The organism is Streptomyces tropicalis, assembly GCF_029269835.1.
Lineage (GTDB): Bacteria > Actinomycetota > Actinomycetes > Streptomycetales > Streptomycetaceae > Streptomyces > Streptomyces tropicalis.
Window position 1 is genome coordinate 342,317 of record NZ_JARJBB010000005.1, and the last position, 111,594, is coordinate 453,910.

General features: G+C 73.5%; 107 protein-coding genes and 4 pseudogenes (2 of these 111 only partly in view). 56 read left to right on the plus strand and 55 right to left on the minus strand.

What is annotated here, in order from left to right:
• The 4 genes from P3H78_RS13005 to P3H78_RS13020 all read right to left on the minus strand — a co-directional run.
• Positions 1 to 693: the 5' portion of a sensor histidine kinase gene (locus P3H78_RS13005; RefSeq protein ID WP_276109084.1), read on the minus strand. Its footprint begins 513 nt before the window's first position; 693 of the gene's 1,206 nt are visible here — the first part of the coding sequence; it begins with the start codon at positions 691 to 693; the stop codon falls past the left edge of the window.
• Entirely contained in the window at positions 690 to 2,393 is a 1,704-nt protein-coding gene (locus tag P3H78_RS13010) for a sodium/solute symporter (RefSeq protein WP_276109085.1), read from the minus strand. The genes P3H78_RS13005 and P3H78_RS13010 overlap by 4 nt, the downstream gene beginning before the upstream one ends.
• Before the next feature lie 93 nt (positions 2,394 to 2,486).
• Positions 2,487 to 2,846 carry a hypothetical protein gene (locus tag P3H78_RS13015; RefSeq protein ID WP_276109086.1) on the minus strand — a complete coding sequence of 120 codons (360 nt, stop codon included), beginning with the start codon at positions 2,844 to 2,846 and terminating at the stop codon, positions 2,487 to 2,489.
• Positions 2,843 to 3,616, minus strand: coding sequence for a LytR/AlgR family response regulator transcription factor (locus P3H78_RS13020; protein WP_276109087.1), 774 nt, complete (start codon positions 3,614 to 3,616; stop codon positions 2,843 to 2,845). Before P3H78_RS13020 ends, P3H78_RS13015 begins: the two co-directional genes overlap by 4 nt.
• A 77-nt stretch (positions 3,617 to 3,693) precedes the next feature.
• Here P3H78_RS13020 and P3H78_RS13025 point away from each other — a divergent pair, with 77 nt between their 5' ends.
• From P3H78_RS13025 to rocD, 3 genes are all read left to right on the plus strand, one after another.
• Positions 3,694 to 4,197 (plus strand): Lrp/AsnC family transcriptional regulator, encoded by a 504-nt coding sequence (locus tag P3H78_RS13025; protein ID WP_276109088.1) that lies wholly within the window; start codon positions 3,694 to 3,696, stop codon positions 4,195 to 4,197.
• 124 nt (positions 4,198 to 4,321) lie between these two features.
• On the plus strand, positions 4,322 to 5,134 hold the full coding sequence (gene ddaH, locus P3H78_RS13030; RefSeq protein WP_276109089.1) for a dimethylargininase: 813 nt from the start codon (positions 4,322 to 4,324) through the stop codon (positions 5,132 to 5,134).
• Positions 5,131 to 6,351, plus strand: coding sequence for an ornithine--oxo-acid transaminase (rocD, locus tag P3H78_RS13035; protein WP_276109090.1), 1,221 nt, complete (start codon positions 5,131 to 5,133; stop codon positions 6,349 to 6,351). Before ddaH ends, rocD begins: the two co-directional genes overlap by 4 nt.
• A 315-nt stretch (positions 6,352 to 6,666) precedes the next feature.
• Here rocD and P3H78_RS13040 read toward each other — a convergent pair whose 3' ends face one another.
• Positions 6,667 to 7,947 (minus strand): FAD-dependent oxidoreductase, encoded by a 1,281-nt coding sequence (locus P3H78_RS13040; RefSeq protein WP_276109091.1) that lies wholly within the window; start codon positions 7,945 to 7,947, stop codon positions 6,667 to 6,669.
• 439 nt (positions 7,948 to 8,386) lie between these two features.
• Between P3H78_RS13040 and P3H78_RS13045 the strand changes: the two genes are divergently transcribed.
• Positions 8,387 to 8,809, plus strand: coding sequence for a hypothetical protein (locus P3H78_RS13045; RefSeq protein ID WP_276109092.1), 423 nt, complete (start codon positions 8,387 to 8,389; stop codon positions 8,807 to 8,809).
• A gap of 278 nt (positions 8,810 to 9,087) precedes the next feature.
• Here P3H78_RS13045 and P3H78_RS13050 read toward each other — a convergent pair whose 3' ends face one another.
• The gene (locus tag P3H78_RS13050) at positions 9,088 to 10,131 is read right to left on the minus strand and encodes a YihY/virulence factor BrkB family protein (RefSeq protein WP_276109231.1); all 1,044 of its coding nucleotides are present in this window, start codon (positions 10,129 to 10,131) and stop codon (positions 9,088 to 9,090) included.
• 477 nt (positions 10,132 to 10,608) lie between these two features.
• Between P3H78_RS13050 and P3H78_RS13055 the strand changes: the two genes are divergently transcribed.
• From P3H78_RS13055 to P3H78_RS13110, 12 genes are all read left to right on the plus strand, one after another.
• Entirely contained in the window at positions 10,609 to 10,992 is a 384-nt protein-coding gene (locus tag P3H78_RS13055; RefSeq protein WP_276109093.1) for a gas vesicle protein GvpO, read from the plus strand.
• Positions 10,993 to 11,066: 74 nt separating this feature from the next.
• Positions 11,067 to 11,492: a gas vesicle structural protein GvpA gene (locus tag P3H78_RS13060; RefSeq protein ID WP_276109094.1), complete on the plus strand. Its 426-nt coding sequence runs from the start codon at positions 11,067 to 11,069 to the stop codon at positions 11,490 to 11,492.
• Positions 11,489 to 12,232 carry a GvpL/GvpF family gas vesicle protein gene (locus tag P3H78_RS13065; RefSeq protein WP_276109095.1) on the plus strand — a complete coding sequence of 248 codons (744 nt, stop codon included), beginning with the start codon at positions 11,489 to 11,491 and terminating at the stop codon, positions 12,230 to 12,232. The genes P3H78_RS13060 and P3H78_RS13065 overlap by 4 nt, the downstream gene beginning before the upstream one ends.
• A 7-nt stretch (positions 12,233 to 12,239) precedes the next feature.
• On the plus strand, positions 12,240 to 12,485 hold the full coding sequence (locus tag P3H78_RS13070; RefSeq protein ID WP_276109096.1) for a gas vesicle protein GvpG: 246 nt from the start codon (positions 12,240 to 12,242) through the stop codon (positions 12,483 to 12,485).
• Positions 12,486 to 12,515: 30 nt separating this feature from the next.
• Positions 12,516 to 13,151 (plus strand): DNA primase, encoded by a 636-nt coding sequence (locus P3H78_RS13075; RefSeq protein WP_276109097.1) that lies wholly within the window; start codon positions 12,516 to 12,518, stop codon positions 13,149 to 13,151.
• Positions 13,144 to 14,337: an SRPBCC family protein gene (locus P3H78_RS13080; RefSeq protein WP_276109098.1), complete on the plus strand. Its 1,194-nt coding sequence runs from the start codon at positions 13,144 to 13,146 to the stop codon at positions 14,335 to 14,337. Before P3H78_RS13075 ends, P3H78_RS13080 begins: the two co-directional genes overlap by 8 nt.
• Positions 14,337 to 14,699, plus strand: a complete 363-nt coding sequence (locus tag P3H78_RS13085; RefSeq protein ID WP_276109099.1) for a gas vesicle protein — start codon at positions 14,337 to 14,339, stop codon at positions 14,697 to 14,699. The genes P3H78_RS13080 and P3H78_RS13085 overlap by 1 nt, the downstream gene beginning before the upstream one ends.
• Positions 14,692 to 15,546 (plus strand): GvpL/GvpF family gas vesicle protein, encoded by an 855-nt coding sequence (locus P3H78_RS13090; protein WP_276109100.1) that lies wholly within the window; start codon positions 14,692 to 14,694, stop codon positions 15,544 to 15,546. The genes P3H78_RS13085 and P3H78_RS13090 overlap by 8 nt, the downstream gene beginning before the upstream one ends.
• A complete protein-coding gene (locus tag P3H78_RS13095) occupies positions 15,543 to 15,731 on the plus strand; it encodes a gas vesicle protein (RefSeq protein WP_276109101.1) in 189 nt (62 codons plus the stop codon). Before P3H78_RS13090 ends, P3H78_RS13095 begins: the two co-directional genes overlap by 4 nt.
• Positions 15,732 to 15,745: 14 nt before the next feature.
• Positions 15,746 to 16,108, plus strand: coding sequence for a gas vesicle protein K (locus P3H78_RS13100; protein ID WP_438827963.1), 363 nt, complete (start codon positions 15,746 to 15,748; stop codon positions 16,106 to 16,108).
• A gap of 689 nt (positions 16,109 to 16,797) precedes the next feature.
• Positions 16,798 to 18,039, plus strand: coding sequence for a L,D-transpeptidase (locus P3H78_RS13105; RefSeq protein WP_276109103.1), 1,242 nt, complete (start codon positions 16,798 to 16,800; stop codon positions 18,037 to 18,039).
• A 333-nt stretch (positions 18,040 to 18,372) separates the two neighbouring features.
• The gene (locus tag P3H78_RS13110) at positions 18,373 to 19,098 is read left to right on the plus strand and encodes a lysophospholipid acyltransferase family protein (RefSeq protein WP_276109104.1); all 726 of its coding nucleotides are present in this window, start codon (positions 18,373 to 18,375) and stop codon (positions 19,096 to 19,098) included.
• Between the two features lie 391 nt (positions 19,099 to 19,489).
• Here the strand turns inward: P3H78_RS13110 and P3H78_RS13120 are convergent, their stop codons facing one another.
• The 7 genes from P3H78_RS13120 to P3H78_RS13150 form a co-directional block, all read right to left on the minus strand.
• Positions 19,490 to 21,085, minus strand: a complete 1,596-nt coding sequence (locus tag P3H78_RS13120) for an alpha/beta hydrolase (RefSeq protein WP_438827958.1) — start codon at positions 21,083 to 21,085, stop codon at positions 19,490 to 19,492.
• A gap of 141 nt (positions 21,086 to 21,226) precedes the next feature.
• Positions 21,227 to 21,985 carry an urease accessory protein UreD gene (locus P3H78_RS13125; protein WP_438827964.1) on the minus strand — a complete coding sequence of 253 codons (759 nt, stop codon included), beginning with the start codon at positions 21,983 to 21,985 and terminating at the stop codon, positions 21,227 to 21,229.
• Positions 21,982 to 22,662, minus strand: coding sequence for an urease accessory protein UreG (gene ureG / locus P3H78_RS13130; protein WP_276109107.1), 681 nt, complete (start codon positions 22,660 to 22,662; stop codon positions 21,982 to 21,984). The genes P3H78_RS13125 and ureG overlap by 4 nt, the downstream gene beginning before the upstream one ends.
• A 24-nt stretch (positions 22,663 to 22,686) precedes the next feature.
• A complete protein-coding gene (locus tag P3H78_RS13135; RefSeq protein ID WP_276109108.1) occupies positions 22,687 to 23,361 on the minus strand; it encodes an urease accessory protein UreF in 675 nt (224 codons plus the stop codon).
• On the minus strand, positions 23,361 to 25,082 hold the full coding sequence (locus P3H78_RS13140) for an urease subunit alpha (RefSeq protein ID WP_276109109.1): 1,722 nt from the start codon (positions 25,080 to 25,082) through the stop codon (positions 23,361 to 23,363). The genes P3H78_RS13135 and P3H78_RS13140 overlap by 1 nt, the downstream gene beginning before the upstream one ends.
• Positions 25,075 to 25,386: an urease subunit beta gene (locus P3H78_RS13145; RefSeq protein WP_276109110.1), complete on the minus strand. Its 312-nt coding sequence runs from the start codon at positions 25,384 to 25,386 to the stop codon at positions 25,075 to 25,077. The genes P3H78_RS13140 and P3H78_RS13145 overlap by 8 nt, the downstream gene beginning before the upstream one ends.
• A gap of 10 nt (positions 25,387 to 25,396) precedes the next feature.
• Positions 25,397 to 25,699 carry an urease subunit gamma gene (locus P3H78_RS13150; protein WP_276109111.1) on the minus strand — a complete coding sequence of 101 codons (303 nt, stop codon included), beginning with the start codon at positions 25,697 to 25,699 and terminating at the stop codon, positions 25,397 to 25,399.
• An 873-nt stretch (positions 25,700 to 26,572) separates the two neighbouring features.
• On the opposite strand from P3H78_RS13150, the gene P3H78_RS13155 reads away from it, so the two are divergent.
• On the plus strand, positions 26,573 to 27,046 hold the full coding sequence (locus P3H78_RS13155) for a C40 family peptidase (protein ID WP_276109112.1): 474 nt from the start codon (positions 26,573 to 26,575) through the stop codon (positions 27,044 to 27,046).
• A 134-nt stretch (positions 27,047 to 27,180) separates the two neighbouring features.
• Here the strand turns inward: P3H78_RS13155 and P3H78_RS13160 are convergent, their stop codons facing one another.
• Positions 27,181 to 27,639: an ATP-binding protein gene (locus tag P3H78_RS13160; RefSeq protein WP_276109113.1), complete on the minus strand. Its 459-nt coding sequence runs from the start codon at positions 27,637 to 27,639 to the stop codon at positions 27,181 to 27,183.
• Positions 27,640 to 27,852: 213 nt separating this feature from the next.
• Between P3H78_RS13160 and P3H78_RS13165 the strand changes: the two genes are divergently transcribed.
• Together P3H78_RS13165 and P3H78_RS13170 are read left to right on the plus strand one after the other, a co-directional pair.
• A complete protein-coding gene (locus P3H78_RS13165) occupies positions 27,853 to 28,713 on the plus strand; it encodes a helix-turn-helix domain-containing protein (protein WP_276109114.1) in 861 nt (286 codons plus the stop codon).
• A 41-nt stretch (positions 28,714 to 28,754) separates the two neighbouring features.
• Positions 28,755 to 28,979, plus strand: coding sequence for a DUF397 domain-containing protein (locus P3H78_RS13170; protein WP_276109115.1), 225 nt, complete (start codon positions 28,755 to 28,757; stop codon positions 28,977 to 28,979).
• Between the two features lie 28 nt (positions 28,980 to 29,007).
• On the opposite strand, the gene P3H78_RS13175 is transcribed toward P3H78_RS13170, so the two are convergent.
• The gene (locus tag P3H78_RS13175) at positions 29,008 to 30,135 is read right to left on the minus strand and encodes an 8-amino-7-oxononanoate synthase (protein ID WP_276109116.1); all 1,128 of its coding nucleotides are present in this window, start codon (positions 30,133 to 30,135) and stop codon (positions 29,008 to 29,010) included.
• 148 nt (positions 30,136 to 30,283) lie between these two features.
• Here P3H78_RS13175 and bioB point away from each other — a divergent pair, with 148 nt between their 5' ends.
• The 3 genes from bioB to bioD are packed head-to-tail and all read left to right on the plus strand — an operon-like array spanning position 30,284 to position 33,525.
• Positions 30,284 to 31,501 carry a biotin synthase BioB gene (bioB, locus tag P3H78_RS13180; protein WP_276109117.1) on the plus strand — a complete coding sequence of 406 codons (1,218 nt, stop codon included), beginning with the start codon at positions 30,284 to 30,286 and terminating at the stop codon, positions 31,499 to 31,501.
• Positions 31,494 to 32,783: an adenosylmethionine--8-amino-7-oxononanoate transaminase gene (locus P3H78_RS13185; RefSeq protein WP_276109118.1), complete on the plus strand. Its 1,290-nt coding sequence runs from the start codon at positions 31,494 to 31,496 to the stop codon at positions 32,781 to 32,783. Before bioB ends, P3H78_RS13185 begins: the two co-directional genes overlap by 8 nt.
• Before the next feature lies 1 nt (position 32,784).
• Entirely contained in the window at positions 32,785 to 33,525 is a 741-nt protein-coding gene (gene bioD, locus P3H78_RS13190) for a dethiobiotin synthase (protein WP_276109119.1), read from the plus strand.
• A 115-nt stretch (positions 33,526 to 33,640) separates the two neighbouring features.
• On the opposite strand, the gene P3H78_RS13195 is transcribed toward bioD, so the two are convergent.
• Together P3H78_RS13195 and P3H78_RS13200 are read right to left on the minus strand one after the other, a co-directional pair.
• The gene (locus P3H78_RS13195; RefSeq protein ID WP_276109120.1) at positions 33,641 to 34,015 is read right to left on the minus strand and encodes a fic family toxin-antitoxin system, toxin component; all 375 of its coding nucleotides are present in this window, start codon (positions 34,013 to 34,015) and stop codon (positions 33,641 to 33,643) included.
• 3 nt (positions 34,016 to 34,018) lie between these two features.
• Complete coding sequence (locus tag P3H78_RS13200) at positions 34,019 to 34,270, minus strand: antitoxin (RefSeq protein ID WP_276109121.1); 252 nt, start codon at positions 34,268 to 34,270, stop codon at positions 34,019 to 34,021.
• A gap of 175 nt (positions 34,271 to 34,445) precedes the next feature.
• Here P3H78_RS13200 and P3H78_RS13205 point away from each other — a divergent pair, with 175 nt between their 5' ends.
• From P3H78_RS13205 to P3H78_RS13230, 6 genes are all read left to right on the plus strand, one after another.
• Positions 34,446 to 35,348 carry an ABC transporter ATP-binding protein gene (locus P3H78_RS13205; RefSeq protein ID WP_276109122.1) on the plus strand — a complete coding sequence of 301 codons (903 nt, stop codon included), beginning with the start codon at positions 34,446 to 34,448 and terminating at the stop codon, positions 35,346 to 35,348.
• A gap of 3 nt (positions 35,349 to 35,351) precedes the next feature.
• Positions 35,352 to 37,919, plus strand: a complete 2,568-nt coding sequence (locus P3H78_RS13210; RefSeq protein ID WP_276109123.1) for an ABC transporter permease — start codon at positions 35,352 to 35,354, stop codon at positions 37,917 to 37,919.
• A 66-nt stretch (positions 37,920 to 37,985) separates the two neighbouring features.
• On the plus strand, positions 37,986 to 38,411 hold the full coding sequence (locus P3H78_RS13215) for a GNAT family N-acetyltransferase (RefSeq protein ID WP_276109124.1): 426 nt from the start codon (positions 37,986 to 37,988) through the stop codon (positions 38,409 to 38,411).
• 150 nt (positions 38,412 to 38,561) lie between these two features.
• A complete protein-coding gene (locus tag P3H78_RS13220; protein WP_276109125.1) occupies positions 38,562 to 39,986 on the plus strand; it encodes a hemolysin family protein in 1,425 nt (474 codons plus the stop codon).
• Positions 39,983 to 40,996 (plus strand): hemolysin family protein, encoded by a 1,014-nt coding sequence (locus P3H78_RS13225; protein ID WP_276109126.1) that lies wholly within the window; start codon positions 39,983 to 39,985, stop codon positions 40,994 to 40,996. The genes P3H78_RS13220 and P3H78_RS13225 overlap by 4 nt, the downstream gene beginning before the upstream one ends.
• Before the next feature lie 140 nt (positions 40,997 to 41,136).
• A complete protein-coding gene (locus P3H78_RS13230) occupies positions 41,137 to 41,985 on the plus strand; it encodes an SGNH/GDSL hydrolase family protein (RefSeq protein ID WP_276109127.1) in 849 nt (282 codons plus the stop codon).
• Positions 41,986 to 42,195: 210 nt separating this feature from the next.
• Here P3H78_RS13230 and P3H78_RS13235 read toward each other — a convergent pair.
• From P3H78_RS13235 to P3H78_RS13250, 4 genes and pseudogenes are all read right to left on the minus strand, one after another.
• Positions 42,196 to 42,551: pseudogene (locus P3H78_RS13235) on the minus strand (gamma-glutamyltransferase); the annotation flags it as partial.
• Positions 42,552 to 42,618: 67 nt separating this feature from the next.
• Positions 42,619 to 43,050: a hypothetical protein gene (locus P3H78_RS13240; protein ID WP_276109128.1), complete on the minus strand. Its 432-nt coding sequence runs from the start codon at positions 43,048 to 43,050 to the stop codon at positions 42,619 to 42,621.
• A gap of 175 nt (positions 43,051 to 43,225) precedes the next feature.
• Complete coding sequence (locus tag P3H78_RS13245; RefSeq protein WP_276109129.1) at positions 43,226 to 44,221, minus strand: hypothetical protein; 996 nt, start codon at positions 44,219 to 44,221, stop codon at positions 43,226 to 43,228.
• 331 nt (positions 44,222 to 44,552) lie between these two features.
• Entirely contained in the window at positions 44,553 to 44,966 is a 414-nt protein-coding gene (locus P3H78_RS13250) for a hypothetical protein (protein ID WP_276109130.1), read from the minus strand.
• A 348-nt stretch (positions 44,967 to 45,314) separates the two neighbouring features.
• Here P3H78_RS13250 and purB point away from each other — a divergent pair, with 348 nt between their 5' ends.
• Together purB and mug are read left to right on the plus strand one after the other, a co-directional pair.
• Positions 45,315 to 46,757: an adenylosuccinate lyase gene (purB, locus tag P3H78_RS13255; protein WP_276109131.1), complete on the plus strand. Its 1,443-nt coding sequence runs from the start codon at positions 45,315 to 45,317 to the stop codon at positions 46,755 to 46,757.
• A complete protein-coding gene (gene mug / locus P3H78_RS13260; RefSeq protein ID WP_276109232.1) occupies positions 46,754 to 47,305 on the plus strand; it encodes a G/U mismatch-specific DNA glycosylase in 552 nt (183 codons plus the stop codon). Before purB ends, mug begins: the two co-directional genes overlap by 4 nt.
• 172 nt (positions 47,306 to 47,477) lie before the next feature.
• Here mug and P3H78_RS13265 read toward each other — a convergent pair whose 3' ends face one another.
• Positions 47,478 to 47,921 carry a hypothetical protein gene (locus tag P3H78_RS13265; RefSeq protein ID WP_276109132.1) on the minus strand — a complete coding sequence of 148 codons (444 nt, stop codon included), beginning with the start codon at positions 47,919 to 47,921 and terminating at the stop codon, positions 47,478 to 47,480.
• 93 nt (positions 47,922 to 48,014) lie between these two features.
• Positions 48,015 to 48,569, minus strand: a pseudogene (locus P3H78_RS13270) (ABC transporter permease); the annotation flags it as partial.
• On the opposite strand from P3H78_RS13270, the gene P3H78_RS13275 reads away from it, so the two are divergent.
• A complete protein-coding gene (locus P3H78_RS13275) occupies positions 48,549 to 49,211 on the plus strand; it encodes a response regulator transcription factor (protein WP_276109233.1) in 663 nt (220 codons plus the stop codon). The pseudogene P3H78_RS13270 and the gene P3H78_RS13275 sit on opposite strands and share 21 nt — an antisense overlap.
• Positions 49,212 to 49,321: 110 nt before the next feature.
• Entirely contained in the window at positions 49,322 to 50,479 is a 1,158-nt protein-coding gene (locus tag P3H78_RS13280; protein WP_276109133.1) for an ROK family transcriptional regulator, read from the plus strand.
• A gap of 178 nt (positions 50,480 to 50,657) precedes the next feature.
• Here P3H78_RS13280 and P3H78_RS13285 read toward each other — a convergent pair whose 3' ends face one another.
• Entirely contained in the window at positions 50,658 to 51,419 is a 762-nt protein-coding gene (locus tag P3H78_RS13285; protein ID WP_276109134.1) for a GntR family transcriptional regulator, read from the minus strand.
• Positions 51,420 to 51,787: 368 nt separating this feature from the next.
• On the opposite strand from P3H78_RS13285, the gene P3H78_RS13290 reads away from it, so the two are divergent.
• From P3H78_RS13290 to P3H78_RS13310, 5 genes and pseudogenes are all read left to right on the plus strand, one after another.
• The gene (locus P3H78_RS13290; protein ID WP_276109135.1) at positions 51,788 to 52,618 is read left to right on the plus strand and encodes an alpha/beta fold hydrolase; all 831 of its coding nucleotides are present in this window, start codon (positions 51,788 to 51,790) and stop codon (positions 52,616 to 52,618) included.
• Positions 52,619 to 53,030: 412 nt separating this feature from the next.
• Positions 53,031 to 53,800 (plus strand): annotated as a pseudogene (locus P3H78_RS13295) (alkaline phosphatase D family protein).
• A gap of 116 nt (positions 53,801 to 53,916) precedes the next feature.
• Positions 53,917 to 54,508 (plus strand): annotated as a pseudogene (locus P3H78_RS13300) (SWIM zinc finger family protein); the annotation flags it as partial.
• Between the two features lie 70 nt (positions 54,509 to 54,578).
• Positions 54,579 to 54,812: a hypothetical protein gene (locus tag P3H78_RS13305; protein ID WP_438827959.1), complete on the plus strand. Its 234-nt coding sequence runs from the start codon at positions 54,579 to 54,581 to the stop codon at positions 54,810 to 54,812.
• Between the two features lie 147 nt (positions 54,813 to 54,959).
• Positions 54,960 to 56,411, plus strand: coding sequence for a GNAT family N-acetyltransferase (locus tag P3H78_RS13310; protein WP_276109136.1), 1,452 nt, complete (start codon positions 54,960 to 54,962; stop codon positions 56,409 to 56,411).
• Positions 56,412 to 56,622: 211 nt separating this feature from the next.
• Here P3H78_RS13310 and P3H78_RS13315 read toward each other — a convergent pair whose 3' ends face one another.
• Positions 56,623 to 57,831: a trans-sulfuration enzyme family protein gene (locus tag P3H78_RS13315; protein WP_276109137.1), complete on the minus strand. Its 1,209-nt coding sequence runs from the start codon at positions 57,829 to 57,831 to the stop codon at positions 56,623 to 56,625.
• Between the two features lie 60 nt (positions 57,832 to 57,891).
• On the opposite strand from P3H78_RS13315, the gene P3H78_RS13320 reads away from it, so the two are divergent.
• Positions 57,892 to 58,392 carry an Lrp/AsnC family transcriptional regulator gene (locus P3H78_RS13320; protein WP_276109138.1) on the plus strand — a complete coding sequence of 167 codons (501 nt, stop codon included), beginning with the start codon at positions 57,892 to 57,894 and terminating at the stop codon, positions 58,390 to 58,392.
• 70 nt (positions 58,393 to 58,462) lie between these two features.
• Positions 58,463 to 60,154, plus strand: coding sequence for a DUF885 domain-containing protein (locus P3H78_RS13325; protein WP_276109139.1), 1,692 nt, complete (start codon positions 58,463 to 58,465; stop codon positions 60,152 to 60,154).
• A gap of 107 nt (positions 60,155 to 60,261) precedes the next feature.
• Here the strand turns inward: P3H78_RS13325 and P3H78_RS13330 are convergent, their stop codons facing one another.
• The 3 genes from P3H78_RS13330 to P3H78_RS13340 form a co-directional block, all read right to left on the minus strand.
• On the minus strand, positions 60,262 to 63,243 hold the full coding sequence (locus P3H78_RS13330) for an AAA family ATPase (RefSeq protein WP_276109140.1): 2,982 nt from the start codon (positions 63,241 to 63,243) through the stop codon (positions 60,262 to 60,264).
• The gene (locus P3H78_RS13335) at positions 63,240 to 64,403 is read right to left on the minus strand and encodes an exonuclease SbcCD subunit D (protein ID WP_276109141.1); all 1,164 of its coding nucleotides are present in this window, start codon (positions 64,401 to 64,403) and stop codon (positions 63,240 to 63,242) included. The genes P3H78_RS13330 and P3H78_RS13335 overlap by 4 nt, the downstream gene beginning before the upstream one ends.
• A gap of 158 nt (positions 64,404 to 64,561) precedes the next feature.
• Positions 64,562 to 65,188 carry a YigZ family protein gene (locus P3H78_RS13340; protein ID WP_276109142.1) on the minus strand — a complete coding sequence of 209 codons (627 nt, stop codon included), beginning with the start codon at positions 65,186 to 65,188 and terminating at the stop codon, positions 64,562 to 64,564.
• 147 nt (positions 65,189 to 65,335) lie between these two features.
• Between P3H78_RS13340 and P3H78_RS13345 the strand changes: the two genes are divergently transcribed.
• A complete protein-coding gene (locus P3H78_RS13345; protein ID WP_276109143.1) occupies positions 65,336 to 67,327 on the plus strand; it encodes an APC family permease in 1,992 nt (663 codons plus the stop codon).
• Positions 67,328 to 67,354: 27 nt separating this feature from the next.
• On the opposite strand, the gene P3H78_RS13350 is transcribed toward P3H78_RS13345, so the two are convergent.
• On the minus strand, positions 67,355 to 67,900 hold the full coding sequence (locus P3H78_RS13350; RefSeq protein ID WP_276109144.1) for a SixA phosphatase family protein: 546 nt from the start codon (positions 67,898 to 67,900) through the stop codon (positions 67,355 to 67,357).
• The gene (locus tag P3H78_RS13355) at positions 67,897 to 68,625 is read right to left on the minus strand and encodes a hypothetical protein (protein ID WP_276109145.1); all 729 of its coding nucleotides are present in this window, start codon (positions 68,623 to 68,625) and stop codon (positions 67,897 to 67,899) included. Before P3H78_RS13355 ends, P3H78_RS13350 begins: the two co-directional genes overlap by 4 nt.
• 169 nt (positions 68,626 to 68,794) lie before the next feature.
• Between P3H78_RS13355 and P3H78_RS13360 the strand changes: the two genes are divergently transcribed.
• From P3H78_RS13360 to P3H78_RS13370, 3 genes are all read left to right on the plus strand, one after another.
• Complete coding sequence (locus P3H78_RS13360; RefSeq protein WP_276109234.1) at positions 68,795 to 69,202, plus strand: CoA-binding protein; 408 nt, start codon at positions 68,795 to 68,797, stop codon at positions 69,200 to 69,202.
• Between the two features lie 202 nt (positions 69,203 to 69,404).
• Positions 69,405 to 71,042 (plus strand): APC family permease, encoded by a 1,638-nt coding sequence (locus tag P3H78_RS13365; protein WP_276109146.1) that lies wholly within the window; start codon positions 69,405 to 69,407, stop codon positions 71,040 to 71,042.
• A 77-nt stretch (positions 71,043 to 71,119) separates the two neighbouring features.
• Entirely contained in the window at positions 71,120 to 72,343 is a 1,224-nt protein-coding gene (locus P3H78_RS13370) for a 4-hydroxybenzoate 3-monooxygenase (RefSeq protein WP_276109147.1), read from the plus strand.
• Positions 72,344 to 72,432: 89 nt separating this feature from the next.
• Here the strand turns inward: P3H78_RS13370 and P3H78_RS13375 are convergent, their stop codons facing one another.
• Positions 72,433 to 72,792, minus strand: a complete 360-nt coding sequence (locus P3H78_RS13375; protein WP_276109148.1) for an ArsR/SmtB family transcription factor — start codon at positions 72,790 to 72,792, stop codon at positions 72,433 to 72,435.
• A gap of 62 nt (positions 72,793 to 72,854) precedes the next feature.
• On the opposite strand from P3H78_RS13375, the gene P3H78_RS13380 reads away from it, so the two are divergent.
• Positions 72,855 to 73,973: a cation diffusion facilitator family transporter gene (locus tag P3H78_RS13380; RefSeq protein WP_276109149.1), complete on the plus strand. Its 1,119-nt coding sequence runs from the start codon at positions 72,855 to 72,857 to the stop codon at positions 73,971 to 73,973.
• Positions 73,974 to 74,003: 30 nt separating this feature from the next.
• Here the strand turns inward: P3H78_RS13380 and P3H78_RS13385 are convergent, their stop codons facing one another.
• Together P3H78_RS13385 and P3H78_RS13390 are read right to left on the minus strand one after the other, a co-directional pair.
• Complete coding sequence (locus tag P3H78_RS13385; protein WP_276109150.1) at positions 74,004 to 74,558, minus strand: YbaK/EbsC family protein; 555 nt, start codon at positions 74,556 to 74,558, stop codon at positions 74,004 to 74,006.
• 42 nt (positions 74,559 to 74,600) lie between these two features.
• On the minus strand, positions 74,601 to 75,173 hold the full coding sequence (locus tag P3H78_RS13390) for a helix-turn-helix domain-containing protein (RefSeq protein ID WP_276109151.1): 573 nt from the start codon (positions 75,171 to 75,173) through the stop codon (positions 74,601 to 74,603).
• A 92-nt stretch (positions 75,174 to 75,265) separates the two neighbouring features.
• Between P3H78_RS13390 and P3H78_RS13395 the strand changes: the two genes are divergently transcribed.
• A complete protein-coding gene (locus tag P3H78_RS13395) occupies positions 75,266 to 76,123 on the plus strand; it encodes an EamA family transporter (protein ID WP_276109152.1) in 858 nt (285 codons plus the stop codon).
• A gap of 50 nt (positions 76,124 to 76,173) precedes the next feature.
• On the opposite strand, the gene P3H78_RS13400 is transcribed toward P3H78_RS13395, so the two are convergent.
• The gene (locus P3H78_RS13400; RefSeq protein WP_276109153.1) at positions 76,174 to 76,995 is read right to left on the minus strand and encodes an acyltransferase; all 822 of its coding nucleotides are present in this window, start codon (positions 76,993 to 76,995) and stop codon (positions 76,174 to 76,176) included.
• A gap of 112 nt (positions 76,996 to 77,107) precedes the next feature.
• Here P3H78_RS13400 and P3H78_RS13405 point away from each other — a divergent pair, with 112 nt between their 5' ends.
• Positions 77,108 to 77,638 carry a gamma carbonic anhydrase family protein gene (locus P3H78_RS13405; protein WP_276109154.1) on the plus strand — a complete coding sequence of 177 codons (531 nt, stop codon included), beginning with the start codon at positions 77,108 to 77,110 and terminating at the stop codon, positions 77,636 to 77,638.
• Between the two features lie 32 nt (positions 77,639 to 77,670).
• Here P3H78_RS13405 and P3H78_RS13410 read toward each other — a convergent pair whose 3' ends face one another.
• The 3 genes from P3H78_RS13410 to P3H78_RS13420 all read right to left on the minus strand — a co-directional run bounded on the left by P3H78_RS13410 (position 77,671) and on the right by P3H78_RS13420 (position 81,684).
• Positions 77,671 to 78,324: a DedA family protein gene (locus P3H78_RS13410; RefSeq protein WP_276109235.1), complete on the minus strand. Its 654-nt coding sequence runs from the start codon at positions 78,322 to 78,324 to the stop codon at positions 77,671 to 77,673.
• Between the two features lie 392 nt (positions 78,325 to 78,716).
• Positions 78,717 to 80,714: a hydrolase gene (locus P3H78_RS13415; protein WP_276109155.1), complete on the minus strand. Its 1,998-nt coding sequence runs from the start codon at positions 80,712 to 80,714 to the stop codon at positions 78,717 to 78,719.
• Between the two features lie 532 nt (positions 80,715 to 81,246).
• Positions 81,247 to 81,684, minus strand: a complete 438-nt coding sequence (locus P3H78_RS13420) for a DUF4442 domain-containing protein (RefSeq protein WP_276109236.1) — start codon at positions 81,682 to 81,684, stop codon at positions 81,247 to 81,249.
• Positions 81,685 to 81,830: 146 nt separating this feature from the next.
• Here P3H78_RS13420 and P3H78_RS13425 point away from each other — a divergent pair, with 146 nt between their 5' ends.
• Both P3H78_RS13425 and P3H78_RS13435 read left to right on the plus strand, forming a co-directional pair.
• Positions 81,831 to 82,856, plus strand: a complete 1,026-nt coding sequence (locus P3H78_RS13425; RefSeq protein WP_276109156.1) for a DUF8017 domain-containing protein — start codon at positions 81,831 to 81,833, stop codon at positions 82,854 to 82,856.
• 455 nt (positions 82,857 to 83,311) lie between these two features.
• Positions 83,312 to 83,809 (plus strand): hypothetical protein, encoded by a 498-nt coding sequence (locus P3H78_RS13435; protein WP_276109157.1) that lies wholly within the window; start codon positions 83,312 to 83,314, stop codon positions 83,807 to 83,809.
• A 252-nt stretch (positions 83,810 to 84,061) separates the two neighbouring features.
• Here the strand turns inward: P3H78_RS13435 and P3H78_RS13440 are convergent, their stop codons facing one another.
• The 3 genes from P3H78_RS13440 to P3H78_RS13450 all read right to left on the minus strand — a co-directional run bounded on the left by P3H78_RS13440 (position 84,062) and on the right by P3H78_RS13450 (position 87,792).
• The gene (locus P3H78_RS13440; protein ID WP_276109158.1) at positions 84,062 to 84,907 is read right to left on the minus strand and encodes a spermidine synthase; all 846 of its coding nucleotides are present in this window, start codon (positions 84,905 to 84,907) and stop codon (positions 84,062 to 84,064) included.
• 670 nt (positions 84,908 to 85,577) lie between these two features.
• Positions 85,578 to 86,747 carry an elongation factor Tu gene (gene tuf / locus P3H78_RS13445; RefSeq protein ID WP_276109159.1) on the minus strand — a complete coding sequence of 390 codons (1,170 nt, stop codon included), beginning with the start codon at positions 86,745 to 86,747 and terminating at the stop codon, positions 85,578 to 85,580.
• Between the two features lie 322 nt (positions 86,748 to 87,069).
• The gene (locus tag P3H78_RS13450; RefSeq protein ID WP_276109160.1) at positions 87,070 to 87,792 is read right to left on the minus strand and encodes a DNA alkylation repair protein; all 723 of its coding nucleotides are present in this window, start codon (positions 87,790 to 87,792) and stop codon (positions 87,070 to 87,072) included.
• 49 nt (positions 87,793 to 87,841) lie between these two features.
• Between P3H78_RS13450 and P3H78_RS13455 the strand changes: the two genes are divergently transcribed.
• On the plus strand, positions 87,842 to 88,684 hold the full coding sequence (locus P3H78_RS13455) for a TVP38/TMEM64 family protein (protein WP_276109161.1): 843 nt from the start codon (positions 87,842 to 87,844) through the stop codon (positions 88,682 to 88,684).
• A gap of 226 nt (positions 88,685 to 88,910) precedes the next feature.
• Positions 88,911 to 89,090, plus strand: coding sequence for a hypothetical protein (locus tag P3H78_RS13460; RefSeq protein WP_276109162.1), 180 nt, complete (start codon positions 88,911 to 88,913; stop codon positions 89,088 to 89,090).
• 58 nt (positions 89,091 to 89,148) lie between these two features.
• Here P3H78_RS13460 and P3H78_RS13465 read toward each other — a convergent pair whose 3' ends face one another.
• Entirely contained in the window at positions 89,149 to 89,889 is a 741-nt protein-coding gene (locus tag P3H78_RS13465; protein WP_276109163.1) for an SDR family NAD(P)-dependent oxidoreductase, read from the minus strand.
• A gap of 154 nt (positions 89,890 to 90,043) precedes the next feature.
• Here P3H78_RS13465 and lnt point away from each other — a divergent pair, with 154 nt between their 5' ends.
• On the plus strand, positions 90,044 to 91,624 hold the full coding sequence (gene lnt, locus P3H78_RS13470) for an apolipoprotein N-acyltransferase (protein ID WP_276109164.1): 1,581 nt from the start codon (positions 90,044 to 90,046) through the stop codon (positions 91,622 to 91,624).
• On the opposite strand, the gene P3H78_RS13475 is transcribed toward lnt, so the two are convergent.
• On the minus strand, positions 91,539 to 92,453 hold the full coding sequence (locus P3H78_RS13475) for a Gfo/Idh/MocA family protein (protein WP_276109165.1): 915 nt from the start codon (positions 92,451 to 92,453) through the stop codon (positions 91,539 to 91,541). The genes lnt and P3H78_RS13475 overlap by 86 nt on opposite strands.
• A gap of 348 nt (positions 92,454 to 92,801) precedes the next feature.
• Between P3H78_RS13475 and P3H78_RS13480 the strand changes: the two genes are divergently transcribed.
• Together P3H78_RS13480 and P3H78_RS13485 are read left to right on the plus strand one after the other, a co-directional pair.
• Positions 92,802 to 93,314 (plus strand): DinB family protein, encoded by a 513-nt coding sequence (locus tag P3H78_RS13480; protein WP_276109166.1) that lies wholly within the window; start codon positions 92,802 to 92,804, stop codon positions 93,312 to 93,314.
• A gap of 166 nt (positions 93,315 to 93,480) precedes the next feature.
• On the plus strand, positions 93,481 to 93,963 hold the full coding sequence (locus P3H78_RS13485; RefSeq protein WP_276109167.1) for a hypothetical protein: 483 nt from the start codon (positions 93,481 to 93,483) through the stop codon (positions 93,961 to 93,963).
• A gap of 185 nt (positions 93,964 to 94,148) precedes the next feature.
• Here P3H78_RS13485 and P3H78_RS13490 read toward each other — a convergent pair whose 3' ends face one another.
• The 7 genes from P3H78_RS13490 to P3H78_RS13520 form a co-directional block, all read right to left on the minus strand.
• Positions 94,149 to 94,670 carry a hypothetical protein gene (locus tag P3H78_RS13490; protein ID WP_276109168.1) on the minus strand — a complete coding sequence of 174 codons (522 nt, stop codon included), beginning with the start codon at positions 94,668 to 94,670 and terminating at the stop codon, positions 94,149 to 94,151.
• A 140-nt stretch (positions 94,671 to 94,810) separates the two neighbouring features.
• Positions 94,811 to 95,494, minus strand: coding sequence for a uracil-DNA glycosylase (locus P3H78_RS13495; protein WP_276109169.1), 684 nt, complete (start codon positions 95,492 to 95,494; stop codon positions 94,811 to 94,813).
• A gap of 90 nt (positions 95,495 to 95,584) precedes the next feature.
• Positions 95,585 to 97,162: an ABC transporter substrate-binding protein gene (locus tag P3H78_RS13500; RefSeq protein ID WP_276109170.1), complete on the minus strand. Its 1,578-nt coding sequence runs from the start codon at positions 97,160 to 97,162 to the stop codon at positions 95,585 to 95,587.
• Between the two features lie 207 nt (positions 97,163 to 97,369).
• Positions 97,370 to 98,128 carry an SDR family oxidoreductase gene (locus tag P3H78_RS13505; protein WP_276109171.1) on the minus strand — a complete coding sequence of 253 codons (759 nt, stop codon included), beginning with the start codon at positions 98,126 to 98,128 and terminating at the stop codon, positions 97,370 to 97,372.
• 17 nt (positions 98,129 to 98,145) lie between these two features.
• Positions 98,146 to 98,907, minus strand: a complete 762-nt coding sequence (gene fabG / locus P3H78_RS13510) for a 3-oxoacyl-ACP reductase FabG (protein ID WP_276109172.1) — start codon at positions 98,905 to 98,907, stop codon at positions 98,146 to 98,148.
• A gap of 161 nt (positions 98,908 to 99,068) precedes the next feature.
• Positions 99,069 to 99,503: a DUF3037 domain-containing protein gene (locus tag P3H78_RS13515; RefSeq protein WP_276109173.1), complete on the minus strand. Its 435-nt coding sequence runs from the start codon at positions 99,501 to 99,503 to the stop codon at positions 99,069 to 99,071.
• Positions 99,500 to 100,273 (minus strand): HipA family kinase, encoded by a 774-nt coding sequence (locus P3H78_RS13520; protein ID WP_276109174.1) that lies wholly within the window; start codon positions 100,271 to 100,273, stop codon positions 99,500 to 99,502. The genes P3H78_RS13515 and P3H78_RS13520 overlap by 4 nt, the downstream gene beginning before the upstream one ends.
• Before the next feature lie 271 nt (positions 100,274 to 100,544).
• Between P3H78_RS13520 and P3H78_RS13525 the strand changes: the two genes are divergently transcribed.
• A complete protein-coding gene (locus P3H78_RS13525) occupies positions 100,545 to 100,724 on the plus strand; it encodes a hypothetical protein (protein WP_276109175.1) in 180 nt (59 codons plus the stop codon).
• Positions 100,721 to 101,299: a cation transporting ATPase C-terminal domain-containing protein gene (locus P3H78_RS13530; protein ID WP_276109176.1), complete on the plus strand. Its 579-nt coding sequence runs from the start codon at positions 100,721 to 100,723 to the stop codon at positions 101,297 to 101,299. Before P3H78_RS13525 ends, P3H78_RS13530 begins: the two co-directional genes overlap by 4 nt.
• 90 nt (positions 101,300 to 101,389) lie before the next feature.
• Here the strand turns inward: P3H78_RS13530 and P3H78_RS13535 are convergent, their stop codons facing one another.
• From P3H78_RS13535 to P3H78_RS13560, 6 genes are all read right to left on the minus strand, one after another.
• Entirely contained in the window at positions 101,390 to 103,579 is a 2,190-nt protein-coding gene (locus P3H78_RS13535) for an alpha-galactosidase (protein ID WP_276109177.1), read from the minus strand.
• A 60-nt stretch (positions 103,580 to 103,639) separates the two neighbouring features.
• A complete protein-coding gene (locus P3H78_RS13540; protein WP_276109178.1) occupies positions 103,640 to 105,700 on the minus strand; it encodes a beta-galactosidase in 2,061 nt (686 codons plus the stop codon).
• Positions 105,697 to 106,593, minus strand: coding sequence for a carbohydrate ABC transporter permease (locus tag P3H78_RS13545; protein ID WP_276109179.1), 897 nt, complete (start codon positions 106,591 to 106,593; stop codon positions 105,697 to 105,699). The genes P3H78_RS13540 and P3H78_RS13545 overlap by 4 nt, the downstream gene beginning before the upstream one ends.
• Positions 106,590 to 107,504 carry a carbohydrate ABC transporter permease gene (locus P3H78_RS13550; protein WP_276109180.1) on the minus strand — a complete coding sequence of 305 codons (915 nt, stop codon included), beginning with the start codon at positions 107,502 to 107,504 and terminating at the stop codon, positions 106,590 to 106,592. The genes P3H78_RS13545 and P3H78_RS13550 overlap by 4 nt, the downstream gene beginning before the upstream one ends.
• Before the next feature lie 77 nt (positions 107,505 to 107,581).
• Entirely contained in the window at positions 107,582 to 108,964 is a 1,383-nt protein-coding gene (locus P3H78_RS13555) for an ABC transporter substrate-binding protein (RefSeq protein WP_276109181.1), read from the minus strand.
• 297 nt (positions 108,965 to 109,261) lie between these two features.
• Positions 109,262 to 110,254, minus strand: coding sequence for a LacI family DNA-binding transcriptional regulator (locus tag P3H78_RS13560; protein ID WP_276109182.1), 993 nt, complete (start codon positions 110,252 to 110,254; stop codon positions 109,262 to 109,264).
• A 382-nt stretch (positions 110,255 to 110,636) separates the two neighbouring features.
• On the opposite strand from P3H78_RS13560, the gene P3H78_RS13565 reads away from it, so the two are divergent.
• On the plus strand, positions 110,637 to 111,594 hold the 5' portion of the coding sequence (locus tag P3H78_RS13565; protein ID WP_276109183.1) for an MFS transporter. It continues 770 nt past the right edge of the window; the window shows 958 of its 1,728 coding nt (coding positions 1–958); it begins with the start codon at positions 110,637 to 110,639; the stop codon falls past the right edge of the window.

A 111,594-nucleotide genomic window follows, 5' to 3' on the forward strand; every position in this document is an offset into this window, starting at 1 on the left:
GTCCGCGAACTCCAGCAGCAGTGCGCGGGCGCGCTCGGGGTCGGTGCGCACGAACGAGGCGATCACGGCGAGCGAGTTGAAGATGAAGTGCGGGGAGATCTGGGCGCGCAGGGCCCTGATCTCGGCCTCGATGAGCCGGGTCCGCGAGCGGTCGAGGTCGGCCAGCTCCAGCTGCACGGACACCCAGCGGGCGACCTCGGCCGCGGCGCGGGCCAGGACCGCCGACTCGCGCGGCGCGCAGGCGACGAGGACGCCGTGCACCCGGTCGTCGACGGTCAGCGGGACGAGGACCGCCCAGCGCAGCGGGCAGTCCGGGGTGCCGCAGGTGAGCCGGAACGCCTCGCCCCGGCCGGTCCGGAGCGGGCCGGCCAGATGGCCGGCTATCTCGTCGCGGTGGTGGGCGCCCACGCCGTCCCAGGCCAGCACCCGCCGGTCGTCGGCGAGACACAGCGCGTCGGTGCCGAGCAGGGTGCGCAGCCGGCGGGCCGACCGGCGGGCGGTGTCCTCGGTGAGCCCGGCCCGCAGCGGGGGCGCGGCGAGGGAGGCGGTGTGCAGGGTCTGGAACGTGGCGTGCTCGACGGGGGTGCCGAGGCCGCCGAGGTTCTCCGGCCGGGCCGTGCGGCGGCCGAGCCAGAATCCGGCGGCGAGCAGCGGCAGCACGGCCACGCACAGGCCGGCGAGGAAGCCGCTCACCCCTTCACCTCCGCGCGCAGCTGCTCGGGCAGGTGGAAGCGTGCCAGGACGGCGGCGGTCCGGGCCGGCGTACGGCCCGGAGTGGCCAGGGACACCAGGACCATGGTGACGAACCCCAGGGGCACCGACCACGGGGCGGGCCAGGCGAGCAGGGTGTGCAGCGGCCCGGTGCCGGGGTAGCCCGCCATGGTCGCGGCCACCGCGAGGAGCGCGGAGCCGCCGCCCACCAGCATGCCGGCGGCCGCACCGGGCGGGGTGAGCCGCCGCCACCAGATGCCGAGGACGAGCAGCGGGCAGAACGACGACGCGGACACGGCGAAGGCGAGTCCCACGGCGTCCGCGACCGGCAGCCCGCCGACGACGGCGCAGGCGGCGAGCGGCACGGCCATGGCCAGCAGGGCGCCGAGCCGGAAGTGCCGTACGCCGCGGGCCGGCAGGACGTCCTGGGTGAGCACCCCGGCCACCGCCATGGTCAGTCCGGACGCGGTGGACAGGAAGGCGGCGAAGGCCCCGCCGGCGACGAGCGCGCCGAGCAGGTCGCCGCCGACTCCGCCGATCATGCGGTCGGGCAGCAGCAGCACGGCCGCGTCGGCGTCGGAGGTGAGCGCGAGTTCGGGGGTGTAGAGGCGGCCGAGGGCGCCGTAGACGGGCGGCAGCAGGTAGAAGGCGCCGACCAGGCCGAGCACGGCGACCGTGGTGCGGCGGGCGGCGACCCCGTGAGGGCTGGTGTAGTAGCGGACGACCACGTGCGGCAGGCCCATGGTGCCGAGGAAGGTGGCGAGGATCAGTCCGTACGTGGCGTACAGCGGGCGCTCCTCGCGGACGGTGGCGAGGGTGCCGGCGTCCGGGCCGTGGACGGACTCGGGGACGCGGGCGCCCGGGCCGAACGTCAGCCGGGTGCCGCTCTCGACGCGGTGGACGCCGGCGGGGAGCCGGGCCCGGCCGCCGTCCAGGGTCCGGCCGTCGACCCGGCCGTGCACGGTGACCGTCAGGGGCCCGACGAGCCGGAGGTCCAGGGTGCCGTCGAAGCGGACCGTGCGCTGCTCGCGGAAGGCGGGCGGTTCCTCGAAGGCGTGCCGGGGGGCGCCGTCGCCCTGCCAGGCCAGGACCAGGAACAGGGCGGGGACGAGCAGGGCGGTCAGTTTGAGCCAGTACTGGAAGGCCTGGACGAAGGTGATGCTGCGCATGCCGCCCGCTGCGACGGTGGCGACCACGACGACGGCGACGACGACGGCGCCGAGCGTGCCGGGCGCGCCGGTCAGCACCGTCAGGGTCAGCCCGGCGCCCTGGAGCTGGGGCAGGAGGTAGAGCCAGCCGACGCCGACGACGAAGGCGCCGGCCAGGCGGCGCACGGCGGGCGAGGCGAGCCGGGCCTCGGCGAAGTCGGGCAGGGTGTAGGCGCCGGAGCGGCGCAGCGGGGCGGCGACGAAGAGGAGCAGCACCAGGTATCCGGCGGTGTAGCCCACCGGGTACCAGAGCATGTCGGGGCCCTGGACGAGGACCAGGCCGGCGATGCCGAGGAAGGAGGCGGCGGAGAGGTACTCGCCGCTGATCGCGGCCGCGTTCAGGCGCGGGCCGACGGTGCGGGAGGCGACGTAGAAGTCGGAGGTGGTGCGGGAGACGCGCAGGCCGAAGGCGCCGACGAGGACGGTGGCGACGACGACGAGGACGACGGCGGGCACGGCGTAGCCGGAGTTCACGGTCCGGGCGGTCCTCTCAGGTCTTCTCGGGTCCTCCCGGCGGTCCCGGGTCTCCTGCGGCCGCCGGCGTCCCCTCGGTCGTCCGGGTCCCCCTCAGCGGTCCTCGACGAGGCGGACGAAGTCGCGCTCGTTGCGCTCGGCGCGGCGCACGTACCAGCGGGCGAGGAGCACGAGCGGCGCGTAGAGGCAGAAGCCGAGCACCGCCCATCGCAGGCGGCGGGCGTCGGGGGCCGCGGCGAACACCAGGGGCAGCGGGCCGACGAGCAGCACCAGCACGGCGAACACACCCAGTGCCGCACGCAGTTGACTGCGCATCAGGGAGCGGACGTAGGTGTGCCCGAGGGTGGTCTGCTCGTCGATCTCGGTGCGCGGCCGGGAGGGGCCCGGGGCGCGGCGGGCGCGGTGGGGCGGGCCGGTGACGACGACCCGGCGCTCGGCGGGGTCCGGGGTCATCCGCTCTTCCTTCCCTGGTGCGCGGTCCGGCGGGTCAGCATCTCCCGCAGCTCGCGTGCGTGGCGGCGGCTGACCTGGAGCTCCTCGGAGCCGACCAGCACGTTCACCGCGCCCGCGTCCAGGCGGAGTTCGTCTATGTGGCGCAGGGCGACCAGGTGGCGGCGGTGGATGCGCACGAAGCCGCGGCCGCTCCAGCGGTCCTCCAGGGTGGACAGCGGGATGCGCACGAGGTGGTTGCCGGTGCCGGTGTGCAGCCGCACGTAGTCGCCGCGGGCCTCGACGTGGGTGATGTCCTCGACCGCCACGAAGCGGGTGACGCCACCGAGTTCGACGGGGACCTGGTCGGGGTCGGGCTCGCTCACCGGGATGGGCGGGGCGGTGCCGCGCAGGTCGGCGGCCCGGCGGACCGCCTCCGCGAGCCGCTCGGTGCGGACCGGCTTGAGGACGTAGTCGACGGCCTTGAGGTCGAACGCCTGGACGGCGAAGTCCTCGTGGGCGGTGACGAACACGACCAGCGGCGGCGCGGCGAACCCGGTCAGCAGCCGGGCGAGGTCGAGCCCGTCGAGGCCGGGCATGTGGATGTCGAGGAAGACCACGTCGATGGCGTCCGGCCCGTGCGGCCCGGACTCCAGGGCGCGGTTGATCCGGCGCAGCGCCCCGGTCGCGTCGCCCGCGCCCTCCACGGTGCCGATCCGGGGGTCGGCGCCCAGCAGGTAGAGCAGTTCCTCCAGCGAGGGGCGTTCGTCGTCGACGGCGAGGGCGCGCAGCATGAACGAGGAGTGTAGGGGCGATCCGCGCGGCTGCACATGTGCCGGGCGTGGACGTTCCCGCTGGATACAGTGCCGACATGAACAGCAGGCCAGCGCCGTTCGACGAGCTCGACCGGAAGATCCTCACCGCCCTGATGGCGAACGCCCGCACCAGTTTCGCCGAGATCGGCGCCGCGATCGGCCTGTCGGCGACGGCGGTCAAGCGCCGGGTGGACCGGCTGCGGGAGACGGGGGTGATCACCGGATTCACGGCGACCGTCACACCGTCGGCGCTGGGCTGGCGCACCGAGGCGTACGTGGAGGTGTACTGCGAGGGCGCGGCGCCGCCGCGGCGGCTGGCCGAGGTCGTCCGCAACCATCCGGAGATCACCGCGGCGATGACGGTGACCGGCGCCGCGGACGCACTGCTGCACGTGCGGGCGCGGGACGTGGAGCACTTCGAGGCGGTGCTGGAGCGGATCCGTACGGAGCCGTTCATCCGGAAGACGATCAGCGTGATGGTGCTGTCGCACCTGCTGCCGGAGAGTCCGGAGGCAGGCGCCAGCCACGCCGCCCCGCAGGACGCAGCAGAGCTGCGCTGATCGGGACGACAACGCAGCATTCCTGCTCTGACACGCAGCTTTCCTTTCTTGTCGTGCATCCGGGTCGCTTCCTACCTTGGAAGCCGACCCCAGTCGACACCCTTGGAAGCGGAGGAACACCTCTGTGGCCGAACCCCGTGTGCCGCGCCGGCGGCGCTTCCTGGTCTGCGAACCCAGACACTTCGCCGTGCAGTACGCGATCAACCCGTGGATGCATCCGGACCGTCCCGTCGACGTCGCCCGGGCCCAGGCCCAGTGGAAGACGCTGACCGACGTCTACCGCGCCCACGGCCACACCGTCGACTCGGTGGAGCCCGTGCCCGGCCTGCCGGACATGGTCTTCGCCGCGAACTGCGCGGTCGTCGTGGACGGCCGCGTCTTCGGCTCCCTCTTCCACGCCCCCGAGCGCCGTCCCGAGTCACTCCCCTTCGACACCTGGTTCAAGTCGGCCGGGTTCGACGTGTACCGGCCGGAGTCGGTCTGCGAGGGCGAGGGCGACCTGGTCCCCGCCGGACGGTGGATCCTCGCCGGCACCGGTTTCCGCACCACGCGCGACGCCCACCGCGAGGCGCAGGAGTACCTCGGCGCCCCGGTGATCGGGCTGACCCTGGTGGACCCGTACTTCTACCACCTGGACACCGCCCTGTTCGTCCTCGACGACGACAACGTCGCGTACTACCCGGAGGCGTTCTCGCCCGGCAGCCGCGAGGTGCTCGCCCGGCTGTACCCGGACGCGGTGCTCGCCGGCCGGGAGGACGCCATGGCGTTCGGCCTGAACTCCGTCTCCGACGGACGTCACGTGTTCATCTCGCCCGGGGCGACGGAGCTGGCCGGCCGGCTCGCCGACCGCGGCTACGTCCCCGTCCCCGTCGACCTGTCCGAGTTCCACAAGGCAGGCGGCGGCATCAAATGCTGCACCCAGGAGATCCGCTCATGACGGCACCCGCCCGCTCCCGTACGTCCGCCGACCTCATCCGCGCCGAGGAGCCCGTCCTCGCGCACAACTACCATCCGCTGCCCGTGGTCGTCGCACGCGCCGAGGGCGCCTGGGTGGAGGACGTCGAGGGCCGCCGCTACCTCGACATGCTGGCGGGGTACTCGGCCCTCAACTTCGGCCACCGCCACCCGGCGCTGGTGGAGGCGGCGCACCGGCAGCTGGACCGGCTGACGCTCACCTCACGGGCCTTCCACAACGACCGGCTGGCCGAGTTCGCCGAGAGGCTGGCGCAGTTGACGGGGCAGGACATGGTGCTGCCCATGAACACCGGCGCCGAGGCCGTCGAGAGCGGCATCAAGGTGGCCCGCAAGTGGGCGTACGACGTGAAGGGCGTCCCGGCGGACCGGGCCACGATCGTGGTCGCGGCGGACAACTTCCACGGCCGCACCACGACGATCGTCAGCTTCTCCACCGACGAGACCGCCCGGTCCGGCTTCGGCCCCTTCACGCCCGGCTTCCGCGTCGTGCCGTACGACGACCTGGCGGCCCTGGAGGAGGCCGTCGACGAGACGACGGCGGCGGTGCTCATCGAGCCGATCCAGGGCGAGGCGGGCGTCATCGTCCCGCGCGACGGCTACCTCGCCGGCGTGCGCGAGCTGACCCGCCGCAGGAACTGCCTGTTCGTCGCCGACGAGATCCAGTCGGGACTCGGCCGCACCGGCCGCACCCTCGCCGTGGACCACGAGGACGTGGAGCCGGACGTGGTGCTGCTGGGCAAGGCGCTGGGCGGCGGCATCGTGCCGGTGTCGGCGGTGGTCGGGCGCCGCGAGGTCCTGGGCGTGCTGAATCCCGGGGAGCACGGGTCGACGTTCGGCGGCAACCCGCTGGCGGCCGCGGTCGGCACGGCGGTGGTGGAGCTGCTGGAGACGGGCGAGTTCCAGCACCGGGCGGACACCCTGGGCGCGGTCCTGCGCGACGGGCTGACCCGTCTGGTCGGCCGGGGCGTGGTCGGCTTCCGCTCCCGCGGTCTGTGGGCGGGCGTGGACGTCGACCCGGCGATCGGCAGTGGCCGCGAGATCAGCGAGCGTCTGATGAGGGAGGGCGTCCTGGCCAAGGACACGCACGGGTCCACGATCCGGCTCGCGCCGCCGCTCACCGTGACGGAGGACGAACTGCTCGGGGCGCTGGCGTCCTTCGAGAAGGTACTGGCCGTCTGACGGGCCGCGCCCGGGCTCGGTCGCGTACGGGCCCGGCGGGGCGTACGAAGCCGCCGGACGCGCGCCCGAGCGGGGCGTACGGAGCCGGCCGGACGCACGCCCAAGCGTGTGCCCGGCGGGCTCGAGCCGGGGGCCGTGCGCTCGGCGGCTTCGTACGCCCTGCAGGGCCCGTACGCCGGCGGGCCCGAGCCCGGGCGCACGGCCCACCCGCCGTTTGCGGGTCGGCGATCCGGCCCGGACCGGCCCGCGCGGGTGGTGGCCTGCGCCCCGTATGCAGTCGCGCCGCGAGCCCGGGCGGAACCCGGCGCAGGCCGGTCAGGACGTGGTCCGGCGCGCCGCGTGGCGGGCGATGCGGGTGGCGGCGTACTCCGTGCCGGCGACGAAGCGCATCATGGGGCCGAACATCGGTGCCGCCATCGAGCCGGTGAAGTACAGGCCGGGCACCGAGGACTCGAACGCGCCCGAGAGGGCCGGGGACTTCGCGCCCCGGACGCACGCGACCCCGTCCCGCACGGCCGGCGTGAGGAAGGGCACGGCGTCCAGGTCGAGCCGGTAGCCGGTGGCCGCGAGCACATGGTCGACCTCGACGGTCCCGCGGCCGCCGCCGCTCTCCGCGACCTCCAGGCGCACGGCGCCGCCGGCCGCCTCGGCACCGGTGACGCGGCAGGCGGTGCGCACCGGCACCGTGCCGTCGACCCGGTCCCGCAGCCACCAGCCGCCGGAGGGTCCCAGCGCCCGCCGGAAGAGCAGCAGCCGGGCCGGCGCGGGCAGCCGGCGGACCCCGCCCGGGGCCCGGCAGACCGCGGCCAGGGCCCAGCCCGTGCCCAGCGGCGAGGCGGGCCGCGCGATCCGCTGCGTCCAGGGGCGCACGAGCACGGGGGGCGTCCCCCACAGCACCGTCCGCTCGCGGACCAGCACCTGTGCCGCGGCGCCCGCCTCGTGCAGCAGTGCGGCGCTCTCCAGCGCGGACTGGCCGCCGCCGACGACGGCCACCCGCCGGCCCGCGTAGCGGGACAGGTCGGTGTGGTGGCTGCTGTGCGACACCGGTGTCCCGGGCCCGGGGGCCCCCGGGGCGAGACGGCTCAACTCCTGTGGGATGTGGGCCAGTCCGTTCAGGCCGGTGGCCACGACGACCGCGGCGGCGACGAACTCGCGGCCGTCGTCCAGCCGTACCGCGAAGCCGGCGCCGGACGGCTCGCGGTCGACCGAGGCGACGCGGACCGGGTCCACGTCGCCGACGTACCGCTTCTGGAACCACTGCCCGTAGCGCACGAACACGTCGCACGGGATCGGTGTCAGCTCGGTCAGCTCCGGCTCGCCGTGCAGCCGGCGGAAGTCCGCGAGCCGTCCGCCGGGCTCGGCGGCGGACAGGTCGGTGGCGGCCGGGGTCGACTTCAGGAACATGCCGGTCGCCATGGCGTGCCGCCAACTGCCCATGACATCACCGAAGATGCGGTACGGCACCCCCGCGGCGCGCAGATGGGCGGCGACCGAGAGCCCGTACGGCCCGGCGCCCACCACCACGACGGGGCGGTCCTGCCCTCCGGAGCCCGTGCGGGTCCGGGCAGGGCTCCGCCCCGGAAGCGACTGCGTCATGCGTCCCCCCGTTGTCCCCCGCGCCGTCCTCCCCAGGGCGGCGCGACACTTCGGGCAGGCGCACCGGCGCAGGCCGCCGCACCCGTCCCCCCTCCGCCGGTCAGTGTTACCCATCGGCCGGGCCCGGGATGCGAAATCGCGACAAGTTGCCGGAACCTGGGCGAACCGTTTACCCGACGGCCGCGCCCCGACCACCTCTCCGTCCCCCGGTGGCCGACGCGCGCTCCTGCGCCGGCAGCCGGACAAGGGGGCGGCCCGAGGTCTTCCTGTCGGCCACGTCACAGCGGTGACGCGGCCGGCCGCCGGACGGCCGGGAAACGCCCCCCACCCCAGGTGAACCCGTCGGCATGCTCACGGTGACGACTGCAGCATCGACACGTTCGGACACCGGTTCTCAACAAATCCGTTTCACACGCGCGAGTGCGGCTACACGAACTCCATGGGTGAGACTGCTAAGAACGACGAGGCGACCAAGAACACCGGATCCACCAGCCGCAAGAGCGCGGGGTCCAAGGCCACCGCGGCCCGTTCGGCGACCAGGCGGGCGGCCGGTGCCGGGGCGTCGAAGGCGACGGCTGCTTCGGAAAGCGCCGGGTCGGCCGACGCCGGCGAGGCGGCGTCCGGCCGAGTGGTGGCCCTGAGCACGAAAGCCAAGGCAAGCGGTGAATTCCTGGCCTCCGTACCGGAGAAGTCGATGCAGTTCGCGTCGACCACCTGGACCCTGGTGAAGAACCGCAAGACGATAGCAGCGGGAGTGGGAAGCGGGGTAATCGCCGCCCTGCTGGGCGCCTATGGGCTCGGCAGGACTGCGGCGCGGCGTGGCCACGGGCCGTTCACCCGAGCCACCGGCGGTCGATTCTGAGCGACCGCCGGAAGGCTTCGACCTGAGTCGATTCCGGCTCCGGGTTTTCAGGAGCGGTCGACGCCGTTGAACGCCGGGCGAAGTCGCTCGTGTGGAATGAGGTAAATGAGGTAAGGGCGGCCGAGCACCTGCTCGCCGGGAGGCCGACCGGAGATTCCTCCGGTCGGCCTTCGCGTGCACGGATTCAAAGCACGGCATGCGCCGGGGGCGGCCAGGGAAGTCCCCCGCGAATGGCCGCCCCCGACGCAGATCGTTTCCGCGTGACGCCGCGCGCGGCGTCACGTCGCCTGCTGCTCGTCCCGCTCGTCCCAGGCCCGGGTGTCCCTCGGTTCCACGAAAGGCTCGGCCTCCTCCGGGTGGCCGCCGGCCATGGCGCGCTGCCGCGTGACTTCCGCATCGAATTCCAGCCCCAGCAGGAGGGCGAGATTGCTCAGCCACAGCCACACGAGGAACACGATCACTCCGGCCATCGCCCCGTACGTCTTGTTGTACGAGGAGAAGCCGGACACGTAGAAGGTGAATCCGGCGGACGCCACCAGCCAGACGAGCAACGCGAGAAGCCCGCCCGGGGTGACCCAGAGCCACCCGCGGCCCTTGACATTGGGGGTCGCCCAGTAGAGCAGGGCGATCATCAGCACCAGCAGCACGGCCAGCACGGGCCACTTGGCGAAGGACCAGACCGCAAGGGCGGTGTCGCCCACGTGGAAGTAGTCTCCCACCCTCTTGGCGACGCCTCCGCTGAGGACCACGATGAGTGCGGTGAGCGCCGCCAGCACCATCAGCGCGAGCGTGAGCCCCAGGCGCAGCGGGAGGATCTTCCAGAGCGGGCGGCCCTCCGGGACGTCGTACACCTGATTGGCGGTCCTGACGAAGGCCCCGACGTAGCCCGACGCCGACCAGACCGCGAGCACCAGTCCGATCACGGCCATGACCGAGCCGGTGCCGGCATTGCCCTGCAACTGCGTCACCGTGCTGGTGAGAATGTCCCGGACCGACCCCGGCGCAAGGGTCTCCAGGTTGTCGAGAATCCTGCGAGTGACGTTCTTCCCCACCACGCCCAGGAGGGACACCAGCACCAGCAGCGCGGGAAAGAGCGAAAGGACGGCATAGTAGGTCAGAGCTGCCGCACGGTCCACCAACTCGTCTTCCTGGAACTCACGAAGACTCCGCTTGAGCACGTCCCTCCATGCTCGCTTGGGCAGTTCGATCGGAGAGTCCGGCGCTGCCCGTTCGACCGAGTCCGACGGGCCGTACTCTTCCGGCCCGCTCTCCTTTCCTTCACCCGCTGCACCCGAGCCTCCCACGCTGTTTACATACGACATGTCTTCCGCATGTCCCTCACGGGCGTCGGCACGCATCACGTCGTCACTCACGCCCTCGAGCCGCCTCCGCCCCGCGCCGTACGAGCCCGCGCCGCGGGGGCCGACGGGGCCGACGGGACCGGGGGTGGCCCCGTGCCGTCGGCGTGTGCACGACGCCCGCCAGGGCACCTCGCGGCGCTGCCAGGACCGACCGGATTCAGCCCGTACCGGGACGACTCCCCGCTGTGCGATGAGACACATCCGAAGCCGTGCGTCGAGCACCGGGGCCTCCGCCCGGATCAACTCAGCACCCTCCGGGAGCCGTAACTCGGCAGGAGCGGGGAAGTCGGACCCCAGTACCCCCCGCTGTCGCGGCGGCGGTTGGCCCCTCCGCGGGCCGGCCCACTGCCCAGGGAGCGCCCATGTGAATCACAGGGACTGTGAAGGTTTAGCCAGGCATTCACGGGAACCAGAGGTGGGAGCGGCTGGGAGGTTCCTATGACGAACTCATCTGATTCATCACACGCAGGGTCCGGCAACACATCCAGAACAACTGCCAAGAAGAGCAGTCGCGGGAGCGAACCTGACGAAGAGGCACCTCCTCGACGCACCGAGAGGCTTCGCCCCGCCGAGGCCATCCGAGAGGCGCGCGAGCAACTGGGCGAGCTCACCGGCAAGCCCGTCGACGCGGTCTCCACTTTCAGTGCCACCGAGGACGGTTGGAATCTCGAAGTGGAGGTCCTGGAACTGTCCCGGGTTCCCGACACCATGAGCCTGCTTGCGAGTTACCGGGTCACCCTCGATCACCAGGGGATGCTCACCGGCTATCAGAGGATCAGGCGTTACGAGCGGGGACGGTCGGACGACCGCCGCTCCGGCTGAGAACGCCGTCCAGGAATGCACGGAAAACCCCAAGCACAGAAGACCCCGAACACAGAGGACAAGGAGGACTGCCCATGACTGTCGCCACGACCCAGCAGAGCGGCGGAGGCGGAGGTACCAGTGGCCTCTACGACGTACTCGAACTGGTGCTGGACCGAGGTCTTGTCATCGACGCCTTCGTCCGGGTGTCGCTCGTCGGCATCGAAATTCTGAAGATCGACGTCCGTGTCGTCGTCGCCAGCGTGGACACGTACCTGCGCTTTGCCGAAGCGTGCAACCGGCTTGACCTGGAAAGCGGCGCGAACAAGAGTCCCGGCCTGCCGGAAATCGTGGGCGACACCATGGAATCCGGTGCGCGCGGCAAGACCAAGGGCGCCCTGTCCGGAGCCGCCCAGACCATTTCGGAAGCCTTCAGCCAGGCCCGTGACGAGGGCGAGAGCCAGTCCCGGCCGCGTCAGCGCCGGGCCTCCTCGAGCCGCCGCAAGGAGGAGCAGGAGTGAGCACGTACGTCTACGGCATCGCGGACGCCGACCACCCGACCCTGCCCGAGGGCATGGAAGGCATCGGAAGTCCGGCACTGAAGGTCCGCACGGTCAAGGGCGGCGGGCTCGCCGCGCTCGTCAGCGACGCTCCCGAGAATCTGCGGCCCAAGCGCCGGGACCTGCTCGCTCACCAGAACGTCCTGGCCGAAGCCGGAGGCGGCGGGACCATCCTGCCGATGCGCTTCGGCAGCGTGGCGCACGACGACGACGCAGTCGCCTCCGCCCTGGAGGAACGGGCCACGCACTACCGGGAGCGGCTGGAAGCCCTGAGCGACCGGGTGGAGTACAACGTCAAGGCCCAGCACGACGAAGACGCCGTGCTGCACACCGTCATGGCCCAGAACGCCGACGTACGCGCCCTGACGGAGAGCAACCGGGGCTCCGGGGGTGGGACGCACGAGGACAAGCTGCGCCTGGGCGAACTGGTCGTCAAGGCCGTGCAGGCTCGCGAGGTCCAGGACGCCGAGCTGGTGCGCGCCACCCTTGAACCGCACGCGGACGCCGTCAGCGCCGCGCCCGAGAGCAGCGGCTGGATCACCAATCTCTCCTTCCTCGTGAACCGCGCCACTTCCGAGCGGCTGCTGGGGGCGATCGAGGAACTGCGCCAGGCACACCCCCACCTGGTGTTCCGCGTCAACGGCCCGCTGCCGCCCTACAGCTTCGTGGAACCAGGCCCGGCGGCTCCGGCCGCGGACTGAGGCCTTCATGGGGCTGCTGAGCGAGGTACTCCTGCTGCCGCTGGCTCCGGTGAGGGGCTCCATGTGGGTCCTGGACCAAGTGGTCGCGGAAGCAGAGCGCCAGTACTACGACCCCTCGGCCGTGCAGGCCCAGCTGGCCCGTCTGGAGGAGCAGCTGGAGGCCGGCGACATCGACGAGGAGACGTTCGACCGCCTGGAGGACGAACTCCTCGACCGGCTGGAAGCCAGTCGGACCAGACAAGCAGGCGCGTGAAGTCTCGCGTGCAGGAACGGACGACACACCATGAACCGAGCATCACTCGGACTCGCCGTAGGAGCCGGCTACGTCCTCGGACGCACCAAGAAGATGAAGCTTGCGTTCGCCGTCGGCACCTTGGTCGCCGGCAAGAAGCTGCAGCTGAGTCCCACGGCCGTCCTCGATCTAGTCCGTACGCGGTTGGATGCCAACCCGGCGTTCAAGGAGATAGGCGGACAGCTCCGCGAGGACTTCCGAGGGGTCGGCAAGGCCGCGACCGGCGCGATTCTCGAACGGCAGATGGAGGGTCTCGCCAACCGGCTGCACAGCAGGACCGCCGGCGTGCGTGACCGCATCGAGGGTGTGGCGCCCGACCTCGACGATGTCGACGACGTGGCGGACAAGGCCACGGGAGGACGGGGCGGGAAGCTCACGGGACGCTCGTCGCGGAGCGCCGACAGTGAGGAGGAGAGCGACGAGCAGGCGCAGGACGCGGACCGTCCGGCACCTCGCAAGCGGACCCAGGCACGAAAGTCGGCCGCGTCCGACGGGCGGAAGACAGCGCCTCGCAAGCGCAGCCAGACGGCCGGCAAGAAGGCGGCCTCGTCTCCGGCCAAGAAGGCCGCGGGGACCGCCCGGCGGTCCCCGCGCGGCGGAGCGAAGGGAGAGCGCGGCAATGGCTGAGCCGACCAGGGCGAACCCGCTCACGGATCTGGCCAGGAGCCAGGCCGCCGAACGGCTCAAGGCCGAGGCGCAGGACTACCTGGCCGCGCAGGCGACGCGCGTTCTGACCGGAGCCGGTCGCAAGCTGGGCCGGACCACGAGCACGCTCAACGACATCGCGCAGGGGAACAGCCCGGGCTTCGCCAAACTCGCCCTGCAGAGCGGCCGCAAGCTCGCCGAGGGCAAGGGTCCCGTGCGCACGGCGGTCGAAGTGGGCGCCGGCCACCTCAAGGACAACGTGGTCAGCGGGGTCAAGGGCCTGTTCGGCAAGGGCGGCAAGGGCAAGTCCAAGTCCGGCGGCGGCAACAAGCCGACGGTCATCCTCGAGAGCATCGACGTCGGAGTCGACGTACGCGCTGCCTACGACCAGTGGACGCAGTACCAGGAGTTCTCCACCTTCGCCCGGGGCGTCAAGAACGCCAACCGTGCGGACGACGTGACCTCCGACTGGCAGATGAAGATCTTCTGGTCCAGCCGGAGCTGGAAGGCGCACACCACCGAGCAGATACCCGACCAGCGCATCTGCTGGACCTCCGAGGGGGCCAAGGGCACCACGAAGGGGGTCGTCACCTTCCATGAGCTCGGCGAGAACCTGACCCGCGTCCTTCTGATCATCGAGTACTACCCGAAGGGCCTCTTCGAGAAGACCGGCAACATCTGGCGTGCGCAGGGCCGCCGTGCCCGCCTGGACCTCAAGCACTTCGCACGCTTCGTCTCCCTCAAGGGCGAAGCGACCGACGGCTGGCGCGGTGAGATCCGCGACGGTGAGGTCGTGCGCAGCCACGACGACGCCGTGGCCGAGGAGGACGAGCGGCGCGCCCAGGACTCCCCGGACGACGTGCACGAGGGTGAACCTTCCGATCAGGCGGACGACCACGAGGACGATGCCTACGCGGACGAGGAGCCCCGGGAGCACACCGAGGAGGACGAGTACGCGGACGAGGACGAGTACGTCGACGAGGACGAGCCGGCGTACGAGGACGAGGACGACGAGTACACCGACGACGAGCCCGAGGACGAGTACGCCGACGACGAGGAGTTCGAGGACGAGTACGCCGACGACGAGCCCGAGGACGAGTACGTCGACGACGAGGACGGTTCCGAGAGGCGTGGGCGCCGCGAGCACGCAGATGCCCGGAGCCGTTGATGGGTCCCGCAAGCAGCTTTCCCGACTCCCCCCTGGGCGGGGGGAGTTCGGGGGCGAACCTCGCCGACATCCTGGAACGCGTGCTCGACAAGGGCATCGTCATCGCGGGCGACATCCGCATCAATCTGCTCGACATCGAACTGCTCACCATCAAACTGCGCCTGATCGTGGCGTCGGTCGACAAGGCCAAGGAGATGGGCATCGACTGGTGGGAGCACGACCCGGCCTTGTCCTCGGGCGCCCGCCACAAGGAACTCGCTGAGGAGAACGCCGAGTTGAAGAGGCGGCTCGCCGCCCTGGAGAGCGGGGACGCTCACGAGGCGCTCGACACGGCCCGACGGAGGGAGCCGCGGCATGAGTGATCTCCGCTATGTCTATGCGGTCTGCAGCCCCCTCGGGGCCCCGCTCGGAGCGGACCTGGCCGGTGTCGGGGGCGCCGCTCCTCGCACGGTGCACCACGCCGGTCTGACCGCGATGGTGAGCGACGTGCCGGCCGACCAGTTCTCCGAGAGTGCCCTGCGCCGCCACCTGGAGAACCTCGACTGGCTGGCCGAGACCGCTCGTGCCCACGACACGGTGATCGCGGCCCTCGCCAAGGTCACCAGCCCGGTGCCGTTGCGCCTGGCCACGGTGTTTCGCGACGACAGCGGCGTACGCGCCATGCTGGAGACAGAGGCCGACCGGCTCCGCGCCTCTCTCACGCGCATCCACGAACGGGTCGAGTGGGGGGTGAAGGTCTATGTGGAGGAGGAGCAGGCCGAGCCGACTGCAGCGCCACGCGGTGGCTCCGGCGCCGCGGACCACGGCGGGCGAAGCCGCCTGTCGGGAAGCTCCCTCGCCACGGGGTCGGGACGTGACTACCTTCGCCGCCGCCGGGCCGAGCGAGCGGGCCGCGACGAGGTGTGGCGACGGGCGGAGACCTTCGCGCAGCGCCTGCACGACCAGTTGTCGCTGCACGCCGACGAGACGCGGCTCCACGCCCCGCAGAGTCCCGAACTCACCCGGGCCGCGGGCCGCAACGTCCTCAACGCGGCCTACCTGGTGCACCGTTCGGCATCGGATGCCTTTGCGGAACAGGTCGACGCACGCAAGGACGAGCAGCCCGGTCTGCGAGTGGAACTGACCGGACCCTGGGCCGCGTACTCCTTCTCCCGGCAGCCCGAGGAACGCTCGGACACGACGCAACCGTCGGCAGGTGACACGCCATGACCGTCATCGAACGGCGAGAGATAGCCCTCGTGGACCTGCTGGACAGGCTCCTCGCGGGCGGGGTCGTCCTCACGGGGGACATCACCTTGCGCATCGCGGACGTGGACCTGGTCCGGATCGATCTGAACGCCTTGATCAGTTCGATCAACGAGACTGTCCCCTCCCCCTGGGAAGGTGCGCTGTGAGCGCTCCGGACGACATGCAGCCCCCGGCCGAGGCGGCGGAGCACACCGACAGTGATCTGTGCTCCGCGTGCCGAGCAGCGCCCCGCAGTCCCGGGGTGGAGCGGCGGCGCGGGCAGATCCAGATCGAGCCCGACTCCGTGGAACGCGATCTGATGAAGCTCGTGCTCACCATCGTGGAACTCCTGCGGCAGCTGATGGAGCGGCAGGCACTGCGGCGCTTCGACCAGGGCGACCTCACCGAGGAGCAGGAGGACCGCATCGGTCTGACCCTGATGCTCCTCGAGGATCGGATGGCCGAACTGCGCGACCGCTACGACCTCGGCCCCGAGGACCTCAACATCGACCTGGGGCCGCTCGGGCCGCTCCTGCCGCGCTGAGACCCGCGGTCACCGGACGTGTACGCGAACTGAGCGGCGCTCTCCGCCCCCGTTGTGCGGCGTGACGATTCCTTGGCCGCGGGCGTGCCACATGGACCCCGACTGCCGGCCCGGACCTCTTCAGGTCCGGGCCGGCAGTCGGGGTCCATGTGGCTGCAGGGGAGGCGGAGCATGGAGAGCTCGCCGGTGCCCGGCGTGCCGGGCCTGTCGCCGAGAGCACTGCGGGTGCCGGCCTGCACCGCGTCCTCCTGTTCCTCCTGCAGGTCGCAGGCGTTCCCGGCGGACGACACCGGACCCTCGCCGTCGCTGCCGCACTCCCCCTCCCCGGAGCGGGGCGGTGGCTCGTGCCGCCGGGTCTTCACACGGTTCCGGTCGCCGCACCCGTTCGTTCGCGGGCGAGCCGTTCACCCGACGGCCGCGCCCCGCCCCCTGCGCCCCGGCCCCGACGGATTCGGGCGATCCGCCCTCGAGAGGCACGCCGTCCCGACCGGCACCGGGCGGCGAGAGCACGTCGACCACGGTCCGTACAGCCGCCCACCAGGGCCTCGGCGGCGCACTGGACGACATGTGGCCCTCACCACAAATCACTTAATTCCGGACAAAGAGATGTGTATAAGTGGCTTTAGAGCTAATTCCCCCCTAGGCGATCAGCTCCAGGAATTCGACGAAGAGCGGCAAGGGAGAAGCGTTTGATCACGGCACGTAAACGACGCACCGGGCTGGTGACTGCAGCCGGTGCACTTGGCGGTGCACTCGCGCTCACGGCCCTCGCCGGCACCAGCAACGCCGCCACCGGCGGCAACGGTGCCCCGACACCTGCACCTGCGGCTTCGGGCGATCATCAGGCGGCCGCCCAGGACGCCTCCGACGCCCGCATAGAGATCACGCCCGCGCAAGGGGCCCACCACGTCGGGACTCACGACCCCGTCAAGGTCACCGTCAGTGACGGCAAGCTCACCAAGGTGACCATGACCGCCGTCGCGACCGGTACCGAGGTTCCGGGCACCCTGGCTGCGGACGGCCTGTCCTGGACGTCGAACGGCCCCCTGGAGCGGGCCACCACGTATCAGGTCGCCGCAGAGGCCGAGGACGCCAAGGGCCGCTCCGCCACCCAGAACGCCACGATCAGCACGCTCTCCCCCGCCAACGACTTCATCGGGCACGTCTCCCCCGAGGACGGCTCGACCGTCGGCGTGGGCATGCCGGTGACGGTCGGCTTCGACAAGGCGATCGGCGACAAGGCCGCCGTGGAGTCGAGGATCCAGGTCAGCTCCAGCAGCGGTCAGCGGGTCGTCGGTCACTGGCTCAACGACGAGCGTCTCGACTTCCGCCCCGAGAACTACTGGAAGCCCGGCTCCACCGTCACCGTCACCCTCCAGCTCCACGGCCTCCAGAAGAGGGTCACGTTCAAGATCGGCCGAAGCCAGATCAGCACGGTCGACGCCAAGACGAAGCGGATGGCCGTCGTACGGGACGGCAGGACGATCAGGACCATCCCGATCTCGTCCGGCAGCCCCGAGCACCCGACGTACAACGGCCGGATGGTCATCTCCGAGAAGTACCGGCAGATCCACATGGCCGGTGCGACCGTCGGCCTCCTGGACAAGAACGGCAAGCCCGCGTACGACATCCAGGCGGTGCCGCACGCCATGCGCCTGACCGCCTCGGGCACGTTCATCCACGGGAACTACTGGGCGCCCGACTCGGTCTTCGGCAAGGTCAACACCAGCCACGGCTGCGTGGGCCTGAAGGACGCCAGGAACGGCCGCGACGGCCGGCAGCCCGCCGCGTGGTTCTTCGACAACTCGATGATCGGTGACGTCGTGATCGTCAAGAACTCCGCGGACAAGACCACGCTGGCACCGGACAACGGCCTCAGTGACTGGAACATGCCGTGGAGCGAGTGGGTCGCGGGGAGCCCCACCAGCTGACGCCACGTCACTCCCCACGGGAACCCGAACCCCTTCCGCCGGGCGGCGGCCGACATGGTGCCGGCCGCCGCCCGCGGCGTCCGGGCGCTCGAGCAGTGCTCACCGCATGGAGGACCGGCCGTGCTGGATCGCGCTCACTCTTGGCCACGGCCCCGGCCGCACCCACCCGCAGGTGTGACGAACAGTCAGAAAAGTCGGCGGAGAGTCAGCATGAGACCGGCTGAACATGGCTACAGATGACCACAGGTGCACATGAGCCCATTCCCGTGATTCTCACCTTGGCCTGGGAAGACGTCAGATACAAGGGAGGACTGATTGAGTGAGGTGCGAGCCGTGTTCTATTACCTGCTCAAGTACGTACTGCTGGGCCCCCTGCTGCGTCTGGTGTTCCGCCCGCGGATCGAGGGACTCGACCACGTCCCGGACTCGGGCCCGGCGATCATCGCCGGCAACCACCTGTCGTTCTCCGACCACTTCGTCATGCCGGCGATCCTCAGACGACGCATCACCTTCCTGGCGAAGGCCGAGTACTTCACCGGGCCGGGCCTGAAGGGCCGGCTCACCGCGGCCTTCTTCCACAGCGCCGGGCAGATCCCGGTCGACCGGTCCGGCAAGGAGGCGGGTCAGGCGGCGATCCGCGAGGGGCTGGGCGTGCTCGGCCGGGACGAGCTGCTGGGGATCTACCCGGAGGGCACCCGCTCGCACGACGGCCGCCTCTACAAGGGGAAGGTCGGCGTGGCGGTCATGGCCCTGCGGGCCCAGGTCCCCGTCGTGCCCTGCGCGATGATCGGCACGTTCGAGGCGCAGCCGCCCGGCAGGAAGATCCCGCACGTCCGCCGGATCGCGATCCGTTTCGGCGAGCCGCTGGACTTCTCGCGCTACGCGGGGATGGAGGACGAGAAGGCGGTGCTGCGGGCCGTCACCGACGAGATCATGTACGCCATCCTCGCCCTCTCCGAGCAGGAGTACGTCGACCAGTACGCGGCGGACGCCAAGGCGGAGTTGTCGGCAGCCCGGCGCACCCGGGATCGCAGGCTCCCGCGGGCGCCCCTGAGCTGAACCGTGCGCGCCCCCGCCCCACCGACGTGGCGGGCCCCGGGCCCGCCCCCCCCCCCCCCACGCGCCGGCCCGGGGCCCGGCACGTCGGTGGGGCGCACCCCGTGGTCGGAGGAGCGGCCGCTGGTGTGCGACATGGCGGCCGCGCGGCGGGAGCTGGGGTACCGGCCGGTGGAGAGCTATGCGGAGAGCCTGGCGCGGACGGTCTCCTGGCTCACCGGGGAGCCGGCCCGCAGGGACTGGCGGGAGGCGTTCCCGCTGCTGGCCCGTGCCTACCCGGACCTGTTCGACTACGCGGCGGAGGACTGCCGGCTCGAGGTCCGAGGTCCCGTCCGCAGGGGACGCGAAGGGGCGGCCGGACCGGCCGGCCGCCCCTCGCGCGATGTGCGTGCGCCTACGGCTTGGGCGTGGCGTGCGGTCCGCAGGTCACGTCCGCGGGGTCCACCCGACCGGTGAGCAGGTAGGTGTCCACCCGGCCGTTGATGCACGGGTTGACCAGGCCGGTCACGCCGTGCGAGCCCGCGTCCTTCTCGGTGATCAGGCGGGAGCCCCGGAAGCGCTGGTGCAGTTCGACGGCGCCGTCGTACGGGGTGGCGGCGTCACGCGTGGACTGCACGATCAGCACGGGCGGCAGGCCCTTGCCGGTCCGGACGTCGACCGGGGTCTGCTGCTTGACCGGCCAGGTGGCGCAGGGCAGGTTCATCCACGCGTTGGCCCAGGTCATGAACGGGTAGTTCTGGTTGAGCCGCGTGTTGTCCCGGTCCCACTTCTTCCAGCTGGTGGGCCACTTGGCGTCGGTGCACTCGACGGCCGTGTAGACGGCGTTGCCGTTCTCCGCGCTGATGTTGCCCGCGGTGTCCGACATGTCGGGGGCGGCCGCGTCGACCAGCGCCTGGGTGTCGCCGGCGACGTACTTGGCGAAGGTCGTGGCGATCGGCACCCACGCGGAGTCGTAGTACGGGGCGCTCTGGAAGTAGGAGATCAGCTCGGCCGGGCCGACGACCCCGCCGATCGGGCTCTTCTTCGCGGTGGCGCGCAGCGCGGTCCACTTCGCCTGGACGGCGTCGCGGGTGGTGCCGAGGTGGAAGGCGGCGTCGTTCTTGGCGACCCAGTCCTCCCAGTCCTTCCAGCGGCCCTCGAAGGCGACGTCCTGGTCCAGGTTGGCCTGGTACCAGATCTTCTCCTTCGACGGGTTGACGACGCTGTCGACGATCATCCGGCGGATGTGGCCCGGGAAGAGCGTCCCGTAGACGGCGCCGAGGTAGGTGCCGTAGGACACGCCCAGGTAGTTGATCTTCTTCTCGCCGAGGGCGGCACGGATGACGTCCATGTCGCGCGCGGTGTTGGGCGTCGTCATGTGCGGCAGCATCGCGCCGCTGCGCTCGTAGCAGCCGTCGGCGTACTCGCGGGCCAGCTTGCGCTGGGCGCTCTTGTCGGCCTCGGTGTCGGGCACCGGGTCCGCCTTGGGGGCCTTGACGAACTCCTGCGGGTCGATGCAGGAGATGGGCGCCGAGTGGCCGACGCCGCGCGGGTCGAAGCCCACGAAGTCGTAGGCCTTGGCGACGTTGGCCCAGACGGGGTTCTTGTTGGTGACCCGGGTCGGGAACCGCAGGCCGGAGCCGCCGGGACCGCCGGGGTTGTAGACGAGCGCGCCCTGGCGCTCCTGCGCGGTGCCGGTGTTGCCGATGCGGTCCACGGCGAGCTTGATCTGCTTGCCGTAGGGCTTGGCGTAGTCGAGCGGCACACTGACCCAGCCGCACTGGATCGGCTTCGCCAGGCCCCAGTCGGCCGGGCAGTCCTGCCAGTCGATACCGGCCTGCGCGGCGCGGGCGGCGGCGATCGCGGCGCCGCGGGCCTCGCGGTCCTGGCCGTGGCGGCTGTCCGCGCTCGCGGCGGGCGCGGCGACCGCGCCGGCTATCAGGGTCGCCGTGACGAGCGCGCCGGCCGAACCGAGCGCCGCCGTGCGGCTCTTCGGTCTCATGTCCCTCAAGGGGGACCTCCCCGTACGTCGATGCGAATAGTAGGACGGATCCTTGCGGCTGTGAGGCTCCTGAGAACAGACTCTGTTTGCCTTCTTTGCCAATCCGATAACCGGCGCGGCCGGTCCCGCTGAGCGGAGCGGGACGGACCGTCAGCCCAGGGCGGACAGCGCCGCGTCCAGCGCGCGCCGCAGCAGCCGCGCATCGGGCGCCGTCGCCGTCACCAGTGCGGCCGGACCTGCCAGCGGGACCAGGACGGCCCCCTCGGCCACCGGTCGGGCCCCGACCGGCGCCTCGGCGAACTCGGGTCGCACGAGCAGGAGTTGCCCGACGGCCCGATGGCCGTCGAGGACCGCCGGGCCGTCCCAGCCGCCGGGCGCGCCGGGCCCGCAGGCCAGTTCCTGGTCGAGTACGGTCCGTCCCCCGATCCGCAGGGCGAGGCGGCTGGTGAGCCGTCCCGGCTCCTCGCCCACCCGCCCGAGGACCTGCTCCTCGCGCAGCACCAGCCGCGCCGTGGGCGCCGCCTCGACCCGGGTGACGACCCGCAGCTCGCTCCCCCGGGCGGAGATCAACTGCTCGGGCAGCCAGTGCAGTTCCGCGCCGTCCTCGACGGTGAGCCGTACGTCGTACCGGGCGTCGCCCTTGGCCTGGCCGGGCAGCGCGATGGTGGCGGCGGCCGACCCGACCAGCAGCCGCGCCCCGGTGGCCGCGCGGACGTGGACGGTGAGGTGGTCTCCGCCCAGCGGGCCGCTCATGGCGCCGACGAGCACCACCCGCGCCTGCGCCCCGCTCCCCCGGGTGCGCCGCGGCGCCAGCGGCCCCTCGCCCTCCAGCACGGGCAGTTCCGTCCCGCCCCGGCCGTCGCCACGGGCGGTGATGCGCGCGGTGGCCCGGACGCCGCCCGTCCTCACGCCGTCCACGCCGCGACGCGCGCCCGGATCCAGTCCGCGACGTCCCGGACCCCCTCCTCGCTCCGCAGCGACTGCAGGACCACGGGCAGTTCCGCCCGGGCCGCCTTCGCGTCGGCGGCCATCCGTGCGAGGTCGGAGCCGACGTACGGGGCGAGGTCGGTCTTGTTGACGACCAGGAGGTCGGCGGTGGTCACCCCGGGGCCGCCCTTGCGCGGGATGTCGTCCCCGCCGGCGACGTCGATGACGAAGATCTGCGCGTCCACGAGCCCGCGGGAGAAGGTCGCGGTGAGGTTGTCCCCGCCGGACTCCACGAGGACCAGGTCCAGCGGCCCGACGGCGTCCTCCAGGTCCTCGACGGCCTCCAGGTTGGCGGAGATGTCGTCGCGGATCGCCGTGTGCGGGCAGGCGCCCGTCTCCACGGCGGTGATCCGCTCCGGCGGCAGGACGGCCTCGCGCAGCAGGAACTCGGCGTCCTCCCGGGTGTAGATGTCGTTGGTGACGACGGCCAGGGACAGCTCGTCGCGCAGGACACGGCACAGCGCGGCGACGGTCGCGGTCTTGCCGGACCCGACGGGTCCGCCGAGTCCGACCCGCAGGGCCCGGCGGGCGCCGCCGGGCCGGTGGGCGTCGGCGCCGACGGCGGGGGCGGGGAGCGGGAGGGAGTGGTCGAGATGCATCAGTGCGGCTCCACGGACGAGGGGTCAGGAGGCGAAGAGGCGCACCGGCCGGGCCGCGTGCGCCTCCGCGCCGATCTCCAGCAGCGGCGCGGAGGCCGCGGGCAGTTCGTCCGGCCCGCCCTTCCGCACCCGGTGGGCGGCCGACACCGCGGTGTCGGCCGTGCGGTCCATCTCCGGCGCCAGGCGGGCCAGGACCGCGGTGGCGTCGAAGGGGTCCAGGCTCAGCAGCCGCACGGTTGCGGTGGCGGGCCCGCCGACGCTCTCGTACACCGCACAGTGCGCGGCGTCGGCGGCACCGAGCCCGGCGGCCCGGGCGGCGAGCCCGAGGACCACCGGCTGGTGCACACCCCTCGGGAACTCCCGTGCCACGGCGTCGAGTTCGAGTCCGGGCCAGGTGGCGCGGGCGGCCCGCATCAGCTGCCGCCCCAGCCGGCGCGCGGCGGTGCGCAACGCCGGGGACGGGGTCCGCGCGTCGGCGGCCGCGTCCAGAGCTGCGGGGTCGCAGCCGAGCGCGGCGGCCGCGGCGAGGGCCGCCGCGACCAGTCCGGCGGTGTGCAACCGCCCCCGGCAGAAGGACTCCAGGCTCGCCGCGTCGGTGATCCGGCCGGTCCGGACGGCCTCCTCGGCGCCCCCGGAGTGCGCGTGCCCTCCGGCGGGGAAGCGGCCGTCGGCCAGGACGAGAAGCGCTGCCCGGGACATCAGAAGAGGAAGTATCGCTGGGTCATGGGCAGTTCGGCGGCCGGTACCGCCTCGACCAGTTCGCCGTCGATGTGCACGGCGAAGCTGTCGGGGTCGATCCGCACCTGCGGCCGCGCGTCGTTCTCCCGCATGTCCGCCTTGGTCACCGCGCGCGTCGACTCGATCGGCACGAACCTCTTGCCCAGCCCGAGCCGCTCCGGCAGGCCGTCCTCGATCGCCGCCGGAGCCACGAAGTTGACCGAGTTGCATGCCGGCGCGCGGCCGATCGCCCCGTACATCGGCCGCGGCAGGACCGGCTGCGGCGTCGGGATGGAGGCGTTGGCGTCGCCCATCTGCGCGTAGGCGATCTGGCCGCCCTTGAGGACCAGCAGCGGCTTGACGCCGAAGAACGCGGGATCCCACAGCACCAGGTCGGCGAGCTTGCCGGTCTCCACGGAACCGGTCTCGCGGGCCAGGCCCTGCGCGAGGGCCGGGTTGATCGTGTACTTGGCGACGTAGCGGCGCACGCGGTGGTTGTCCGCACGGCCGTCGCCGGGCAGCGCGCCCCGGCGGCGCTTCATGACGTGCGCGGTCTGCCAGGTGCGCAGGACGACCTCCCCGACCCGGCCCATGGCCTGGGAGTCGGAGGAGATGATCGAGATGGCTCCGAGGTCGTGCAGGACGTCCTCCGCGCCGATGGTGGAGGGGCGGATCCGCGACTCGGCGAAGGCCAGGTCCTCGGGCACCGCCGGGTTGAGGTGGTGGCACACCATCAGCATGTCGAGGTGTTCCTCGGCGGTGTTGACGGTGAAGGGACGGGTGGGGTTGGTCGAGCTGGGCAGCACGTGCGGCTCGGAGACCACGGTCATGATGTCGGGCGCGTGCCCCCCGCCGGCGCCCTCGGTGTGGTACGCGTGGATGCCGCGCCCGCCGATGGCGGCGAGCGTGTCGGCCACGAAGCCGGCCTCGTTGAGCGTGTCGGTGTGGATGGCGACCTGGACGCCGGTGCGGTCGGCGGCGGTGAGCGCGGCGTCGATGGCGGCGGGGGTCGAGCCCCAGTCCTCGTGCAGCTTCAGGCCCACGGCCCCGCCGCGGATCTGGGAGAGCAGCGCCTCGTGCGAGACGGTGTTCCCCTTGCCGAGCAGACCGATGTTGACCGGGTGGGCCTCCAGCGCCTCCAGCATGCGGGCCAGGTGCCACGGGCCGGGCGTCACGGTGGTCGCCTTGGACCCCTCGGCGGGTCCGGTGCCGCCGCCGACGAGGGTGGTGACGCCGGAGGCGAGCGCCTCGTCGGCGATCTGCGGGCAGATGAAGTGCACGTGCGCGTCGATCGCCCCGGCGGTCAGGATCCGGCCGTTGCCGGCGACGACCTCGGTCTCGGGGCCGAGGACGAGGTCGGGGTGGACGCCGTCCATGGTGTCGGGGTTGCCCGCCTTGCCGATACCGGTGATCCTGCCGTCGCGGATGCCGACGTCGGCCTTGACGATCCCCCAGTGGTCGATGACGACGGCGCCGGTGATCACGGTGTCGGGGGTGCCGTCGGCCCGGGTGGCCCGCGACTGCCCCATGGACTCGCGGACGACCTTGCCGCCTCCGAAGACGGCTTCGTCACCGGCACGTCCGGGGCCGCCGCAGCGGTCCTCCTCGATCTCGACGAGCAGGTCGGTGTCGGCGAGGCGGATGCGGTCGCCGGTGGTGGGGCCGAACAGGTCGGCGTAGGCGTCGCGCGGGATCTCACGCATCGAGGGCGCCTCCGGTCTCCCCGCGCAGCCCCGGCACGACCCGGGCGCCGCCGATCGGGACGAGGGCGACGTCGACCGGGATGCCGGGCTCGAAACGCACGGCGGTCCCGGCGGCGACGTCGAGTCGAAGACCGCGGGCGGCGGCCCGGTCGAAGTCGAGTCCGGGGTTGGCCTCGGCGAAGTGGTAGTGGGAGCCGACCTGGACCGGCCGGTCCGCGGTGTTGAGCACGGTCAGCCGGGCGACCTCGCGGCCCTCGTTGCTGAGGACCGGCTCCTCCGCGAAGAGGATCTCTCCGGGAATCATCGGCCCCTCCTCAGACGATCGGCTCGTGCACGGTGACGAGCTTGGTGCCGTCAGGGAAGGTGGCCTCCACCTGTACGTCGTGGATCATTTCGGGGATGCCCTCCATGACGTCGTCCCGGGTGAGCAGCTTGCGTCCGGAGGCCATCAGCTCGGCGACCCCGCGCCCGTCCCGGGCGCCCTCGAGGATGTGCGACGTGATGAGCGCGATCGCCTCGGGGTGGTTCAGCCGCAGCCCGCGGGCCCGGCGCTTCTCGGCCACGTCGGCCGCCACATGGATGAGCAGCCGCTCTTGTTCGTGCGGGGTCAGTTGCACGGGCCCACCTCACAGTCCTCGCTCCGGACCGTGCGGGGCCCGGTTGCCGCAGCCACCGCGACGGGGACAGGTGTAACACACGACAGACTGCACGATCTTCGGCAATCCGGACGGAAAAACCCCAGGTGGCGTGGAACGGCAGGCTAGTTCGCCGGAGTTTCGACGACGTTAACCGGACCTCGGCCGCTCCCTGACCGCGCGAGAGCGCGGCCCGTACGCGCACCCGGTCGGCGCGTCGGCCGTCGTCGTGATCGGGTCGGCGGATCCGCCCTCGGCCGGCGTCACCGGAATCCCGACGGCCCGTCAGCCGCCGCGGACCGGGCTTCCGGGACCGCCCCGGGCCGGATCCGCGATCCGGGCCGCTCGGCGGTGAGTTGAAACGGACCAAACGACGTACCCCCTTTCGGCGGAGCGACCACTGCTTTTTTCGGGCCGTCCGGGTTGCGCGAGGGGCGTGCACGGATGGCGGAATCCTCCCTTCCGCCCCTGGTCCGGGGCCCGTTCGAGACGCGTACAGCTTTTCGATCGACGGTGTGTCCACTCGAACGGGCGAGTGGTGAGTAACAACACAAACACCCGGTTCCGTTGGGGTTTTCGGACATCCGTAGGTGAAGATCCCTGTCTGACGACAAGCCCCCGCCACAGCGGCGGGGCGATCCGGGCGGACGCCGAGTCCTGCCGCCGCCCGGGTGAGCGGTCGACAGAAGTGGATCGGCAGGAGTGGAGGACCCAAGCACGACGGGTCGCCGGGACGGTCACGCCATGACCGGTCCGAGCAGCCCTTGGGGTGAAGCCGCGGCAACGCGGCCGGGCAACTTCGCCAGCCCGAATCCGACAGGTCATCCTTCACAGGCGGCTGACGAAGGGTTGCGCATGACTGCGCTCAATCGTGTCCCGTCGCTGATGGCCCGGGCCGGCACGGCCTCGGCCCTGACCCTCGCCGCCGTGAGCGGCTCCATCGTGGTCCCGGGCGCCGCTGCCGACGCCTCGGCCGCCACCATGGCGACGAAGGCCATGCAGGTCGCGGCGTCCAAGAAGGGCGCCCCGTACAAGTGGGGCGCGACGGGCCCGCGTCGGTTCGACTGCTCGGGGCTCACGCTCTACTCGTTCAAGCGGGTGGGCAAGCGGCTGCCGCGCACGGCGGCCCAGCAGTACAACACGACCCATCACATCGCGGCGCGGAACCGCAGGGCCGGGGACCTGGTGTTCTTCCATTCCGGCTCGAGCGTCTACCACGTCGGGATCTACGCGGGTCACAACAAGATCTGGCACGCTCCCAAGACCGGGGACGTGGTGAAGCTGCAGAAGATCTGGACGAGGAGCGTCTGGTACGGCCGGGTCGGCTGACGGCCGGCCCGGGCGGGTGACGGCACGCCGGTGGAGCGCCGTCACCGCCCGGTCCGGGACGACCCGCGCACCGGGCGTGGTGCCCGTGTGCGCGCCCCCGCCGCAGGCGGACGCGCGCCCTGCCGGAAGGGGGCTCAGGGCTCCTGAAGGCCGGCGGCCGGCACCGGGCTGACGCCGACCGTCCACGGCAGCTCGACGCGGACGGTCTTGCCGCCCTCACGCGTCGGCCGCACCGTCAGTCTGCCGCCGTACTCCGCGGTGAGCCAACGGATGATCACCATGCCCCGGCCGTTGTCCTGCTGGACGGCGGCCGGGAGCCGTTTCGGGAACCGCGGATGGCTGTCGGTGACCCCGATGCGCAACTCTTCGTCCCGGTCGAGGAGCAGGTCCACCGTGAAGGTGGGCGACTGACCGAAGGTGTGCTGGACGGCGTTGGTGGCCAGCTCGGAGACGATGAGCCGGACGGTGTCGGCGGCGTCCGTGTCGGCCGGCAGACCCCACTCCGCCAAGGTGTCCAGCACATAGGTGCGGGCGGCCGCGACCGAGGCGGGATCGCTCGGCAGAGTGACGGATGCTTCCAGATGGTCTGCCATGGCGACGCCGTCCCTTTCCCACAGGACCGCGGTCCGACACGGAGCGGATGGTTCGAGTACGGTCCCGGACTGGTGCTTCGTCGCCAGACTGCCATCACCGCGTCGCTCACGCGTGGCGATCCACCAAGATATGCATATATCTGTCGCTCGATGCGGTGAACTCTGCGACGGCAGAGCGGATCCGGGTGGTCTCGAGGGAGTAGGGAAGAACCCATGCAGCATGGTCCCGCGGTGCGCCGCCGGAAACTGGGTGCCGAACTGCGCGCGCTGCGCAGCGGCGTGGGTCTCACCAGTGGCGAGGCGGCCCGTCTGGTCGGCTGGCACCAGTCGAAAGTGAGCCGGATCGAGACGGGCGCGAGCGGCGTGAAACCGGCCGACGTGCGGCTGCTGCTCGACGCGTACGCCGTCGACGACGCGCAGTTGCGGGAGCTGCTGCTGGTGCTGGCGGGGTCGGAGGACCGCGGCGGGCGGCACCACTGGTGGCACGCCTACCGCGGTGTGCTGCCGCCGACGTACCGGGACTTCATCAGCCTGGAGTCGCAGGCCAGCGGGATGCGCACGCTGGAGACCACGGTCGTCCCCGGGCTGCTCCAGACCCCCGAGTACGCCCGTGCGGTGACCCGGTCCGCGGTGGAGGGGCTCGACGAGGACCGGCTGGACGCGCTGGTCGAGGTGCGGCTGGCCCGCCAGGACGTGCTGCACGCCCAGCCGCCGCTGAGGCTCAGCGCGGTGCTGGACGAGGCGGTGCTGCGCCGCGAGGTCGGGGGGCCTGAGGTGATGGCGCGGCAGCGGGAGCGGCTGGTGGAGGCGGCACGGCTGCCCCAGGTGCGGCTGCAGGTGCTGCCGTTCGCGGCCGGGGCGCATATCGGCCTCACGGGCCCTTTCGTTATCTTCTCATTTCTGAACACATCTGATCTGGATGTGGTTGTTCTCGACCACTTGACGAGTAGCCTCTATCTCGAACGGAAAGAAGACCTGGAGGCCTACAGCGAGGCCTTCAACACCCTCCGGGCACACGCCCTTTCACCGGAGGACTCGTTGGATCTCATCGCCGGGACAGGTCACGGCGCATGACCGGGACAGGTCACGGCCCACAACAGCGTGGGGAGGCACTCATGTCCGCTCTGCCTCGGAACGTATCCTCCAGCACCGATCTGCACGACGTGCGGTGGCTGCGCAGCAGCTACAGCACCGGAGCCAACAACTGTGTCGAGACGGGCTCGCCGCGCTCCGGCCCCCCAGCGGGCCTGCTCGCCGTGCGGGACTCGAAGGATCCGGCCGGACCGGCGCTGCTCTTCTCCCCCGGGAGCTGGGCGGACTTCCTCGCCGCGCTCCACTGACGGCATCGCACGGCCGTGTCACGCCGACTCATGGCCGTGCGTCCACGATCACCCGGGCCGCGTGGGCGATCTGCGCACCGGTGAGGTCCGCACGGGCCGTGAGCCTGAGCCGTGAGATGCCGTCGGGCACGGAGGGAGGACGGAAGCAGCCCACGGCCAGGCCCGCGGCACGGCAGTCCGCGGCCCATGCCACGGCCGCCTCCGGGGAGGGCGCGCACACCGAGACGACCGCGGCGTCCGGACGTACCGCCGTCAGCCCGGCGTCGGTCAGCCGCGCGTGCAGCTCCGCCGCGACCGCGCGTGCACCGGCCGCCCGCTCGGGCTCGCCGCGCAGCAGCCGGAGGGCGGCGAGGGCGGCTCCCGCGGCCGCGGGAGCGAGCCCGGTGTCGAAGATGAACGTCCGGGCCGCGTTGAGCAGGTGGTCGATCACCCCGGCCGGCCCGAGCACGGCGCCGCCCTGGCTGCCGAGGGACTTGGACAGGGTGACGGTCGCGACCACGTCGTCGGCGCCCGCGAGACCGGCCGCGTGCGGCGCGCCGCGGCCGCCGTCCCCGAGCACGCCCAGCCCGTGGGCGTCGTCGACGACGAGTCCCGCGCCGTGCTCCCGGCAGACCGCCGCGAGTTCCGCCAGCGGGGCCGCGTCCCCGTCGACCGAGAAGACGGTGTCGGACACCGCGACCGCCGGGCCCTCGTGCGTGCCCAGCGCCTTGCGCACCGCCTCGGGGTCGGCGTGCGCCACGACCTGCGTGGTGCCGCGCGCCAGCCGGCAGCCGTCGATGAGGGACGCGTGGTTGCCCGCGTCGGAGACGATCAGCGAGCCGTGCGGGGCGAGCGCGGTGACCGCCGCCAGGTTGGCCGCGTAGCCGGAGGAGAAGACCAGCGCGGCCTCGAAACCGCAGAAGGCGGCCAGTTCCGTCTCCAGCTCCGTGTGCAGCTCGGTGGTGCCGGTGACCAGGCGGGAGCCGGTGGCGCCGCCGCCCCAGACGCGGGCCGCGTCCGCCGCGGCCCCGGTGACCGCGGGATGCCGGGCGAGCCCGAGGTAGTCGTTGCCGGCGAGGTCCAGGAGGGGCGAGTCGGCCGGGCGGGGGCGCAGGGTCCGGACGAGTCCGGCACGGCGACGCGCCCGGGCCTGCTCGTCGATCCAGCCGAACGCCATGGCTCCTCCGGGGGCTTTTGTAGGCAGTGCACAGACCCTAGCCGCAGGGTGTCCGGCGCATGGTGTGGCAATACCCACACGTCGAACCGTCTCTGTTGTGCAAACTCTCCTTGGCCCCGGGCGGCCCCGTAGGACAGGATCGGATCTCATGGACCTGCTGAACACGCTGGTGGACAAGGGGCTTCGGCGCGAGCTGCCGACCCGCGAGGAAGCTCTGGCCGTGCTGGCCACCTCCGACGACGACCTTCTCGACGTGGTCGCCGCGGCCGGAAAGGTGCGCCGTCACTGGTTCGGCCGACGGGTGAAACTCAACTACCTCGTCAACCTCAAGTCGGGCCTGTGCCCCGAGGACTGCTCCTACTGCTCCCAGCGGCTGGGATCCAAGGCCGAGATCCTGAAGTACACCTGGCTGAAGCCCGAGGACGCCTCCAGGGCCGCGGCCGCGGGGCTGGCCGGCGGTGCCAAGCGGGTCTGCCTGGTGGCCAGCGGCCGCGGGCCGACGGACCGGGACGTGGACCGGGTCTCCCGGACCATCAAGGCCATCAAGGACGAGAACGAGGGCGTCGAGGTGTGCGCCTGTCTGGGCCTGCTCTCCGACGGCCAGGCCGAGCGGCTGCGCGACGCGGGGGCCGACGCCTACAACCACAACCTCAACACCTCCGAGTCGACGTACGGCGACATCACCACCACCCACACGTACGCCGACCGGGTGGACACGGTGCAGAAGGCGCACGCCGCCGGGCTGTCCGCCTGCTCGGGCCTGATCGCCGGCATGGGCGAGAGCGACGAGGACCTGGTGGACGTGGTCTTCTCGCTGCGCGAGCTGGACCCCGACTCCGTGCCGGTGAACTTCCTGATCCCCTTCGAGGGCACCCCGCTGGCGAAGGAGTGGCACCTCACCCCGCAGCGGTGCCTGCGCATCCTGGCCATGACCCGGTTCGTCTGCCCGGACGTCGAGGTGCGCATCGCGGGCGGCCGCGAGGTGCACCTGCGCTCCATGCAGCCGCTCGCCCTGCACCTGGCCAACTCCATCTTCCTCGGCGACTACCTGACCAGCGAGGGCCAGGCGGGCAAGGCCGACCTGGACATGATCGCGGACGCGGGCTTCGAGGTGGAGGGCGCCGACCGGGTGACGCTGCCCGAGCACCGGGCGGCCCGCGACTGCGGGTCCCACCCGAGCGCCGGCTGCGGGTCCGCCGGGGACACCGGCTGCGGCGGGCACGACGCGGGCGGCTGCGGTTCCCACGAGGGCGGCGGCATCTGCGGCTCCGCACCGGCGCCGGCGCCGGCCGCCGACGAGCCCCGCCCGGACCTGGTCGCCGTGCGCCGCCGGGGTGCCGGAACGGACCTCGCACCCAATGCCTGATCCGTCCCCCCGGAGCGTGCCGGAGCTGCTGGAGCTCGACCGGCGGCACGTGTGGCATCCGTACGGCCCGATGCCCGGCCGGCAGGAACCGCTCGTCGTGGAGTCGGCGAGCGGGGTCCGGCTCCGGCTCGCCGACGGCTCGGGCGAGCTGGTCGACGGCATGGCCTCGTGGTGGTCGGCGATCCACGGCTACAACCACCCGGTGCTCAACGAGGCGGCGCACGCGCAGCTGGCGCGCATGAGCCATGTGATGTTCGGCGGGCTCACCCATGAGCCCGCCGTCCGCCTCGCGAAGCTCCTTGTCGACATGTCGCCCGAGGGGCTGGAGCATGTGTTCCTCGCCGACTCCGGCTCGGTGTCGGTCGAGGTCGCGGTCAAGATGTGCCTGCAGTACTGGCGTTCGCTCGGCCGTCCGGAGAAGCGGCGCCTGCTGACCTGGCGCGGCGGCTACCACGGGGACACCTGGCAGCCGATGTCCGTGTGCGACCCCGAGGGCGGGATGCACGACCTGTGGACCGGGGTCCTGCCCCGCCAGGTGTTCGCGGACGCGCCCCCCGCCGGGTACGAGGAGGCGTACGCGGCGCGTCTGCACGACCTGGTCGGGCGGCACGCCCACGAGCTGGCCGCAGTGATCGTCGAGCCGGTGGTCCAGGGCGCGGGCGGCATGCGCTTCCACTCCCCCGCGTACCTGCGGGTGCTGCGCGAGGCGTGCGACGCGCACGACGTGCTGCTAGTGTTCGACGAGATCGCGACCGGGTTCGGGCGCACCGGCACGCTCTTCGCGGCCGAGCACGCGGCCGTGACCCCGGACGTGATGTGCGTGGGCAAGGCGCTGACCGGCGGCTACCTGACGATGGCGGCGACGCTGTGCACCGGCCGGGTCGCCGACGGGATCTCCCGCGGCGAGGTGCCGGTGCTGGCGCACGGCCCCACCTTCATGGGCAATCCGCTGGCGGCGGCCGTGGCCTGCGCCTCGGTCGAGCTGCTCCTCGGCCAGGACTGGCGGGCCGAGGTCGAGCGCATCGAGGCGGGGCTGCGGGCCGGGCTGGCCCCGGCGGCGGACCTGGAGGGCGTCGCGGACGTGCGTGTCCTCGGCGCCGTCGGCGTGGTCCAGCTCGACCATCCCGTCGATCTGGCAGCGGCGACCCGCGCCGCCGTGCGCGAGGGCGTGTGGCTGCGGCCGTTCCGGGACCTGATCTACACGATGCCGCCGTACGTCACGGGTGACGCGGACGTGGCACGGATCGCCCGCGCGGTGTGCGCGGCGGCGCGGGAGGGCTGACATGCCGGTACTGATCATCACGGGCACCGGCACGGAGGTCGGCAAGACGGTCGCGACTGCGGCGGTGGCCGCGGCGGCCGCGGCCGCCGGACGGTCGGTGGCCGTGCTCAAGCCCGCGCAGACGGGCGTCGGACCCGCCGAGCGCGGGGACGCCGACGAGGTGGCACGGCTCGCCGGGCCGGTGACGGCGCAGGAACTCGCCCGATTCCCGGAGCCGTTGGCCCCGGCGACCGCGGCGCTGCGGGCCGGGATGGCGCCGGTGCGTCCGCAGGACGTGGCCGACGCCGCCGCCAAGCTGGCCACCGAGCACGACCTGGTGCTGGTCGAGGGGGCGGGCGGTCTGCTGGTCCGCCTCGACGCGGCGGGCGGGACCCTCGCGGAGGCGGCCCGGCTGCTGCGTGCCCCGGTCCTGGTCGTGGCGTCGGCCGGTCTGGGCACGCTGAACACGACGGAGCTGACGGCGCGTGAACTGCGCTCCCGGGAACTCGACCTGCTGGGCGTCGTGATCGGCAGCTGGCCCCGGGAGGCCGATCTCGCCTCCCGCTGCAACCTGGCCGACCTGCCCGCGGTCGCCGGGGCACCGCTGCTCGGGGCGCTCCCGGAGGGCGCCGGGGCGCTCGCGCCCGACGCGTTCCGCGCCGCGGCCCCGACCTGGCTGGCTCCGCGGCTGCACGGCGACTGGGACGCGGAGTCCTTCACGACCCGCGAGGCACCGGCTCCGTTCGCGGAGGGCCGGGGATGACACCGGTCCGGACCGGCGCGCGCCTGGTGCGCCGGGCACCGCACGGCGCACCGGGCGGCACCGTCGCGGACCCGGCCGGTGTGCCGGGCCGGACGGTGTCACCGGTGGTGCCCGATCACCGGCTCCACTGGCGCAGTTCCTCCGCGATGTCGTCCAGCGACGCCTCGCCGCTCTTGACCAGCCGCGCCAGTTCGCGCACCTGCTCGGGCGAGGTCACCACCTTCAGCCCGCTGGCGACCAGGTAGGCGTAGGCGACGGCGGAGGCGAACAGCGCGTTGGACCGCTCCAGCGCGGGGACGTGCAGCAGGAGTTGGAGCAGGGCGGCGGCCCGCGCCTGCGGGGAGTCGTAGACGGGCACGTCGAATATCTCCGCCTGGTGCCGCGCGACGGCGGCGACCAGGGCCCCCCAGTCGGTGACCTGCGGGTCTCCCGGGGTCATCCGTTCGGCGAGCATGAGCAGCCAGGCGAGATCGATCCTGAGGTCGTCCAACGGTCAGCGACGGCCTTCGCCCCGGCCGTGCCGGTGGCCCTCGCGGTCTCCGCCGAACTCCTCGGCGAAGACGGCCTCGTACTGCTTCATGAAGTCGGCGGCGGCCTCCACGAAGGTGTGGCCTACCTCGCCGGCGTCCTGGCGCACCAGTTCCTCGATGTAGCGGTTGACGCTCATCCCGCGGGCCAGGGCGCGTTCACGGGCGGCGCGGGCGGTGCCCTCGTCCACCCGCACGTTCAGCTGGGTCTTCGCCATGCCTTCGAAGCTAGCGCCGGACCGCTATCACAGGCAAGGCCCGGTGCAGGGCACACGTCCGGCGGCCCGCCGCCCGGCCGCGCGCGGGATACCGGATGTGGGCCCGGTCACACTAGGCTCGGCCGGGGGCGGAGCGGGACGGACGCCGGCCCGCGCGACGACGGAGGAGGACGCCGTGCCCACACCTGCTGCGGCGCCGGGCGCGGTGCCGGCCGAGCGGGCCGCGGCCCGTGCCCGTGGCCTGACCAAGGCCTACGGCACGGGCGAGACCACCGTGCTCGCGCTGGACGCGGTGGACGTGGACATCGCCCGCGGCCGGTTCACCGCCGTCATGGGCCCCTCCGGGTCGGGCAAGTCGACGCTGATGCACTGCCTGGCCGGCCTCGACACCGTCTCCGCGGGCCGGGTGTGGCTCGGCGGCACCGAGATCACCGGGCTGAGGGACCGGGAGCTGACGCGGCTGCGCCGGGACCGGGTCGGCTTCATGTTCCAGTCGTTCAACCTCGTCCCGACGCTCGACGCGCTGGAGAACATCACCCTGCCCCTGGACATCGCGGGCCGCCGCCCCGACCGGGACTGGCTGGACCGGGTGATCGACGCGCTGGGCCTGCGGGACCGGCTGAAGCACCGGCCGGCCCAGCTCTCCGGCGGCCAGCAGCAGCGCGTCGCCTGCGCGCGGGCGCTCGCCTCGCGCCCCGAGCTGATCTTCGCGGACGAACCGACGGGCAACCTCGACTCGCGGGCCGGCCTGGAGGTGCTCGGATTCCTGCGCGACGCCGTGGACCGGCTCGGGCAGACGGTCGTGATGGTCACCCACGACCCGGGTGCCGCCGCCCACTCCGACCTGGTGCTCTTCCTGGCGGACGGGCGGATCGTGGACGGGATGGAGCATCCCACGGCGGAATCCGTGCTGGAGCGGATGAAGCGGTTCGACGCGATCCGGGGCGCGTACGAGGGCGACGGGAGCGCGGGTGCCGCCGCGGCCGCCGGGGACACCGCCCGCGCCGCCGCCCTGCCCGCCGAGCGGGACCCCGCCACCTCCGCCGACGGGACCGGCGGCGCCACCGAAGAGGTCTGACCCGTGCTCAGGGCCACGCTCCGCGGGTTCCTCGCCCACAAGGGGCGGCTGCTGCTGTCGGCTCTCGCCGTCGTGCTGTCCGTCGCCTTCGTCGCGGGCAGCCTGATCTTCTCCGACACGGTCTCCCGCACCTTCGACCGGCTCTTCGCCGCGACCTCCGCCGACGTCACGGTGGAGCCGCGGCAGGACCTGACGTCGGCGGTGCCCACCGGCGTCGTGCAGACCGTGCCCGCCGACCTGGCCCGGCGGCTCGAAGGCCTCGGCGGAGTCGCCGCGGCCCATGTGGACGTGGCGGTCCGCGATGCCGTCGTGGTCGACGCCGCCGGCACTCCGGTGGGCCCGACCACCGGTGCCCCGACCATCGCGTCCAACTGGGAGCCCACCCGGCGCAGTCCGGTACGGCTGACCTCCGGCCGCGCCCCCCACGGCGGCGGCGAGGCGCTGCTGGACGCCGACACGGCGCGGTACCGGGGGGTGCGGATCGGCGACGTGCTCACCGTGCAGGCGCAGCCGGGCAGCTTCCGGGTGCGGGTGACCGGCATCGCCACCTTCACCACGACCAACCCGGGCTCGGCCCGTCTGTTCCTCGACACCCCGACCGCGCAGCGCAGGCTCCTCGGCTCCACCGGCCGGGCGACCGGCATCTCGGTGGACGCGGCACGGGGCACGAGCGACACCGCACTGCGGGGCAGGGTCGAGGCGGCCCTCGGACCCGGCCGGTACGACGTGCGCACCGCCGCCGAGCACGCGAAGTCCGCCGCGGCCGACCTCGGGGGGTTCCTGAAGGTGATCAAGTACGTGATGCTCGGCTTCGCCGGGATCGCGGTGCTGGTCGGCGTGTTCCTGATCGTCAACACCTTCTCGATGCTGATCGCCCAGCGCACGCGGGAGCTGGGCCTGCTGCGCGCCCTGGGGGCCGACCGGCGGCAGGTGCGCCGCTCGGTGCTCACCGAGGCGGCGCTGCTGGGCCTGGCCGGCGCGACGCTGGGCCTGGCGGCCGGCGTCGGCCTGGCGGCCGGGCTGATCCGGCTGCTGAGCGCCTTCGGGATGAACCTGCGGACCACCGACACGGTGGTCGCCTGGTCGACCCCGGTCGCCGCGTACGCCGTCGGGGTCGGCGTCACCTTCGTGGCGGCCTTCCTGCCCGCGCGGCGCGCGGCGGCGGTGTCCCCGATGGCCGCGCTGGCGGACGCGGAGGTCGCCGGCGTGGGGCGGCCGCTGCGGGTGCGCGCGGCGGCGGGTGCGGCTCTGGGGGCGGCCGGTGCGGCGGCGCTGGCGGGCTGCGCCGCGTCCGGGCGCGCGGCGACCGCCGCGTCGCTGCTCGGGGCCGGTGTCGTGCTCACCCTGGTGGCGACCGTGGTCGCCGGGCCGCTGCTGGTGCGGCCGCTGATCCGGGTGCTCGGCGGGGCGTTCCCGGCACTGTTCGGCGCGGTGGGACGGATGAGCCGGCGCAACGCGCTGCGCAACCCGCGCCGTACGGGCGCCACGGCGGCGGCCCTGATGGTGGGTCTGGCGCTGGTGGCGGGCATGTCGGTGGCCGGCTCCTCGATGAACCGGTCCTTCGACCGCCGCATCGACCGGACGCTCGGTGCGGACTTCATCGTGCAGAACCGCAATTTCCTGCCGTTCCCGGCGGAGGTCACCGCCCGGGTGCGCGGCACGCCGGGTGCCGGGGTGGTGGTGCGGCAGCGGTTCGCGGCGGTGGCGGTGGCACTGCCGGACGGCCGGCGGGTGGAGACGACCGCCTCGGCGTACGACCCGCGTCTCGACGACGTCGCCCACCTCACCTACGCGTCCGGCGGCACCGGGGCCGCGCTGGCCGCCGGGCACGTCGCCATGGACGCCGGCTTCGCGCGCGGGCACGGGGTGCGGCCGGGCAGTGTGCTGCCCTTCGAGTTCCAGGGCGGCCGGCGGGCGCGGCTGACCGTGGGGGCCCTGACCGACCAGGGCGACACCGAGGCGTTCGGTGTGCAGGGCGGGCTCTTCCTCGGCCTCGGCACGCTGGAGCGGTACGTGCCGGGCACGCCGGACGCGGCGGTGTACGTGAACGCGGCCCCGGGCACGGCCCCCGCCCTGCTGCGGTCCCGTCTGGAGCGCGCCCTCGCCCCGTACCCGCAGGTGCAGGTCCGCGACCAGGCCGACTACAAGAAGCTCGTCCACGACCAGATCGCCGTGCTGCTGTACCTGGTGTACGCGCTGGTCGGCCTGGCGATCGTCATCGCGGTGCTGGGTGTGGTCAACACGCTGGCGCTGTCGGTGGTGGAGCGGACGCGTGAGATCGGGCTGCTCCGGGCCATCGGGCTGTCGCGGCGCCAGCTGCGGCGGATGATCAGGCTGGAGTCGGTGGTGATCGCGGTGTTCGGAGCGGTGCTCGGTCTGGCCCTGGGACTGGTGTGGGGCCTGTGCCTGCAACGGGTGCTGGCGCTGCAGGGCATGACGGCACTGGCGATCCCGTGGGGCACCATCGCGACGGTCGTGATCGGCTCCGCGGTGGTGGGCGTCGTCGCGGCCGTGCTTCCGGCGCTGCGGGCGTCCCGGATGAACGTGCTCACGGCCATCGCGCACGAGTGAGGCCCGGTGCCGGTCCACATGGTGGAAAGACGCTCCCGCGCGGGCCCGGCGTGGTGGGATCGCCGCATGAGTGATCTGCGCATACGCGCCGCGTGCGGTGACGATCTCGACGCGGTGCTGGTGTTCTGGGCGACGGCGGCGGAGGGCACCAGCATCAGTGACGACCGGGCGGGGGTGGCGCGCCTGGTCGACCGCGACCCCGGGGCGCTGCTGCTCGCGGAGCAGGGTGGGGAGCTGGTGGGGACGGTGATCGCGGGCTTCGACGGATGGCGCTGCCACCTGTACCGGCTGGCGGTGCGTCCGGACCACCGCCGTCGTGGTGTCGCCTCCGCGCTGCTGGCCGCCGCCGAGGAGCGGTTCGTCCGGCTCGGCGGGCGCCGCGGCGACGCGATGGTGCTCGTCCGCAACGCGATGGCGCACCGCGCCTGGCGGGCCGCCGGCTACGCCCCCGAGGAGCACTGGCGCCGCTGGGTGAAGCCCCTGCGGGGCTGACCCATCCGCTTACTTTGCCCGTCCTTTACCCTTGAGGGACATCAGGTCCTTCATGAAAGGTTGTGAGCGTCCGCCGATGGGCGAGCCTTCCTGTGACCGACACCGCGCGATCCGCCCCGTCCTCCCGGACCATGGGTGGGGGGTGACCCGATGACCGAAGTGCTCCTGCTGCTCGTGGCAGTCCTGCTGTCGCTGGCCTGCGGCGCCTTCGTCGCGGCCGAGTTCTCGCTGACCACCGTCGAGCGCGGCGCGCTGGAGCGGGCGGCCGAGCAGGGCGAGCGGGGCGCCGCGGGGGCGCTGAAGGCCGCCCGGAATCTCACGTTCCAGCTCTCCGGCGCCCAACTCGGCATCACCGTGACCAACCTGGTGGTCGGCATGCTCGCCGAGCCGTCCATCGCCCGGCTGATCGCAGGGCCGCTGGAGTCCCTCGGCATCTCCCGCTCCGCGGCGACCTCGGTGGCACTGGTCCTGGGCACCGCCCTGTCCACGGTGTTCCTGATGGTCGTCGGCGAGCTGGTGCCCAAGAACTGGGCGATCTCCTCGCCGCTGGCGGTGGCCAAGCGGGTCGGCACCCCGCAGCGCTGGTTCAGTGCCGCCTTCCGCCCGTTCATCACCCACCTGAACAACACCGCGAACCGCCTGGTGCGCCGCCTCGGCATCGAGCCCGCCGAGGAGCTCGCCTCCGCGCGCGGCCCGCAGGAGCTGGCGGCCCTGGCGCGCCACTCCGCCCGCGAGGGGGCCCTGGCGGCGGACACCGCCGAGCTGTTCGTGCGGACCCTCAACCTGGCCGACCTGACCGCGGAGAACGTGATGACGCCCCGCGTCCAGGTGATCGCCCTGGAGGCCCGGGCGACCTGCGAGGACGTGGCGAACGCGACGCGGGCCACCGGTCTGTCCCGCTTCCCCGTCTACCGCAACAGCCTGGACGCGGTCGTCGGCATCGCCCACGTCAAGGACTGCCTCGCGCTCGGGGCGGAGCGCCGGCCCCGCGTGCCGGTCTCCGAGATCATGCGCGAGCCGCTGCTCGTCCCGGAGTCGCTGACCGTCGACCGGCTGCTGGACCGGCTGTCCGGCCGGCGCACGATGGCGGTGGTGATAGACGAGTACGGCGGCACGGCGGGCGTGGCGACGCTGGAGGACATCGTCGAGGAGGTCGTCGGCGAGGTGCGGGACGAGCACGATCCGCACGAGACACCCGACCTCGCCCCGGCCGGGGCGGACGACGAGGGCCGGGCGCTGTACTCGGCGGACGGCGCGGCGCGGGTGGACCAGCTCGCGCGCGTCGGCCTGCGGGTGCCGGACGGCCCGTACGAGACGCTGGCCGGGGTCGTCGCCACCGCGCTGGGACGGATCCCCGGGGAGGGCGACGTCCTGGAGGTCGCCGGGTGGCGGCTGGACGTGGTGGACGCCGCCGGCCGCCGCGCCGCGCGGGTCCTGCTGCACGCGCCCCTCGACGACGAGGTCCCCGGCACCGGCCCGCGACACGGGACGGCGCCGGACCCGCGCGGCCGGCGCACGCCGCGCGGCGGCGACGGTGAGCAGGCGGCGTACGGGACGAAGGGGGACGGCCGGTGACCACGCTGCAGATCCTGATCGGTGTGGCGAGCCTCGTCGTGAACGCCTTCTTCGTCGGGGCCGAGTTCGCGCTGATCTCCGTGCGCCGCAGCCAGATCGAGCCGTACGCCGAGGAGGGCGACCGGCGCGCCCGCAGCGTGCTGTGGGGACTCGAGCACGTGTCCGCGCTGCTCGCGGCCGCCCAGCTCGGCATCACCCTGTGCACGCTGGTCCTCGGCGTCGTCGCCGAGCCCGCCATCGCACACCTGCTGGAGCCGGTGTTTCACGCGCTCGGTGTGCCCTCCGGGGCGGGGCACGCGGTGTCGTTCGTCATCGCGCTGACCTTGGCGACGTACCTGCACATGCTGCTCGGCGAGATGGTCCCGAAGAACATCTCGCTGGCCGAGCCGGTGCGCAGTGCGCTGCTGCTCGGTCCGCCGCTGGTGACGCTCTCCCGCGCCCTGCGCCCGGTGATCTTCACGGTGAACGCCTTCGCGAACGCCCTGCTGAAGCTGTTGCGGGTGGAGACGAAGAACGAGGTCGCGGCGACCTTCACGGACGCGGAGCTGGCGGAGATCGTCAAGGACGCCAGCGAGGCCGGGCTGATCGACGAGCGGGCGCAGGAGCGGCTGCACGACGCGCTGGAGCTGGGCAGCCGCCCGGTGCGCGACGTGGTGCTGCCGCTGGAGGGGGTGGTCTACGCCCGCCTGGGCGTGACCCCGGAGCAACTGGAGCGGCTGTCCGCGGACTCCGGCTTCTCCCGCTTCCCAGTGGTCGACGAGGAGGACCGGAACGTGGGCTACCTGCACGTGAAGGACGCGCTGGACGCCTCCCCGCGCAACCGGCCCTTCCGGCTGGAGGACATGCGGCCCATCGCGCGGGTGCGCGAGACCACGCCCCTGGACGACGTGCTCACCGCCATGCGCGGCAGCCGGACCCATCTCGCGGCGGTGCTGGACGCCGACGGCCGCCTGGCCGGCCTGGTGACCATGGAGGACGTGCTGCGGGAGCTGTTCGGCCAGCCGGTGTGAGGCGGGGGCCGCGGCCGCGGGCCGTCCAGGCTGCGGCCGCGCGCGGCCGCGACCCGGACGTCTCCCGCCCGCGGCGCGTCCGCAGGACCGACCGACCGCTTGGTATGGAGGGCGGCGCGCGGGATACCCTCGCTGACGCCATGCACACTTCTCCCACGCATCCCGCGCACACCAGCCTGGTCGCCGTCGGCGACTCCTTCACCGAAGGCATGTCGGACCTGCTCCCCGACGGTTCGTACCGCGGCTGGGCCGACCTTCTCGCGGCGCGGATGGCCGCCCGCACGCCCGGCTTCCGCTACGCCAACCTCGCGGTGCGCGGCAAGCTCATCGGGCAGATCGTCGACGAGCAGGTCGGCGTCGCGGCGGCCATGCGGGCCGACGTGGTGACGCTGGTCGGCGGGCTGAACGACACCCTGCGCCCCACGTGCGACATGGGCCGGGTCCGAGGCCTGCTGACGGAGGCGGTGGAGCGGCTCGCACCGTCGTGCGGGCAGCTGGTGCTGATGCGCAGCCCGGGCCGCCAGGGCCCCGTCCTGGAACGCTTCCGGCCGCGCATGGAGGAGCTGTTCGCCTGCATCGACGAGCTGGCCTCACGCCACGGCGCGCTGGTCGTCGACCTCTACGGAGCGCCCTCGCTGGCCGATCCGCGCCTGTGGGACGTGGACCGGCTGCACCTCACCCCCGAGGGGCACCGGCGGGTCGCGGAGGCGGTGTGGCAGGCCCTCGGCCACGACGCGGAGGACCCGGAGTGGCGGACGCCGATGGCGCCCACCGCGCCCCCCGGCTGGGCGAGCCGCCGCGCCGCCGACGCCCGCTTCGCCCGGCAGCACCTGCTGCCCTGGATAGGGCGGCGGCTGACGGGCCGCTCCTCCGGCGACGGCCGGACAGGCGCCCATTTCAGCGCTGAGCTGGGCAATGCCTTCTGGGTCACCCCTGCGGACCACACAACCCCCGGCCCTGTGACGGACTGGCGCCGGGTGGGGCCCTGACCCGGATCCCCGCCAGGCCGCCCTGCACCGATCAGGAGGTCATGTCATGTGGAGGGTTCGACGGGCTCGCGGTGCGGGGATCGCTGGGCGGCTGGTGCCGGATGGGCTGTGGGAGTTGTTCCCGCGGATGATGCCGGAGGCGCGGGCTCGCCCGCAGGGAGGCGGCCGCGATATCTGCCGCAACCGGCAGGACGTCGTCGACGGACTGACGCCGTGGTCGCGCAGGAGCAGCAGGCACGCGTCGAAGGCGCCGGGCACGGCGGCCTCGAGGGGCCGGCGCCGGGTACGAGGTCCAGGCCGAGCCCTCGCCGGTGCGCGACCGTGACGCCCGCCGGGGCGACACCCTGTCCGCGCAGCACGCGCACCTCGCCGTCGGCCGGTGCGAGCGGGATCGGCACTTCACCGGCGGGCCCCTTCAGGTGCGGCTCCACCACGTGCAGGACGGCCGCCGCGCCGAAGGCGTTGCCGCCGTCCTACAGCACCGCCATCGCCGACGGGGACGCCGGCCGGTGGGTGGAGGACAGCATGCCGAAGGCGCCCTGGAGAGTGGGTCGGGTGCTGAACATGCGGAGGGAGGTCTCCGCCGGCCTGGCCTTCACCTTCCTGCCGGGCCGGTCGCCGTCGGACACCGTCTCACCTGACGACCAGTGTCACCCGCCATGAGTTTCCGCCGGGGTACGTGCTGCTCAGTACGGAGGTGCCGGACGATCGCCCCACGAACAGGCCCGGTGTGACGCCCAGGGGCGGGCTCATCACTCCGTTGCTGACGGGCGCGAGAACCTTGGGGCTTGAGCTGCTGATGACCCGCCAGCGCCCGCCCTGTGCCGCTTGTTCGGGCGCGGCGAGGAACACGTCGACCCGCTGGCCGGGGTGGAGGCAGAAGGCACCGGAGTCGGCCTGGGTGAGGGATCCGGCGGAATGCGGCAGAACCGCGGCGGGCAGCCGATGACACCCGCCGGCGGCGCCGGCGGGCGGGGCGGCCGCCTGCGACGAGGGCGGCGCCGCCGAGGAGTGGTCCGGCGCAGGGGTGCCCGAGGAACATCCGGTGGCGAGGAGTGCAGTCACAGCCAGTACGGCACTGAGTCCGGCAACGCCAAGTCCTGTGTCAGCAGCTTCTGTTGGTGACAGCAGTATGCGGCGGACCGTCATGTGCTTTCCCTCCGAGGGGATGGGCGACGGCCCTGGGGTCGTCCGGCATCGCGCCGGACGACCCCAGGGCGTCAGGTCAGTGCTGTCGGGTTCAGTGCTGGTTGGTGGCGCTGGTGTAGGAGACGACGCAACCGCCGCTTCCGTTGTTGAAGTTGTTGCTCCACAGCGACTGGACGGCGTAGTTGGAGCCGTTCATGCCGATGATCGCCGAAGCGCCCTGCCCGGAGGAGATCCAGGCGCACTTGTCACCGTTCTCGTAGCCGGTCGAGTCCAGCCAACCGGTGCCCGCGGTCGGGTCGGTGAGCGTCTCGGCGTACTCGTGGCCGCCGACGATCGTCACACCCTCGGTGGCGCCGTTGACGCCACTGCTGCCCGGGTTCACGAAGTTGGCGCCACAGGAACTGCCCGCGTCGGAGACGTAGGGGAAGTTGGTGTACGGCAGCTTCGCGCCGGTGCTGGTCGTCGTCTCGTCGTGCCAGGCGCAGTACTGGGTCTTGAAGCCGCTGGGCACGACGCCGTGCGGCGCGTCCACGATGATCTGCACGTTGTCGCCGGAGGCGCCGAAGTGCGCGGCCGCCTTCACGGCTTCCGCCGCGATCTGCGACTGGGTCGGCTTGTTGGGCGCGGAGACGGAGCTGTCCAGCCAGGTGCCGCCCACCGGGCTGGACGCCGGGTGCCCGACGGGGGTGCCGGCGCCGTTGCACTGCGTGGTGCCGACGGCGACGCCCTGGCAGTACTGCGTGTTCGAGGTCGACCAGGTGTCACCGCTGCCGTAGGCGTGCTGGAAGAACGACAGCTGCAGAGCCGCCTCACCGGAGGGGTCGTTGGTGACGGTCGACCCGGTACCCCACTGGGAGCCCCAGTAGACGACGTAGACCTTCGGGGCGGTGACAACCGCGCCGCCGCCGTACGACAGAAGCGTGCCGGTGGCCGTCGTGGCGCCACGCGCGTCGCGTGCGGCGAACTGCTTCGCGTGACCGGAGGTCTCGGGCGCCTGGGCCATGGCAGTCGAGGAGGCCATGAGCGTGGCGGCGACGAGCGTCGCGGCGGTGGCGGCAACACGGGCGAGGGTTGTTCTGCGCAGCATCGTGAGCCCTTCGAGGTGAGGTAGTCGTCGACTGGCACGACTTCGGACCGCCGGTCCGCGACGCGGAATATGCGTGACGCGGTGACGATTTTCGAGAATGCGAAAAAGGGTGCTTCCGGCGGCAATTCCCGGTCTAGGTGGACCGGTCGTCGAAGAAAATATGACATTGACGAGGCACGGTCAAGACGTCAACCTTCGCAACTTCAACTAGGCGCCTACCAGCACGTTCGTGGGCGATGGCCGCCTCCGGGGCCACGCAAACAACTTAAAATGCCACCAAAAAGCCTCGCCGGACAATGAGGGTTTCCCTACGCCATAAACCCTCACCCCTCTATGGCGCATGCCGAAAAGGGTTCGACCTCCCCCAGCAATCAATACCGCAAACATCGGTCCGGTCAAATACACGGCATGGCTTTGTAAAGGCCGTCACGCCGGCAATCGCCGCGCGCACCGGCGCGACGGGCGCCCCGCTGACGGCGAGGCCAGGTTGCCGCGCCGCCGACGCCAGAGCCGGGTGCGTGGCATCGCCGTGGACGAGCGCCTGGGTGGGAAGAGGGCGCAGTGCGGGGCGGGTGACGTCCAGGAGCAGGTGTTCCAGGTGGGGGGCGGCCATCTCGTCCAGGACGGCGGCAACCAGCGGACCGGCCGCTTTGCGCATCCTGATGGGCTGCTCTCGGCGGTGGTCGTCCTCCCGCCAGGTCGTGATCTTGCGCCGATGGAGGTCCACGAGAAGCTTGACGGTCATCGAGGGTGGCGCTCCCTGGCGCTCGGATTGCGCCACCCCACTCGCCGCACGCGCCCTCTACCCTGCGTACAGGGAACCTGGGCAGGTGCCACACCGGCCGCTCCTCCGGCGACGGCCTCTGTCTCCCCCGAAGCGGCCCGACCCGCTCCCCTACGGCGACCCGGCGCGGTAGACGGACCGGGGAGACCCGGCACGGAGGGGGCCCGGGAGACCCGGCACCCGGGCCACGACCGGCCCGCCGGGGGTCCGCCGCACGGGCCGGACGACTCCCGCCGTCCGCCTCTCGTAGGTTCCCACGAACACCCCCGTGGCGCTGGCCTGCACGAATCGCCAGTAGAATCCGTACACGTGACTTCAGCGCCCGCCAAGCCCCGCATCCCGAACGTCCTCGCCGGACGCTACGCCTCCACCGAGCTCGCCACGCTCTGGTCCCCCGAGCAGAAGGTGAAGCTGGAGCGGCAGCTCTGGCTCGCCGTGCTGCGGGCCCAGAAGGACCTCGGGATCGAGGTGCCGGACGCAGCGATCGCCGACTACGAGCGCGTCCTCGACACCGTCGACCTCGCCTCGATCGCCGAGCGCGAGAAGGTCACCCGGCACGACGTGAAGGCCCGGATCGAGGAGTTCAACGACCTCGCCGGGCACGAGCACGTGCACAAGGGCATGACCTCCCGCGACCTGACGGAGAACGTGGAGCAGCTGCAGATCCGGCTCTCCCTGGAGCTGGTCCGCGACCGCACCGTGGCCGTCCTCGCCCGCCTGGGCCGACTGGCCGCCGAGTACGGCGAGCTGGTCATGGCCGGACGCTCCCACAACGTCGCGGCGCAGGCCACCACGCTCGGCAAGCGCTTCGCGACGGCGGCCGACGAGCTGCTCGTCGCCCACGGCCGCCTGGAGCAACTGCTCGGCCGCTACCCGCTGCGCGGCATCAAGGGCCCGGTCGGCACGGCCCAGGACATGCTGGACCTCCTCGGGGGCGACGCGGCGAAGCTGGCGGACCTCGAGGACAGGATCGCCGGGCACCTCGGCTTCGCGCAGGCCTTCACGTCCGTGGGCCAGGTCTACCCGCGCTCCCTGGACTACGAGGTGGTGACCGCGCTGGTGCAGCTGGCCGCGGCCCCCTCGTCGCTGGCGAAGACGATCCGGCTGATGGCCGGGCACGAGCTGGTCACCGAGGGCTTCAAGCCCGGCCAGGTCGGCTCCTCGGCGATGCCGCACAAGATGAACACCCGTTCCTGCGAGCGCGTCAACGGCCTGATGGTGATCCTGCGCGGCTACGCCTCGATGACGGGCGAGCTGGCGGGCGACCAGTGGAACGAGGGCGACGTGTCCTGCTCGGTGGTACGCCGGGTCGCGCTGCCGGACGCCTTCTTCGCGCTGGACGGCCTGCTGGAGACGTTCCTGACGGTGCTCGACGAGTTCGGCGCCTTCCCCGCCGTCGTCGCCCGCGAGCTCGACCGCTACCTGCCGTTCCTGGCCACCACGAAGGTGCTGATGGGCGCGGTGCGCGCGGGCGTCGGCCGTGAGGCCGCCCACGAGGCGATCAAGGAGAACGCGGTGGCGACGGCCCTCGCGATGCGCGAGCAGGGCGCCGAGCGCAACGACCTCCTGGACAAGCTCGCGGCCGACGAGCGCCTGCCGCTGGACCGTGGGCAGCTCACGGAACTCATGGCCGACAAGCTGTCCTTCACCGGCGCGGCGGCCGCCCAGGTCGGCATGGTCGTGGGCCGCGTCGACGAGATCGTGAAGCAGCACCCGGAGGCCGCGGGCTACGTCCCGGGGGCGATCCTCTGACCCGTTTCACCCGGGCGGAGCTGGAGGCCGCTCGCGACCGCCCGGTCCCGGACGTGGTCGCGGACGGCCTCCGCGTGTTGTTCTGCGGCATCAACCCCGGCCTGATGTCGGCGGCGACGGGCCATCACTTCGCCCGCCCCGGCAACCGGTTCTGGCCCGTGCTGCACCGCTCCGGCTTCACCCCGCGGCTGCTGCGGCCGGAGGAGCAGCAGGAGCTGACGGCATACGGGCTCGGCATCACCAACGTCGTGGCGCGGCCGACGGCCCGCGCCGACGAACTGGCACCGGAGGAGTACCGCGAGGGCGGACGCCTGCTGGAGGCCAGGGTGGCAGGGCTGGGGCCACGGTGGCTGGCGGTGGTCGGGGTCACGGCGTACCGGGTCGCCTTCGACGACCGTACGGCCCGGATCGGCCGCCAGGAGCGCACGATCGGAGGTGCCCGGGTGTGGGTGCTGCCCAACCCGAGCGGGCTGAACGCGCACTGGACCCTGGACACCATGGCCGAGGAGTTCGCCCGGCTGCGGACGGCCGCGGAGCACACGGCGTAACTCCTGCCGCACTGCCGCCGGGTGCGCCGGACCGCCGTGCACGCGGCGCGGACCCGCCGGCCGGAGGCGGGCGCCCCCCGGCGGGGCGGCCGCCCGCGCGGCCCGGCGCTTTTTCCGCGGGCCGGGACCGCGTGCCGCGGATGAGGGAGTGCGGCCCGTACGGGTGTCGTCGTCAGGGCGGGTCCACGTCCGTGACGACCGCGACGAGCGCCTGGGGCAGACCGCCGTCCTCGTGGGTCACACCGAGGGCTATCCAGCGCCCGGCGCGATCGGACCTCCACAGCTGCACGTCGGGGACGTGCCCGCCGAGCAGCCCCCACGGCTCCGCCAACGCCTCGCCCCGCACCGCCCGTTCGAACAGGCTGTACAGGCCGAACCGCTGCGGAGGCCCCCAGCGCGCGGTGAGCCGCTCCCCCAGGGCGTCACGGTCCGCCTCGTACTGCGTGCGCGCCTGTTCCCGGTCGGCGGCGTCGGCCTGCCGCAGGTCGCGGCCCACCCCCCACTCGGCCGTCCAGTAACCCGGTCCGGACCCGACGGCGCCCGCGGCCGTGCGCCGGGCGGGGAAGGCCCGCGCGCACAGCTCGTCGATCACGGCGAGGGCCTGCGCGATGTCCATGCCCCCAGTAAAGCGGCCGGCACTGACACATGGCGGCGCGTCAGGTGCCGCCCACAAGCCGCGAGGCCGGTCGCGGTCACGCCGTCACCGTCCTCACGCGTCCCGTCGGCGCAGTCGCGCCCCGCCCGCCAGGAGGGCCGCCGCGGCCCACAGGGCGGCGACCGCGAGTCCGGTCCACGGCCCCGGGCCGCCGTCGTGATGCAGGTGGAACACGGCCTGACCCGCCCGGTCGGGCAGCAGAGCGGCGGCGCCGCCGGACAGGTCGCCGACCACGAACGACACGATCAGCATCAGCGGGACGAGGATGCTCAGCGTCAGGACGCCACTGCGCAGGACGGCCGTCAGCCCGGCCGCGAGCAGCGCCATGACGGTCAGGTAGAGGCCGCAGCCGACGACGCCGCGCAGGCCGGCCGTCCAGCCCGGCCCGTGCGCCGTGCCGACCGCCCGGCCCACCGCCAGGCTCAGGGCGCCGGTGAGCAGGCCCGTCGCCAGCACGGGGAGCGCGACCGCCGCGGCCTTGGCGGCGAACCACCGCCCCCGGCGCGGCGCGGCCGCCGGCGACAGCCGCAGCGCGCCACCCTGGAACTCGGCGGCGACGGCCGTGGTGCCGAAGGCGATGGCCGCGATCTGGCCGAAGGTGACACCGAAGTCGACGACGAGCCCCTCGTCCGCGCGGGCCTGCGGGCCGTCCTGGAGGCGCAGCCCGACATCGAGGTCGTCGGGGAGGCCGCGGACGGCGCGGCCGTGATCCCGCTGGTGCGCCGGCTGCGGCCCGACGTGGTCGCGATGGACGTCCGGATGCCGCTGCTCGACGGCATCGAAGCCACCCGGGCGGTGCTGCGCACGGTCGAGGACCCGCCGAAGATCGTCGTCGTGACGACCTTCGAGAACGACGAGTACGTGTACGAGGCGCTGCGCGCCGGGGCCGACGGGTTCCTGCTGAAGCGGGCCCGGCCCGCGGAGATCGTGCACGCGGTGCGCCTGGTCGCCGAGGGCGAGTCGCTGCTGTTTCCGGCCTCGGTGCGGCAACTGGCCGCCCGGTACGGCGACGACGGCGGCAACCGGGCGGCGCGTGCCGTCCTCGAGCGGGCCCGGCTGACCGACCGCGAGGCGGAGGTGCTGCGGCTGATGGCCCGGGGCCTGTCCAACGCGGAGATCGCGACACGGCTGCACGTCGGCGGGGAGACGGTGAAGTCCCACGTGAGCGGCGTCCTGGCGAAGCTGGGAGCCCGGGACCGCACCCAGGCCGTGATCACCGCGTACGAGTCCGGCTTCGTGGCGCCCGGATAGACGGGCGCCCCCGCTCACCGCGGCCCGGAGGGCCCGTCCCCGGGCCTCGCCGACCCGGCCCGTGCCGAGTACGATCCGGCCACGATGCGCACGAGCTGGGAGGACGGACGGTGGGGCGGCTGACCGGCGGGGATCCCTCGCTGCTGCGAAGGATCAATTCCGCGGTGGTGCTGCACGCACTGCGCGCCACGGACTGCGCGACGCTCACGGAGATCACCCGGGTGACCGGGCTGTCGCGGCCCACGGTCGAGGGCGTCGTCGAGGATCTGATCGCGGCGGGCCTCGTCGTCGGGACGGCCGCGGAGGAGGGCGCCGCACGGCGGCAGGGCCGGCCGGCGCGGCGGTTCCGATTCCGTGCCGAGGCCGGGCATCTGCTCGGCCTGGAGATCGGCGCGCACCGGGTGGCCGCGCTGCTGGCCGACCTCGACGGGACGGTGATCGGGGCCCAGGCCCGGGAGGTGGGCGGGACGGCCGGGGCGGACGAGCGGCTGGAGCGGCTGCGCGGCGCCGTCGCGGAGCTGCTGCGCCGGGCAGGGGTCCCGCGCGGGTCGCTGCGGGCGGTGGGCGTCGCCACGCCCGGGATCGTCGAGGCGGACGGCACGGTACGCCTGGGCACGGCGCTGCCCGGGTGGACGGGGCTGCGCCTGGGCGAGCGGCTGAGTCGCTCCTTCCGGTGCCCGGTGCTGGTGGAGAACGACGCCAACGCCGCCGCCGTCGCCGAGCACTGGAAGGGCGCCGCCACCGAGTCCGACGATGTGGTCTTCGTGCTGGCGGGACTGAGCCCGGGGGCCGGTTCGCTGATCGGCGGGCGGCTGCACCGCGGGTACGGCGGTGCGGCCGGCGAGATCGGCGCGCTGCACCTGCTCGGCCGTGAGGCGACACCGGAGACGCTGCTGTCGACGACGGGCCGGCCGCTGCACCCCCTGGACGAGCAGGCGGTGGCCGAGGTGTTCGCGCTGGCCCGGGAGGGCGACGAGCGGGCCCGGGCGGCCGTGGACCGGTTCATCCGGCGGCTCGTCCACGACGTGGCCGCGCTGGCCCTGGCGCTGGATCCGGAACTCGTCGTGATCGGCGGCTGGGCGGCCGGTCTGGACGGCGTACTGGAGCCGCTGCGGAGCGAGTTGGAGCGGTACTGCCTGCGTGCGCCGAAGGTGACGCTGTCGCTGCTCGGCGAGGCGGCGGTGGCGACGGGTGCCCTGCGGCTGGCTCTCGACCACGTCGAGGAGCAGCTGTTCGCGGTCGACGGCACGGTGACGGCCCGCCGCTGAGCCCGAGGAGCACGGGCTGGGCGCGACCCGTACGTGCCGCGCGCCCGGCCCGGGCGCGCACCGGGGTGCGGGTCCGACCGGCACGGGTCGCACGTCGGAACCGCCGGCGGGGGCAGGGGGGAGCGGCGGAGCCCGGGCGGGCGGAAGCACGCCGATGGCCGTCGGCGCGCACCGGCGGCTACGACGCCCGCTGCTCCGGCTCCTCGTCGATCTCCACCCCGCCGAAGTCGCCGAAGGTCAGCCGGCAGGTGTCGGCGCGGTAGGTGGCGACGGACAGCGCCGCGGTGCGGCCGGCGGCGACGAAGCGGGTCGTCACGACGAGGACGGGCGCGCCGGGCAGCCGGTCGAGCTCCTTGGCGTCGTCGGCGCCGGCCGAGCCCAGCTCCACGGAGCGGTGCCCGCCCTCCAGATCCAGGCGCTGGAGCTCGCGCAGCACGGCACGCGCGCGTGCCGGGCCCGAGGGCGCGCCGACCGTCGTCAGGCCGGGCACCGACACGGCGGGGACGTGCAGCAGCTCGGCGGCGACCGTCTGGCCGTGGCTCACGCGGGAGCGGCGCACGGTGTGCACGGGCTCGTCCCGGCCGGTCTCCAGCGTGGCCGCGACGACCGCGGGCGGCACCGCGAGCACGCAGTCGGCGGGCTGCCAGGCGTCGTCGTGCGCACCGGGCCAGGCCTGCTGCTCGGTGCCGACGGCCACCCCGACGCGCGGTGGGGCGACGGTCGTGCCGACCCCGCGCCGACGCTGGAGCCGGCCTTCCAGCTCCAGCTGCTCCAGGGCCTGGCGGAGGGTGGCGCGGGCGACACCGAACCGGGCGGCGAGTTCACGCTCGTTGGGCAGGATCTCCCCGACCGAGAACTCGGAGTCCAGTGCCTCGCTGAGCACGGTCCTGAGGTGCCAGTACTTCGGTTCCGGCACCGGTTCCAGCTGCGTGGTCCCCACCCTGTCCTCCGCAATCGCCCTGGCCCGGCGGCGTTTCAGCGCCCTTGTTTATTAAAGGTTGTTGTACTTGTCTGCGACCATAGGGCGGCCCCCACCCTTGGTCAAGACCAATCCTGGACCCGGCGCCCCGGTCCGGAACGCCGTGCGGCCCAGCGTTCATGAGGCGTTCGCACAGGGCCACCCCCGTGGCCGTGCGGAGCCTTCTCCATGGCCGCGTGGGGCCGTCTCCGTGACCGCACGGCGATGCGCGCGTGGCGTACGAGGGGCTTCCCGCGCGGTGCTCCGCGGCCTCGGGGCCTACCCGCCGGTAGTAATTGCTGACAAGCTGTCTCAACACTGCCCGGCAATCCCCGCGACGAGGAGTTCCCATGGCCGCAACCGTCTCGTTCCCGGTCCCCACCGCCCACGGCCCGCGGACCGTGACGCTCTCCTACGCGCGCGTGGGCCACGGCGAGCCACTGCTCCTGTTGCACGGCATCGGGCACCACCGGCAGGCATGGGACCCGGTGATCGACCTCCTCGGGGCCGAACGCGACGTGATCGCCGTGGACCTGCCGGGCTTCGGCGCCTCCCCCGCACTGCCCGACGGCATGCGCCACGACCTGCCGACGGTCAACACCGTGCTGGGCGCGCTGTGCGAGGCCCTGGGGATCGGCCGCCCCCATGTGGCGGGCAACTCCCTCGGCGGTCTGCTGGCCCTGGAGCTGGGCCGGGAGAAGCTCGTACGGTCCGTCACGGCCCTGTCCCCCGCCGGGTTCTGGACCGAGGCCGAGCGGCGCTACGCGTTCGCCGTCCTGCAGGCGATGCGGGGCATCGCGCGGCGCCTACCGCTGCCGATGGTCGAACGGCTGTCGCGGACGGCCGCCGGACGCACGGCGCTGACCAGCACCATCTACGCCCGCCCCGGCCGCCGTTCGCCCGAGGCCGTGGTCGCCGAGACGCTCGCACTGGTGGGGGCCGCCGCGTTCGAGGACACGCTGCGGGCCGGTATCTCGGTCCAGTTCACCGACGACGTCATCGGCCTTCCGGTGACGGTCGCCTGGGGCACGGGCGACCGGCTGCTGCTGCGCCGGCAGGGCGTCCGGGCCAAGCAGATCATTCCGCGCGCCCGGCTGGTCCGGCTGCCCGGCTGCGGGCACGTCCCGATGAGCGACGACCCGGCGCTCGTCGCGCGCGTGATCCTCGACGGCAGCCGCTGACCCGGCCGGGCGGCCACCCAGGCGCGGCGGCCACCGAGGCGCACCGTCTCCCACCCCGGCCCACGGCAGCCGCCGACCCGGTGCCCGGCAGCCCTCCCTCCCTCCGGCCCGGCGTTCCCGCCCGGGACGCCGCCCCCCGCACGGGGCGGATCCGGCAGCCACCGCGCGGGCGGTCCCGGAGGAGGCCGGATCCACGGTCCCGCCCTGTGCCGCGGCCGGCCCCACAGGGCCACGGGACCGGCCTCCCGCACGGCCTCTCCCGGCCCGGCCGGCCCGGCCGCGGCACAGGGCCGCACGGCGGAATTCCGCGCCGTACCAAGGACGTTGTTCACCCGGGGTTCGTGCGTCCGCCGCGCCGCACGCGTAGGTGCGGGGTCCGTACCCGGCCGGACCCCGACCCCGGAGGCGGCCGATGTCCCCTCCGTCCCTGCCCGGCCGCCGCCGTGTCCTGCGCGGCTCACCGACCGCGTCGGCGGCCCTGACCCTGCCCGGGGCGCTCGGCGCGGCACCGGCGCTCGCCCTGTCCGGCCGGCCCCGGGCCGGCTGGGGCGTGCAGGCGGGCGAGTGACCACCGGCTCGGGCCTGGTGTGGGTCCGCGCGGACCGCCCCGCCCGGATGATCGTGGACACCTCGGCCACCGAGTCGTCCCGCACCACCCGGCGCCGGATCGGCCCGCTGCTCGGCCCGGACACCGACTTCACCGGGACCACCCGGCCGCACGGGCTGCCCCGAGGCGAGCGGATCCACTACCGCGTCCTCCTCGCCGACCCCGACGACCCGCGCCGCAGCGGCGAGCCGGTGACATCGCCGAACTGCTGCGGTTCGTCAAGCACCGCCGGATCACCGGCACGGTGTGGCTGACGGCTGACGTCCAACACATCGGCCCAGCACTACCACCCGTCCCGGGCCGCCTTCCAGGACTTCGAACCGTTCTGGGAGTTCGTGTCCGGCCCGCTCGACGCGGGTGCCTTCCCGGCGAGCGCCCTGTACGGCACGTTCGGCCCGGACCGGGTCTTCGTCAAGGCGCCGTCCGCCGCCAACGTCTCACCGGCCGAGGGCTACCGGTTCTTCGGCGAGGTCGACACCGACGGCGACAGCGGTGAGCTGACGGTCCGGCCGCGCGAGCAGGACGGCACGGTGCTGTTCACCCAGGTGCTCCGGCCGGGCCGGGTCGGCCAGTAACTCCCGTACGCTCTACCTGCCGCGCACCGGCGTCATCCCCCGGTGCGCGGCACCGCGCCGGCCTCCGCGCGCGCCCACCCCCCAACACGGCCCGCTTCGGGCTGTTTTCGCGGAGCGGCCCCCGGTGGGTGGTGCCGGCGGGGCGCACGCTGCGTCCCACGACCCGGCCGGTGCCCGGCGCGGTGTGCCTGCCCGGCCCGGAGCGGCCGGCCGCGCTCCAGCGGGTGCTGCGGCACGCGACGGCGCTGCGGGTGTACGGGCCGGCGGTGGCCGGGTCCGCCGCGACGGCGAGCTCCTGAGAGGGCGGTCCTGCCGGGCATGCGGCTGACGCTGTCGCCGGACGCCTCGCGCGGATTCTCCGGCGAGGGCGGGGTGCTGGACGCGCCGGCCACGGACGAGGCGGCGCAGGACGCGGAGCTGGTCGCGGTGCTGCCGGCGTGGGAGCCGCGGATCGAGGAGGCCGACCTCGCGGCGGCCTCCGGCCTGGCGCCGGAGCGGGTGCGGGCCGCCCTGATCCGCCTCGGCACGTCCGGCCGCGTCGGCTACGACACCGCCGGGGCGGCCTGCTTCCACCGGGAGCTGCCCTACGACGCCGGGCGCGCCGAGCGGCACAACCGGCGGCTGCGGGACGCCCGTGCCCTGGTCGCTGCGGGGGCGGTGATCCTGGAGGGCGCCCTCGGCACGGTGACGGCGGAGGACGGGCACGTGCAAGCCGCTGCGGCTCGCGGAGTCGTGGCGCACCGCCGCCGCCACGGGGGCCCACGCCACCGTCCGGAGCGTGCTGCGCCACGCGCTGCCCGTGCTGCTCGCGGACCTCGCGACCGACGGCCCGGCCGGTCCGGTGCGCGGCCCGGGCGACCTGCTGGCGGTGGCCGCCGAGTGCGCCGAGCAGTCGGGAGCGCGGGGCGAACTGCCGCACCTGGCGCGGACGGCGGACCGGCCGGGCTCCTCCCGGCCGGCCTCGCAGGCCGGGCGGCTGCGCAGCGCGCTGGCTGCGGGGGTGGCCGCGTGACGCGCGTGCGGGGCCGGACGGCGTCCGCCGCCCCTCCGCCCGGCTCCGCCGATCGCCGCAAAAGCCGCAAGAGGCCCAGACGCACGTTTTACCCATCAGTCACACATCGTTCGTGATCACGCAACACCATTCCTTCACAGTGGATGCATGAAGCGAGAAATCTCCGATGTGACGCGGTCGAGGCACGGCCGTCCGGTGCACCACTGGCGCCGGGACGTGATCGAACTCGCCGCGCTCTTCACCGCCGTCGCGGTCGCGGACGCGGTGGCGAACCTGGTCGGACACGGGCCGGACGGCCCGGCGCTGCTGGTGATCTCGGCGCTGGCGCTGGTCGCGACGGCGGCGTTCCACACCTGGTGGTCACGCCGCCACGGACACGCACCTCCGACGCACGATACCGGCGCCCGGCCGGCCGTCGCGTCGCGGCAGCCTGCCGGGCTCCCTTCCGCCTCCGCGGAGCTTCCCGAAGGGGACGCGCCGTCCAGTGCGCTGTGGCGGATGCGGACGACGGTGAAGGACGAGCCCGGTTCGCTGGCGGCGCTGTGCGCGGCGCTCGCCGGGCACCGGGTGGACATCCTGAGTCTTCAGACGCACCCGCTGGGCGACGGCACGGTGGACGAGTTCCTGCTGCGCGCCCCCGGCACGGTCGAGGGCGGGGACCTCACCCGGGCCGTGGCGGCGGCGGGCGGTTCCGCCACGTGGACCGAGCGGGCCGACGCGCACGACCTGGTGGACGCCCCCACCCGGGTCCTCGGACTCGCCACGCGGACCGCCCTGGACCCGGCCGAACTCCCGCTGGCGCTTCGTCACTTGCTGGGCCGGTGCACGATCCGTTCGCTGCCCGGCAGGCTTTCGGGGGGTGCCCGGGACGCCGACCAGGTGCCGCCCGGGGGGATCCTGGAGGACACCGTGATGCGGCTGCGGGCGCCCGAAGGCGGTGTGATCACCGTGGAGCGGCCGTACCTGCCCTTCACGCCGACCGAGTTCGCGCGGGCGAGGGCGCTGGTGGAGCTGGACAGCAGGCTCGGGCCGCGCATCCCCGGCGGCCAGGACGTGCTGACGCTGCCGGAGGGCGAGGCGATCACCGTGCGCCGGGTCGACACGGGCGATCTCGCGGCGGCCCGCGCGATGCACGAGCGCTGCTCGGACCGGACACTGGCCCAGCGGTACCACGGGCCGGCCGGGGACACCGACCGCTATCTCAACCACCTGCTCAGCCCGCGGTTCGGGCGGACGCTCGCGGTGCAGACCGCCTCGGGCCGCGTCGTGGGCCTCGGCCACCTGCTGTGGGACGGCGACGAGACGGAGGTCGCCCTGCTCGTGGAGGACGCCTGGCAGCGGCGCGGCATCGGCTCCGAACTGCTGGGCCGCCTGGTGGCCCTGGCCGTCGAGGCGGGGTGCGAGAGCGTCTACGCCGTGACGCAGGCGTCGAACACCGGGATGGTCGCCTCGATGCGCGGCCTGGGCCTTCCCCTCGACTACCAGGTCGAGGAAGGCACCCTGGTCGTCACCGCCCGCCTGGACGCGACCCCGGTCGCCTCGCGCGTGCCCTACGCCGGGCCTCGGGCGGAGTTCGAGGACCGCGGCGTACGCGGCTGATCCGAGCGGGCCGGCCACGGCCGGTCCGCGGCACGCCGGCGGCGGGCGGCGGATCGGCGACCGGAAGGCGGAGAACGGCGGGTCCGTCAACGGGACGCAGGGAACGGGGAACGGCCCGGCGGGATCCCCGCCGGGTCGTTCCCCGTGGCACAGCGCGGCGACCGCCGCCCCGGGCCGCCTGGACAAGGCGGCCCGGGGCGGCCGGGCGGACTCAGCTCAGCGCCTCGTGCAGTCCCACGGGCACCTGCGGGGCGGGGAGCGGCTGCCCGAGGGCCTGGTCCAGGTCGGCCCACAGGTCCTCGACGTCCTCCAGCCCGACCGACATCCGCAGCAGCCGGTCGCTGACCCCGGCGCCCCGCCGGTCGTCCGCGTCCACGATGCGGTGACTGATGGAGGCCGGGTGCTGGATGAGCGTGTCGACGCTGCCCAGGCTGACCGCGGGTGTCACCAGCCGGACCCCGGCGATGACCTCGTGCGGGTCGCCGTGGACCTCGAAGGCGACCATGGCGCCGCCGATGCGCGGGTAGTGGACGCGGGCGACGCGCGGGTCGGCGGCGAGCCGCACGGCCAGGTCGGCGGCCGTGGCGGAGGCGGCCCGGACCCGCACCGGCAGGGTGGACAGCCCGCGCAGCAGCAGGTAGCCGGCGAGCGGATGCAGCACCCCGCCCGTGGCGAACCGCACCTGCCGCAGCCGCCCGGCGAACTCCTCGTCGCAGGCCACCACGCCCGCCATCACGTCGCCGTGGCCGCCCAGGTACTTGGTGGCACTGTGCAGGACGAGGCGGGCGCCGTGCTCAGCCGGACGCTGGAGCACCGGGGTGGCGAAGGTGTTGTCGGCGAGCAGGGGGACCGTGCCGCAGGCGTGGGCGACGGCGCGCAGGTCCACCTCGGCCAGCGTCGGGTTGGCCGGGGACTCCACCATGACCAGCCCGGTGTCCGGCCGCAGCGCGTCCGCGATCCCCGCCGGGTCGGTCCAGGTGACCTCGCTGCCGAGCAGGCCCGCGGTGAGCAGGTGGTCGCTGCACCCGTACAGAGGGCGCACCGCCACCACGTGCCGCAGCCCCATGGCGGACCGGGCGAGGAGTACGGCGCTCAGGGCGGCCATGCCGCTGGCGAAGGCCACCGCGGCCTCGGTGCCCTCCAGGGTGGCGAGCGCGGTCTCGAAGCGGGCGACGGTCGGGTTGCCGAGCCGCCCGTAGACCGGCGGCCCCTGCGGCTCGGCGCCGTCGGCGGCGAACGCATCGATGCGGGCGGCCTCGGCGCGGCTGTCGTAGGAGGGGTAGGTGGTGGACAGATCGATCGGCGCGGCGTGCAGGCCCTGGCGGGCGAGGTCGTCGCGCCCGGCGTGCACGGCTTCGGTGGCCAGTGCCCGGGGGGCGGTGCGGTGCGGGTCGTACGCGTGCGTGCTCGCAGAGTCCATGGGCGGAAGGGTGAACACCGCCCGGGGTGTCGCAGCCGGAGACCGTGCTACGTTCGGCCAATGGCTGAATCTGTCGTACTGGATCCGGTGGATCTGCATCTGCTGCGGCTGCTGCAGAACGACGCACGGGCGACCTACCGCGATCTCGCCGCCCAGATCGGGGTGGCGCCGTCCACCTGTCTGGACCGGGTGACGCGGCTGCGCCGCTCGGGCGTGATCCTCGGCCACCAGTTGCGGCTGGATCCGGCGAAGCTGGGCCGGGGCCTGCAGGCCCTGCTGTCCGTGCAGGTCAGGCCGCACCGGCGGGAGCTGGTCGGGCCGTTCGTGGAGCGGATCAGGGCGCTGCCGGAGTCCCTGACCGTCTTCCATCTGACCGGTCCGGACGACTACCTCGTCCATGTGGCGGTCGCGGACATGGCGGATCTGCAGCGGCTGGTGCTGGACGAGTTCACCTCGCGGCGCGAGGTGGCGCGGGTGGAGACCCGGCTGATCTTCCAGCAGTGGGACTGCGGACCCCTGCTGCCGCACGGCCCGCACACGGCCACGCCCTCGGCGAAATAGGGCCGCCGACAGGTCCGGACCGGGAAAACCCTACTGACGCGAACCCGGTCCCCGTACGAGGATGGGCCGCATGTCTGACACCAAGAGTCTGCTGCCCCGTCAGGTCGCCGACGCCTACGTCGACGCTCTCGTCGCCCTCGACCCCGTCACCGGCACGTTCCTCGGCGTGCGGGAGAGCCACAGCCGGCTGCCCGACCTCTCCCCCAGGGGCCAGGAGGCGCTGGCCGAGCTGGCCCGCACGACCCTCGCCCGCCTCGACGAGGCCGAGCGGCGGCCCGGCGCGGACCGCGACGTCGAGCGCCGGTGCGCCCGGCTGCTGCGCGAGCGGCTGACCGCGGAGCTCGCGGTCCACGAGGCCGAGGAGGGCCTGCGCTCGGTGGGCAACATGGGCACCCCGGCGCACCACGTGCGCGAGGTGTTCACGGTGACGCCGACCGGGACCGACGAGGACTGGGCGGCGGTCCTCGAGCGGCTGCGCGCCGTGCCGGGCGCCCTGGCGGGCTACCGCGAGTCCCTCGCCCTCGGCCTGGAGCGCAAGCTGCACGCCGGGCCCCGACCGACGGCCACCTTCGTCACGCAGCTCACCGAGTGGTCGGACACCGACGGCAAGGGCCTCGGCTGGTTCGAGGACTTCGCCTCCGCGGGACCGGCGTCGCTGCGCACGGAGCTGGACGAGGCGGCGCGGGCCGCCACGGCGGCCGTCGTGGAGCTGCGGGACTGGATGCGCGACGTGTACGCGCCGGCCGTCGAGGCCGCGCCGAACACCGTGGGCCGCGACCGGTACGCGCGCCTGTCGCGCTACTTCAACGGCACCGACCTGGACCTGGACGAGGCGTACGCCTACGGCTGGTCGGAGTTCCACCGCATCCTCGGCGAGATGCGGCAGGAGGCGGAGAAGATCCTGCCCGGCGCCGCCACACCATGGGTGGCCCTCGCGCACCTCGACGAGCACGGCACGCACATCGAGGGGGTCGACGAGGTCCGCCAGTGGCTGCAGGACCTCATGGACCGGGCCATCGCCGACCTGGACGGCACGCACTTCGAACTCGCCGAGCGGGTGCGGAAGGTGGAGTCGCGCATCGCGCCGCCCGGCAGCGCCGCCGCGCCGTACTACACCCAGCCGTCGGAGGACTTCTCGCGCCCCGGCCGCACCTGGCTGCCGACCATGGGCCAGACCCGCTTCCCGGTCTACGACCTGGTCTCGACCTGGTACCACGAGGGCGTGCCGGGCCACCACCTCCAGCTCGCGCAGTGGGCGCACGTGGCACAGGACCTCTCCCGCTACCAGGCCACCGTCGGCATGGTGAGCGCCAACGCGGAGGGCTGGGCGCTCTACGCGGAGCGCCTGATGGACGAACTCGGCTTCCTCACCGACCCGGAGCACCGCCTCGGCTACCTGGACGCCCAGATGATGCGGGCCGCCCGGGTCATCGTCGACATCGGCATGCACCTGGAGCTGGAGATCCCGGCCGACTCCCCCTTCCACCCGGGCGAGCGCTGGACGCCCGAGCTGGCCCAGGAGTTCTTCGGCGCGCACAGCAGCCGTCCGGCGGACTTCGTGGAGAGCGAGCTGACCCGCTACCTCACCATCCCGGGCCAGGCCATCGGCTACAAGCTCGGCGAGCGCGCCTGGCTGCTGGGCCGCGAGCGGGCCCGCCGGAACCGCGGCGCCTCCTTCGACCTCAAGACCTGGCACATGGCAGCCCTGTCCCAGGGCTCCCTCGGCCTGGACGACCTGGTCGACGAGCTGGCAGCACTCTGAGGGAGCCAGGGCGGCCGGCCCTGCCGGCCGCCCCGTGCCCGCCGTGGCCGCCCTTCGGGCGAGGCCGATCCTTCTGTCTGCCTCGGCGCCGCCCCCGCGAAGCCGCGTCAGACACCCCGCTGCCGCAGCGTCGACCCCGCTCTCCCCTTCACGACCTCCAGTTGTGCGTGGATGCGGCGGCGCAGGTCGGCGACGTGGCTGACGATGCCGACGCTGCGGTCGCGTTCGCGCAGGGAGTCGAGGACGTCGAGGACCTCGTCGAGGGTCTGGTCGTCGAGGCTGCCGAAGCCCTCGTCGATGAAGAGGGTGTCCAGTCCCGCTCCCCCGCTCTCGTCGGTGACGACGTCGGCGAGGCCGAGGGCGAGGGCGAGGGAGGCGAAGAACGTCTCGCCACCGGAGAGCGTCGCGGTGTCCCGCTCCCGGCCGGTCCAGGCGTCGACGACGTGGAGTCCGAGTCCGCTGCGGCCGCGTCCGGTCCGGTCGTCGGAGTGGACCAGGGTGTAGCGGCCGGAGGACATGCGCTGCAGCCGTACGCTCGCGGCGGCGGCCACCTGCTCCAGGCGCGCGGCGAGGACGTAGGACTCCAGGCGCATTCTGCGCTCGTTGTCGGCGGCGGTGCCAGCGGCGAGGGAGGCGAGGCGGGCCACGCGGTCGTGTTCCTCGCGGAGCGGGCCCTGCCGGCGGGTCGCCTCGGCCGCCCGGGCGGAGAGCCGGTCGAGCGCGGTGCAGCGCCGGTCGGCGGCGTCCCGGGCGGAGGCCGCGTCGCGGGCGTGCCGGGCGGCCGCCGCCGCGGCGGCTTCGGCCGTGGCCGGGTCGGCGGGCGGCTGCGCGGCCGCGGCGGCGGTTTCGGCCTCCGCGAGCACGGTACGGACGGCGGTCTCCTCCGACTGCCAGGCGTCCAGGCGCCGTTGGAGCTCGCGGTGGGCGGTGTCGTCGAGAAGGGCGGCGGCGGCCTGCCGCGGGGTGTCGAAGCCGGCCCGGAAGGCGGCCTCGGCCAGCCGGCCGTCGGCGTCCTTGAGCCGCGCGGCGCTCTCCTCGGCGGCCCGTGCGGCGTCGGCCGCGTCGGTGAGCAGTGCCGTGGTCCGCTCCAGGTGGGCGGCGCGCGCCGCGACGGTGCCGGCGTCGCCGCGGGCCCGGGCGAGCTGCTCCTCGAGTGCGGTCTGCTCCCGGTCCAGGGCGTCGCGGCGGGTGTGCCGGGACGCCGCCCGGACCTCGGCGCGGCGGCGGTCGGCGAGGCGCCGCTCGTGCTCCTGCTCGGCGGCGCGCAGTTCCTCGCGGGCCGGGTGCAGCGCGGCGGCGTCCCGGCGGGCCGCGGTGCACAGCCGGTCCAGTTCGGCCGCCTCCTCGGCGAGCCGGTCGGTGGGGGCGTCGCCCGCCTCGGCGGTCGCGGCGGCGAGGGCTTCACGGACCGTGCCGAGGCGGCCCTCGTCCTCCGCGCGCTGCTCGTCGGCACGTTGGTGGGCGGCGAGGGCGCTCTCCTCCGCGTCGCGGTCGACGTGTCCTGCGGCCCGGCGGGCGGGGGCGGGGTGGTCGGCGGAGCCGCAGACGGCGCACGGGGCACCGTCGGTGAGGTGGGCGGCGAGTTCGGCGGCGATGCCGGCCAGCCGCTGCTCCTTCAGCTCCAGCCAGTGCCCCTTCGCCGCGAGCGCGTGCTCGCCGGACGCGCGGGCGCGGGCGTGCGCGTCGTCGGCGTCGCGGGTCAGCCGGTCGCGCCGCCGGGCGGCCGTCAGCCGCGCCTGCGCCGGTTCGCGGCGCGCGGCGAGCTGTTCGGCCCGGGCGGCCGCGTCCTGGGCGGACTCGATCCGCTCCTGCAGTCCGGCCCGGGTGGACTCCCAGCCGGCGAGCCAGGCTTCGGCCTCCTCGAGCGCCTCGGCGTCGGCGCGTTCCTGCCGGTCGGCGTCGGCCCGCTCGTCGTGGAGGCCGGCAAGGCGCTGTTCGGCGCGGCGGGCCGCGTCCAGTCCGCCGAGCTCCTCGGCGGCCCTGCGGGCGGCGGCGGCGAGGCCTGCGGCGCCCTCGCCGGCGTACCTCTCCGGGAGCAGGTCGCGCACCCGGGCCTCGGCGTCGGTCGCACGCCGGTGTGCGGTCTCGGCGCTGTCCCGCAGCTCCAGGGCCGGGGCCACGGTCTGGGCCTTGCGGCCCCGCTCCATCCGGGTCTCGTCCTCGCGGTGCGCACCGGCCCGCTCCGCCAGGCGTGCGGCGCGCTCCCGGGCCTCGGCGAACCGCCTTTGCAGCCGGACTCGTTCGCGGACGGACTCCAGACCGTGCTCGGCGTCCGCGTGCGCGCGCTCGGCGGTCTCCAGGCGGATGCGGGCGACGGCCAGCTGTTCGCGGGCGGTGCTGCGGGCGACAGCGGCGGCGGTGAGCACGGCGTCCGCCAGGCCCGGTTCGCCCGGTGTCAGGTCGGGCAGGTCCATGCCGCCGTCCGCGGCCTGCTGCATGCGGTGCGCATCGGCGAGCAGCGCGGCGTCCTCCTCGCGCACCCGGGCCTCGGTGGCGCGGCGGCGCTCGGCGAGGTGCTTCTCCACCTCGGCGAAGCGGTGGGTGTCGAAGAGCCGGCCGAGGAGCCGGCCGCGCGCCTCGGCGTCGGCGCGCAGGAAGCGGGCGAAGTCGCCCTGCGGCAGCAGGACGACCTGGCAGAACTGCTCGCGGCTCATCCCGAGCAGGTGGGTGATCTCCTCGCCGATCTCCTGGTGGGAGCGGCTGAGGTCCTTCCAGGTGCCGCTCGCCGGGTCGTGGGCGCGCAGCAGGCTGACGGCCTTCTCGACGGTCGTGCCGGTGCCGCGCTTCTTGGGGCGCTCCCAGGGCGGCCGCCGGGTCAGCTCCAGCCGGCGTCCGGCGACGGTCAGCTCGAGGACGACCTCGGTGGGGGTGGCCGGCGGGGCGTGGTCGCTGCGCAGGGTCATGCCCTGGCGGGCGCCCGGGACCGCGCCGTAGAGGGCGTAGCACACGGCGTCGAGCACGGAGGTCTTGCCGGCGCCGGTCGGTCCGTGCAGCAGGAAGAGGCCCGCGGCGGACAGGGCGTCGAAGTCCACGCTCCGGTGGTCGCCGAAGGGGCCGAAGGCGGTGATCTGCAGGCGGTGCAGTCTCAACGGGCCGCCTCCCGGACCGTGGCGCCCGCGCGCACCGCGTCGAACGCGTCGCGCAGTACGGCCCGTTCGTCCTCGGCGGGGCCGGCGCCGCGGACGTGCGCGACGAAGTCCTCGGCGATCTCCTGGTCGCTGCGGCCGGCGAGGCGGCGGGCGTAGGACACCTGCGGGTCCTGCGGGGCGCGCTCGGGGTCGAAGAGGAGGCTGAGGGTGTGCGGGAAACTCTCGGTGAGCCGGGCCATGGGGTCGGCCGGGCGCACCGGGTCGGTGAGGGTGGCCTCGACCCACGCGTCCTCGTGGGCGGCGAGGTCGGGTGCGGCGAGCAGGTCCTCCAGGCGGCCCCGGATGCGGGCGAGCGGGCGGGGGACGGGGCAGTCGACGCGTTCGGCGGTGACGGCGCCGTCGGCGCCGAGGTCCACCAGCCACATGCTCTTGCGGTGGGCTGCCTCGGAGAAGGAGTACGCCAGCGGGGAACCGGAGTAGCGCACGCGCTCGGTGATGGTCTGGCAGCCGTGGAGGTGGCCGAGGGCCGCGTAGTCGACGCCGTCGAAGACACCCGCGGGGACCGCGGCGACACCGCCGACGGTGATGTCGCGCTCGCTGTCGCTGGCCCGGCCGCCGGTGACGAAGGCGTGCGCGAGGACGACGGAGCGGGTGCCCGGCGGCCGGCCGGCGAGGTCGGCGCGGACCCGGTCCATGGCGGCGGCGAGCACGGTCTCGTGGGCGGGCTTGTCCACGCCGAACGCGTCCCTGACGAGGGCCGGTTCGAGATAGGGCAGTCCGTAGAGGGCCACGTCCCCGTGGGCGTCGCGCAGGACCACCGGGGCGGCGACCCCCGAGGGCTCGGTCCGCAGGTGTATCCCGGCGCGGTCGATGAGCCCTGCGCCGACGCCGAGGCGGCGGGCGGAGTCGTGGTTGCCGGAGATCATCACCGTGGGTACGCCGAGGCCGGCGAGGCGGTGCAGGGCGTCGTCGAAGAGCTCGACGGCGGCGAGCGGGGGCACCGCGCGGTCGTACACGTCCCCGGAGACGAGTACGGCGTCGACGGCGCGCTCACGCACGGTGGCGACGAGGTGCGCGATGAACTCGGCCTGGGCGCCGAGCAGGTCCACCCGGTGGAACGCCCGGCCCAGATGCCAGTCGGAAGTGTGCAGCAGCCTCATGATCCCCGAAGACTAACCGGCGGGTCCGACATCACGGGCGGTTGCTCCCGTATCGGCCGCCATACCGTGCCCCGTACGGCAATTGCGTCCGCTTCTGCCCGAAAAGTCACCCGCGCCGATCCCTCGACGCCCCGGGCCCGGCGCCCCCGCCCCGCGTGTCACACGTCGCCGTAGTCCTCGCCCCCCGGCTCGAAGCGGGCCGTGCCGGAGGTGGCGTCGGCGAGCCAGGCCCGGAAGGCGTCCACGTCGGCGTCGGGCAGGGCGATCTCCAGGGTGACCGCCTCGGCGTAGCGCACGTCGCGTACCGCGCGGCCGGTCGCGCGCAGGTCGTTCTCCAGCTTTCCGGCGCGCTGGTGGTCCACCGTGACCGTGGCCAGGCGGAAGCGGCGCCGGGTGCGGGTGCCGAGCGCGTCCAGCGCCTCGCCGACGGCCCCTCCGTAGGCGCGGATCAGCCCGCCGGCGCCGAGCTTGACGCCGCCGTAGTAGCGGGTGACGACGGCGACCGCGTAGCGCATGTCGCGGCGCAGCAGCATCTGGAGCATGGGCACACCGGCGGTGCCGCCCGGCTCGCCGTCGTCGCTCGCCCTCTGGACCGAGGCGTCGGCGCCGATCACGTAGGCCCAGCAGTTGTGGCTGGCGTCGGCGTGCTCCCTGCGGACCGAGGCGATGAAGTCCTGCGCCTCCTGCTCGGTGGCCGCCGGGGCGAGCGCGCACAGGAAGCGGGAGCGGTTGACCTCGGTCTCGTGCACGCCGGAGTGGGCGACGGTGCGGTACTCGTCCTGCATCCGGCCAGCCTATGCAACGGTCCGCGGACGGCCCGCCGCAGGTGCGGACGGCCGTCTGGTGGATACTCGCTGCGCGGGCCCGGCAGCGGGCATCATGCTGCGGGGCCGCCCGGCCCCGGGCCCCGAACGACCACAGGAGAGCACCGCATGACCGGCACCGAGGTCGGCAGCCAGGACGCCCCGGAGGCCGGCGCACCGCCGCCGGCCGCCGCGAGGGCCCGCTGGCGCGCCTGGCTCCTGGAGGGCCTGAGCGAGCAGACTGCCCGCCATCCCGGCCCGCACCGCACCCCGCACACCGGGCATGAGGGCCACCGGTGGTGGCGGGTGATGTGCCTGACCGGTGTGGACTACTTCTCCACCCTCGGCTACCAGCCCGGCATCGCCGCCCTGGCCGCCGGACTGCTCTCCCCGCTCGCCACGCTCGTCCTGATCGTGCTGACCCTCCTCGGCGCGCTGCCCGTGTACCGCCGGGTCGCGCGCGAGAGCCCGCACGGCGAGGGGTCGATCGCCATGCTGGAGCGGCTGCTGCCCTGGTGGGCGGGGAAGATCTTCGTCCTGGTGCTGCTGGGCTTCGCCGCCACCGACTTCATGATCACGATGACGCTGTCGGCCGCCGACGCCTCGGCGCACGTGGTGGAGAACCCGTTCGCCCCGCAGTCGATGCACGACTCCAACCTGTGGATCACGCTGTTCCTGCTCGCGGCGCTCGGTGCGATCTTCCTGAAGGGCTTCCGGGAGGCCATCGGCATCGCGGTGGCACTGGTGGGCACCTACCTGGCGCTCAACGTGGTGGTCCTGGCCGTCTCCGCGTGGGAGGTGCTCAGCCAACCGGTGCGGATCGGCGACTGGACCCATGCGCTGAGCGCGGGGCACTCCTCCCCGCTGGCGATGGTCGGCGTGGCGCTGCTCGTGTTCCCCAAGCTGGCCCTCGGCATGTCCGGATTCGAGACGGGCGTGGCGGTGATGCCGCAGATCGAGGGAGACCGGGACGACACCTACGACGAGCCCCGGGGCCGGATCCGGGACACCCGCAAGCTGCTCACCACGGCCGCCGTGATCATGAGCTGCCTGCTGATGCTGTCCAGCCTGGCCACCACCATCCTGATCCCGCAGGACGCCTTCGCGAACGGCGGCCCGGCCAACGGGCGCGCGCTGGCCTACCTGGCCCACCAGCACCTGGGCGAGGCGTTCGGCACCGTCTACGACGTCTCGACCATCGCGATCCTCTGGTTCGCCGGCGCGTCCGCCATGGCCGGTCTGCTCAACCTCGTCCCGCGGTACCTGCCGCGCTACGGCATGGCGCCGGAGTGGACCCGGGCGGTGCGGCCGCTGGTGCTGGTGTTCATGGCGGCGGCCGTCCTCATCACCTGCTGGTTCCACGCGAGCGTCGACGCGCAGAGCGGGGCGTACGCGACCGGTGTGCTGGTGCTGATGCTGTCCGCGTCGTTCGCGTCCACGGTCGCCGTGCGCCGCCGCGGCCACCGGGCCGCCGCCGTGGGCTTCGGGCTGATCACCGCGGTCTTCGGGTACACCCTGGTGGCCAACGTGGTGGAGCGGCCCGACGGCATCAAGATCGCCGCGATCTTCATCGTGGCGATCCTGGTGACCTCCTTCGGCTCGCGGGTGCACCGGGCCTTCGAACTGCGCGCCGCCGAGGTGGTCTTCGACGAGGCGGCGGAGCGGATCCTGGACGAGGCCGCCCGCAGCGGGCCGCTCCAGCTGATCGCCAACGAGCCGCAGGAGCACAGCAGCCGGGAGTACCGCGCCAAGGAGCGCGACCAGCAGGACCACACACCCATCCCGGACGGCACGCCGGTGCTGTTCCTGGAGGTCTTCGTGCGGGACTCCTCCGACTTCACCGCCGACATCGCCGTGCACGGCGACGAGAAGCACGGGGTGCGCCGGCTGCGGGCGCAGGGGCCGACGGTGCCGAACGCGATCGCGGCGATCCTGCTGGCCCTGCGCGACCGCACCGACCAGGTCCCGCACGTGTACTTCCACTGGACGGAGGGCGACCCGGTCAGCCATCTGATCCGGTTCCTGGTCTTCGGCGACGGGGAGGTCGCGCCGGTCACCCGCGAGGTGCTCCGCCGCGCCGAGCGGGAACCGTCCCGCCGCCCCCGGGTCCACGTGGGCTGAGCCGCGGCGACCGCCGCACAGGGCACGCTACGGCCGCGCGCCCCGGGGCACGGTCAGGTCGGTCAGAACGGCCGCGCCGGGTGCGAGATCGCGCCAGCGGGCGCCGTGCCAGGCCAGGACGGCGACGGCGGAGGTCGGGAACTTCGTCCGGAGCCGGTCCAGCGTGTCGTCGAGACCGTCCCCGGCCAGGTCCAGGACGAGTTGCTCCAGACCGGGGTTGTGGCCGACGAGGAGCACCGTGCCGGCCTCGGGGGGAGCCTCCCGCACGACCGCGAGCAGGGCCGGCGCGCCGGCCGCGTACAGGCGCGGGTCGAACCGCACCGGGGGCGGTGTGCCCCACTGCGCGGAGGCCAGGTCCCAGGTCTCGCGGGCGCGGCGGGCGGTGGAGCACAGCGCGACGTCGGGCAGGCAGTCGCCCTCGGCGAGCGCGCGTCCGGCGGCCGGTGCGTCCCGGCGGCCCCGCCCGGACAGCGGCCGCTCGTGGTCGGCGACGCCCTCGGGCCAGGCGGACTTGGCGTGCCGCAGCACCACCAGCCGGCGCAGCGGGCGGCCGTCCCCGCGGGCGTCGGTCACGACGCACCGCCCACGTCCCGGGCGAGGTCGAGGCCCAGCAGCCGGTCCGCGTAGGCGTACGTCTCGAACCGGGCGCCGTCCGGCAGGTCCGGTCGGGTCTCGACCCACTCCAGCACGCGCAGGACGGCCGGCACGTCGAGGTCGTCCTCCCAGGCGTCACGCAGCCGGCCGCGGACCTGCTCGGGAACGGGCCGCGACGGCCGCCGCGCCCAGTCGGCGACCGCGCCCCGCCACCGGGCGAGGGTGTGCCGGGCCGTCTCCAGTGCCTCGGCGTCCAGCCGCAGCGGCTGGGACCGGCCGCTGCCGAGCAGCGCGAGCCGCCACACGGCGGGGTCGCCGTCGAGGGCGGGGGCGACCGGCACGGCGGGGTCGACCGGCGCCACGGCGATCCGGACGGCGTCGGGCGTCCCGCCGTTCACGCCGACGACGTGGACGGCCTGGGCCTCGCCCAGCCCGGCGCCGAGGTCGCGGCTGTCCTCGAAGGGGCGGATGCCCAGGGACTCGGCGCCCGCCCGCAGTTCGGCCTGCTCGCGATCGCCGGTGAGCAGCGCCCAGACCGGGGTGCCGCCCATTTCCAGGGCGCGGACGAGGAGATCGGCCACGAGGAGGACCCGCAGTCCGGAGGCGTCGAAGCCCGACGCGTGGGCCACGATGCGGGTCAGCCCACGGCGGGCGGGGGCGGCCTCCACGGGCGCGCCGGTTCTGGCGTCGATGATGCGCAGCACGGCCCGAGCGTAGGGGTGCGGAGCGCCGCGCGCAGGCATGTGGCGCACCTTCCGGACAGGATGCCGTCCTCCGCCGTGCCGGCCGAGGCGGTCCGCGGGCGGGGAATCGGCCGGCGTGAGCCGCTGTTGGTCCCGTCGACAGATCTTCCCCGACGCCGAGGAGGCCGTGGTGCACGGCGACGCAGCGACGATCCGCAGGATCCTGACCGAGCTGGGCGACACCTGGGCGGTGGTGGGTCTGTCGTCGAACCGGAACCGGGCCGCGTACGGCGTCGCCGCGGTGCTGCAGCGGTTCGGCAAGCGGATCGTGCCGGTGCACCCGAAGGCGGAGACCGTGCACGGCGAGCCCGGCCACGCCCGGCTTGCGGACATCCCCTTCCCGGTGGACGTCGTCGACGTCTTCGTCAACGGCGAGCTGGCGGGGCCGGTGGCCGACGAGGCGGTCGCGGTGGGCGCCCGGGCGGTCTGGTTCCAGCTCGGCGTCGTCGACGACGCGGCGTTCGCGCGCGCCCGCGCGGCTGGACTCTACATGGTGATGGACCGTTGCCCGGCCGTCGAAATTCCGCGCCTGCGGTGACATGTGTCACGCTCTTCTGACAATCCGCAACTGAATAGAAACATTCTGCCGACCACGGCTGACCTGTGCAAAGAGCACGCAAAGGGAGTCCCATGCAAAGGGTCAAATCTCCGGCTGCGCTCTTCTGTTGCGGGCCCTCTATTCCTAGTCTGAGCCGCCATTGACGTTAATTCGGTGTTCAGACAATGAGAGGCCCCTTGACATGGTGAAAGTGGACCATGCAGCCCCCGCCGTCGCGCGGGACCAATCCGCCCTGCGACGGGACGTGGGGCTGATCGGACTGATGTGGGCCTCGGTCGGTTCCATCATCGGATCCGGCTGGCTCTACGGAGCCGAGAAGGCGGTCGTGCAGGCCGGCCCCGCAGCGATCATCTCGTGGCTGATCGGTACGGTGGCGATCGTGCTGCTGGCGCTCGTGCATGCCGAACTCGGCGGCATGTTCCCGGTGGCGGGCGGCACGGCCCGGTACCCGCACTACGCCTTCGGCGGCCTGGCCGGCATGTCCTTCGGCTGGTTCTCCTGGCTGCAGGCGGCGACCGTGGCCCCCATCGAGGTCGAGGCCATGATCGGCTACGCCGCTCACTGGGACTTCGCCAAGGGCTTCCAGCACGCCGACGGCACCCTGACCACCAGCGGCTTCTTCGTCGCCGTGGTGCTCATGGCCGTCTTCGTGGCGGTCAACTTCCTCGGTGTGCGCGTGCTCGCCCACACCAACAGCGCGGCCACCTGGTGGAAGATCGCCGTGCCGCTGGCCACGATCTTCATCGTGGCGGTGGGCAACTTCCACCCGCACAACTTCACCGCGCACGGCTTCGCCCCGTTCGGCGCCAAGGGCGTGCTCGGCGCCATCAGCTCCAGCGGCATCATCTTCGCCCTGCTGGGCTTCGAGCAGGCGATCCAGCTCGCGGGCGAGAGCCGCGACCCCAAGCGGGACCTGCCGCGCGCCACGCTCGGCTCGGTCGCCATCGGCGCGACCATCTACGTCCTGCTCCAGGTCGTGTTCATCGGCGCGCTGCCGCTCGGCTCCTTCGCGCACGGCTGGGACCATCTCAACTTCCCCGGCATCAGCGGCCCGTGGGCCGGTCTGGCGACCGTGGTCGGCCTCGGCTGGCTCAGCGTCGTGCTCTACCTGGACGCGGTCGTCTCCCCCGGCGGCACCGGCCTGATCTACACCACCGCCACCTCGCGCGTGTCCTACGGCCTGTCGAAGAACGGCTACGCGCCCAAGGTCTTCGCCAAGACCGACGCCCGGGGCGTGCCGTGGTTCGGCCTGATCATCTCCTTCGTGACCGGCATCGTCTGCTTCCTGCCGTTCCCGAGCTGGCAGGAGCTGGTCGGCTTCATCACCTCGGCGAGCGTCCTGATGTACGCCGGCGCGCCGCTGGCCTACGGCGTCTTCGCCGACCGCCTGCCGCACCACGAGCGCCCGTACCGCCTGCCTGCGGGCAAGGTCCTGGCCCCGCTGTCCTTCGTCGTGGCCAACCTGATCATCTACTGGGCCGGCTGGGACACCCTGTGGCGCCTCGGCGTGGCCATCGTCCTCGGCTACGTGCTGCTCGGCGCCTACGCCTGGTACGCCACGAGCAAGGGCATGCCGGACGCCCCGCGCATGGAGTTCAAGGCGGCGCAGTGGCTGCCGGGCTACCTGCTGGGCATGGGCCTGATCTCGTGGCAGGGCGGCTTCGGCGGCCAGGGCCACCTGGGCCTGTGGTGGGACATGCTGGTCGTCGCCGCCTTCTCGCTGGGCATCTACTACTGGGCCCGCGCCACCGCGTCCAGGACCGAGCAGATCGAGCGGAGCATCGACGAGGTCGTCGTCACCGACGCCCCCGCGCACTGACGCCACCCGATCCCCCGACGTGTCCCGTCGGCCGCGGCACCCCGCCGTGGTTGACGGGACACCGTCATAATGTTCGGGTGACGCACACCTCCCCCCACCCCGACTCCCCGTCCCCCGAGCACGTTCCGGTGGTCGTCGTCGGAGCCGGCCCCGCCGGGCTCACCGTCGGCAACATCCTGCGGGCCGCCTCCGTCGACTGCGTGGTCCTGGAAACCGAGACCCGGCAGTTCGTAGAACAGCGGCCGCGGGCCGGGGTCATCGAGGACGCGGTCGTCCGCGGACTGCAGGAACGCGGCCTGGCGGACGGCCTGCTGGCCGCGGCCCAGCGCCAGACCGCGTGCGAGTTCCGCTTCGACGGCCGCTCGCACCCCTTCCCCTACACCGAACTGACGGGCCGTCATCACTGGGTGTACCCGCAGCCGCTGCTGGTGACCGACCTGGTGCGCACCTACGCCGACGTGCGCGAGGGCGACATCCGCTTCGGCGTGAGCGACGTACAGGTCCACGACACGGACACCGACCGGCCCGCCGTGTCGTACCGATGCCCCACGACCGGTGAACGGCGGCTGATCCGCTGCGACTTCGTCGCCGGGTGCGACGGCGCCCGCGGGGTGAGCCGGTCGGCCCTGCCGCAGGAGCGCACCCGGATCGCCCGCCACGACTACGGCATCGGCTGGCTGGCGCTGCTCGCCGAGGCGCCGCCGACCTCCGACCGCGTGCTCTTCGGCGTCCACCCCGACGGCTTCGCCGGGCAGATGCCCCGCAGCCCCGAGGTGACCCGCTACTACCTCCAGTGCGCGCCGGGCGACGGCCCCGGGGACTGGCCGGACGACCGCGTCTGGGCGGAGCTGCACCGCCGGCTCGCGGCGGCGGACGCCCCGCCGCTGGTGGAGGGACCGCTGCTGGAGAAGCGTGTCCTCGACATGCACGACTACGTGGTCGAACCCATGGCGTCCGGGCGGCTGTTCCTGGCCGGGGAGGCCGCCCACCTCACCGCCCCGATCGCCGCGAAGGGCATGAACCTGGCACTGCACGACGCGTTCCTGCTCGGCGACGCGCTCGCCGCCCGTCTCGTCGAGGGCGACGACGCGGGCCTGGACGGCTACGCGGACGCCTGCCTGCGGCGGGTGTGGGACTACCAGGAGTTCTCGCAGTGGCTGTCCGACGTCTACCACGGCGCGGCGTCCGGCGACCCGTTCCGGGCGGGCACCACGCTGGCCCGGCTGCGCCGCCTGTTCACGTCCCCCGCCGCCGCGGCCGCCTTCGCGGAGCAGTACCTCGGCCTCGCCGAGTACGCCTGACCGCACCGCCGACCGGCCCCCGCGCACGCGGGGCGTCAGGCTTACGCGGGGCGTCAGTCGTACGCGGGACGCCGGACAGGTGCGAGGCGTCAGTCGTGCGCGGGACGGCCGGAGAGCCGGTGGTCCGCCACGCTGAGCGCCTCGTCCACCATCCGGCGCAGGTGGCCGTCGCGCAGGGCGTAGACCACGCGGCGGCCCTCCTTGCGGGTGGTCACCAGCCCGGCCAGCCGCAGGCGCGCCAGGTGCTGGCTGACCGCGGGCCGCGCCGCGCCGCACGCCCCGGTCAGCGTGGAGACGTCGGCCTCCCCGCCCGCCAGTGCGTGGAGCAGCGCCAGCCGGGTGCGGTCGCCGAGCAGGGCCAGGAGTTCGGCCGCGAGCGTGAACTGCTCCTCGCCCGGAGTGCGCGGATGCGCATGAGGTGCAGCTGACAGGTGCATGCGTGCGCTCATACGCACATAATGGCCTCGTGGACGCCGGGCGTCCACCTCCCGCGGCACGGAAGGGGACCCACGTGAACGAGCGGCACCACCACGAGCACGGGCAGGGGCACGGCCACGGACCCGGGCAGGGCCACAGCCAGAGCCACCCGCACGGATCGGGGCAGGAGCACGCGCGCGACCACGAACACGGCGGCCGGGCGTGGTCCACCCTGCGGCACCGCCTCGGGCATCTGCTCACCCCCCACTCCCACGAGAGCGCCGACCGGCTCGACCCCGCGCTGGAGTCGTCCGCCCAGGGCCTGCGCGCCCTGTGGGTCTCCCTCGCGGTGCTGGGCGCCACGGCCCTGGTGCAGGCGCTGGTGGTGGCCGTCTCCGGCTCCGTGGCCCTGCTCGGCGACACGGTGCACAACGCGGCGGACGCGCTGACCGCCGTGCCGCTCGGCGTCGCCTTCGTCCTCGGCCGCAGAGCGGCCACCCGCCGGTTCACCTACGGTCTGGGCCGGGCCGAGGACCTCGCGGGTCTGGTGGTCGTGCTGACGATCGCCGCGTCGGCCGCCTTCACCGCCTGGACGTCCGCGGAGCGGCTGCTGCATCCGCGCCCGGTCCAGGAGTGGCCCGCGGTGGCCGCGGCGGCCCTGGTCGGCTTCGCGGGCAACGAGTGGGTGGCCCGCCACCGGATCCGGGTCGGCCGGCGGATCGGCTCGGCCGCGCTGGTCGCCGACGGACTGCACGCCCGGACGGACGGCTTCACCTCGCTGGCCGTGCTGCTGGGCGCCGGCGGCTCGGCCCTCGGATGGCACCTCGCGGACCCCGTCGTGGGCCTGGCCATCACGGCCGCGATCGCGCTGGTCCTGCGGGACGCGGGGCGCGAGGTCCTGCGGCGCCTGCTGGACGCGGTCGACCCGGCTCTGGTGGACCGCGCCGAGGCAGCGCTCGCCGCGGTGCCCGGGGTCCGCGGGGTGGGCGAGCTGCGGCTGCGCTGGATCGGCCACCGGCTGCGGGCCGAGGTGGCGGTCGTCGTGGAGGGCGACCTGACGGTGCGCCGGGCGCACGAGGTGGCGGTCGACGCGGAGCACGCCCTGCTGCACGCGGTGCCGGGACTCACCGCGGCGCTGGTGCACGCCGATCCCGCGCCGGTGCCGGGAGCGGCCGACCCTCACCGGGCCCTGGCCCACCACGCGGCGGCCTGAGCGGCACCCCGGCGCGGGACCGGGCCGGGCTCAGACGCCGAGGCCGTCGACCACCTCGGCGCCCGGCAGCTCGGCGAGCGCCTTGCCGGGCACCAGCAGCTTGCCCCGCCGCCAGCCGCTGCCGACCAGGACGTACGGCAGGTCCACGACCGCCGGGTCCACGAGCAGCGGCCAGCCCGCGGGCAGTCCGATCGGCGTGATGCCGCCGTACTCCATGCCGGTCTCTCCGGTGGCCACGTCCGCCGCCGCGAAGGACGCCTTGCGGGCGTCGAGCCGGCGGCGCACGACACCGTTGACGTCGACGCGGGCGGTGGACGGCACCAGGCACGCGGCGAGGCGTGTCTCCTGGCCGCGCCGGCCCGCGACCACCACGCAGTTCGCCGACGTGTCCAGCAGGTCGCGGCCGTAGTGCTCGACGAAGACGGCGGTGTCGGCCCACCGCGGGTCGGTCTCGACGTAGACGATCCGCTCGGCGGGGACGCTGCCGCGCCAGCCGCGCAGGGCGTCGGCGACCGGGCCGACCAGGTCGTCGAGTCGGTCCGGGGCCGGTGCGGCGTGCTCGAAGTCTCCGATGGGTGCGCGCATGGGCGCACGCTAGCAGCGGGGCGGAGCGGCCGGGTCGGTGTCTCAGTGCACGGGCGGGACCGAGACGGCCATGACCATGTCCATCGGCACGGCGCCCTCGTTGCCGTACACGTGCGGGGTGTTGGCCTCGAAGGAGGCGCTGGCGCCGGCCGGTACGCGGTACGGCGCCCCGTCGACGGTGAGCGTCAGCTCCCCGGCCGTGACGTGGACCAGCTCGACGGTGCCGGCGGGGTGCGGGTCGGAGGGACTGGCCTCGCCCGGCATCAGGCGCCACTCCCACATCTCCAGCGGGCCGGGGGCCTCGACGCCGGCGAGCAGCCGGTTGTAGCTGCCGGCGTCGGTGTGCCACAGCCGGACGGCCTGGTCGGCGGGGACGACGCGGACCGTCGGGCCCTGCTCGTAGTCGAGCAGGGTGGTGATGCTGACGCCCAGGGCGTCGCCGATCTTGACGACCGTGCCGAGACTGGGGTTGGTGCGGGCCTGCTCGATCTGGATGAGCATGCCGCGGCTGACTCCGGCGCGGGCGGCGAGCGTGTCCAGGGTGAAGCCGCGCTCGGTGCGCCAGCGCTTGACGTTGCGCGCCAGGGACTGGGTCAGCAGGTCGAGGTCCGACACATTCCGTCCAATATTCTGAATGACAGAGTTCACTGGTTTGAACTACGGTGGGGTGCACCGGATCGTTCACCGAACTGTACTGCGAGGCCCCCGTGACAGCACTCTTCGCCCTGGCCACCAGCCTCTTGTGGGGCCTGGCCGACTTCGGCGGCGGGCTGCTCACCCGGCGCAGTCCCGCCCTCACGGTCGTGGTGGTCTCCCAGACCGTCGCGGCCGCCGTGCTGGGCGTGGTCGTGGCGGCCACCGACGGCTGGAGCGAGGCCGGGCCGCGGCTCTGGTTCGCGTTCGCCGCGGGCCTGGTCGGCCCGGTGGCGATGCTCTCCTTCTACAAGGCGCTGGCCCTCGGCCCGATGGGCGTGGTGTCGCCGCTCGCCACCCTGAGCGTCGCCGTGCCCGTGACCGTCGGCCTCACACTCGGCGAGCGCCCGGCTCTGCTCCAGGTCGCGGGCATCGCGGTCGCCGTCGCGGGCGTGGTGCTCGCGGGCGGGCCGCGGCTCGGCGGCGCGGCGGTGCAGCGGCAGGCGATCTGGCTGACCCTGGTGGCCGCACTCGGCTTCGGCACGGTCTTCGCCCTGATCGCCGAGGCGTCCACGACCGTGACCGGCCTGTTCCTGGCGCTCTTCGTGCAGCGGGTGACGAACGTGGCCGCGGGCGGGACGGCGCTGTACCTCTCCGCGCGGCGCGGCACGGCGGTGCTGCCGCGCGGCGGCTTCCCCTGGCGCTCGCTGCCGGCGCTCGCCTTCGTCGGGCTCGCCGACGTGGCCGCCAACGGCACGTACTCGGTCGCCGCCCACCACGGCCCGGTCACCGTGGCCGCGGTCCTCGCCTCCCTCTACCCGGTGGTGACCGCCCTCGCCGCGCGCGGGTTCCTCCGCGAGCGCCTGCGGGCGATCCAGGCGGCCGGTGCGGGTCTGGCCCTGCTGGGGACGCTGCTCCTGGCCACCGGTTGAGGACACCCCCGGCCACCGGCTGCGAATGGAACGGCCCACGGGCCCCGGGGTCAGACCTCGGGCTCCAGCTCCGCGAGCCGGGCGCCGGCCGCCCGCTCCGCCACCGCCGCGCCCGTCCCGTCGAGGGCGGCGAGCCGGGCCGCGCCCTCCTCGTCCAGTGCGGCAAGCGCCGACAGCTGCTCCGACGTGACCCCGTCCGGGATCGGCTGGGGGGCGGGCGTCCGCAGCGGCGGCTGCCATCCCTCGGCGGGCGTCCAGCGCCGCACGACGCGGGCGGGCGCCCCGGCGACCACCGCATGGTCGGGCACCGCGCCGCGCACCACCGCACCCGCCGCGACCACCACGTTCCGCCCGATCCGTGCGCCCGGCAGGATCACGGCGCCGGTGCCGATCCAGCAGCCGGGCCCGATCTCCACCGGCTCCATCCGCGGCCACTGCCGGCCGATCGGCTCGTGCGGGTCGTCGTAGGAGTGGTTCGTCGAGGTGACGTACACGTACGGCCCGAAGTAGCAGTCGTTGCCGATGCTGACGGCCGTGTCGGCGATCACGTGGCTGCCGCGGCCCAGGACCACGCCGTCGCCGATGCGCAGGATGGGGTCCGGGCCGAGGTCCAGGTCGGGCATCAGGCCGGCGGTCAGGGTCACCTGCTCGGCCACGATGCAGTAGGACCCGAGGTGGATCCAGGGTTCGCCGAAGACGGTGCCGAGCGGGAAGGCGAGTCTGGTGCCCTCACCCATCGATCCGAAGCGGAACCGTCCCGGGTGCTCGTCCGACACCGAGCCCGCCCGCTGCACCCAGGCCCAGCCCGCGTGGACGGCGCGCTGGGCGAGACGACGCCGCCATGACGAGAACGCGTTCTTGCTCTTGGGCACCCGCTCACGGTACTCAGCGGGGGCGCGGCCCGGCCTCCGGGAGCCCTGTGATCTTCGCCCTACCGGATGACGTAGCGTTCGGAGGCGGTACCCGCAGCGGGAGGAGACGAGGATGACGCACCACCAGGCCCTGATCACGGGCATCGGCGGCCGGGAGCCGCGCGTGGACCCGGAGGCGTTCGTGGCGCCGACGGCCACGGTCGTCGGGGACGTGGCGCTCGCCGCGGGCGCGAGCGTCTGGTACGGCGCGGTGCTGCGCGGTGACGTGGAACGGATCGCGGTGGGCGCGAGCAGCAACGTGCAGGACAACTGCACGCTGCACGCGGACCCGGGTTTCCCCGTCTCCGTGGGCGAGCGGGTCTCCATCGGCCACAACGCCGTCGTGCACGGTGCGACGGTGGAGGACGACTGCCTGGTCGGCATGGGCGCGACGGTGCTCAACGGCGCGGTGATCGGCGCCGGCTCGCTGGTCGCCGCCCAGGCGCTGGTGCCGCAGGGCATGCAGGTGCCGCCGGGTTCGCTGGTCGCGGGCGTGCCGGCCCGGGTGCGGCGCGAACTGACCGAGGAGGAGCGCCGGGGGATCACGCTCAACGGCACGATGTACGCGGACCTGGCGACGGCGCACCGGGACGTGCACGCGTAGGGTTCCGGCCCCCGCGGGGACGGTGGGGCCCGTCAGTCCCGGACGGGGACGGGCTCGGCCGCCTCGGTCTCCCGCGGGACGGTCTGCTCCTTCTTCGCCCTGCGCTTGAGGACCAGCATCGACACCAGCCCGATCAGCACGGCGGCCACCAGGCCGAGCCAGGAGAACTTCTTCAGCCAGGACTCGGCGACGATCCCGACGTAGTAGACGACGGCGGTGGTGCCGCCCGCCCAGCAGATGCCGCCGAGCACGTTGGCGACGAGGAACTTCCAGTACGGCATGCGCAGCACGCCCGCGAGGGGCCCGGCGAAGATCCGCAGCAGGGCGACGAAGCGGCCGAAGAAGACGGCCCACATGCCCCACCTCTCGAAGGACCGCTCGGCCGTGGCCACGTGCCCCTCGCTGAAGTGGCTCGGGAACCGCCGCCCGAGCCAGGCGAGCAGCGGCCGGCCACCCCTGCGGCCGATGGCGTAGCCGATCGAGTCGCCGACGACCGCGCCCGCGGTGGCGCAGGCGCCGAGGACGACGGGGTCGATCGCGGAGTGCTGGGAGGACATCAGCGCGGCGGAGACCAGGACGATCTCGCCCGGCAGCGGGATGCCCAGGCTCTCCAGACCGATGACCAGGGCCACCATCGCGTAGACGGCGACCGCGGGTACGGAGTCGAGCCATTCCTGGACGTGCACCGCCGGTTCCTCCCCGAGTTCGCGTCCGTACGTACCGGTGGACACGCTCGGCGCGCCCCCGGGAAGCGTACCTGCTCGCCCCGGAGCGGGGCCCGGCCGACGACGCCCCGGGGCACCCGGGCGACGGGTTCCGGCCGGGAGGCGGGCGCCCGGCACGGGATGCCTCGCTCCCACCGAGGTGGACGTCCGGCCCGGAGTCTCACGGCCCACGCACCACGCCGGCGGTTCGGTGTCCTGCCCCGTGGCCACGCGCCCGGCGCTCGGCCGGTCACCGGCCCGGGTTCGATGCGCCCCCGGGCCGATCTACCGCCGGACCGGGACCCGTGGGCCCGCGCCCGGCAGGCGTACCACCGCACTCCTCGCCGGTCCCGCCCCCGGATCGCATGACCGGCTCACCGTCCGCACCGGATCAGCCGGTCCCGGTCGGCGACCGTCTCGTGCCGCAGCCGGGCGGCGGGGGTCCGCGGCCGGGCCACGGGTCTCCCGGCCGTCCGAAGGCCACCGCCGGGGCCCGCGGCGGAGGGGGACGGTGCTCCGTGCGCCGCGACGGGCGCACCCGGCCGGGGCGCCGACGCCCCGGACCCACGGTGCGGGGCCCGCCCGTCCGGTACGGCACCGTTGTCCGAGGCCGGTACGACACCGTTGTCCGCGGCCCGCCCGACACCGTTGTCCGCGGACGGTACGGCTCCGGCGCCCGTGCCGGACGGCAGGGCCGCCGCGCGCCGCTCCCCCGTGGCAGCGCGCGGCGGACGCCCACCGGCGGCGGTGTCCGCCGGGCGCGACCGGACGACGGCGCCCGCCCCCCGAGCGGCGGCCGCGAGGGCGCCGTCCCGCGCGCCGAGCGCACGGGCGCAGGACGGGCCCGCCCCCGCGGCGGTCCGGACGGCACCGTCGGACGGACCGCGCGCGACGCCCGCAGTGCGGGCTCCTGCCCGGCCGGGCAGGAGCCCGCCGCGAGCGGAGGGGCTGTGGAGGACCACGGTGCCACCCGGCCGGACCGCGCAGCCGGAGCCCCGGGCGGCGAGGCGGATCAGCCGGACCGCCCGGCCCACGGCGGACTCCACCGTGTGGGCGAGGAACCGGCCGTCGCCCCGGGGCGACGGCGGCCGCGTCGGCGCGGATGCGCAACGGGCGGCCGCGGCGCCGACCGTGGCGGAGCGGTGGTCGTCACGCGTCTCGTAGGCGTCGCGGCGCCCGGAGCAGGGCTCCGCCGGGCCGTACTGGCCGGTGCGGGCGGAACGGTCCGCACCCGGGTCCGGCGCCGCCGCGCCGCGGCCGGTCCGGACGTTCCCGGCGATCGCGGCGGTGCGCGCGCCCGACTGGGCCGCGCGGACGGGTGCCGGGGATCCGTTGGACGCGGCGGACGGCGTCCCCGCCTCCCCCGTGCCCGCGTCGCGGCCGCCCACCGCGCCCCAGATGACGGGCCTGCCCGGGACACCGCGCCCGTCGGTCCAGCCCTTGACGGCCAGGACCGTGGCGAGCAGGGCCAGCGACGCGAGGCCGACCCCTACGACCAGGGCCGTCCGGTGCCGGCGCACCGGTCCGCCGCCCCCGGCCACGGCACCGCGGTGCCGTCCGCCGGGACCGGCGGCGGAGCGGAGCCGCACGGCGGACCGTGGGCGCGGCCGCGGGGGGACGGTCCGCAGGACGCGGGAGCCGAGGTAGCGGCGGGCGCCCCAGCCGAGCACGGTCTCGGCGAGCAGCAGCGGCAGGCCGTCGTCGAGGAGCCCGAACTGCTCGTCGGCGAGCCGGCAGTGGCGGCATTCCCGCACATGCCGCCGGACGTCGGGCCGTGGAGCGCCGGCCCGAAGGGACGGGACGGCGAGGATCGCGTTGTAGAAACGGCATTCACGGGTGGGCGCGAGTTGCCGGTGGGCGCGGACGCAGCCCGCCCGGAATTGCTCGCGCGCCTGCTCCAGCGCGACCGCGGCGGTATCCGCGTCCAGGGCGAGCAGCCCGGCCGGTATGGTTATGGGTTCGGCCTCGACCTCCGCGTGCCACAACAGGCATTGGGCGGAACCGGGAAGGGACTGGAAAGACCATTCCGCGAGTTGCCGCTTTTCGGAGGACACCGCACGCACCGCTCGGAGTCCGCGGCCGCCCGCCGGCCTGCGCAGTTCCGGGAGGACGACGCACGCGGCCTCGTCGGCGGCCCAGTCCCGGACCGTGTCCCGGACGGCGACGAGGAGTTGGGGCCGCAGGGCGCCGCCGGCCGCTCCTCCGCCCAGTCTCCGCAGCACCCGGTGGAATGCGGCGGTCGCCACCATAGAGGCCGAACCGCCCGCTCCGGCAAGGCAGACGGCGGCGTAGTCGTAGCTCGCGCGCCAGTGCCGGGAGAGCAGCAGGGCGACGGCGTGGTGGCCGCCGTCGGGGTCGCGCAGCCGGGCCACGAGTGCACGGTCCGACTCCTCCGGGGCGGCTCCTTGGCGGGGTGGTCGGGGAGGGCGTGGGGGGTGGGGGGTTGGCACGGAGATCTTTCCTTCCACGGTGCCGGACCGCATCCGCAGTCGTCCGGGGAAGCGCGTGCCCTCGGGTGCACACCCGTGGGCGCACCCCCGTTGGTGCAATCCTTTCGGCGCGGACCTGTGGGTGCGAGGGCGGTAGCAAATGCCGTGCAGGCCACCGCCTTTACCCCACAGGGAGGCTCACCTTGGCACACGTTACCGACCGGAAACAAGAAGTCGGAAAGGACGGTGCGGCAGATCGGTGAAAGGACACGGGGGTTACCGCGGGTATCCACATGCGTATCCCCACGCAAAGCCGAAAGGAATACTCGCACGGACCTCAATTCGCTCCGGATCAGGGGCAAACGGGACACCTCGCCACGGTTCACGCACCCCGACCCCCGGACCCCCCTCCGGGAACGACGAGGCCCCGGACGGGAGTCGCCTCCCGGCCGGGGCCTGCGTCCGCGGACTGCGCTCAGCCGTTGGGCCGCAGCGTCCACACGACGGTCATCTCACCCGTCACGGCACCGTCCGCGCGGCGGATCTCGACGGAGACCGGGAACTCGGGCCGCTGCCCGGCGTCCAGTTCGGCGACGACCTCGGCGGCCGGGCGGCCCAGGGTCGCGGTGGCGGTCACGGCGCCCATCGCCAGCTTCCGGTAGCCGATCTCCGCCCGCACGGCGAGCGGTACGGCGCGGGACAGCTGCTCACCGAACGCGGCCAGCACGATCGCGCCACTGGCGGACTCCCCGAGCGTGAACATGGCGCCGGCGTGCGGCCCGCCCACGTGGTTGTGGTATTCGCTCTGGTCCGGGAGGGCGACCACGGCCTTCTCCGGAGTGGTCTCCAGGAACTCCAGGTTCAGCGTCCTGACCATCGGGACCGTGGCGGCGAGCATCTCGCCGATCGACATCTGGTGTGCGCTCATGCCCGACATGTTACTCACGAGTAGGACGCGCTGACCAGAGCGTCCGGGAGCGACCGCCGTCTCTTTTTGGTACGTCCCTGACAAGCCCCGGTGACCGAATCGTGTCCCTCGCGCGGCTAGGGTTACACCTCATGTGGCCAGGACAGCAGCCGCCCGGGGGCGAGCAGAACCCGCAGAACAACCCGTATCAGCAGCCGGGGTACCAGCAACCGGGGTACCAGCAGCCGAATCCCTACCAGCAGCAGCCCGGCTACCCGCAGGCCAACCCCTACGCCCAGCCGCAGCAGCAGTGGGGACCGCCCGGACCGGCGGGGGGACCGCAGCCGCCGCAGGGCGGGGACGGCGGGAACCGGACGAAGATCGTCGCGATCGTCGCGGCCGCGGCCGTCGTCGTGGCCGCCGCGGTGACCGGTGCCGTGGTACTGGGCGGCGGCAAGGACGACAAGGCGGGGGGCGGTTCCACCACCAAGGCGAGCCCTTCCGCGTCCGTGTCCGCCGGCACGTCGGCGTCCGGTTCGGACGACAACCCGCGCGGCAACGAGACCGAGAAGCCGACGGTGCCCGGCTGGAAGGTCGTGGTGAACCCCAAGTACGGCACCGCCTTCGACGTGCCGCCGGACTGGCAGGTCGACTCCCCCGGCGTCTTCACCTTCTTCGAGGACCAGAAGAAGGGGGACGGCTCGCCGTACATCGGCTTCTCCGCACCGGCCTTCCTGAAGTCCAACTACTGCTCCTCCGACGACGACAAGGACGGCCACGCCGAGACGTCGTCGCTGGCGGCCAGCGGCACCAAGGGCGAGGACGGCGGCAAGGACACCGCCAGCATCGCCCGCATGGACGCCGCGCTCTTCGCGTACGGCGGCTACACCAACCAGACCAAGGCCGAGAAGAAGTACCTGACGGTGGGCTCGGCCAAGCCCTTCACCACCACCTCCGGCGTCAAGGGCAGCGTCGCCACGTCGTACACCAACGGCGTGCCGAAGGTGCACAAGTGCGACACCGACGGCAAGGCGACCACCTTCGCCTTCAAGAACTCCCAGGGGGACTTCGTCTCCTGGACTCTGTACGGGGCGAAGGGCGTCAAGGAGGAGATCCCGGACGCGACGGTCCGCAAGATACTCGGCTCGGTCCGGCTGCACGGGGACCCGACCCACTGACCGTCCGCCGGGACGAAGAGGTCCCCGATCCGATGACCGGCGGGCCGCGGGGCGGCGACGGTCGGCGGGCGACCCTCGCCGCCGCTTTCCGCCCGTCCGGCAGGCCCGCCCGGGCGGGCCGCAACCACACCCTGCCGACGGCCACGGCCGTCATCACCGGCCTCGGCAGGAACGGCGGGCAACGGCCGCGTCCGCGTTCGCGGTGCCGGTCTCCGGCGGCGGCCGCACGGCCGTGGGGCCGGTGGCCGCGGCGCGGACCGTGCCGCTGGTGCTGCTCCTGCTGATCGGCGGCGCGGTCGCGGACCGGCTGCCCCGGCCCCGGGTGCGGCGGTCGGGTCGACGCCTCCGGACGGCGAACCCATGTGGTCGGAGCGCTGGAGGAGGCTCCCGGCCGGTGATAGGACCGGGTGACTCCGGTCGTGGCGCGATGACTTGTCGGTGCTGAGGAGGCGGGCGTGTTCGATGAGGCCGGTGAGGACGAGCTCCTGCTCGCCGCGATGATGCAACTCGGCGCGAGGGGCGGCTCGATAGGAGCTGCCGCCGGAGGGGCGGCGACCGGAACTCACGGATTGGGCAGAGCCGGGGCGAGGGGCGGCGCTCGTGGAGCCGCGCGCGGCTTCACATGGACGAAGAAGGACGTCAGTACCACTGTCGTCGAGCTTTCCGGGACGGTGACGGCAGTCTCCCGGCTGGTCCACGCGGCCATGGCCGGTGCGGGGGATCTGGTGGGCGCGGAGGCCCGAGACGACGGGAGCATCGCCGTACGGGCGATGGTCGGCGTAGGGATGGGGGGCCTGAACCCCACCGTGGTGACCGCTGTGGTCGCCGCAGGACCGGAAGACGTCGCGGTGGTGGAGCTCCGCGCCGCAGGTCGCGAAGGGCTCATCAAACGGCACCCTGCCGACCATGCTCTGGCGAAGATCACCGGTCGGCTCACGGCTGCCTCGCAGTGACGGCGGCCGCGCGGACCCGGCCCAGGGGGCGCCGCCCACCCCGCCACCTGTGCCGGGCCCTCCACGCGGCGTCGTGCGGTTGGGCCGGCCCGATGGTGGTCGTCCGCCACCGCCCGAGAGCGGCAACGACCCAGGCGGTCGTCGTGGTCACCGCGGCGGTGCTGTGCGCCCCGGGTGTGCGCAACCTGACGCGGCGCGGCGGGACGGGACGGGGGCAGCAGGGGCCGGCGGGCGGCGGCACGGCGGCGGGGGTCAGCCGATGCCGAAGGCTCCGTCGGGCGGCTCGGGTGAGGGCACGGCGGTCTCGTCCCGCACCGGTTCCGCGCCGGCGGTGAACGCGCGCAGCGCGGCGCCGTGCGTCACGCGCGCCGGGAAGGCGTCCGAGGCGGCGCGCCGGGCCAGGGCCGCCAGGTCGAGGGGCCGGTGCGCGGCGACGAGCACCGCGTTGCCGAACCGGCGGCCGCGCAGCACGCCGGGCTCCGCGATCACCGCGGTCTCCTCGAACAGCGCCGCGAACGTGGCGATCTGGGAGCGCAGGAAGGCGAAGGGCGCGGCGTCCGCCAGGTTGGCGAGATAGACGCCGTCCGGGCGCAGCACGCGCTCCGCGGCGCGGGCGTAGCCGAGCGAGGTGAGGTGGGCCGGGATCCGGGAGCCGCCGAAGACGTCGGCGACCAGGGCGTCCGCCGAGTCCGCGGGGGCCGCCTCCAGCCAGGTGCGCGCGTCGGCCGCGTGCACCGCGATCCCGGCGCCGTCCGCCAACGGCAGGTGCTCGGCGACCAGTTCCAGCAGGCCCCGGTCGGCCTCGACGACGTCCTGCCGGGAGCCGGGGCGGGTCTCGGCGACGTAGCGCGGCAGGGTGAGCGCTCCTCCGCCGAGGTGCAGCACGTCCAGCGGGCGCCCCGGTTCGGCGGCCGTGTCCAGGACGTGCCCGAGCCGGCGGGCGTACTCGAACTCGAGGTGGGCGGGCGCGTCCAGGTCGACGTAGGACTGCGGCGCCCCGTCCACCGTCAGCAGCCAGGCCCGCGGCCGGTCCACGTCGGGCATCAGCTTCGCGGTCCCGTGATCGACGGAACGCGACACGGGTATCGACTCGGTCACTCCCCCATTGTGCCGGTCCGCCCGATCCCACCCCGTCCCGCCGGTCCGGGCCCCGCGCACCTCGGCCCACCGGTCATGGCCCGGTGGTCGCGGCCCGGCGGCCACGCGCGCCGGCCCCGTACGACGCCGGGTGGACGGAGTCCGCCCGCCCCGTCCTGCCGAGCGGCCCGCCCGCCGTCGGCCCTGTCTCGCGGGGCCGGGCCGCGTCCGCCATCCACCGGGAACGGGGCGGACGCGGCGACCCGCCTGAGCGGTGGTCCGCCGGGGCCGGGCCGCACGGCCGGTGGACCGCTGGTGCCCGTGCGGCGACGGAACCCGTGCACCGCCCGCGCCCGCGGACCGTCGACGCCCGTCCTGGGCGCCCCGGCACCGCGGGTCCGCCCACGTCGCCGCCCGTGGTCCCGGCCACGGGGGCGGGCCCGCGGCATGACCGGGCCTCATCGCCCGCCGGGACACGCCCCCCGCGCCGTCTGCGGTCCCGGGGACGGGGCGGGGGGCGTGGCGCCGCCACGCCGCACGGCCCGCCGGGGCGCACGACCTGGGGCGCACGCCCGCCCGGGACGCACGGCCTGGGGCGCGCGTCCCGGGGCCTGGGCACCGGGGCACGCGCCCCCGCGGTTCGGATGTCCGGCGTCCGCCGTGCCGGGCTCCTCCGGCGTGGAGCCGCCGGCTACTCGACCGTCGTCACCGTGCCCGCGCCCACCGTGCGGCCGCCCTCGCGGATCGCGAAGCCGAGGCCCGGCTCCAGAGGTGTCTCGCGGCCGAGTTCCACCGTCATGGTCACGGTGTCCCCGGGCCGGGCGACGCCCTGCTCGCCGAGGTCGACGTCGCCGACCACGTCCGCGGTGCGGAGGTAGAACTGCGGCCGGTAGCCCGTGGCCAGGGGGGTGGTCCGGCCGCCCTCCCGCGCCGACAGGACGTACACCTGCGCGGTGAAGCGCCGCCGGGGCGCCACGCTGCCGGGCGCGGCGACGACGTGGCCGCGGCGGACCGCGCCGCGCGGGACGCCGCGGAGCAGCAGGGCCACGTTGTCCCCGGCCTGCGCCTCCTCCATGGGCCTGCCGAAGGTCTCCACCCCCGTGACCACGGTCTCGGTGTCCGCGCCGAGCACCTCGACCCGGTCGCCGACGCGGACGGTGCCGCGCTCGACCGCGCCGGTGACCACGGTGCCCCGGCCGGTGATGGTGAGCACGTTCTCCACCGGGAGCAGGAACGGCGCGTCGAGATACCGCTCAGGCACGGGCACGTAGGTGTCCACCGCGTCGAGCAGCGCCTCGACCGACGCCGTCCACCGCGGGTCGCCCTCCAGGGCGCGGAGACCGGAGACCCGGACCACGGGGACGGAGCGGCCGCCGTAGCCGTGCGAGGACAGCAGGTCGCGGACCTCCAGTTCGACGAGGTCGTTCAGCTCCTCGTCGCCCGCGTCGGCCTTGTTGAGGGCGACGACGATGTGGTCCACGCCGACCTGGCGGGCGAGCAGGACGTGCTCGGCCGTCTGCGGCATGATCCCGTCGAGCGCGGAGACCACCAGGATCGCCCCGTCGAGCTGCGCGGCCCCGGTGACCATGTTCTTGACGTAGTCGGCGTGGCCGGGCATGTCGACGTGCGCGTAGTGGCGGGTGTCGGTCTCGTACTCGACGTGCGCGATGTTGATGGTGATGCCGCGCGCGGCCTCCTCCGGGGCACGGTCGATGCGGTCGAAGGGCACGTAGGTGCCGCCGCCGCGCTCGGCGAGGACCTTGGTGATGGCGGCGGTCAGGGTGGTCTTGCCGTGGTCCACGTGGCCCATCGTGCCGATGTTCAGGTGCGGTTTGGTGCGGATGTACGCCGTCTTGGGCATGGCTGTACCTCGAGGTGTCGTCGAGCGGTGCCGGATGAGGCCCCGGCGGGGCGGGGTTCGCGCGGCCGGGACGGGGACCCCCAGGACGTCCCGACCCTCCCCCTGCGGGGTCCGCCGGACGATCCGGGGAGGGTCAGCTTCGGGCGCCGTCGACGCTTGCGACGAGGATCCTGACGGCAGCCTTCGGTGCATCCGCGGCGGCGGATGCGGCGAGGTGGAAGGCGTACCGGAACATGGGCCGATCATGTCGGACGCGGCACCGCGCGTCGAACGGTTTTCCCCGGTGGGCGCGTTCGGTCCGCGCGTGCTGCACGGCCGTGCGTCAGGCCCCGACGTTCTTCAGCGCCTCCCGCACGGACAGCGGCGCGAACCGGCCGCGCTCCCGGGCCAGGAAGGCCCGTACGGCCTCCGCGTCGGTCTTGGCGTACTCGCGCAGGCACCAGCCGATCGCCTTGCGGACGAAGAAGTCGGGGTGCCCGGACTGTCGCAGGCAGTAGGTGAACAGCCGCTCGGTGTCGGTGCGTTCCTTGGAGCGGAGCTGGTGCAGCAGGGCCGCGCGGGCGATCCACAGGTCGGCGTCGGCGCTCCACTCGTCCATGTCCGCGGCGAGGTGCGGGTCGGCCGCGACGAGGGCGCCGACCACGTGTGCCGCGAGCGGGTCCACCGTGTCCCACCAGGAGACGGTGGTGATCAGGTGCCGGGCCACGGGGAGGAACCCGGACGAGCAGCGGCCGGCGTGGCGGCGCAGGTAGTCGACGGCGAAGTAGTGGTACTCGCGCTCGGGCCGCTGCCAGCAGCGCAGGGCGACGGCCGTGCAGTCGGCCTCCTGCGGGCGGGGCGTGCCCGCGAGCACCTCCCGGGACAGGGCGCGGCGCACCGGTGTGGTCAGCCCGAGGAAGGGGGCGACGCCCTTCATGTACGCCGCCATGGACCGGGCCCGTTCCGGGTCGGCCGCGCCGCCGTAGGCCTCGGTCAGCCGCTCCAGCACCGCGTCGGCGAGGGCGCTGCGGGGCGCCGCCGGGGAGCCGTGGCCTGTGACGCTCATGGGACGAACCATACGGCGATCACACCCGCCCGTCGGTTAGTGTCGCCGGATGCCCGACGCCACCACCAGCCCCGGGGGCACCGCCACGGTCGCTCCCCCGCCCGATGCCGAGGAACCCCCGGTCACCGTGGCCGCGGAGCCCCGCGTGACCGTCGCCGCGGAGCGCCCGCTCGCCGTCGCCGCGTCACCGGATCCGCTGCCGCCCGCGGCTGCCGTGCTCCCGCGCGCCCGGGGCGTGCGCGTGCTGCTGTCCCCATGGGCGCGCCTGGCGCTGCTGGTCGTGCTGCTCGCGGCGGCCGGGACGTCCGTGCTGTTCTTCGAGCCGCAGCAACTCCTGGAGCGCGGCTGGCCGCCGCGGCTCGGGGGCGCGGCCGCGGCGGCGGTGTTCGCGGCCGCCTACGGCCTGTGCACCGTGGCGTTCGTGCCGCGTCCGCTGCTGAACCTGGCGGCGGGCGCGCTGTTCGGCTCGTGGCTGGGCCTGACGGCGGCGCTGGCCGGCACGGTGTTCGGCGCCGGGCTGGCGTTCGGACTCGGGCGCCTGCTCGGTCAGGACGCGTTGCGGCGGCTCCTGCGCGGACGGTGGATGACGGCGGCGGACGGCCAGCTCAGCCGGCACGGCTTCCGGTCCATGATGGCGGCGCGGCTGTTCCCGGGGGTGCCCTTCTGGGCCGCGAACTACTGCGCGGCCGTCTCCCGCATGGGCTGGCGTGCCTTCCTGCTGGCGACCGCGCTCGGGTCGGTGCCCAACACGGCGGCCTACGCGGTGGCCGGTGCGCGCGCGTCGGCGCCCACCTCTCCGGCCTTCGTGATCGCGATGGTGTCGATCGCGGTTCCGGCGGTGGCCGGGACCGCAATCGCCTGGCGCAGGCGCCACCGTCTGGCCCGCCCCTGACCGCTGCACCGTCCCGGCGGACGTGCCGGTCGCCGTACTGCCGCCGGGGAGAGCACAGTTGAGGGGCGTCGGAGGGGAGCGGCCGCGCCGGTGGGCCGGTCGGCGCCGCGACCCGGGCGCGATCCGTCCGCTCGGGGGTGCGCACGGCCGGTATGTGGCCGACTCGATACGGTTCCCGTAGCCGTCCGGTAGCGCAGTGTCAGTGCTTGCCCCTAGGCTTGTGGCCATGTTCCCCGAATCCGTGGCCCGTGGTTCCGTGCGGTCCGCCGCCGAGCTGAACGAGCAGATCCGGGCCCTGTGGCTGCGCTCGGGCGGTTCTCTGACAGCTCAGGAGCGTGCGGAGTACGAGCTGTTGGTGGTCGAGTGGGCCGCCGCGATCCGGGGCGGGATCATCGAGGCGGCCTGACGGTTTCCGGCCACCGGCGATGCGGCCGCCGAGCCGCTCCCGACCCGCCCCTGCGGGCTCACCGCCCGCCGGACACCCGCAGCACCGCACCCGCCGCGTAGGAGGCGTCCGGCGACATCAGCCAGGCGACCGCGGCGGCGATCTCCTCGGCCCGGCCGGGGCGGCGCAGCGGGATGGCCGCCGCGGCGCGTGCGGCCCGCTCGGGATCGCCCGCCGCCGCGTGGATCTCGGTGTCGATCACGCCGGGTGCGACCGCGTTGACGCGGATGCCGTCCGGTCCGAGTTCCCTGGCGAGGCCCAGGGTCAGGGCGTCCACCCCGGCCTTGGCCGCCGCGTAGTGGACGTACTCCCCGGGGCTGCCGAGTGTGGCCGCGGCGGACGACACGTTGACGATCACACCGCTGCCCCGGGGGGCCATGAGCTGGGCGGCGCGGCGCGAACAGAGCAGCGTGCCCAGGAGGTTGACGTCCAGCACCTGCCGCAGGTCCGCGGTGGCGGTGTCCGCGAGGCGGCCCAGCGGGCCGGTCACCCCCGCGTTGTTGACCAGCCCGGTGACGGGACCCAGCCGCTCCTCGGCGAGGGCGAAGAGGCGGTCGACGTCCTCCTCCACCGAGGTGTCCGCGCGCAGGGCGAGGCTGCGCGCCCCGGCGCCGAGCACCTCGTCCGCCACCGCCTCGGCGGCCCCGGCGTCCCGGAGGTAGCCCACGACCACGTCGTGGCCGTCGGCCGCGAGCCGGCGGCAGACGGCGGCCCCGATGCCCCGGCTGCCCCCGGTGACGACCGTGACGAGACGCTTCATGACGACCTCCGCTGTACCGACCCGGCGCTTGCTCTGTGATCACCCTAGGCGGGATCGGCAGCGCGGCAGCCGCGGCGGGCGGTGGACGAGGCCCTCTGTCCTAGATCGCCCGCAGCGCGCACACTGGAACCACCACGCGGGAGGAGGACGCCGTATGAGGACGTCGTTCGGCAGGTGGCTGGTCTCCCCCTGGCGGCGCTCGCTCACGGCCGCGCTCGCGGGGACGCTGCCCGTCTTCGCCTTCCCGGCGCCGTCCCTGTGGTGGTTCGCGTACGTCGCCCTGGTGCCCTGGATGCTGCTCGTCCGCTCGGCTCCGACCGGGCGGCGGGCCGCAGCCGACGGCTGGGCGGGCGGCCTGGGCTTCATGCTGGCCGTGCACCACTGGCTGCTGCCCGAGCTGCACGTCTTCACCGTCCTCATAGCGGGCCTGCTGGGGGTGCTGTGGGCGCCCTGGGGCGCACTCGTGCGCCGATTCCTCGCCGGTTCGCCATCCGCGGGACGGGGCGCCGCCGCCCTCGTCGTCGTGCCGTCGGGCTGGCTGGCGATCGAGCTCGTGCGGTCCTGGCAGGGGCTGGGCGGGCCGTGGGGCATGCTCGGCGCGAGCCAGTGGCAGGTGGCCCCGGCGCTGCGGCTGGCGTCCGTCGGCGGGGTGTGGCTGCTCAGCTTCCTGGTGGTGGCGCTGAACGTGGCGGTCACCCTGCTGGTGTCGGTGCGCGCCGCCCGGGTCCCGGCGGTGGCCGGCCTGGTGGCCACCGCCGCGGTGACCTCCGGCGCGTGGGTCTGGGCGCCGCGCCCGCAGACCGACGGACAGGTGCGCATCGCGGTGGTGCAGCCCGGCCTCATAGGGGGCACGGACAGCGGACTGCGGCGCTTCGACCGCGAGGAGCAGCTGACCCGTGCTCTGGCCGGGCGCCGTGTCGACCTGATCGTGTGGGGCGAGAGCAGCGTCGGCTTCGACCTGGGCCAGCGGCCGGACCTGGCGCGGCGGATCGCGGCACTGTCCCGGGAGACCGGCTCGGACGTCCTGGTCAACGTCGACGCCCGGCGCTCCGACCGGCCCGGTATCTACAAGAGCTCGGTGCTGGTCGGCCCGGACGGCCCGACCGGCGAGCGCTACGACAAGATGCGGCTGGTCCCCTTCGGCGAGTACATCCCGGCGCGCTCGCTGCTGGGCTGGGCGACCTCGGTGGGCAAGGCGGCGGCCGAGGACCGCAGGCGGGGCACGGAGCAGGTGGTGATGGACGTCGGCCACGGCCTGCGGATCGGCCCCCTGGTCTGCTTCGAGACGGCCTTCCCGGACATGAGCCGGAATCTGGCGCGGGACGGCGCCGGGGTGCTGCTCGCGCAGTCCTCGACCTCCACGTTCCAGCACAGCTGGGCCCCGGAGCAGCACGCCTCGCTCGCCGCGCTGCGGGCGGCCGAGACCGGGCGTTCGATGGTGCACGCCACGCTCACCGGCGTCTCCGCGGTCTACGGTCCGGACGGGCAGCGGATCGGCCCGTGGCTGGGCACCGGGGCCAGTACGGCCCGGGTGTACGACGTGCCGACGGCCCGCGGGACGACTCCGTTCGTCCGGTTCGGGGACTGGCCGGTGTTCGCCGCCCTGTTCGTGCTCGCCGCCACGGGCGCGGTGGAGGGCGCGCGGTCGCTCAGGCCGCGCCGGGCGGCTCGGGAAGAAGCGTTCGTACGACCCGCTCGCACAGTTCGTGCGTCTCCAGCGCGTCCCGGGCGCTGAGCACTCGTCCGGCGCTCACCGCGTCGAGGAAGGACAGCACGGCCTGCTCGATGCCCCGCTGCCGGGCGACCGGCACCCAGTCGCCGCGCCGGCGCACGGTCGGCTGCCCCTTGTGGTCGACGGTCTCCGCGAGGTTGACCACCTGGCGCTTGCTGTCCTGCCCGGAGATCTCGAGGACCTCCTCCGCGGAGCCGCTGAGCCGGTTCATCACGCCGAGCGCCGTGAACCCGTCCCCGGCGAGCTGCAGCACGACGTGGTGCAGCAGACCGTCGCGCAGGCGGCCGCGCACGGTCACGTCGTCGACCGGACCGGGCACCAGGAACCGCAGGGTGTCCACGACGTGGATGAAGTCGTCGAGGATCATCGTCCGCGGGTCCTCGGGCAGGCCGACGCGGTTCTTCTGCAGGATGATCAGGTCGCGCGGGTGCTCGGCGCACTGTACGTACCCGGGGGCGTGGCGCCGGTTGAAGCCGACGGCGAGGCCGACGCCGCGCTCCTCGGCGAGCGCCACCAGCCGCGCCGACTGCTCCAGCCGGTAGGCGAGCGGCTTGTCGACGTACGTCGGTACGCCGGCCTCGAGCAGCCGGGTCACGATCTCCGGGTGGGCGGCGGTGGGGGCGTGCACGAAGGCCGCGTCGAGGCCCTCGGCGAGCAGACCGTCCAGGGTCGGGTGGCGGCGGCCGGCCGGCAGGTGGAGCGCGTCGGCGGTGCGGTCGAGGGTCGCGGGGGTGCGGGTGTGCAGGTGGAGGTCGATCCCGGGCCGGGTGCCGAGCACCGGCAGGTACGCCTTCTGCGCGATGTCGCCGAGTCCGATGCAGCCGACCTTCACGAGCGCTCCCTCACTGAATGCCTGTGCCCGCCTGCACGGCAGCATACGGCGGCTGCGGCGGCCGCCGGCCGGCGGCGGGGTCGAAGCCGCGCTGCAGGAGCCCCGGCACCGGCGCGGACGGGGTGGCGAGGGCGGTGTCGCGGAGGGGCGGCTGGTTCGCGCACGCGGTCCAGCCGGGCGGCACGCACGGACCGGTGGGTGACGTCGGCCGTCCGGAGCCGGGACCTGCCACGCCCACGTGCCGGATCAGCCCGAAGTACGCGCCGGGACCGCGGAGTTGCTGCACGGGATGGTCGGCGACGGGAAATCCGTGGCCCGCGGACGCCGGATGGGGCAGCATCACCCGGCATGAGCACCGAACGCAGTGAACCCGCGCTGAGAGCCGACGAACGCACCATGCTGGAGGGCTGGCTGGACTACCACCGGCAGACGCTCGCGTGGAAGTGCGAGGGCCTGACCGACGCGCAGCTGCGCACCGCGGCCGTGCCGCCCTCGAAACTCTCCCTGATGGGTCTGGTGCGGCACATGGCGGAGGTCGAACGGGCCTGGTTCCGCAAGGTTCTGGCCGGCGAGGACCCCGGCCCGCTGTACTACGGGGAGGACGACCCGGACGGCGACTTCCACGTCACCGGGGACGACACCTGGGAGGGGGCCCGCACGACCTGGCAGGCCGAGATCGCCGCCGCCCGGCGCCACGCGGCGGGCTTCGCCCTCGACGACGTCTCGCACGGGACGAGCCGGTTCTCCGAGGAACCGTTCAGCCTGCGCTGGATCTACACCCACATGATCGAGGAGTACGCGCGCCACAACGGCCACGCCGACCTGATCCGGGAGTGCCTCGACGGCACCACGGGGGACTGACGGGACCGGGGGGCGCACGGGGTGGAGCCGGCGGAGCGGGAGCGTCGCCCCGCCGTCAGCCGCGAGGCCCGGACCCCCTCCGTAGGGGGTGGGAGATCACCCGTGCGGGTCAAGCGGCGCACGGTCCGCGTTCCCCCCGTGCCCCGGAACCAGCAGAGTGGCGCGGGTGCATCGAACGACGACCACCTCAACGCTTCTGATCACCGTGGCCGTCTCGGCCCTCTCCGGCTGTGTCACGGTCCGGCAGCAGCCACCCGCCCCCGGCATCCGGGCGGCCGCGTCCGGACCGTCGGCTCCGCGGCCGGACGGTACCGCCGAACCACGTGCCGTCCAGGCGCCCGCGCGGGAGGCCCTGGAACGGGTCGGCCCGCAGCACCCGGCGCAGCCGACCGCGCGCACCCCCGCCGCGGCCACCGGGACACCGGAGCGGCCCGCCCACCGGGCCGGGCCGGACCACCCCGACGCGCCACCGGCACCCCGGCACCACCACACCCCGCTCCCGCCGCACTTCCGGCTGCCCGGCTCGCTCCACGCGGGTCCGGGCCCGGCACACCCGAACGCCGACCTGTGCGCCCTCGGCCACCGGTACGGCGGCTGGAAGGCGGACAGCCCGGAGTCCCGGATCTGCCGCCAGGCCTACGGCCACTGAGCCGTGGACGCCCCTCGCCGGCCCCGGCCGCCCCGGGCCGGGCACCGCTCCCGATCGCGCACCGCTTCCCGCCGCCCGGCGGGACGGCGGGGGAGCAGTGCCCGCCCGGACAGTGGCACAGCGGGGCAGCGGGACGGCCGGACAGCCGGGCGGCCCGACCGCGGAACCACCCGACCACGGAACGGTCAGGGCCGCTGGCGCGGAGGACGCCACGGCCCGCCCGCCGGACCGTGGTCCTCCTCCAGGCGCAGCTCCAGCCGCCGGATCGCCGCGCGCACGCCGTCGCCGTACGGGTCGTCACCGAGCGCCCCGGCGGCGGCGCGCGCCAGCCGCAGGTGGCCGTGGGCCGCTTCGGCCCGGCCGAGCTTCGCGTAGTCGGCGGCCAGGTTGAGGTGGAGGGACGGGTAGAGCGCGCGGGCCGCGGGGGCGCCCGCGTGCCCGGCGGCCAGGTCGCCGGCCAGTTCCTCGGCCGCGGCGAGCGCCCGCAGGTCCCAGGCCAGTTCGTCCGCCGGGTCGTCCTGGGTGTCCGCGAGGTAGTGGGCGAGGGTGCAGCGGTGCAGCGGGTCGCCGTCCTCGCCGAGTTCCGCCCACAGGACGAGGAAGCGGGCCCTGGCCTCCTCGCGGTCGCCGGCGTGGTGCAGCAGGACGCTCTGACCGATCCGCGTCCCCACGGCGTCCGGCGCCGTCCGTTCCTGTCGCTCCGCCACCCGCGCCTCCAGCCCTGTCCCGGACCCGACGCCCCCGACGCTAGCCGCCCGGGGCCGCGATACGGCTCAGGCGGCCCCGGAAGAATCGGGTCCGCTCCCCCGGCTGAGCCGGGACCTGCCCCCGGGGGGCGGGTCCCGGCTCAGCCCAGGTTCGGGATCTGCCAGTCGATCGGCTCGTGGCCCTGCCGGGCGACCGCCTCGTTGATCTGCGTGAAGGGGCGGGATCCGAAGAACTTCTTCGCCGAGAGCGGGGAGGGGTGCGCCCCCTTGACCACCACGTGCCGCGACTCGTCGATCAGGGGGAGCTTCTTCTGCGCGTAGTTGCCCCACAGGACGAAGACCACCGGGTCGGGGCGGTCGGCCACGGCCCGGATGACCGCGTCGGTGAACTTCTCCCAGCCCCGGCCCTTGTGCGAGTTGGCCTCGCCGCCGCGGACGGTGAGCACCGCGTTGAGCAGCAGCACGCCCTGCCGGGCCCAGGGCATCAGATAGCCGTTGTCCGGGACGTCCGTGCCCAGTTCCTCGTGCATCTCCTTGTAGATGTTGCGCAGCGAGGGCGGGATCTTCACACCGGGACGGACGGAGAAGCACAGGCCGTGGCCCTGCCCCTCGCCGTGGTACGGGTCCTGGCCGAGGATCAGGACCTTCACCCCGTCGTACGGCGTGGCGTCCAGCGCCGCGAAGACCTCCTCGCGGGGCGGGTGGACGGGACCCTTCGCCCGCTCCTCCTCGACGAACCCGGTCAGCTCCTTGAAATAGGGCTGCTGCAGCTCGTCGCCCAGAACGCCGCGCCAGGACTCGGGCAGCATGGCGGTGTCGGTCACGTCAACGTCCTCACGATGTGCGGTCACTTGCAGTCCTCCGAAACTACAGGCGACCACTGACAACCGTCCCGACCGGGAGGAACCCGCCGCCTACCAGCTGGTCTTCCGGGACAGCTCCCACATCATCATGATCGTCGACGGGTCGAGCGCCCGCTCCCCGCCGGAGATGTCGTCGCTGGCGGCCACGTACTGCTTGCCCTGCCACAGCGGCAGCAGCCGGGCGTCGTCCACCAGGATCTGCTGGGCCTGCTGGAACTGCTTCACCACGTCGGCGCGGTTGCTCTCCCGGCGGGACTCCGGAAGCAGCCGCTTGGTGATCTCGGGGGCCGGGTAGGGCGTGCCGAGTGCGTTCTGCTGGCCCACGAAGGGCGCGATGAAGTTGTCCGCGTCGGGGAAGTCGGGGAACCAGCCGCGCCCGAAGACCGGGTACTCGCCCTTCTGGTAGCCCACGACGTACGTCTTCCAGGGACGGCTCCTGAGAGTGACGGAGAACAGCCCGGAGCCGTCGAGCTGGGCCTTGAGCTCCTGGAACTCCTTGGCCGTCTCGGAACCGTAGCGGTCCGTCGTGTACCAGAGGGTGAGCGGCACCTTCCGGGTGATGCCCGCGGCGGTGAGTATCTTGCGCGCCTTGGGGACGCTGGGGTCGCCGAAGTCGTCGAAGAAGCCGGTGGTGTGGCCGGTCAGACCCCTGGGGACCATCGAGTACAGCGGGTCGACGGTGTCCTTGTAGACCTTGTGCGCGATGGCGGGGCGGTCCACGACCTGGGCGACGGCCTTGCGCACGGCGGGCTTGTTCGCCCACGGGTCCTTCGGGTTGAAGACCAGGTAGCTGATGTCCGTGCCGGCGCCCTCGACGAGCTGGAGGTCCTTGGAGTCGTTGCCCTGGAGGGCGAGGATGTCGTCGGCGGCCAGACCGCGGTAGGTGACGTCGATCTGCTTGTCCCGCAGCGCCTTGACCATCGCGGCCGAGTCCTGGAAGTAACGGATCGTCACCGCATCGTTTCTGCGGTCGGCGAAGCCCTGGTAGCCGGCGTTCTTCACCAGCTCCGCCTGCCGGCCCTCCGTGTAGGACTTCAGGGTGTAGGGGCCGGAACCGAAGACCTTGCCGTCCTTGCGCAGGGCGCGGGCGGGGTACTCCTTGGGGTCGACGATCGACAGGGCCGGCGTGGCCAGCACGAACGGGAAGGTGGCGTCGGGCTTGTTCAGGTGGAAGACGACCTGCGTGTCACCGACCGCGTCCACCCGGTCCAGGCTGCCGAGCAGTCCGGCGGGCCCGCTCGCGGCGTTGATGGTCCGTATGCGGTCCACGGAGTACTTCACCGCGCGCGCGTCGAGCGGTTCCCCGTCGGAGAACTTCGCGCCGGACCGCAGGAAGCACCGGTAGGTGGTGTTGGCGCTGTCGGTGAAGCCGCAGCTCCGGGCGGCGTCCGGCTGGGGCGTGGTCGCTCCGTTCGGATACGCCAGCAGCGTCTGGTAGATGTTCCGGAACAGCTCCCACGAGCCGTCCCAGGAAGCAGCCGGGTCCAGCGTGCTGGGGGCGCTGGTCGTGCCGACGACGATCGGCCCCTTGTCGGCGGAGTTTCCGTCGGAAAAGACGCTGCATCCGGCCACCAGGGACATGGACGCCATCGCCACCGCCGGCCGCAGCCATCGGTTCCGGTTGAACACGCGCACGCTCCTCGATCCGCCCTACCAAGGACGGCAGACCATACCGCAGCACCCCGCCCGGTGGCCCGGGTCCGGCGAGGTCTTGATCGGCGCGTGATTGACTACGTTGTCATCCCTGTCCCGCACGGGTCGTGGACGGACACGGATGCCGCTTCCGTCAAGAGGGACGAGGAAATCGTCGCGGGAACGGAAGCGGCACCCAGGGGGTCAGCCGACCCCGGCGTTGAGGAAGAGACCGCCGTCGACGGTGAGCGTCTGGCCGGTCACCCAGTCCGACTGCTCCGAGGTGAGGAAGGCGGCGGCGCCGCCGATGTCGGACGGCACACCGAGCCGGCCCAGCGGGTAGGCGGCGGCCGCCTCCGCCTCGCGGCCCTCGTACAGGGCCTGGGCGAACTTCGTCTTCACCACGGCCGGGGCGATCGCGTTGACCCGTACCTTCGGCGCGAACTCGTGCGCCAGCTGCTGGGTCAGGTTGATCATCGCGGCCTTGCTGACGCCGTACGCGCCGATGAACGGCGAGGGCGCGAGGCCGGCGATCGAGGCGATGTTGACGATCGTGCCGCCGTTGTCCTTCTGCCAGGCGTGCCAGGTGCGCTGGGCGAAGCCGAGCGCGGAGACGACGTTGGTCTCGAAGACCTTGCGCGCCACGTTCAGGTCGAGGTCGGCGATCGGCCCGAACACCGGGTTGGTCCCGGCGTTGTTGACCAGGTGGTCGACGCGGCCGAAGGCCTCCATCACCCGCTCGACGGCCTCGGCCTGGTGGGCCTCGTCGTGCGCCTTGCCGGCGACGCCGATGACCCGGTCGGAGCCGAGCCGCTCGACGGCCTCCTTCAGCGCCTCCTCGTTGCGGCCGGTGATGCACACCCGGTCGCCGCGCGCCACCAGCGCCTCGGCGATGCCGTAGCCGATGCCCCGGCTGGCGCCGGTGACGAGCGCGACCCTGCCGGAGAGTTCCACGGAAGTCATGTGTCCTTCTCCCGGCTTCAGTTGAGCGGTCCGCCGGCGACGTACAGCACCTGGCCGGAGACGAAGCCGGCCGCGTCGCCGGTGAAGAAGGCGACCGCGTTGGCGATGTCCTCCGGCTCACCGACCCGGTGCACCGGGATCTGGGTGGCGGCGGCGGCCTTGAAGTCCTCGAAGCCCATGCCGACGCGGTCGGCGGTGGCCTTGGTCATCTCGGTGGCGATGAAGCCGGGCGCCACGGAGTTGGCCGTGATGCCGAACTTGCCGAGCTCCTTGGCGAGGGTCTTGGTGAAGCCCTGGAGACCGGCCTTGGCGGCGGAGTAGTTGACCTGGCCGCGATTGCCGAGCGCGGAGGACGAGGAGAGGTTGACGATGCGGCCGAAACCGGCGTCGACCATGTGCTTCTGGCAGGCGCGGGACATCAGGAAGGAGCCGCGCAGGTGCACGTTCATGACGGTGTCCCAGTCGGAGACGCTCATCTTGAACAGCAGGTTGTCGCGGAGCACGCCCGCGTTGTTGACCAGGATCGTCGGCGCGCCGAGCTCCTCGGCGATGCGCGCGACGGCCGCCTCGACCTGCGCCTCGTCCGAGACGTCGGCGCCGACGGCGATGGCCCGCCCGCCGGCCGCGGTGATCTTCTCCACGGTGTCCTTGCAGGCGGCCTCGTCGAGGTCGATCACGGCGACCGCGCGCCCCTCGGCGGCCAGTCGTACGGCGGTCGCGGCGCCGATGCCGCGCGCGGCACCGGTGACGACGGCCACCCGCTGCTCAGTGGTGGACATTGCTGGTTCTCCTCGCCCTTGGAAAGCCTGGAACACCTTCGGAACGTCTGCGGCTCCCACGGTACGCCCTTCGAGTGAGCGACCGCTTAGTACCTTCAGCAGACGTGACGCTAGAAGCCCTGGCACCCGGTGTCAACGGCGCACCGGGTGCATGTGATCCATTACCTCACCAGGAGGTCCAGCAACCGCTCCGTCTCGGCCGCCGGATCCCGGGTGAGACCGGTGTGCACGGGGCCGGGCTGGACGATCGTGGAGCGGGGCGCGATCAGCCAGCGGAAGCGCCGCCCGGCGTCGTCGCCGGCCGCCTGCCCCGCGGCGGGGCCGCCCTCGCACACGCCCTCGACCGCGCGCAGCGCGGCCCGGACGCCTTCGACGTCGGCGTCCGGATCCAGCGCGAGCAGCCGCGCCTCGTCCAGATGCGTCCGGGCGCCGACGTAGGCCGTGGCCCGGCAGTAGACGAGCACGCCCGCGTTGATGCACTCGCCGCGCTCGACCCGGGGCACGACGCGCAGCAGCGCGTACTCGAAGACCTGGCGCTCGCTCGTGCCGCCGCGGATGATGTGGCGGTCGCCGGCCCGCCCGTGCCGCCCGTTCACTTCGCCTCCCGGTGGCCCTGGATGCCGTGGACGCGCTCGTGGATGACGGCGGCCCGCGCCAGCAGCGGCCGCGCGTAGGCCCGCCGCAGGTCGTCCGGGTGCTCGAAGCCGGGCTCGCCCGTCAGCCAGGCGTCCGGGATCTCGGCGGTCACCTCGGCCAGCAGTTCCTCCGTCACCAGCGGCGCGAGCCGCGCGGCGGCGGCCCCGACATCCGGCTCGAAGGGCGCGAGCACATGGTCGGAGGCGTCGTAGGGGCGGGCGGCGGAGTCCTCGGCGCCGGGCCAGTTGTGGTGCCAGATCATGGTGGCGCCGTGGTCGATGAGCCACAGCGCGCCCCGCCAGCGCAGCAGGTTGGGATTGCGCCAGGAGCGGTCCACGTTGTTGACCAGCGCGTCGAACCAGACGATCCGCCCGGCCTCCTCCGCGTCCACCGGGAACGCGAGGGGGTCGTAGCCGAGGGCTCCGGAGAGGAAGTCCATCCCGAGGTTCACCCCGCCGCTGGCCCTCAGCAGCTCCTGCACCTGCTCGTCGGGCTCGCCCAGGCCCAGTACCGGGTCGACGTCCACGGCCGCCAGCCGCGGCACCCGCAAGCCCAGCCGCCGTGCCAGCTCCCCGCAGACCACCTCGGCGACCAGCGTCTTGCGCCCCTGCCCGGCACCGGTGAACTTCAGGACGTAGGTCCCGAGGTCGTCCCCCTCGACGAGCCCCGGCAACGACCCGCCCTCACGCAGGGGCGTGATGTAGCGGGTTGCGACCACCGTTCTCAACATTTTCCCAGGCCCCACAGGTCGATCACCTTGTTTCACGGACAACCTCAGCCGTCCGCATCTGAGGATTCACCCACGATCGGCCCTGGGGACAATCTGGGGAGCTTCGACCGGCAGCCGGCCCTCTCCCACCCCATCGGCTCGGCGACGGCGTTGCGTCCCTTGCTTCCGGACTCCCGCTTCCGGCCTCCGGCGTGGAGTGAGCATAGTAACCGAGCGTGACAGTCGCCCGAGCCTCAGCATCACGGTCACCACGGACTCCCCGCCCTCCGGCATGACCGAGCCATCACCGATCTCCGGTGGGTACCGGTACGTCGAACTCGACTGCGGGCACATGACCGTCTTCGAGCGCACCCCCGAAGTGGATTGCCTCGTCAAGGACTTCACCGACGGCTTCCCCTGCGTCGTGCGTCCGATCCATACCGGGTACGAGCCGCCGCCCATGCCGCTGTGACAGGCGATCAGGTTGAGGTCGAGGGCCGCAGGATCTTCGAGGAGCGGCTGCGGAAGTCCTCACGCTGGGACATCGCCTTCGTCCGCCGCTTCATGATCTCCTTCGGGCCGCTCAGCTCGGTGTTCGACTTCGTCACCTTCGGCGTGATGCTCTGGGTCTTCCACTCCGGTCCGGCCCAGTTCCGCTCCGGCTGGTTCGTCGAGTCACTGGCCACCCAGACCCTGCTGATCTTCGCCATCCGCACCCGGCGCATCCCGTTCCTCCGCAGCCACCCCAGCCTGCCGCTGACCCTTGCCCCGCTCGGCGTCGTCACGGTCGGCGCGGTGCTGCCGGCCACCCCGCTCGCCCGCACCCTGGGGTTCCAGCCTCTTCCCGGAGCGTTCTTCGCCACGCTGATCGGCATGATCATCGGCTACCTGGCCCTCGTCGAAACCGGCAAACGGCTCTTCTACGGGACTGCCGTCGCGGCACCTCCGGTTCCCGGACGCTACGCCGGACGTCGTCACCAGCGGCGCCGGGCCGGCCGCTTCAGCACCACGGCGGTCCGCCCCACGCCGGTCGACGGCCCGCCGTGACGCGGACGCCGCCCGCGCGGTGGGCGGTATACGCGAACCGGGAAGCAGGAACTCCGAGCGGGGCGCAGCAGCCGCACGTGCACCCGCTGTTCACCACGGGCTCATGCTGCGGGAGCCCTCGGATTCCGGTCGCCCCGTCCGGTGCAGTACGACCAGGGCGCTCGCACAGTCGCCGTCCGGAAGGGCCGGCACCGGCAGGCCGTAGCCGGCCAATGTGGCCCCGGACCATTCGGCGCCGGTGTCCTCGTCCCGGTACCGGGCAGCGGGGTCCAGACCGCGCAGCCGCAGCGGAGGGTGGGCAGGGCCGAAGGAGGTGCTGGATCGCCAGACGAGCACCGCGGTACGGCGGGCCTCGGCGTCGGTGTACTGGACGGCCGCCAGCAGCCCCTCGCCGGGAGCGAGCAGGCGGTCCAGGCGGCCGTGCTGCACCAGCGGACGGATGTCCTTGTACCGCTGGACCAGCCGGGCGGCCTCCTCGATCTCCGGCCCGGTCCACCGCGTCAGGTCTCCCCCGATGCCCAGGACTCCCGCCATGGCCGAGTGGAAACGGAAGGCGAGCGGGACCGACCGGCCCGTCAGCGGGTTGGGGCTGTCGGTCACCCAGGCGGACATGACTCCCGCCGGGTACACCTGGCTGAAGCCGTGCTGGATGGTCAGGCGGTCCACCGCGTCGGTGTTGTCCGAGGTCCACACCTGGTCGGTACGGCCGAGGATGCCCAGGTCGATCCGCCCCCCGCCGCCCGCGCACCCCTCGATGCGCAGCGCGGGGAAGGCGGCTCGCAACCGGTCGAGCAGCCGGTGGACCCCCCGGGCGTGCTCGACGTGCACCTGACGGGCGGGCCGGCCGCCGTGGCCGCCCGCTTCCGTGAACGAGCGGTTGAAGTCCCACTTGAGGAAGTCCACGCCGTTGTCACCGACCAGCGCGTGCAGCCATCCGTACGCCCACTCGGTCACCTCCGGCCGGGAGAAGTCCAGGACCAGCTGGTGGCGCAGCTCGGTGGCGGTGCGGTCGGGCAGGTGCAGCACCCAGTCGGGGTGGGCGCGGAACAGGTCGCTGTCGGCGTTGACCATCTCCGGCTCCACCCATATGCCGAACGACATGCCCAGCCGGTGCACCTCGTCGGACAGGGGTCGCAGTCCGCGCGCGAACCGCCGCCGGTGCGGGATCCAGTCGCCGAGTCCCGCACGGTCGTCGTCCCGGGCGCCGAACCAGCCGTCGTCGACCACGAACAGTTCCACGCCCAGGGACGCGGCGCGGCGGGCCAGCGCGCGCTGGTTGTCCTCGCCGACCTCGAAGGAGGTGGCCTCCCAGGAGTTGTAGAGCACCGGTCGGAGCTCGTCCGGGTGCGGCAGGACGTGCCGGCGTACGTAGGCGTGGAAGGCGCGGCTGACGTCGCCGAAGCCGCCGGTGCCGTACACCGCCACGCTGATCGGGGTGACGTACCGCTGACCGGGTGCCAGGGGGATCTCGACACCCTCGTGTCCCTCCGAGGCGACGACACCGGCACGCCGGGCCGCGGTGCGTTGGACCGTCAGGCGCCAACTGCCGCTGGTGGCGAGCGCCGTGGCCCATGTCTCGCCCTGTTCCTCGTCGGCGTGCCCGGCGTCGAGCACGACCCACGGGTTGGCGTGGTGGCCGGTGTGGCCTCGCCGGCTGGTCAGTGTGGTCTCCCCGACCGTCAGTGCCGTCCGCTCCAGACGGTTCTCGGCGGACCATCCGCCGTGGACGGAGGACAGCCGCCAGCCGGGCCGCTGGGGCAGCGGCCAGTGGGCGGAGGAACACCGCGTCAGGTGCAGCGGCTCCGCGTCCGGTCCGGCGGTGTGCGTGAGTTCCGTCCAGCGTTCGAGTACGTCCCCGCCGGACGGCACCCGGTAGTGCAGCTCCCAGGCGAGAGGCCGGGACCGGTCCCGCAGGGCGATCACCAGGTGGTTGCCGCCGTTGATCCGAATGTCCTCGACGCGGGGTTCGACGGGGCTGCTGCCGTCGGCGAACCGGACCTCCAGGGCCGGGACGCCGAACCGGGCGCCGCCGTCGACGGGGTACTCCTCCACCCCGTCGCGACGCCCCTCGAAACTGTCGTCGTGGCCGGTCCACACCGGCAGCTCCGCCGCGTCGGCGGCCGGGACGGGAGCCCCCCAGTGGACATGGCGCACGGCGCCCTCCGTACGGTCCACGCGCAGGACGTAGCAGGAGGCGGCGGTGCGCAGCATCACGGTGCTGCTGGCTTCGTCGAACTGCACGCTTCCGGGCGGCGGCGGTGAGGACGCGGTGGCGGACATGAGGACACTCCTCGGTGGCGGGTGGGAGCGCGGCGGGCGCGGTGGACGCCGGCGCGCGGTTCAGGAACGCGGCCCGGCCGACGTCTCGAGGACTACGGCCACGCCTCCCGCGGGGATCTCCGTGAAGGAGCCGCCAGCTGTGGCGTCGAGGAGGCCGGTCCCCTCGACCAGGACCTTGGCGGGAACCTCGCCGTGGTTGACGAGGAAGAGGTAGGAGCCGTCCGGGCCGGAACGGCGGACCGCCTCGACCCCGTCCGGCACGTCGGCGACGGGCCGCAGTCCGGCCTCCTCGCCGAGTCGCAGGACGAGTTCCCGCAGCGTCGCGCCCGAGGCGCGGGTGGCCACGTACCAGCTCGTGCCCGCGCCGTAGGCATGCCGGGTGAGCGCGGGGCCGCCCGGGGCCGGGCCGCCGTCGGGGCCGTTGGCGAAGCGCAGCACCGGTGTGCAGCCGCGCGGCTCGACGCGTTCGGCCCACTGCCCGGCCGTCGAGCCGTCGCTGAGGGACACGGTGTCACCGGGGCGCAGCGGCAGGTATTCGTCGACCCGGAGTCCGAGCACCTCGCGCAGCGCGCCGGGGTAGCCGCCCAGGCGGATCCGGTCGCCGGCGTCGACGACGCCGCTGAAGCAGCCGACGGCGAGGTGCCCACCGTCGCGCACGTACCGGGTGAGGGCGTCCGCGTGCTCGTCGGACAGCAGGTAGAGGTTGGGTGCGACGACGGCCTTGTAGGACGTGAGGTCGGCGCCGGGCGCGACCACGTCGCAGGTGATGTTCAGCCGCCACAGGGCCTCGTACCAGTCGCGGACCGTGTCGAGGTAGCGCATGGGTCCGGAGGGGCGGGCCTCCATTTCCAGTGCCCACCAGTTGTGCCAGTCGAAGAGCAGCGCCACGTCCGCCGCGACCCGTGTCCCCGTCACCTCGCCGAGGGCGGCCAGGTCCGCGCCGAGGCCGCGCACCTCCTTCCAGATCCGGGTGTCCGTGCCGCCGTGCGGAAGCATCGCGGAGTGCCATTTCTCGGCGCCCGCCCGGGACTGCCGCCACTGGAAGAACAGGACGCCGTCGGCGCCGCGGGCGAGGTGCGTCAGGCTGTTGCGGCGCATCTGCCCGGGTTGCTTGGCGACGTTGACGGGTTGCCAGTTGACGGCGGAGGTGGAGTGTTCCATGAGCAGCCAGGGGCGTCCGGCGGCCATGCCCCGCGCGAGGTCGGCGTTGAGCGCCAGGTCGATGTGGCCGTCCGGGTCGGCCGCGGGCAGGTAGTGGTCCAAGGAGACGAGATCGCACTCCGCGGCGAAGGAGTGGGCGTCGACCTTCTTCTCCAGCGTGCCCAGGTGGTTGGTGGTCAGGGGGATGCCGGGCGCGAGGCGGCGCAGCAGCGCGGCTTCCGCGCGGTGCCGGGCCAGCAGCGCGTCCGAGGAGAAGCGGCGGAAGTCCAGGTCCTGCCCCGGGTTGCGGAAGGCGGTGGTGTCCCGGGGCGGCTCGATCTCGTCCCAGTCGCCGTACCGCTGGCCCCAGAAGTCGGTGCCCCACACCTCGTTGAGGGTGTCGAGGGTCGTGTAGCGCTCCCCCAGCCAGGTGCGGAACGCGGCGGCGCTGACGTCGCAGTAGCACAGGGCATTGTGGTTGCCGAACTCGTTGTGGACGTGCCACAGGACGAGGGCGGGATGGTCCGCGTACCGCTCGGCCAGCGCGGTGACCAGGGCGTCGGCCGCCTCGGCGTAGGCGGGGTGACTCGGACAGAAGACCTGCCGGCTGCCGTGGGCGAGCCGGGTGCCGGAGGCGGTGACCGGCCGGGCGTCCGGGTGCAGATGCGTGAACCACGGGGGCGGGGCCGCGGTCGCGGTGGCGAGGTCCACGGCGATGCCGTGGGCGTGCAGCAGGTCGAGCACCTCGTCCAGCAGGCCGAAGTCGTAGGTGCCGGGTCGCGGCTGGATGCGCGACCAGGCGAAGACCCCGACGGTGACGAGGTTGACGCCCGCTTCCCGCATGAGCCGGACGTCCTCCTGCCACACGTGCCTCGGCCACTGTTCGGGGTTGTAGTCCCCGCCGTAGGCGATGGAGCCCAGCTTGTGGCTGAGCGCGGTCAGGGGGTGCACGGGCGGGGGGTGGGCCGGGGTGTGGGTCACGACTTCACCGCCCCTGCGGCGAGCCCGGCGCGCCAGTGGCGCTGCAGGAGCAGGAAGGTGAGCACGATGGGCACGACCGAGATCAGGGCTCCCACGATGGTCAGGGTCTGCAGCTGGGGCAGCCGGCTGGTCTGCGACTGCCAGGTGAACAGTCCGAGGGTGACGGGGTAGAGGTCGTCGTCCTGGAGCATGACCAGGGGCAAGAGGAAGTTGTTCCAGATGACGACGAACTGGAACAGGAAGACGGTCACCAGGGCCGGGGACATCATGCGCAGGGCGATGGTGCGGAAGATGCGCAGTTCCCCGGCTCCGTCCATGCGGGCCGCCTCGATCACCTCGTCCGGCACCGTGGCCGTGGCGAAGATCCGGGACAGGTAGACGCCGAAGGGGCTGACGATGCTGGGCAGGAACACCGACCAGAAGGTGTTGGTCGCGTTCACCTGGGCGAACAGCAGGAACAACGGCAGGGCGAGGGCGGACGCGGGCACCAGGACACCACCCAGGACGACGGAGAACACCGCCTCGCGTCCCCTGAACTCGTAGGTGGCCAGGGCGTATCCGGCCGCGGCCGCCAGAGCGGTGGCGACCGCCGCGCCCGCTCCGGCGTAGAGCAGGCTGTTGAGCAGCCAGCGGGCGAAGACGCCGTCCTGCTGGGCGAACAGTGCGGCGAGGTTGTCGCCGAGGTGCCAGTGGGCGGGCAGCAGTCCGGGGGTGGAGACCAGGTCGCCCTGGCTCTTGGTGGAGGAGACGAGCAGCCAGTAGACGGGCAGCAGCATGTAGCAGGCGGCCACGACCATGAAGGCCACCGCGGCCACGACGGAGAGCCGCCCGGGAGCGCCTCGGCCCCACTTGGTGGCGGCGTGGGCTCCCTCGACACGGGTGAGGACGCTCATCCCTGCCTCCTGGAGGTCAGGCGCAGAAACGCGAACGACAGCAGGAAGGTCACGGCGGCGAGCAGCACCGACAGTGCCGCCGCCTCGCTGTAGTTGTCGCCCGACGCCAGCGAGTAGGCCGCCAGGTTGGGCGTGTAGGTGCTGGTCACACTGGTGGAGATGGTCCGGAAGACCTGGGGTTCGGTGAACAGCTGGAAGGTGCCGATGAGGGAGAACACGCCCGTGAGCACGAGCGCCGGCCGGATCAGCGGGATCTTGATCCGGGTGGCGGTCGTCCAGCCGCCCGCTCCGTCGACGCGGGCCGCCTCGCCGATGTCGGCCGGGAGTGCCTGCAGGGCGGAGTAGAGGATGAGCATGTTGTAGCCGGTGTAGGTCCACGTGACCACGTTGCCGATGGAGAACAGGATGAGGTGCGAGCCGAGCAGGTCGACCTGCGTGCCGGCGGACTTCAGCAGGTCCACGATCGGTGAGAGCCGGGGGTCGTAGAGGAAGGCCCACATCACGGCCGCGACGACGCCCGGGATGCCGTACGGGACGAAGTACACCAGGCGGAAGAAGCGTTTGAGCCGGGCGACGGTGGAGTCCAGCAGCAGGGCCAGGACCAGCGCGAGCAGCAGCATGACGGGTATCTGCACCAGGGCGAACACGCCGACGCGTACGACGCTGTCGCCGAAGAACGGCTCGTGCACGACGTCGGCGTACTGCTCGAAGCCGGCGAACACCGAGTGGGTGTGCCCGAAGGTGCCGCCCGTGCGCTCGGTCTTGTGCAGGCTCTGCCAGAAGGCGTAGCCGACCGGCACCAGGGTGAACAGGACGAACGGGACGAGGAAGGGCAGGAGGAAGGCGTAGGGGGCGAGGGCCTGGCGCGCGGGTCTGCGGCGCGCCCGGGGCGGGGCGGTTGTCGTGGTCACGGGAGGGCCTTCGGCAGGGGGGATGCCGTCCCCGCCGCAGTGGGGTCGGAGGGGACGCTCTGGGTGGAGGCGACCGGTCAGCCGGTCACGTCGAGGGACTGCTTGCGCAGCGAGTCCACGCTCTGCGACTGGGTCTGCTTGAGCACGTCGGCGAGCGTGCCCTTGCCGCCGACGGCGCCCGCGGTGCCGTCACTGATGAAGCGGTAGGTGTCGGTCATCGTCGGTCCCCAGGTGAAGCCGTTGTCCACGTCGGCCGACGCCTTCGCGAAGACGTCGAAGATCCGCTGCTTGCCGTAGAAGTCGACCGGCTGCTTCAGCGCCGGGAGGTCCAGGCCCGCCTTCGCCGCCGGGTAGAGGCCGCCCTCGCGGTTGAGGATCTCCAGTGCCTTGGGGTCGGTGTCGAGCCACAGCGCGAACCGGGCCGCCTCCGCGGGGTGCTTGCTGCCGGAGAGCACGGCGGTGGTCGAGCCGCCCCAGTTGCCGGCCTGCTGGTCGCCCGGGTGCCACTGCGGCATCGGGGCCACGGCCCACTTGCCCGCCGTGGACTTGGCGTTGTCGCGGATGGTGCTGTAGCCCCAGGCCGCACTGATCCAGGTGACGACCTCGCCGTCGTTCCAGGACTTGTACAGCGCGGGCGAGAAGCCCTGCAGGTCGGTGGCGACGAGCTTGCGGTCGATCAGCTTCTGCCAGTAGTCGGCGACCTGGCGGCTCTCGGGCCGGTCGACCGTGACCTTCCAGGAGTCGCCGTCCCGCTGGAACATGGTGGCCTTCCTCTGCCACAGCAGGCCGGTGAACCAGTTCGGGTCGGTCTGCGAGAAGTGCGTGATGTACTTGCCCGCCTTCTTGAGCCTCACCGCGTCCGCCGCGTACTCGTCCCAGGTCGTGGGAGCCTTCAGGCCGAGCTTGTCGAAGACGTCCTTGCGGTAGAACAGCGCCATCGGGCCGGTGTCCTGGGGGACGGCCCAGATGCCGTCCCTGCCGTCGGCTCCGAAGCCGACCTGCGACCAGGTCCAGTCGACGAACTTCCGCTGTGCGGCGTCCACTCCCGGGCACTTGGCGATGTCGCGCAACCCGTCCTTGAGGCGGAAGCTCGCCAGGGAGTCGTACTCGACCTGGCCCAGGTCAGGGGCGTTGCCTGCCTTGAGGGCGTTGGACATGTTCTGGTAGGTGCCCGCGTTGCCGGCCGGGGTGGTCTTCAGCTCGACCTGCACGTCGGGGTGCCCGCTGTTCCACAGGTCCACCGCCTTCTGCATGCCGGGGACCCACGACCAGTACTGCAGCGTCACCTTGCCGGAGGACGGCTTGCAGGACGAGCCGTCCGCACCGCCGTCCTTCCCGCCACCGCCGCCACCGCCGCCACAACCGGTCGCCGTGGTGAGTGCCACGACCGCCGCTCCGACCATGCAGCGTCTGACCAGAGAGGTCCTGATCAGGGATGACGTCCGCTCGCCTATCGCCATGAGGTTGCTCCTTGCACCGGGTGTCCCGCTCCGACAAGCAATGGCGGCAACCTTCACAACAGGAATCCACAAAAGTCAACAGGCCGTGCGGAAATTTCCCACTCCGAGTCCACTTCGTGACGCACCCACAAAGACGCCGACAGAGGCGTCCAATCCTCTCTGAGCTGCACTTTCATTGTTCTTATGCATGCGCGTCGCGCGCCGCTCTCGTCAGGCGCAATCGATTACGCTACGGTGTGCGCCGAACCATGGCGGTGCGGTGTCGGGGTGGGTGGGACGCCTCGGCAGGCGCACCGGTCAGACCGAGGCCCGCGCGACGAACTCGGCCCTCACACGGACGGTCTTGGGCACGCGTCGCCCCTCGAAGCGCTCCCTGAGCAACTCGGCGGCGGCACGGCCGACGTCCTCCGCGGGATAACGGATCGTCGTCAAGCGCGGCCGCACCAACGAGGCGAAGGAGGCGTCGTCGTGGCCCACGAGCGCCACGTCGCCGGGTACGTCGATGCCGAGTTCGTGCGCCTTGCCCAGGGCGCCGACGGCGATCACGTCGTTGGCGCAGAACACCGCGTCCGGTGGGTAGCGCCGGCTCATCAGCTCGGCGAACCCGGCGGCTCCCGCCTCCCGGGTGTGCTCACCGCGCACCACCAGCGCTCCCGGCAAGGAGGTGCCGAACTGGGGGGCGAGGGACCTCAGAAGCTCCAGGCGGGGGTCCCCGCCGGTCGCGTCCCGGGGGCCCGCGATCATCGCGATGCGGCGGCGACGCGCGGCTGTCACTCCCTCCAGCGCCTGCCGGGTGGCGGCCCGCGCGTCGGGCGTCACCAGATCGACCGGCCCGAAGGGCACATCCGCGCTCACGACGGTGGGGATACCGGCCGTGGACAGGGTGTCCAGGTCCTTGGGCAGCAGACGGAACGGAGTGATCACCACCCCGGCGAACCGCTGCTGCACCGCCTCGGCCAGCAGCGCCCGCTCCTCCTCGCGGTCGGCCCGGGTGTTGCAGACGACGACGTGCATACCCAGTCCGCGGAGTTCTTCCTGGAGCGTGGCCGCGAGCTGCGCGAAGAACGGGTTGGCGATGTCGGGCACGATCAGCGCCACCAGACTCGAGCGTCCGGTCCTCAGGCTGCGCGCCGCAGTGTTCACGGCGAACCCCAGGTCAGCGATGGCGGCCTCCACCGCCGCACGCGTCGCCGGGGCGACGGGCCGCTTGCCGGACAGGACGTAGGAGACCGTGGCGGTCGACACGCCGGCGACCCGGGCGACGTCCGCCATGGTGACCTGCTCACGCACTGCTCACGCTCCTTTCGCGCCGTCACCCTACTTCACGGGTGACAACAGAATGGAAGCGCTCTCATTCGGCGCGACGAACACGGACAAGCAGGGCAGCTTGCGCCCGTGGGCGTCCGACAACCGGCCGGCGGGCACGAGCAGCGCCACCAGGATCGGCAGACAGGCCGGCGACACCCACCCCGCCGCCGGCGACGTGCGGATCCCGGTACGCGGACTGTCGCGGGCCGGCGGGCTGTGTCGCCCGCTCGGGTCCGTACAAGCGCGTCCCGCCACCCTGCGGTGTGCACGACGTGCACCCTGAACCGGGGAGCCGGAAACAGAGGCCGGTCCCGGCAGCGGCGTGCCCGTCCGGGGCGGGCCGATCGAACGTCAGGACGCATCCGTGCATGGGCGAAACGGGACACGGCGGATCAGGGAACCGTCCGAAGGGGGTGCGCCGTCGGCCGCCAGGGCGCTGTTCTTCCTCCTCGCCGCCGAGAACCTGCTGATCAACTACACCGCCACCGCCATGAACGTGGCCCTGTCGGCGCTCGTCGGGGACCTGCACACCACGCTGAGCGGCGTGCAGTCGGCGATTTCGCTGTACGCCCTGGTGGTCGCCGCGTTCTTGATCAGTGGCAGCAAGCTCGGCAGACGCCACGGGTACCGGCGGGCCTTCGTCACCGGCGGCGGCATCTTCGCCCTGGGGGCGCTGATCAGCGCCCTCGCTCCGAGCCTGCCGTTCCTGCTGCTCGGCTGGTCCGTACTCCAGGGGCTCGGCGTGGCGCTGATGCTTCCGTCGCTGATGGCGATGCTCACCGCGACCTTCGCCGGGGCCGTACGCACCAAGGTGCTGTCAACCCTGGCCATGACGTCCGGGATCGGTGCGGCGGCCGGTCCCGTTCTGGGCGGCGTGATAACCAATTACCTGACCTGGCGCATGTCGTTCCTCCTGGGCACCGTGATCACCCTGGCCGTGGCAGGCCTCATCCGGTGTACGGTCGGTGCCGGGTCGTTCCCGGGACGCTCAGGACAGCGCTTCGATGTCCCCGGGGTGCTGCTGTCCACGACAGGACTCGTCCTGCTCGTCGTCGCGGCCCTGTCTGCCGGGCGGTACGGCCTGCTCAGGGCCCGGCAGGATGTCGTGGTACTCGGCCACACGCTGTTGGAGCGTGGCGGTCTGTCACCCGTCCCCGTGCTGTCGGGTACGGGGATGGTGGTCCTGGCCGCCTTCGCCGGCTGGGAGCTGCGTCTCGTCAAGAGCGGAAGGGATCCGCTGGTCCACGTGACGGTGCTGCAGAACCGCACCGTCCGGACCGGGATCTCGACCCAGCTGATGCTGATCCTGGTACCCAACGGCA

What these genes read in the sequence shown, in the direction of transcription:
- P3H78_RS13015 (WP_276109086.1), bottom strand. Translation starts at nt 2,846, where the DNA reads ATGACCCCGGACCCCGCCGAGCGCCGGGTCGTCGTCACCGGCCCGCCC.
- P3H78_RS13020 (WP_276109087.1), bottom strand. Translation starts at nt 3,616, where the DNA reads ATGCTGCGCGCCCTCGCCGTCGACGACGAACGCCCCTCGCTGGAGGAA.
- P3H78_RS13025 (WP_276109088.1), top strand. Translation starts at nt 3,694, where the DNA reads ATGAACAGCAGGCCAGCGCCGTTCGACGAGCTCGACCGGAAGATCCTC.
- rocD (WP_276109090.1), top strand. Translation starts at nt 5,131, where the DNA reads ATGACGGCACCCGCCCGCTCCCGTACGTCCGCCGACCTCATCCGCGCC.
- P3H78_RS13040 (WP_276109091.1), bottom strand. Translation starts at nt 7,947, where the DNA reads ATGACGCAGTCGCTTCCGGGGCGGAGCCCTGCCCGGACCCGCACGGGC.
- P3H78_RS13045 (WP_276109092.1), top strand. Translation starts at nt 8,387, where the DNA reads ATGGGTGAGACTGCTAAGAACGACGAGGCGACCAAGAACACCGGATCC.
- P3H78_RS13050 (WP_276109231.1), bottom strand. Translation starts at nt 10,131, where the DNA reads ATGTCGTATGTAAACAGCGTGGGAGGCTCGGGTGCAGCGGGTGAAGGA.
- P3H78_RS13055 (WP_276109093.1), top strand. Translation starts at nt 10,609, where the DNA reads ATGACGAACTCATCTGATTCATCACACGCAGGGTCCGGCAACACATCC.
- P3H78_RS13060 (WP_276109094.1), top strand. Translation starts at nt 11,067, where the DNA reads ATGACTGTCGCCACGACCCAGCAGAGCGGCGGAGGCGGAGGTACCAGT.
- P3H78_RS13070 (WP_276109096.1), top strand. Translation starts at nt 12,240, where the DNA reads ATGGGGCTGCTGAGCGAGGTACTCCTGCTGCCGCTGGCTCCGGTGAGG.
- P3H78_RS13075 (WP_276109097.1), top strand. Translation starts at nt 12,516, where the DNA reads ATGAACCGAGCATCACTCGGACTCGCCGTAGGAGCCGGCTACGTCCTC.
- P3H78_RS13080 (WP_276109098.1), top strand. Translation starts at nt 13,144, where the DNA reads ATGGCTGAGCCGACCAGGGCGAACCCGCTCACGGATCTGGCCAGGAGC.
- P3H78_RS13085 (WP_276109099.1), top strand. Translation starts at nt 14,337, where the DNA reads ATGGGTCCCGCAAGCAGCTTTCCCGACTCCCCCCTGGGCGGGGGGAGT.
- P3H78_RS13090 (WP_276109100.1), top strand. Translation starts at nt 14,692, where the DNA reads ATGAGTGATCTCCGCTATGTCTATGCGGTCTGCAGCCCCCTCGGGGCC.
- P3H78_RS13095 (WP_276109101.1), top strand. Translation starts at nt 15,543, where the DNA reads ATGACCGTCATCGAACGGCGAGAGATAGCCCTCGTGGACCTGCTGGAC.
- P3H78_RS13100 (WP_438827963.1), top strand. Translation starts at nt 15,746, where the DNA reads ATGCAGCCCCCGGCCGAGGCGGCGGAGCACACCGACAGTGATCTGTGC.
- ureG (WP_276109107.1), bottom strand. Translation starts at nt 22,662, where the DNA reads ATGCATCTCGACCACTCCCTCCCGCTCCCCGCCCCCGCCGTCGGCGCC.
- P3H78_RS13135 (WP_276109108.1), bottom strand. Translation starts at nt 23,361, where the DNA reads ATGTCCCGGGCAGCGCTTCTCGTCCTGGCCGACGGCCGCTTCCCCGCC.
- P3H78_RS13140 (WP_276109109.1), bottom strand. Translation starts at nt 25,082, where the DNA reads ATGCGTGAGATCCCGCGCGACGCCTACGCCGACCTGTTCGGCCCCACC.
- P3H78_RS13145 (WP_276109110.1), bottom strand. Translation starts at nt 25,386, where the DNA reads ATGATTCCCGGAGAGATCCTCTTCGCGGAGGAGCCGGTCCTCAGCAAC.
- P3H78_RS13155 (WP_276109112.1), top strand. Translation starts at nt 26,573, where the DNA reads ATGACTGCGCTCAATCGTGTCCCGTCGCTGATGGCCCGGGCCGGCACG.
- P3H78_RS13160 (WP_276109113.1), bottom strand. Translation starts at nt 27,639, where the DNA reads ATGGCAGACCATCTGGAAGCATCCGTCACTCTGCCGAGCGATCCCGCC.
- P3H78_RS13165 (WP_276109114.1), top strand. Translation starts at nt 27,853, where the DNA reads ATGCAGCATGGTCCCGCGGTGCGCCGCCGGAAACTGGGTGCCGAACTG.
- P3H78_RS13170 (WP_276109115.1), top strand. Translation starts at nt 28,755, where the DNA reads ATGTCCGCTCTGCCTCGGAACGTATCCTCCAGCACCGATCTGCACGAC.
- P3H78_RS13175 (WP_276109116.1), bottom strand. Translation starts at nt 30,135, where the DNA reads ATGGCGTTCGGCTGGATCGACGAGCAGGCCCGGGCGCGTCGCCGTGCC.
- bioB (WP_276109117.1), top strand. Translation starts at nt 30,284, where the DNA reads ATGGACCTGCTGAACACGCTGGTGGACAAGGGGCTTCGGCGCGAGCTG.
- P3H78_RS13185 (WP_276109118.1), top strand. Translation starts at nt 31,494, where the DNA reads ATGCCTGATCCGTCCCCCCGGAGCGTGCCGGAGCTGCTGGAGCTCGAC.
- bioD (WP_276109119.1), top strand. Translation starts at nt 32,785, where the DNA reads ATGCCGGTACTGATCATCACGGGCACCGGCACGGAGGTCGGCAAGACG.
- P3H78_RS13200 (WP_276109121.1), bottom strand. Translation starts at nt 34,270, where the DNA reads ATGGCGAAGACCCAGCTGAACGTGCGGGTGGACGAGGGCACCGCCCGC.
- P3H78_RS13215 (WP_276109124.1), top strand. Translation starts at nt 37,986, where the DNA reads ATGAGTGATCTGCGCATACGCGCCGCGTGCGGTGACGATCTCGACGCG.
- P3H78_RS13220 (WP_276109125.1), top strand. Translation starts at nt 38,562, where the DNA reads ATGACCGAAGTGCTCCTGCTGCTCGTGGCAGTCCTGCTGTCGCTGGCC.
- P3H78_RS13230 (WP_276109127.1), top strand. Translation starts at nt 41,137, where the DNA reads ATGCACACTTCTCCCACGCATCCCGCGCACACCAGCCTGGTCGCCGTC.
- P3H78_RS13245 (WP_276109129.1), bottom strand. Translation starts at nt 44,221, where the DNA reads ATGCTGCGCAGAACAACCCTCGCCCGTGTTGCCGCCACCGCCGCGACG.
- P3H78_RS13250 (WP_276109130.1), bottom strand. Translation starts at nt 44,966, where the DNA reads ATGACCGTCAAGCTTCTCGTGGACCTCCATCGGCGCAAGATCACGACC.
- P3H78_RS13265 (WP_276109132.1), bottom strand. Translation starts at nt 47,921, where the DNA reads ATGGACATCGCGCAGGCCCTCGCCGTGATCGACGAGCTGTGCGCGCGG.
- P3H78_RS13290 (WP_276109135.1), top strand. Translation starts at nt 51,788, where the DNA reads ATGGCCGCAACCGTCTCGTTCCCGGTCCCCACCGCCCACGGCCCGCGG.
- P3H78_RS13310 (WP_276109136.1), top strand. Translation starts at nt 54,960, where the DNA reads ATGAAGCGAGAAATCTCCGATGTGACGCGGTCGAGGCACGGCCGTCCG.
- P3H78_RS13315 (WP_276109137.1), bottom strand. Translation starts at nt 57,831, where the DNA reads ATGGACTCTGCGAGCACGCACGCGTACGACCCGCACCGCACCGCCCCC.
- P3H78_RS13320 (WP_276109138.1), top strand. Translation starts at nt 57,892, where the DNA reads ATGGCTGAATCTGTCGTACTGGATCCGGTGGATCTGCATCTGCTGCGG.
- P3H78_RS13325 (WP_276109139.1), top strand. Translation starts at nt 58,463, where the DNA reads ATGTCTGACACCAAGAGTCTGCTGCCCCGTCAGGTCGCCGACGCCTAC.
- P3H78_RS13335 (WP_276109141.1), bottom strand. Translation starts at nt 64,403, where the DNA reads ATGAGGCTGCTGCACACTTCCGACTGGCATCTGGGCCGGGCGTTCCAC.
- P3H78_RS13340 (WP_276109142.1), bottom strand. Translation starts at nt 65,188, where the DNA reads ATGCAGGACGAGTACCGCACCGTCGCCCACTCCGGCGTGCACGAGACC.
- P3H78_RS13345 (WP_276109143.1), top strand. Translation starts at nt 65,336, where the DNA reads ATGACCGGCACCGAGGTCGGCAGCCAGGACGCCCCGGAGGCCGGCGCA.
- P3H78_RS13365 (WP_276109146.1), top strand. Translation starts at nt 69,405, where the DNA reads ATGGTGAAAGTGGACCATGCAGCCCCCGCCGTCGCGCGGGACCAATCC.
- P3H78_RS13375 (WP_276109148.1), bottom strand. Translation starts at nt 72,792, where the DNA reads ATGAGCGCACGCATGCACCTGTCAGCTGCACCTCATGCGCATCCGCGC.
- P3H78_RS13385 (WP_276109150.1), bottom strand. Translation starts at nt 74,558, where the DNA reads ATGCGCGCACCCATCGGAGACTTCGAGCACGCCGCACCGGCCCCGGAC.
- P3H78_RS13405 (WP_276109154.1), top strand. Translation starts at nt 77,108, where the DNA reads ATGACGCACCACCAGGCCCTGATCACGGGCATCGGCGGCCGGGAGCCG.
- P3H78_RS13420 (WP_276109236.1), bottom strand. Translation starts at nt 81,684, where the DNA reads ATGTCGATCGGCGAGATGCTCGCCGCCACGGTCCCGATGGTCAGGACG.
- P3H78_RS13425 (WP_276109156.1), top strand. Translation starts at nt 81,831, where the DNA reads ATGTGGCCAGGACAGCAGCCGCCCGGGGGCGAGCAGAACCCGCAGAAC.
- tuf (WP_276109159.1), bottom strand. Translation starts at nt 86,747, where the DNA reads ATGCCCAAGACGGCGTACATCCGCACCAAACCGCACCTGAACATCGGC.
- P3H78_RS13450 (WP_276109160.1), bottom strand. Translation starts at nt 87,792, where the DNA reads ATGAGCGTCACAGGCCACGGCTCCCCGGCGGCGCCCCGCAGCGCCCTC.
- P3H78_RS13455 (WP_276109161.1), top strand. Translation starts at nt 87,842, where the DNA reads ATGCCCGACGCCACCACCAGCCCCGGGGGCACCGCCACGGTCGCTCCC.
- P3H78_RS13460 (WP_276109162.1), top strand. Translation starts at nt 88,911, where the DNA reads ATGTTCCCCGAATCCGTGGCCCGTGGTTCCGTGCGGTCCGCCGCCGAG.
- P3H78_RS13465 (WP_276109163.1), bottom strand. Translation starts at nt 89,889, where the DNA reads ATGAAGCGTCTCGTCACGGTCGTCACCGGGGGCAGCCGGGGCATCGGG.
- lnt (WP_276109164.1), top strand. Translation starts at nt 90,044, where the DNA reads ATGAGGACGTCGTTCGGCAGGTGGCTGGTCTCCCCCTGGCGGCGCTCG.
- P3H78_RS13480 (WP_276109166.1), top strand. Translation starts at nt 92,802, where the DNA reads ATGAGCACCGAACGCAGTGAACCCGCGCTGAGAGCCGACGAACGCACC.
- P3H78_RS13505 (WP_276109171.1), bottom strand. Translation starts at nt 98,128, where the DNA reads ATGACTTCCGTGGAACTCTCCGGCAGGGTCGCGCTCGTCACCGGCGCC.
- fabG (WP_276109172.1), bottom strand. Translation starts at nt 98,907, where the DNA reads ATGTCCACCACTGAGCAGCGGGTGGCCGTCGTCACCGGTGCCGCGCGC.
- P3H78_RS13520 (WP_276109174.1), bottom strand. Translation starts at nt 100,273, where the DNA reads ATGTTGAGAACGGTGGTCGCAACCCGCTACATCACGCCCCTGCGTGAG.
- P3H78_RS13525 (WP_276109175.1), top strand. Translation starts at nt 100,545, where the DNA reads ATGACCGAGCCATCACCGATCTCCGGTGGGTACCGGTACGTCGAACTC.
- P3H78_RS13535 (WP_276109177.1), bottom strand. Translation starts at nt 103,579, where the DNA reads ATGTCCGCCACCGCGTCCTCACCGCCGCCGCCCGGAAGCGTGCAGTTC.
- P3H78_RS13545 (WP_276109179.1), bottom strand. Translation starts at nt 106,593, where the DNA reads ATGAGCGTCCTCACCCGTGTCGAGGGAGCCCACGCCGCCACCAAGTGG.
- P3H78_RS13555 (WP_276109181.1), bottom strand. Translation starts at nt 108,964, where the DNA reads ATGGCGATAGGCGAGCGGACGTCATCCCTGATCAGGACCTCTCTGGTC.